At 60.8% G+C, this 105,352-nt stretch carries 104 protein-coding genes, 4 tRNA genes and 1 riboswitch (1 of these 109 cut by a window edge); of the genes, 74 read left to right on the forward strand and 34 right to left on the reverse strand.

The genetic code is table 11. The features are described 5' to 3' along the window. On the forward strand, positions 1 to 127 hold the end of the coding sequence (locus tag CAG25_RS12885; protein ID WP_085611518.1) for a DUF2802 domain-containing protein. Its footprint begins 266 nt before the window's first position; 127 of the gene's 393 nt are visible here — the last part of the coding sequence; its start codon lies off the left edge, out of view; its stop codon occupies positions 125 to 127. 123 nt (positions 128 to 250) lie between these two features. Here CAG25_RS12885 and CAG25_RS12890 read toward each other — a convergent pair whose 3' ends face one another. After that, positions 251 to 580, reverse strand: coding sequence for an EscU/YscU/HrcU family type III secretion system export apparatus switch protein (locus CAG25_RS12890; RefSeq protein ID WP_085611517.1), 330 nt, complete (start codon positions 578 to 580; stop codon positions 251 to 253). After that, positions 577 to 2,151, reverse strand: a complete 1,575-nt coding sequence (locus CAG25_RS12895; protein ID WP_085611516.1) for a flagellar hook-length control protein FliK — start codon at positions 2,149 to 2,151, stop codon at positions 577 to 579. The genes CAG25_RS12890 and CAG25_RS12895 overlap by 4 nt, the downstream gene beginning before the upstream one ends. 197 nt (positions 2,152 to 2,348) lie before the next feature. On the opposite strand from CAG25_RS12895, the gene ccmA reads away from it, so the two are divergent. From ccmA to CAG25_RS12955, 12 genes are all read left to right on the forward strand, one after another. Further along, entirely contained in the window at positions 2,349 to 2,984 is a 636-nt protein-coding gene (gene ccmA / locus CAG25_RS12900) for a cytochrome c biogenesis heme-transporting ATPase CcmA (protein ID WP_007959232.1), read from the forward strand. Further along, positions 2,981 to 3,649, forward strand: coding sequence for a heme exporter protein CcmB (gene ccmB, locus CAG25_RS12905; RefSeq protein WP_011333083.1), 669 nt, complete (start codon positions 2,981 to 2,983; stop codon positions 3,647 to 3,649). Before ccmA ends, ccmB begins: the two co-directional genes overlap by 4 nt. A gap of 78 nt (positions 3,650 to 3,727) precedes the next feature. After that, positions 3,728 to 4,483, forward strand: coding sequence for a heme ABC transporter permease (gene ccmC, locus CAG25_RS12910; protein WP_039769743.1), 756 nt, complete (start codon positions 3,728 to 3,730; stop codon positions 4,481 to 4,483). Continuing rightward, positions 4,480 to 4,656, forward strand: a complete 177-nt coding sequence (ccmD, locus tag CAG25_RS12915; RefSeq protein ID WP_011333085.1) for a heme exporter protein CcmD — start codon at positions 4,480 to 4,482, stop codon at positions 4,654 to 4,656. The genes ccmC and ccmD overlap by 4 nt, the downstream gene beginning before the upstream one ends. Next, positions 4,653 to 5,108, forward strand: a complete 456-nt coding sequence (ccmE, locus tag CAG25_RS12920) for a cytochrome c maturation protein CcmE (RefSeq protein ID WP_011333086.1) — start codon at positions 4,653 to 4,655, stop codon at positions 5,106 to 5,108. Before ccmD ends, ccmE begins: the two co-directional genes overlap by 4 nt. 3 nt (positions 5,109 to 5,111) lie before the next feature. Beyond that, positions 5,112 to 7,100 carry a heme lyase CcmF/NrfE family subunit gene (locus CAG25_RS12925; protein ID WP_085611515.1) on the forward strand — a complete coding sequence of 663 codons (1,989 nt, stop codon included), beginning with the start codon at positions 5,112 to 5,114 and terminating at the stop codon, positions 7,098 to 7,100. Next, the gene (locus CAG25_RS12930) at positions 7,097 to 7,633 is read left to right on the forward strand and encodes a DsbE family thiol:disulfide interchange protein (protein ID WP_085611514.1); all 537 of its coding nucleotides are present in this window, start codon (positions 7,097 to 7,099) and stop codon (positions 7,631 to 7,633) included. The genes CAG25_RS12925 and CAG25_RS12930 overlap by 4 nt, the downstream gene beginning before the upstream one ends. Further along, the gene (locus tag CAG25_RS12935) at positions 7,630 to 8,100 is read left to right on the forward strand and encodes a cytochrome c-type biogenesis protein (protein ID WP_011333089.1); all 471 of its coding nucleotides are present in this window, start codon (positions 7,630 to 7,632) and stop codon (positions 8,098 to 8,100) included. The genes CAG25_RS12930 and CAG25_RS12935 overlap by 4 nt, the downstream gene beginning before the upstream one ends. Next, entirely contained in the window at positions 8,097 to 9,299 is a 1,203-nt protein-coding gene (gene ccmI / locus CAG25_RS12940) for a c-type cytochrome biogenesis protein CcmI (protein ID WP_085611513.1), read from the forward strand. The genes CAG25_RS12935 and ccmI overlap by 4 nt, the downstream gene beginning before the upstream one ends. A 25-nt stretch (positions 9,300 to 9,324) precedes the next feature. Then, entirely contained in the window at positions 9,325 to 9,732 is a 408-nt protein-coding gene (locus CAG25_RS12945; RefSeq protein WP_085611512.1) for a hypothetical protein, read from the forward strand. Positions 9,733 to 9,968: 236 nt separating this feature from the next. Then, on the forward strand, positions 9,969 to 10,181 hold the full coding sequence (locus CAG25_RS12950) for a type II toxin-antitoxin system HicA family toxin (protein WP_085611511.1): 213 nt from the start codon (positions 9,969 to 9,971) through the stop codon (positions 10,179 to 10,181). Beyond that, positions 10,181 to 10,585 carry a type II toxin-antitoxin system HicB family antitoxin gene (locus tag CAG25_RS12955; protein WP_011333093.1) on the forward strand — a complete coding sequence of 135 codons (405 nt, stop codon included), beginning with the start codon at positions 10,181 to 10,183 and terminating at the stop codon, positions 10,583 to 10,585. Before CAG25_RS12950 ends, CAG25_RS12955 begins: the two co-directional genes overlap by 1 nt. Positions 10,586 to 10,631: 46 nt before the next feature. Here CAG25_RS12955 and CAG25_RS12960 read toward each other — a convergent pair whose 3' ends face one another. After that, positions 10,632 to 11,819, reverse strand: coding sequence for an MFS transporter (locus tag CAG25_RS12960; protein ID WP_085611510.1), 1,188 nt, complete (start codon positions 11,817 to 11,819; stop codon positions 10,632 to 10,634). A gap of 241 nt (positions 11,820 to 12,060) precedes the next feature. On the opposite strand from CAG25_RS12960, the gene CAG25_RS12965 reads away from it, so the two are divergent. Then, complete coding sequence (locus tag CAG25_RS12965; RefSeq protein ID WP_085611509.1) at positions 12,061 to 12,681, forward strand: DUF5666 domain-containing protein; 621 nt, start codon at positions 12,061 to 12,063, stop codon at positions 12,679 to 12,681. Between the two features lie 54 nt (positions 12,682 to 12,735). Here the strand turns inward: CAG25_RS12965 and CAG25_RS12970 are convergent, their stop codons facing one another. From CAG25_RS12970 to gcl, 8 genes are all read right to left on the reverse strand, one after another. Continuing rightward, complete coding sequence (locus tag CAG25_RS12970; protein WP_085611508.1) at positions 12,736 to 13,734, reverse strand: sulfate ABC transporter substrate-binding protein; 999 nt, start codon at positions 13,732 to 13,734, stop codon at positions 12,736 to 12,738. 105 nt (positions 13,735 to 13,839) lie between these two features. Further along, positions 13,840 to 14,664: an ion transporter gene (locus CAG25_RS12975; protein WP_039769763.1), complete on the reverse strand. Its 825-nt coding sequence runs from the start codon at positions 14,662 to 14,664 to the stop codon at positions 13,840 to 13,842. A gap of 21 nt (positions 14,665 to 14,685) precedes the next feature. Next, positions 14,686 to 15,600 carry an urea transporter gene (locus tag CAG25_RS12980; protein WP_085611507.1) on the reverse strand — a complete coding sequence of 305 codons (915 nt, stop codon included), beginning with the start codon at positions 15,598 to 15,600 and terminating at the stop codon, positions 14,686 to 14,688. 145 nt (positions 15,601 to 15,745) lie between these two features. Continuing rightward, a complete protein-coding gene (pyk, locus tag CAG25_RS12985; RefSeq protein WP_085611506.1) occupies positions 15,746 to 17,161 on the reverse strand; it encodes a pyruvate kinase in 1,416 nt (471 codons plus the stop codon). Next, a complete protein-coding gene (locus CAG25_RS12990; RefSeq protein ID WP_085611505.1) occupies positions 17,158 to 18,432 on the reverse strand; it encodes a glycerate kinase in 1,275 nt (424 codons plus the stop codon). Before CAG25_RS12990 ends, pyk begins: the two co-directional genes overlap by 4 nt. 156 nt (positions 18,433 to 18,588) lie before the next feature. Continuing rightward, a complete protein-coding gene (locus CAG25_RS12995) occupies positions 18,589 to 19,482 on the reverse strand; it encodes a 2-hydroxy-3-oxopropionate reductase (RefSeq protein WP_085611504.1) in 894 nt (297 codons plus the stop codon). Between the two features lie 43 nt (positions 19,483 to 19,525). Next, entirely contained in the window at positions 19,526 to 20,308 is a 783-nt protein-coding gene (gene hyi, locus CAG25_RS13000) for a hydroxypyruvate isomerase (protein WP_007959286.1), read from the reverse strand. Positions 20,309 to 20,448: 140 nt separating this feature from the next. After that, on the reverse strand, positions 20,449 to 22,224 hold the full coding sequence (gene gcl, locus CAG25_RS13005; RefSeq protein WP_064594456.1) for a glyoxylate carboligase: 1,776 nt from the start codon (positions 22,222 to 22,224) through the stop codon (positions 20,449 to 20,451). A 268-nt stretch (positions 22,225 to 22,492) separates the two neighbouring features. Here gcl and CAG25_RS13010 point away from each other — a divergent pair, with 268 nt between their 5' ends. After that, positions 22,493 to 22,933 carry a heme-binding protein gene (locus tag CAG25_RS13010; RefSeq protein WP_011333104.1) on the forward strand — a complete coding sequence of 147 codons (441 nt, stop codon included), beginning with the start codon at positions 22,493 to 22,495 and terminating at the stop codon, positions 22,931 to 22,933. A gap of 198 nt (positions 22,934 to 23,131) precedes the next feature. Then, entirely contained in the window at positions 23,132 to 23,590 is a 459-nt protein-coding gene (locus CAG25_RS13015; RefSeq protein ID WP_085611657.1) for a transposase, read from the forward strand. Positions 23,591 to 23,702: 112 nt separating this feature from the next. On the opposite strand, the gene CAG25_RS13020 is transcribed toward CAG25_RS13015, so the two are convergent. After that, a complete protein-coding gene (locus CAG25_RS13020) occupies positions 23,703 to 24,308 on the reverse strand; it encodes a TetR/AcrR family transcriptional regulator (protein WP_007959290.1) in 606 nt (201 codons plus the stop codon). Between the two features lie 134 nt (positions 24,309 to 24,442). On the opposite strand from CAG25_RS13020, the gene CAG25_RS13025 reads away from it, so the two are divergent. Continuing rightward, the gene (locus CAG25_RS13025) at positions 24,443 to 25,357 is read left to right on the forward strand and encodes a DUF808 domain-containing protein (RefSeq protein WP_085611503.1); all 915 of its coding nucleotides are present in this window, start codon (positions 24,443 to 24,445) and stop codon (positions 25,355 to 25,357) included. 63 nt (positions 25,358 to 25,420) lie between these two features. On the opposite strand, the gene CAG25_RS13030 is transcribed toward CAG25_RS13025, so the two are convergent. Together CAG25_RS13030 and CAG25_RS13035 are read right to left on the reverse strand one after the other, a co-directional pair. Continuing rightward, a complete protein-coding gene (locus CAG25_RS13030) occupies positions 25,421 to 26,209 on the reverse strand; it encodes a VacJ family lipoprotein (RefSeq protein ID WP_007959292.1) in 789 nt (262 codons plus the stop codon). Further along, positions 26,202 to 27,500 carry a serine/threonine protein kinase gene (locus CAG25_RS13035; protein ID WP_085611502.1) on the reverse strand — a complete coding sequence of 433 codons (1,299 nt, stop codon included), beginning with the start codon at positions 27,498 to 27,500 and terminating at the stop codon, positions 26,202 to 26,204. The genes CAG25_RS13030 and CAG25_RS13035 overlap by 8 nt, the downstream gene beginning before the upstream one ends. 223 nt (positions 27,501 to 27,723) lie before the next feature. Between CAG25_RS13035 and CAG25_RS13040 the strand changes: the two genes are divergently transcribed. After that, positions 27,724 to 28,092 (forward strand): hypothetical protein, encoded by a 369-nt coding sequence (locus CAG25_RS13040; protein ID WP_085611501.1) that lies wholly within the window; start codon positions 27,724 to 27,726, stop codon positions 28,090 to 28,092. Positions 28,093 to 28,196: 104 nt separating this feature from the next. Here the strand turns inward: CAG25_RS13040 and CAG25_RS13045 are convergent, their stop codons facing one another. Beyond that, complete coding sequence (locus CAG25_RS13045; protein WP_085611500.1) at positions 28,197 to 29,792, reverse strand: beta (1-6) glucans synthase; 1,596 nt, start codon at positions 29,790 to 29,792, stop codon at positions 28,197 to 28,199. Positions 29,793 to 30,079: 287 nt separating this feature from the next. Between CAG25_RS13045 and CAG25_RS13055 the strand changes: the two genes are divergently transcribed. The 3 genes from CAG25_RS13055 to CAG25_RS13065 all read left to right on the forward strand — a co-directional run bounded on the left by CAG25_RS13055 (position 30,080) and on the right by CAG25_RS13065 (position 33,128). Then, complete coding sequence (locus CAG25_RS13055) at positions 30,080 to 30,931, forward strand: glycine betaine ABC transporter substrate-binding protein (RefSeq protein ID WP_064594471.1); 852 nt, start codon at positions 30,080 to 30,082, stop codon at positions 30,929 to 30,931. Positions 30,932 to 31,161: 230 nt separating this feature from the next. Beyond that, entirely contained in the window at positions 31,162 to 31,473 is a 312-nt protein-coding gene (locus tag CAG25_RS13060) for a DUF485 domain-containing protein (RefSeq protein WP_011333111.1), read from the forward strand. Then, positions 31,470 to 33,128, forward strand: a complete 1,659-nt coding sequence (locus CAG25_RS13065) for a cation acetate symporter (RefSeq protein WP_074687559.1) — start codon at positions 31,470 to 31,472, stop codon at positions 33,126 to 33,128. Before CAG25_RS13060 ends, CAG25_RS13065 begins: the two co-directional genes overlap by 4 nt. Positions 33,129 to 34,152: 1,024 nt before the next feature. On the opposite strand, the gene gltA is transcribed toward CAG25_RS13065, so the two are convergent. Next, entirely contained in the window at positions 34,153 to 35,442 is a 1,290-nt protein-coding gene (gene gltA, locus CAG25_RS13070; RefSeq protein ID WP_007959044.1) for a citrate synthase, read from the reverse strand. A gap of 364 nt (positions 35,443 to 35,806) precedes the next feature. Here gltA and sdhC point away from each other — a divergent pair, with 364 nt between their 5' ends. The 12 genes from sdhC to CAG25_RS13130 all read left to right on the forward strand — a co-directional run bounded on the left by sdhC (position 35,807) and on the right by CAG25_RS13130 (position 50,110). Further along, positions 35,807 to 36,181, forward strand: coding sequence for a succinate dehydrogenase, cytochrome b556 subunit (gene sdhC, locus CAG25_RS13075; RefSeq protein WP_011333113.1), 375 nt, complete (start codon positions 35,807 to 35,809; stop codon positions 36,179 to 36,181). After that, a complete protein-coding gene (gene sdhD, locus CAG25_RS13080) occupies positions 36,175 to 36,543 on the forward strand; it encodes a succinate dehydrogenase, hydrophobic membrane anchor protein (protein ID WP_007977503.1) in 369 nt (122 codons plus the stop codon). The genes sdhC and sdhD overlap by 7 nt, the downstream gene beginning before the upstream one ends. Positions 36,544 to 36,546: 3 nt before the next feature. Further along, entirely contained in the window at positions 36,547 to 38,319 is a 1,773-nt protein-coding gene (sdhA, locus tag CAG25_RS13085) for a succinate dehydrogenase flavoprotein subunit (protein WP_011333114.1), read from the forward strand. A gap of 11 nt (positions 38,320 to 38,330) precedes the next feature. Next, positions 38,331 to 39,035, forward strand: a complete 705-nt coding sequence (locus CAG25_RS13090) for a succinate dehydrogenase iron-sulfur subunit (RefSeq protein WP_007959035.1) — start codon at positions 38,331 to 38,333, stop codon at positions 39,033 to 39,035. A gap of 253 nt (positions 39,036 to 39,288) precedes the next feature. Next, positions 39,289 to 42,120: a 2-oxoglutarate dehydrogenase E1 component gene (locus tag CAG25_RS13095; RefSeq protein ID WP_039769786.1), complete on the forward strand. Its 2,832-nt coding sequence runs from the start codon at positions 39,289 to 39,291 to the stop codon at positions 42,118 to 42,120. Positions 42,121 to 42,162: 42 nt separating this feature from the next. Then, the gene (gene odhB / locus CAG25_RS13100; protein WP_085611499.1) at positions 42,163 to 43,392 is read left to right on the forward strand and encodes a 2-oxoglutarate dehydrogenase complex dihydrolipoyllysine-residue succinyltransferase; all 1,230 of its coding nucleotides are present in this window, start codon (positions 42,163 to 42,165) and stop codon (positions 43,390 to 43,392) included. Between the two features lie 97 nt (positions 43,393 to 43,489). Beyond that, positions 43,490 to 44,926: a dihydrolipoyl dehydrogenase gene (gene lpdA / locus CAG25_RS13105; RefSeq protein ID WP_011333117.1), complete on the forward strand. Its 1,437-nt coding sequence runs from the start codon at positions 43,490 to 43,492 to the stop codon at positions 44,924 to 44,926. A gap of 201 nt (positions 44,927 to 45,127) precedes the next feature. Next, positions 45,128 to 46,294 (forward strand): ADP-forming succinate--CoA ligase subunit beta, encoded by a 1,167-nt coding sequence (sucC, locus tag CAG25_RS13110; protein WP_007959029.1) that lies wholly within the window; start codon positions 45,128 to 45,130, stop codon positions 46,292 to 46,294. Next, a complete protein-coding gene (gene sucD / locus CAG25_RS13115; RefSeq protein WP_011333119.1) occupies positions 46,294 to 47,178 on the forward strand; it encodes a succinate--CoA ligase subunit alpha in 885 nt (294 codons plus the stop codon). The genes sucC and sucD overlap by 1 nt, the downstream gene beginning before the upstream one ends. 328 nt (positions 47,179 to 47,506) lie before the next feature. Continuing rightward, entirely contained in the window at positions 47,507 to 48,820 is a 1,314-nt protein-coding gene (gene brnQ, locus CAG25_RS13120; protein WP_085611498.1) for a branched-chain amino acid transport system II carrier protein, read from the forward strand. Between the two features lie 151 nt (positions 48,821 to 48,971). Continuing rightward, positions 48,972 to 49,709 (forward strand): DUF599 domain-containing protein, encoded by a 738-nt coding sequence (locus CAG25_RS13125; RefSeq protein ID WP_011333121.1) that lies wholly within the window; start codon positions 48,972 to 48,974, stop codon positions 49,707 to 49,709. Then, a complete protein-coding gene (locus tag CAG25_RS13130) occupies positions 49,709 to 50,110 on the forward strand; it encodes an MAPEG family protein (RefSeq protein ID WP_085611497.1) in 402 nt (133 codons plus the stop codon). The genes CAG25_RS13125 and CAG25_RS13130 overlap by 1 nt, the downstream gene beginning before the upstream one ends. 77 nt (positions 50,111 to 50,187) lie before the next feature. Here CAG25_RS13130 and CAG25_RS13135 read toward each other — a convergent pair whose 3' ends face one another. Beyond that, a complete protein-coding gene (locus CAG25_RS13135) occupies positions 50,188 to 50,424 on the reverse strand; it encodes a hypothetical protein (RefSeq protein ID WP_007959016.1) in 237 nt (78 codons plus the stop codon). 158 nt (positions 50,425 to 50,582) lie between these two features. Here CAG25_RS13135 and CAG25_RS13140 point away from each other — a divergent pair, with 158 nt between their 5' ends. From CAG25_RS13140 to CAG25_RS13155, 4 genes are all read left to right on the forward strand, one after another. Then, positions 50,583 to 51,059, forward strand: a complete 477-nt coding sequence (locus CAG25_RS13140) for a PaaI family thioesterase (protein ID WP_085611496.1) — start codon at positions 50,583 to 50,585, stop codon at positions 51,057 to 51,059. Then, entirely contained in the window at positions 51,056 to 51,508 is a 453-nt protein-coding gene (locus tag CAG25_RS13145; RefSeq protein WP_085611495.1) for a PaaI family thioesterase, read from the forward strand. Before CAG25_RS13140 ends, CAG25_RS13145 begins: the two co-directional genes overlap by 4 nt. An 81-nt stretch (positions 51,509 to 51,589) precedes the next feature. Further along, positions 51,590 to 53,494, forward strand: coding sequence for a molecular chaperone HtpG (gene htpG, locus CAG25_RS13150; RefSeq protein ID WP_085611655.1), 1,905 nt, complete (start codon positions 51,590 to 51,592; stop codon positions 53,492 to 53,494). Positions 53,495 to 53,562: 68 nt separating this feature from the next. Next, complete coding sequence (locus CAG25_RS13155; RefSeq protein ID WP_074687562.1) at positions 53,563 to 54,291, forward strand: dienelactone hydrolase family protein; 729 nt, start codon at positions 53,563 to 53,565, stop codon at positions 54,289 to 54,291. Between the two features lie 42 nt (positions 54,292 to 54,333). On the opposite strand, the gene CAG25_RS13160 is transcribed toward CAG25_RS13155, so the two are convergent. Next, entirely contained in the window at positions 54,334 to 55,224 is an 891-nt protein-coding gene (locus CAG25_RS13160; RefSeq protein WP_085611494.1) for a pirin family protein, read from the reverse strand. Between the two features lie 61 nt (positions 55,225 to 55,285). Further along, positions 55,286 to 55,702: an OsmC family protein gene (locus CAG25_RS13165; protein WP_007959010.1), complete on the reverse strand. Its 417-nt coding sequence runs from the start codon at positions 55,700 to 55,702 to the stop codon at positions 55,286 to 55,288. Between the two features lie 129 nt (positions 55,703 to 55,831). Here CAG25_RS13165 and CAG25_RS13170 point away from each other — a divergent pair, with 129 nt between their 5' ends. Then, positions 55,832 to 56,887 carry an amidohydrolase family protein gene (locus CAG25_RS13170; RefSeq protein ID WP_085611493.1) on the forward strand — a complete coding sequence of 352 codons (1,056 nt, stop codon included), beginning with the start codon at positions 55,832 to 55,834 and terminating at the stop codon, positions 56,885 to 56,887. Positions 56,888 to 57,017: 130 nt separating this feature from the next. Next, positions 57,018 to 58,643, forward strand: a complete 1,626-nt coding sequence (locus CAG25_RS13175) for a methyl-accepting chemotaxis protein (RefSeq protein ID WP_085611492.1) — start codon at positions 57,018 to 57,020, stop codon at positions 58,641 to 58,643. 53 nt (positions 58,644 to 58,696) lie between these two features. Here the strand turns inward: CAG25_RS13175 and CAG25_RS13180 are convergent, their stop codons facing one another. Genes CAG25_RS13180 through purM form a run of 3 tightly spaced genes read right to left on the reverse strand, consistent with a single transcriptional unit; the run spans position 58,697 to position 61,127 of the window. Next, the gene (locus CAG25_RS13180) at positions 58,697 to 59,410 is read right to left on the reverse strand and encodes a DUF3108 domain-containing protein (RefSeq protein ID WP_007950391.1); all 714 of its coding nucleotides are present in this window, start codon (positions 59,408 to 59,410) and stop codon (positions 58,697 to 58,699) included. An 8-nt stretch (positions 59,411 to 59,418) separates the two neighbouring features. Then, positions 59,419 to 60,069 carry a phosphoribosylglycinamide formyltransferase gene (purN, locus tag CAG25_RS13185; protein ID WP_085611491.1) on the reverse strand — a complete coding sequence of 217 codons (651 nt, stop codon included), beginning with the start codon at positions 60,067 to 60,069 and terminating at the stop codon, positions 59,419 to 59,421. Beyond that, entirely contained in the window at positions 60,069 to 61,127 is a 1,059-nt protein-coding gene (purM, locus tag CAG25_RS13190) for a phosphoribosylformylglycinamidine cyclo-ligase (protein ID WP_007950393.1), read from the reverse strand. Before purM ends, purN begins: the two co-directional genes overlap by 1 nt. 375 nt (positions 61,128 to 61,502) lie before the next feature. On the opposite strand from purM, the gene CAG25_RS13195 reads away from it, so the two are divergent. The 5 genes from CAG25_RS13195 (at position 61,503) to CAG25_RS13215 (ending at position 66,176) form a co-directional block, all read left to right on the forward strand. Continuing rightward, positions 61,503 to 62,561, forward strand: coding sequence for a DUF2066 domain-containing protein (locus CAG25_RS13195; RefSeq protein ID WP_085611490.1), 1,059 nt, complete (start codon positions 61,503 to 61,505; stop codon positions 62,559 to 62,561). Between the two features lie 35 nt (positions 62,562 to 62,596). Continuing rightward, positions 62,597 to 63,670, forward strand: coding sequence for an AI-2E family transporter (locus CAG25_RS13200; protein ID WP_039769808.1), 1,074 nt, complete (start codon positions 62,597 to 62,599; stop codon positions 63,668 to 63,670). Between the two features lie 209 nt (positions 63,671 to 63,879). Further along, entirely contained in the window at positions 63,880 to 64,584 is a 705-nt protein-coding gene (hda, locus tag CAG25_RS13205) for a DnaA regulatory inactivator Hda (RefSeq protein ID WP_007950396.1), read from the forward strand. Between the two features lie 215 nt (positions 64,585 to 64,799). Further along, positions 64,800 to 65,420: a C40 family peptidase gene (locus CAG25_RS13210; RefSeq protein ID WP_039769810.1), complete on the forward strand. Its 621-nt coding sequence runs from the start codon at positions 64,800 to 64,802 to the stop codon at positions 65,418 to 65,420. A 219-nt stretch (positions 65,421 to 65,639) separates the two neighbouring features. Then, complete coding sequence (locus CAG25_RS13215) at positions 65,640 to 66,176, forward strand: C40 family peptidase (protein WP_039769812.1); 537 nt, start codon at positions 65,640 to 65,642, stop codon at positions 66,174 to 66,176. A 63-nt stretch (positions 66,177 to 66,239) separates the two neighbouring features. Here the strand turns inward: CAG25_RS13215 and CAG25_RS13220 are convergent, their stop codons facing one another. Together CAG25_RS13220 and CAG25_RS13225 are read right to left on the reverse strand one after the other, a co-directional pair. Next, positions 66,240 to 67,553: a sorbosone dehydrogenase family protein gene (locus tag CAG25_RS13220; RefSeq protein ID WP_085611489.1), complete on the reverse strand. Its 1,314-nt coding sequence runs from the start codon at positions 67,551 to 67,553 to the stop codon at positions 66,240 to 66,242. A 65-nt stretch (positions 67,554 to 67,618) separates the two neighbouring features. Continuing rightward, positions 67,619 to 68,203: a hypothetical protein gene (locus CAG25_RS13225; RefSeq protein WP_085611488.1), complete on the reverse strand. Its 585-nt coding sequence runs from the start codon at positions 68,201 to 68,203 to the stop codon at positions 67,619 to 67,621. A gap of 166 nt (positions 68,204 to 68,369) precedes the next feature. Continuing rightward, positions 68,370 to 68,598: riboswitch (cobalamin riboswitch) on the forward strand. 80 nt (positions 68,599 to 68,678) lie between these two features. On the opposite strand from CAG25_RS13225, the gene cobO reads away from it, so the two are divergent. The 14 genes from cobO to CAG25_RS13290 all read left to right on the forward strand — a co-directional run bounded on the left by cobO (position 68,679) and on the right by CAG25_RS13290 (position 80,073). Then, positions 68,679 to 69,290, forward strand: a complete 612-nt coding sequence (gene cobO, locus CAG25_RS13230; RefSeq protein ID WP_007950401.1) for a cob(I)yrinic acid a,c-diamide adenosyltransferase — start codon at positions 68,679 to 68,681, stop codon at positions 69,288 to 69,290. Next, positions 69,287 to 70,582: a cobyrinate a,c-diamide synthase gene (locus CAG25_RS13235; RefSeq protein WP_085611487.1), complete on the forward strand. Its 1,296-nt coding sequence runs from the start codon at positions 69,287 to 69,289 to the stop codon at positions 70,580 to 70,582. Before cobO ends, CAG25_RS13235 begins: the two co-directional genes overlap by 4 nt. After that, the gene (gene bluB, locus CAG25_RS13240) at positions 70,579 to 71,229 is read left to right on the forward strand and encodes a 5,6-dimethylbenzimidazole synthase (RefSeq protein WP_085611486.1); all 651 of its coding nucleotides are present in this window, start codon (positions 70,579 to 70,581) and stop codon (positions 71,227 to 71,229) included. The genes CAG25_RS13235 and bluB overlap by 4 nt, the downstream gene beginning before the upstream one ends. Beyond that, positions 71,226 to 72,134 carry an adenosylcobinamide-phosphate synthase CbiB gene (cbiB, locus tag CAG25_RS13245; RefSeq protein ID WP_064594520.1) on the forward strand — a complete coding sequence of 303 codons (909 nt, stop codon included), beginning with the start codon at positions 71,226 to 71,228 and terminating at the stop codon, positions 72,132 to 72,134. Before bluB ends, cbiB begins: the two co-directional genes overlap by 4 nt. Then, positions 72,127 to 73,137: a threonine-phosphate decarboxylase CobD gene (cobD, locus tag CAG25_RS13250; RefSeq protein ID WP_085611485.1), complete on the forward strand. Its 1,011-nt coding sequence runs from the start codon at positions 72,127 to 72,129 to the stop codon at positions 73,135 to 73,137. The genes cbiB and cobD overlap by 8 nt, the downstream gene beginning before the upstream one ends. Further along, entirely contained in the window at positions 73,134 to 74,636 is a 1,503-nt protein-coding gene (locus tag CAG25_RS13255; RefSeq protein ID WP_085611484.1) for a cobyric acid synthase, read from the forward strand. The genes cobD and CAG25_RS13255 overlap by 4 nt, the downstream gene beginning before the upstream one ends. A 99-nt stretch (positions 74,637 to 74,735) precedes the next feature. Continuing rightward, entirely contained in the window at positions 74,736 to 75,257 is a 522-nt protein-coding gene (gene cobU, locus CAG25_RS13260) for a bifunctional adenosylcobinamide kinase/adenosylcobinamide-phosphate guanylyltransferase (protein ID WP_085611483.1), read from the forward strand. Next, on the forward strand, positions 75,254 to 76,309 hold the full coding sequence (gene cobT, locus CAG25_RS13265) for a nicotinate-nucleotide--dimethylbenzimidazole phosphoribosyltransferase (RefSeq protein WP_085611482.1): 1,056 nt from the start codon (positions 75,254 to 75,256) through the stop codon (positions 76,307 to 76,309). Before cobU ends, cobT begins: the two co-directional genes overlap by 4 nt. After that, on the forward strand, positions 76,306 to 76,881 hold the full coding sequence (gene cobC, locus CAG25_RS13270) for an alpha-ribazole phosphatase family protein (protein WP_085611481.1): 576 nt from the start codon (positions 76,306 to 76,308) through the stop codon (positions 76,879 to 76,881). The genes cobT and cobC overlap by 4 nt, the downstream gene beginning before the upstream one ends. A 1-nt stretch (position 76,882) precedes the next feature. Continuing rightward, positions 76,883 to 77,614, forward strand: a complete 732-nt coding sequence (locus CAG25_RS13275; protein WP_085611480.1) for an adenosylcobinamide-GDP ribazoletransferase — start codon at positions 76,883 to 76,885, stop codon at positions 77,612 to 77,614. A 56-nt stretch (positions 77,615 to 77,670) separates the two neighbouring features. Then, positions 77,671 to 78,075: a MarR family winged helix-turn-helix transcriptional regulator gene (locus tag CAG25_RS13280; RefSeq protein ID WP_064378679.1), complete on the forward strand. Its 405-nt coding sequence runs from the start codon at positions 77,671 to 77,673 to the stop codon at positions 78,073 to 78,075. Positions 78,076 to 78,129: 54 nt separating this feature from the next. After that, positions 78,130 to 79,338, forward strand: a complete 1,209-nt coding sequence (locus CAG25_RS13285; protein ID WP_011333148.1) for an MFS transporter — start codon at positions 78,130 to 78,132, stop codon at positions 79,336 to 79,338. After that, the gene (locus CAG25_RS28850) at positions 79,335 to 79,457 is read left to right on the forward strand and encodes a hypothetical protein (protein WP_007950415.1); all 123 of its coding nucleotides are present in this window, start codon (positions 79,335 to 79,337) and stop codon (positions 79,455 to 79,457) included. Before CAG25_RS13285 ends, CAG25_RS28850 begins: the two co-directional genes overlap by 4 nt. A gap of 55 nt (positions 79,458 to 79,512) precedes the next feature. Continuing rightward, the gene (locus CAG25_RS13290) at positions 79,513 to 80,073 is read left to right on the forward strand and encodes a glutathione peroxidase (RefSeq protein ID WP_039769833.1); all 561 of its coding nucleotides are present in this window, start codon (positions 79,513 to 79,515) and stop codon (positions 80,071 to 80,073) included. Positions 80,074 to 80,154: 81 nt separating this feature from the next. Here CAG25_RS13290 and CAG25_RS13295 read toward each other — a convergent pair whose 3' ends face one another. The 3 genes from CAG25_RS13295 to CAG25_RS13305 all read right to left on the reverse strand — a co-directional run bounded on the left by CAG25_RS13295 (position 80,155) and on the right by CAG25_RS13305 (position 82,556). Further along, positions 80,155 to 81,426: an OmpP1/FadL family transporter gene (locus tag CAG25_RS13295; RefSeq protein WP_064594534.1), complete on the reverse strand. Its 1,272-nt coding sequence runs from the start codon at positions 81,424 to 81,426 to the stop codon at positions 80,155 to 80,157. Positions 81,427 to 81,572: 146 nt separating this feature from the next. Beyond that, positions 81,573 to 82,055, reverse strand: a complete 483-nt coding sequence (locus CAG25_RS13300; RefSeq protein WP_085611479.1) for a hypothetical protein — start codon at positions 82,053 to 82,055, stop codon at positions 81,573 to 81,575. A gap of 276 nt (positions 82,056 to 82,331) precedes the next feature. Then, the gene (locus CAG25_RS13305; protein ID WP_007950419.1) at positions 82,332 to 82,556 is read right to left on the reverse strand and encodes a hypothetical protein; all 225 of its coding nucleotides are present in this window, start codon (positions 82,554 to 82,556) and stop codon (positions 82,332 to 82,334) included. A 954-nt stretch (positions 82,557 to 83,510) separates the two neighbouring features. Between CAG25_RS13305 and CAG25_RS13315 the strand changes: the two genes are divergently transcribed. Both CAG25_RS13315 and rmuC read left to right on the forward strand, forming a co-directional pair. After that, complete coding sequence (locus CAG25_RS13315; protein WP_085611478.1) at positions 83,511 to 83,834, forward strand: hypothetical protein; 324 nt, start codon at positions 83,511 to 83,513, stop codon at positions 83,832 to 83,834. 175 nt (positions 83,835 to 84,009) lie between these two features. Then, the gene (rmuC, locus tag CAG25_RS13320) at positions 84,010 to 85,374 is read left to right on the forward strand and encodes a DNA recombination protein RmuC (protein WP_178076463.1); all 1,365 of its coding nucleotides are present in this window, start codon (positions 84,010 to 84,012) and stop codon (positions 85,372 to 85,374) included. A 9-nt stretch (positions 85,375 to 85,383) separates the two neighbouring features. Here the strand turns inward: rmuC and CAG25_RS13325 are convergent, their stop codons facing one another. Together CAG25_RS13325 and CAG25_RS13330 are read right to left on the reverse strand one after the other, a co-directional pair. Next, positions 85,384 to 88,854 (reverse strand): hybrid sensor histidine kinase/response regulator, encoded by a 3,471-nt coding sequence (locus CAG25_RS13325; RefSeq protein ID WP_085611476.1) that lies wholly within the window; start codon positions 88,852 to 88,854, stop codon positions 85,384 to 85,386. Positions 88,855 to 88,988: 134 nt separating this feature from the next. After that, entirely contained in the window at positions 88,989 to 89,531 is a 543-nt protein-coding gene (locus CAG25_RS13330) for a TetR/AcrR family transcriptional regulator (protein ID WP_064378684.1), read from the reverse strand. A gap of 91 nt (positions 89,532 to 89,622) precedes the next feature. On the opposite strand from CAG25_RS13330, the gene CAG25_RS13335 reads away from it, so the two are divergent. From CAG25_RS13335 to CAG25_RS13350, 4 genes are all read left to right on the forward strand, one after another. After that, a complete protein-coding gene (locus CAG25_RS13335; RefSeq protein ID WP_085611475.1) occupies positions 89,623 to 90,810 on the forward strand; it encodes an MFS transporter in 1,188 nt (395 codons plus the stop codon). 53 nt (positions 90,811 to 90,863) lie between these two features. Next, positions 90,864 to 91,175 carry a cupin gene (locus tag CAG25_RS13340; RefSeq protein ID WP_085611474.1) on the forward strand — a complete coding sequence of 104 codons (312 nt, stop codon included), beginning with the start codon at positions 90,864 to 90,866 and terminating at the stop codon, positions 91,173 to 91,175. A gap of 105 nt (positions 91,176 to 91,280) precedes the next feature. Next, entirely contained in the window at positions 91,281 to 92,432 is a 1,152-nt protein-coding gene (locus tag CAG25_RS13345; protein WP_085611473.1) for a TDT family transporter, read from the forward strand. Between the two features lie 110 nt (positions 92,433 to 92,542). Continuing rightward, positions 92,543 to 94,417: an MFS transporter gene (locus CAG25_RS13350; protein WP_085611472.1), complete on the forward strand. Its 1,875-nt coding sequence runs from the start codon at positions 92,543 to 92,545 to the stop codon at positions 94,415 to 94,417. A gap of 104 nt (positions 94,418 to 94,521) precedes the next feature. Here the strand turns inward: CAG25_RS13350 and sugE are convergent, their stop codons facing one another. The 3 genes from sugE to rdgC all read right to left on the reverse strand — a co-directional run bounded on the left by sugE (position 94,522) and on the right by rdgC (position 96,915). After that, the gene (gene sugE, locus CAG25_RS13355; RefSeq protein ID WP_008077894.1) at positions 94,522 to 94,836 is read right to left on the reverse strand and encodes a quaternary ammonium compound efflux SMR transporter SugE; all 315 of its coding nucleotides are present in this window, start codon (positions 94,834 to 94,836) and stop codon (positions 94,522 to 94,524) included. Positions 94,837 to 94,954: 118 nt separating this feature from the next. Beyond that, positions 94,955 to 95,920: a bile acid:sodium symporter family protein gene (locus CAG25_RS13360; protein ID WP_085611471.1), complete on the reverse strand. Its 966-nt coding sequence runs from the start codon at positions 95,918 to 95,920 to the stop codon at positions 94,955 to 94,957. Between the two features lie 74 nt (positions 95,921 to 95,994). Beyond that, a complete protein-coding gene (gene rdgC / locus CAG25_RS13365) occupies positions 95,995 to 96,915 on the reverse strand; it encodes a recombination-associated protein RdgC (protein ID WP_085611470.1) in 921 nt (306 codons plus the stop codon). A gap of 159 nt (positions 96,916 to 97,074) precedes the next feature. On the opposite strand from rdgC, the gene CAG25_RS13370 reads away from it, so the two are divergent. The 4 genes from CAG25_RS13370 to CAG25_RS13385 all read left to right on the forward strand — a co-directional run bounded on the left by CAG25_RS13370 (position 97,075) and on the right by CAG25_RS13385 (position 97,609). Further along, a tRNA-Val gene (locus CAG25_RS13370) sits at positions 97,075 to 97,150 on the forward strand. 19 nt (positions 97,151 to 97,169) lie between these two features. Continuing rightward, positions 97,170 to 97,246, forward strand: a tRNA-Asp gene (locus CAG25_RS13375). 191 nt (positions 97,247 to 97,437) lie between these two features. Further along, positions 97,438 to 97,513 (forward strand) — tRNA-Val (locus CAG25_RS13380). Between the two features lie 19 nt (positions 97,514 to 97,532). Beyond that, positions 97,533 to 97,609 (forward strand) — tRNA-Asp (locus CAG25_RS13385). A gap of 144 nt (positions 97,610 to 97,753) precedes the next feature. On the opposite strand, the gene CAG25_RS13390 is transcribed toward CAG25_RS13385, so the two are convergent. After that, positions 97,754 to 98,890: a catalase family protein gene (locus CAG25_RS13390; protein ID WP_178076462.1), complete on the reverse strand. Its 1,137-nt coding sequence runs from the start codon at positions 98,888 to 98,890 to the stop codon at positions 97,754 to 97,756. A 26-nt stretch (positions 98,891 to 98,916) separates the two neighbouring features. Beyond that, complete coding sequence (locus CAG25_RS13395; protein WP_085611654.1) at positions 98,917 to 100,725, reverse strand: di-heme-cytochrome C peroxidase; 1,809 nt, start codon at positions 100,723 to 100,725, stop codon at positions 98,917 to 98,919. A 270-nt stretch (positions 100,726 to 100,995) separates the two neighbouring features. Here CAG25_RS13395 and CAG25_RS13400 point away from each other — a divergent pair, with 270 nt between their 5' ends. From CAG25_RS13400 to CAG25_RS13425, 6 genes are all read left to right on the forward strand, one after another. Then, a complete protein-coding gene (locus CAG25_RS13400; protein WP_039769851.1) occupies positions 100,996 to 101,718 on the forward strand; it encodes an FKBP-type peptidyl-prolyl cis-trans isomerase in 723 nt (240 codons plus the stop codon). A 297-nt stretch (positions 101,719 to 102,015) separates the two neighbouring features. Continuing rightward, a complete protein-coding gene (locus CAG25_RS13405) occupies positions 102,016 to 102,471 on the forward strand; it encodes a YkvA family protein (RefSeq protein WP_007950434.1) in 456 nt (151 codons plus the stop codon). Between the two features lie 114 nt (positions 102,472 to 102,585). Beyond that, positions 102,586 to 102,927, forward strand: coding sequence for a helix-turn-helix transcriptional regulator (locus tag CAG25_RS13410; protein ID WP_007950435.1), 342 nt, complete (start codon positions 102,586 to 102,588; stop codon positions 102,925 to 102,927). Then, positions 102,924 to 103,295: a hypothetical protein gene (locus CAG25_RS13415; protein WP_003223109.1), complete on the forward strand. Its 372-nt coding sequence runs from the start codon at positions 102,924 to 102,926 to the stop codon at positions 103,293 to 103,295. The genes CAG25_RS13410 and CAG25_RS13415 overlap by 4 nt, the downstream gene beginning before the upstream one ends. Next, positions 103,296 to 103,703: an SEL1-like repeat protein gene (locus CAG25_RS13420; RefSeq protein WP_085611468.1), complete on the forward strand. Its 408-nt coding sequence runs from the start codon at positions 103,296 to 103,298 to the stop codon at positions 103,701 to 103,703. A gap of 226 nt (positions 103,704 to 103,929) precedes the next feature. After that, positions 103,930 to 105,352, forward strand: a 1,423-nt coding sequence (locus CAG25_RS13425; RefSeq protein WP_256576183.1) for a DUF6531 domain-containing protein, incomplete at its 3' end; no start/stop codon positions are given.

Raw genomic sequence — 105,352 nt, forward strand, 5'->3', positions numbered from 1 at the left:
TTCCAGCCTGTCATTCGCCCAGGCGGCGAAACTGGTGGGGATGGGCGCGAGTGTCGATGAGCTGACCCAGTCCTGCGGGTTGACCCAGGCTGAGGCGGAGTTGATGCGCAAGCTGCACAAGAACTGATTTTTGCGTTGAGGCTGATGGCCTATTCGCGAGCAAGCCCGCTCCCACATTTGGCTGGATTCCTTCAATAGGATCGAGGACAAATGTGGGAGCGGGCTTGCTCGCGAAGGGGTCTTTAAAACCTCAGTAATCGTCGCCGCGCTCGGTGATGTCTTTCTCGACCATTGGTGCATCCGGGTCGTGTCCGGCCGGGAACTTGCCCTTGAGGTTCCAGGCGAAAGCGATGATCTCCGCGATCGTGCGGTACAGCTCTTCGGGGATGCTGTCGCCCAGTTCCATTCGCGCCAGCAACTTCACCAGCTCGGCGTTTTCGTAGATCGGCACTTCACAGTCGCGGGCGATCCGCAGGATTTCTTCGGCCAGTGCTTCGTCGCCCTTGGCGGTAAGGGTCGGGGCGTGGCTGCCGTCGTATTTGAGGGCGATGGCCTGGCGTGGAGCGGTGGTGTCATTCATGCGGTTTCGTCGACCCAGCGGTGTTCGAGGCGGGTTTGGATGCCTTGCGGCGGGGTGCCGAGGTGGCAGTCGAGGTCGCCGACGTTCAGCCCGGAATCCAGCAGGCGCTGGCGCAGGGCGGTCAGGTTGCTTTCGATCAGACTCGCGGTGTACGGCCGCTCGGCCCACAACTGGCTGGACAGGCTGCCGCTGATCAACTGTGCCTGAATCTGCATCGGCCCCAGCGGTTCCATGTCGAACGCCAGATCGACGCGCCACAGTTGTTGTTTCGGCTCGCGCTCATCGCGGCGCTGCTCGTTCGCTTGCTGTTTCTCCGGCGCTTCTTCGCGCTGGAACTTGACCTGCAACGGCACGATGTCCTGCAGATTGCGCATCGGGATTTCCAGTTGCCAGGTGCTGAGCAGGCGGCCGTCGTCGGTCACGCCGGTCTGTTCCAGACTCGACAGTTGATGACTTTGCAGACGCGACACCGCAGCAGCGGCGAGGCGCAGCAAATGTTCCAGATCGCCTTCACCTTCCAGGCTTTGCAGCAGTCGGTCGGGCAGCGGGAAACTGCTCGGCACCGGTTTCGCGCTGACTTGACCGAGCATGCCGAGGGCGTTGCGCACGAAGCTTGGCAATGCCTGAGCCAGCGTGTTGGCAGCGATGATCGCATTCAGGTTGGTGTTGCCGGGCAGGCCGGGGGTGAGCTGGGCGATCAGCTTGAGCAGATCGGCTTTCATGTCCGGGGCGAGCGTCGGGTTTTGCCCGGTCAGCAGTTTGGTTTCGAGGAACACACCGCTGTTGGCCAGCGCCTGGGCCAGACCTTTCGGCGTGCTCAGTTGCTGCACGTCCGGCAGGTTGGCGAGCAGTTTGTCCACGGCGGCGCGCAAATCCTGGGACGTCTGATCGGTGGCGGGGGGCAGGTTCTGGAGCATTTTCAGCAAGCCGTCGAGGGAGCCCTGACGGCTTTGCTGACTGACCAGCTGCTGGCTGACCGCCAGTTGTTCCTGGCGATTGCTCAGCGGCAGGAACTTCAGGGTCTGCGAGTCCTGCACCAGCGCCGACAGCAGGGTGCCGATGCGCAGCGGTTGCGGGCTGTCGATGCTCAGTGTGCTGCCGCTCAACGCCGTGTTGAGCAGGCTGACCATCGAGCGGTACACCGTCGGCTGCCCCGGCACCTGCGGCAAGGCCTGAGCCGTCAGCACCTTGCCTTGCAGCAGCGTGCCAACCGGCAATTGCGCGGTGTCGATGCGGGTGAGGGTGGCGACGTTGCTGGCGATGGCCTGTTGCACGGTGATCGCCAGATTGCCCGCCGACGGCTGGGTGATCGCCAGACTGGTGCCCTGGGGCAGCGGCAGATTGCTGGTCGCCTGCACGGTGGTCTGACGGCCGCTGTCCAGCGTCACCTTGAGCAGCAACTGAAAGGTCTGATCCGCCTGCTTGAGCGACAACACCTCGGCCTTGGCGCTCTGGCCGGCGGCAATCAGCCCGTCGACCGGCGTCAGCAACTTCAGCAGCTCACCCACCTGCGGGCGAACGGTCGCCGGGGTGGTGGGCGGGAGCGGGAGGATGTTCATTTCGCCTGTCATACGCGGACACAACCTGAGGAAAATGCACTCGGGAGAGCGGGGGACGCCATGTATAATGCCGCCCGTCCTTCCATTCGTTCAAAAAACATAGCAATTGTTTGACGCAGCTCTCTGGATTGAGCCGTCATTGCATTTATGCTGCAACTCTTTAACGGCCGCGCCAGAGCCGACTTGAACCGTATAAGGCCCGTGATCCCTTGACCAGTCCTGTCCTGCAAACCGTTGCCCTCGCGTGTGAACGTGATCTCAGACTGCTCTTCGACAATCTCGAATTGAGACTGGCCAGTGGCGATATGGTGCAGATCAGCGGTCCCAACGGCAGCGGCAAGACCAGCCTTTTGCGTTTGCTGGCCGGTCTGATGCAGCCGACCGACGGTCAGGTGCTGCTCAACGGCAAGCCGCTGGGCGAGCAACGCAGCGAGCTGGCGCGCAACCTGTTGTGGATCGGCCATGCCGCCGGGATCAAGGATCTGCTCACGCCGGAAGAAAACCTCGCCTGGCTCTGCGCCCTGCATCAACCCGCCGAACGCGACGCGATCTGGCAGGCCCTGGCGGCGGTTGGATTGCGCGGTTTCGAGGATGTTCCGTGCCACAGTCTGTCCGCCGGCCAGCAGCGCCGCGTGGCACTGGCGCGGTTGTATCTGGACAGCCCGCCGTTGTGGATTCTCGACGAACCGTTCACCGCCCTCGACAAGCAGGGCGTGGCTCAGCTTGAAGAACACCTGGCCGGGCACTGCGAACGGGGCGGCCTGGTGGTGCTCACCACGCACCACACGCTGAGCCGGATGCCAGCCGGTTATCGCGACATCGATCTGGGGAATTGGGCGGTATGAGTGTGTTCGGCCTGCTGGTTGCCCGTGAATCCCGACTGCTGTTCCGCCGCCCGGCGGAGCTGGCCAATCCGCTGATTTTCTTCGCCATCGTCATCGCACTGTTCCCGCTGGCCGTCGGCCCGGAAACTCAAGTATTGCAAAACTTGTCCCCGGGGTTAGTCTGGGTGGCGGCACTTTTGTCGGTCCTGCTCTCGCTGGACGGGCTGTTCCGCAGTGATTTCGAAGATGGCTCCCTTGAACAGTGGGTCCTTTCGCCGCACCCCCTGCCACTTCTGGTATTGGCCAAGGTGCTGGCACACTGGCTTTTTTCCGGGCTGGCACTGGTTTTGCTCTCGCCATTACTGGCGTTGATGCTCGGGTTGCCGGCTGCGTGTCTGCCGGTTTTGCTGCTTTCGTTGCTGCTGGGAACACCGGTGCTGAGCTTGCTCGGTGCGGTGGGCGCGGCGCTGACGGTCGGTCTGAAACGCGGAGGCCTGTTGCTGGCGCTGCTGATTCTGCCGTTGTACATCCCGGTGTTGATCCTGGGCAGTGGCGCCTTGCAGGCGGCGTTGCAGGGCATGCCGGCGCTTGGTTATCTGTTGTGGCTTGGCAGCCTGACCGCCCTGGCGATAACCCTGACACCTTTTGCAATAGCGGCTGGCCTGAAGATCAGCGTCGGCGAATAATGAGGTCTGGTTAAAATTTAACCAGCAAAGACCCTGAGACTGCTCACACCGATGAGCGGCACCCGTGATGGAAACAGTATGAACTGGACCTGGTTTCACAAGCTCGGCTCGCCCAAGTGGTTCTACGGCATCAGCAGCAAGTTTTTGCCGTGGTTGAGCCTCGCCGCGTTGTTGCTGATCTGCGTTGGCGTCATCTGGGGCCTGGCCTTCGCGCCGCCGGACTATCAGCAAGGCAACAGCTTTCGCATCATCTATATCCACGTTCCCGCCGCGATGCTCGCCCAGTCGATCTACGTGATGCTGGCGGTGTGCGGCGTGGTCGGGCTGGTGTGGAAGATGAAACTGGCCGACGTCGCCCTGCAATGCGCCGCGCCGATCGGTGCCTGGATGACCGCCGTGGCGCTGGTCACCGGGGCGATCTGGGGCAAGCCGACCTGGGGCTCGTGGTGGGTCTGGGACGCGCGCCTGACCTCGATGCTGATTCTGCTGTTCCTGTACTTCGGCGTGATCGCCCTGGGCAACGCCATCAGCAATCGCGACAGCGCCGCCAAGGCCTGCGCGGTGCTGGCCATCGTCGGCGTGATCAACATTCCGATCATCAAATACTCGGTGGAGTGGTGGAACACCCTGCACCAGGGCGCGACCTTCACCCTGACCGAAAAACCGGCGATGCCCGTCGAAATGTGGCTGCCGCTGCTGCTGACGGTGCTGGGTTTCTACTGTTTCTTCGGCGCCGTGCTGTTGTTGCGCATGCGCCTTGAAGTGCTCAAGCGCGAAGCCCGCGCCAGTTGGGTGAAAGAAGAAGTGCAGAACAGCCTGGAGGCCGCTCGATGAGTTTCGCGTCATTCGGCGACTTCCTCGCCATGGGCCACCACGGCCTGTATGTCTGGTCGGCCTACGGCATCTGTCTGGCGGTACTGATCCTCAACGTGGCGGCGCCGATCGCGGCCCGCAAGCGTTATCTGCAACAAGAGGCGCGTCGTCTGCGCCGGGAGAACGGCAAGTGAATCCGCTGCGTAAAAAGCGTCTGATCATCATCCTGGCAATTCTGGTCGGGGTCGGCGCTGCCGTCGGCCTGGCCCTGAGCGCCCTGCAGCAGAACATCAACCTGTTTTACACGCCGACCCAGATCGCCAACGGCGAAGCGCCGCAGGACACCCGCATCCGCGCCGGCGGCATGGTCGAGAAGGGCTCGCTGCAACGCTCCACGGATTCCCTGGACGTCAAATTCGTGGTCACCGACTTCAACAAGTCCGTGACCATCACCTATCGCGGAATCCTGCCGGACCTGTTCCGCGAAGGGCAGGGCATCGTCGCATTGGGCAAGCTCAACGCCGATGGCGTGGTGGTCGCCGATGAAGTGCTGGCCAAGCACGACGAGAAATACATGCCGCCGGAAGTGACCAAGGCCCTGAAGGACAGCGGTCAATCCGCGCCAACCCCTGCGAAGGAGGGTTGATCGATGACATCCAGCATTTTCATTCCTGAGTTGGGCCATCTGGCCATGATCCTGGCGCTGTGTTTCGCGCTGGTGCAGGCGGTGGTGCCGTTGCTCGGTGCCTGGCGCGGCGACCGTCTGTGGATGGGCCTCGCCCAACCGGCCGCGTGGGGGCAGTTCGCATTCCTGCTGTTCGCCTTCGGTTGCCTGACCTATGCGTTCATGACCGACGATTTCTCCGTGGCTTACGTCGCGATGAACTCCAACAGCGCGCTGCCGTGGTACTACAAGTTCAGCGCGGTGTGGGGCGCCCACGAAGGGTCGCTGCTGCTGTGGGCGTTGATCCTTGGCGGCTGGACCTTCGCGGTGTCGGTGTTCTCCCGGCAACTGCCGCAAGTCATGCTCGCTCGTGTGCTGGCGGTGATGGGCATGATCAGCACCGGTTTTCTGCTGTTCCTGATCCTCACCTCGAACCCGTTTTCGCGGATCCTGCCGCAGATCCCGGCCGATGGTCGTGACCTCAATCCATTGCTGCAGGACATCGGTTTGATCGTGCATCCGCCGATGCTCTACATGGGTTACGTCGGTTTCTCGGTTGCGTTTGCTTTCGCCATCGCCGCATTGCTCGGCGGTCGTCTCGATGCTGCCTGGGCACGCTGGTCGCGTCCGTGGACCATCGTCGCGTGGGCCTTCCTCGGCATCGGCATCACCCTCGGTTCGTGGTGGGCCTATTACGAACTCGGCTGGGGCGGCTGGTGGTTCTGGGACCCGGTGGAAAACGCCTCGTTCATGCCATGGCTGGTGGGCACGGCGCTGATTCACTCGCTGGCGGTCACCGAGAAACGTGGCGTGTTCAAGAGCTGGACGGTGTTGCTGGCAATTGCCGCATTCTCCCTGAGCCTGCTCGGCACGTTCCTTGTGCGTTCCGGCGTGCTGACCTCGGTGCACGCGTTCGCCTCCGATCCTGAGCGTGGCGTGTTCATCCTGATTTTCCTGCTGTTCGTGGTCGGTGGTTCGCTGACGCTGTTTGCCTTGCGTGCGCCGGTGGTCAAGAGCCAGGTCGGTTTCAATCTGTGGTCGCGGGAAACCCTGCTGCTGGGCAATAACCTGGTGCTGGTGGTAGCAGCGTCGATGATCCTGCTCGGCACGCTGTATCCGCTGATCCTCGATGCGATCAGCGGCGCCAAACTGTCGGTCGGCCCGCCGTACTTCAACGCATTGTTCATTCCGTTGATGGCGCTGTTGATGCTGGTGATGGCGGTCGGAGTGATCGTGCGCTGGAAAGACACCCCGGTGAAATGGCTGGTCAGCATGCTGACGCCGGTGCTGCTGGGCAGTGTTGCGCTGGCGGTGGTGGCCGGTGTCGCCTACGGCGATTTCAACTGGGCCGTCATCGCGACGTTCCTGCTCGCGGCCTGGGTGTTGCTGGCCGGTGTGCGCGATATCTTCGACAAGACTCGTCACAAAGGCCTGATCAAAGGCCTGCCGACCCTGACCCGCAGCTACTGGGGCATGCAGATCGCGCATCTGGGCATCGCCGTCTGCGCGCTGGGTGTGGTGTTGTCGAGCCAGAACAGTGCCGAGCGCGACCTGCGCCTGGCGCCGGGCGAGTCGATGGACCTGGCCGGTTATCAGTTCGTGTTCGAAGGCGCCAAACATTTCGAAGGCCCGAACTTCACCTCCGACAAGGGCACCGTCCGGGTGATCCGCAACGGTCAGGAAGTCAGCGTGCTGCACCCGGAAAAACGCCTGTACACCGTGCAGAATTCGGTGATGACCGAGGCCGGGATCGACGCCGGTTTCACCCGCGACCTCTACGTCGCACTGGGTGAACCGCTGGGTGACGGCGCCTGGGCGGTGCGGGTGCATGTGAAGCCGTTCGTGCGCTGGATCTGGTTCGGCGGTCTGCTGACCGGTTTCGGTGGTCTGCTGGCGGCGCTGGATCGGCGTTACCGGGTCAAGGTCAAAGCCCGCGTGCGTGAAGCGCTGGGCATGGAAGGAGCCGCTGCATGAGACGTTGGTTGATGCTGGTGCCATTGGCGATTTTCCTGCTGGTGGCCGTATTCCTTTATCGCGGTCTGTACCTGGATCCGGCGGAGTTGCCGTCGGCGATGATCAACAAGCCGTTCCCGGAGTTTTCCCTGCCGGCGGTGCAGGGCGACAAGACCTTGACCCGCGCCGACATTCTCGGCAAACCGGCACTGGTCAACGTCTGGGGCACCTGGTGCATTTCCTGCCGGGTCGAGCACCCGGTGCTGAATAAGCTCGCTGAGCGCGGTGTGGTGATCTACGGCATCAACTACAAGGACACCAACGCCGATGCGTTGAAGTGGCTGGCCGAGTTCCACAATCCGTATCAACTGGACATCCGTGACGACGAAGGCTCCCTGGGCCTGAACCTGGGTGTCTATGGCGCGCCGGAAACCTTCTTCATCGACGCCAAGGGCATCATCCGCGACAAGTACGTCGGGGTGATCGACGAGCAGGTCTGGCGGGAAAAACTGGCGGCCAAGTATCAGGCGCTGGTCGACGAGGCCAAGCCATGAAGCGCTTTTTAGCTGCCATGGTGTTGGGCTTGAGCCTGGCCGGGGTGGCCCACGCGGCCATCGACACTTACGAGTTTGCCAAAGAAGGCGATCGCGAGCGTTTTCGCGAACTGACCAAGGAACTGCGCTGCCCCAAGTGCCAGAACCAGGACATCGCCGACTCCAACGCGCCGATTGCCGCTGACCTGCGCAAAGAGATTTTCCGCATGCTCGGCGAAGGCAAGGACAATCAGCAGATCATCGACTTCATGGTCGACCGCTACGGTGATTTCGTCCGCTACAAACCGGCGCTCAATGCCAAGACCGCTTTGCTCTGGTTCGGCCCGGCCGGCCTGTTGCTGGGTGGGTTCGTGGTGATTGCCGTGATCGTCCGCCGCCGTCGCGGGCAACGCGCCGAGACGCCGCAATCGCTGTCCCCTGAAGAGCGTCAGCGCCTCGACCAACTGTTGGATAAAAACCAAGAATGATTGATTTCTGGCTTGCCGCAGGGCTGTTGCTTCTGGTCGCCCTGAGTTTTCTGCTGATCCCCGTCCTGCGCGAACGTCGCGCCCAGCGTGAAGAGGATCGAACCGCTCTCAACGTCGCGCTTTATCAGGAACGCGTCGCCGAGCTGCAATCGCAGCAGGCCGAAGGCGTGCTCGACGCCGCGCAAATGGACAGCGGCCGTGCCGAAGCGGCCCGGGAACTGCTGGCGGACACCGAAGGTGTGGCGCCGGCGCGGGTTTCGCGTTTGGGCAAGCCGTTGCCATTGCTGGCAGCCGTGCTGGTGCCGGTGTTGGGGCTCGGTCTGTATTTGCATTTTGGCGCGAGCGACAAGGTCGAACTGACCCGGGAATTCGCCCAGGCGCCGCAGTCGATGGAAGAGATGACTCAGCGTCTGGAGCGCGCAGTCGCTGCGCAGCCGGATTCGGCTGAAGGCGTGTACTTCCTCGGCCGCACCTACATGGCCCAGGATCGTCCGGCGGACGCGGCGAAGATGTTCGAGCGCGCGGTCAATCTTGCCGGTCGTCAGCCGGAACTGCTCGGCCAGTGGGCGCAGGCCCAATATTTCGCCGACAACAAGAAATGGTCGGACAAGGTTCAGGCTCTGACCGATGAAGCGCTGAAAGCCGATCCGAAAGAAGTCACCAGTCTCGGCCTGCTGGGCATCGCCGCATTCGAAGGCGAGCGTTATCAGGAGGCCATCGACTACTGGAACCGTCTGCTGGCGCAACTGCCGCCACAGGACAAATCCCGCGAGGCCCTGCAAGGCGGCATCACCCGCGCTACCGAAAAACTGCAAGCCAGCGGCGGCAAGGTCGCCCAGGCACCGGCGGCAAAAGCGGCGGCGCTGTTGAAAGTGCGTGTGGATCTGGCCAGCGAGCTCAAAGCCAAGGTGCAACCGGGCGACAGCGTGTTCATTTTTGCCCGTGCGGTTTCCGGCCCTCCAGCGCCGCTGGCAGCCAAGCGCCTGACCGTCGCCGATCTGCCGGTCACCGTGGAACTGGGCGATGCCGACGCGATGATGCCGCAATTGAAACTGTCGAACTTCCCCGAAGTCCAACTGGTTGCGCGCGTCTCCCGTGCCGGTCAGCCGACCGCCGGGGAGTGGGTCGGTCGCAGCGGGCCTCTGGCCAGCAGCACCACCGCGCCGCAGACACTGACCATCGACAGCCCGGACAAATAGCCGGAACCAACAGGAAAGCACCGCCATGAACGCCATCGCCCGAATCACAGTCCTCACACTGGCCCTGGGCTTGAGCGCATGTGCGGTGCAACGACCGGAGCCGACCACCAGGCTGCCGCCGATCCCGCCGTCACAACCCAGCCCGACCCCGTCGACCAGCCCGACGCCGAGCAAACCGGGCATCCCGGCCAAACCCGCCAAACCTGTCCCGCGCACCTCCGCCAGCTTCGCCCCGCCACCGGGCGGCAACAGCCACTGGGACCAGAAACTGGGCGTTTACGTGCTCGACGACCAGACCAACACCTTCTACCGTCAGCGCACCTACTACCGCTGGAACAACGGCTGGAGCCGCTCGATCAGCCCCAACGGCCCGTGGGAAGAAACCAACATCCATGGCGTACCGGCGGGACTGGGCAAGCAGTTCGGGGAGTAATGAAAAACGGCGATCTCTGGATCGCCGTTTTGCTGTCTGGGGTGATGAGCAATGCCTCACTCGTATCCTGTCATCAACGCCTGAGCTTGCTTTGCGAGAAGCGCCAATGCCAGCTCGCTGGGGCAGTGCATCAATCACATGCTGCAAAACAACCGAACGTCGTCCTGCTAATTTCTGTGCTTGAGTAAAGATAACTCTAGGGTTACTTTTGTTAAGCCGAAGCAAGGAGGCGGTTGGTGCAGAGCAGGTTATTGATCAAGGAGCTGGAGGAGGCAGGCTGGACGCTGGACCGGATAACCGGCAGCCACCACATCTTCACGCACCGTTACAACCCATACACGATCCCCGTCCCGCATCCGAAAAAGGATTTGCCGGTCGGGACGGTCAAGAGCATCAGGAGGCGTGCCGGGTTGTACAACCCGCCAGCCAGTTACAGAGGAGATCCGTAATGCAATACCCAATCTGCATCGAGTGGGGTGACGAGAACACCGCCATCGGGATTCAGATCCCCGATATTCCCGGCGCGATTACTGCCGGAGATACGTTTGAGGATGCCTACAACGCGGCCGTCGAGATTGCCCACATCATGCTGCAGGAGATCGCCGCGGATGGTGATTCGATTCCGATGCCGACTTCGGCGGCCACCCATCGCAACAACCCGGAGTTTGCCGACATGGGCTGGGGCATGCTCGAACTGGACATCTCGCCGTACATGGGCAAGACCGAAAAGGTCAACGTGACGTTGCCGGGCTATGTCATCCAGCGCATTGACCGCTATGTGCGTGAACACAATGTCAAAAGCCGCTCCTCTTTTCTGGCGGATGCCGCCATGGAAAAACTGGTCCGGCATTGAACCTCGAGCCCTGTCGGATCAGCGATCCGACAGGGCTTTTCAGATGCTAGGCCGTTGCCAGAACAGGCTTTTGCGAAGCACTCAAGAACCGCACCAGCGCCAGCAGCGGGAACGCGCTGCCAACGATCACGATCCACAACCAGCCGCCATGTTCGTACACCGCACTCGCCACCGACGAGCCGAAGGCGCCACCGACGAAGATGCTGGTCATGTACAGCGCGTTCAGGCGGCCGCGGCTTTTGGCGTCAAGGGAGTAGACCGCGCGCTGGCCGAGCACCATGTTCATCTGTACGCAGAAGTCGAGCACCACGCCGGTCACGGCCAGGCCGATCACGCTGTAGGCCGGGTGGATGAAGGCCGGCAGGAAGCTCAGGCTGGCGAACAGCATGGCCAGCAACGAGGCGATGCGGGTGTGGCCGGCATCGGCCAGGCGTCCGCTGATCGGCGCGGCAATGGCACCGATCGCGCCGACCAGAGCGAAGATCGCGATTTCACTCTGGGACAGGCCATGGTTGCGCGCCAGTTCCAGCGGCACGGCGGTCCAGAACAGGCTGAACGTGGCGAACATGCAGGCCTGGTAAAACGCCCGCTGACGCAGCACCGGTTGTTTGCGCAGCAGCGTCCACAACGAACCCAGCAACTGGCCGTAGGACGCGCTGTGATCCGGTTGGCGCTTGGGCACGGTCAGCGCCAGCACTACGCTGATCGCCGCCATCAAGGCTGCGGCGATCATGAACATCGCCCGCCAGCCGAGGTGGTCGGCGACCACGCTCGACACCGGACGCGCCAGCAGAATTCCCAGCAGCAAACCGCCCATGATCCCGCCGACCACCCGGCCCCGGGATTCCTCGGGCGCCAGGTGCGCCGCCAATGGAATCAGCACCTGCACCGACACCGAACTGAAACCCACCAGCAACGAAATCAGCAGGAATACATTCGGCTGATCGGTAAACGCCGCGCCGAGCAGGCTGGCGATCGCCACTACGGTGGTGATGATCATCAACCGGCGGTTTTCCAGCAGATCCGCCAGTGGCACCAGGAAGAACAGGCCCAGCGCATAGCCGATCTGGGTCAGCGACACGATGAAACTGGCCATGGTGTCGCTCAGGCCGATGTCCGGCGCGATCAGGCCGATGATCGGCTGGGCGTAGTAGATGTTGGCAACGATGGCGCCGCAGCAGAAAGCGAACAGCAGCACCATGCCTCGGGTCATTGCGTGAGTTGTGGCGGTCATAGGGTTTCTCGATCCAGCGAAAAGGAATGCGGTGAGGCTAAGGGACGGGCCGAGCCGGCAGTAGAGGCTTCTGATCGATATCAGTTATTCCGTTGCGGAACAGGTGGCGCCGAACAATCCATTGTTCATCGGCGAACCTTGCGTCCGACCGTTGAGCGTCGATGATACATTCACTTACATCTTGTTCGATAGCGTGCTTATGTTGTGACCGGGTTTCAGCATTCATCAACGGAGGATTGCGATGTTTCGTCAGTTGCTTCGCCACACCACAACGATTGCCCTGATCAGTCTGCTCGGCGCCATTGCCGTACAGGCCGCCGAAGCGCCCGGTATGCGCATGGGCGTGCGCGGCGAGATCACCGGGGTCAGTGCCGACTCGCTCAAGGTTCACGTCAACAGCGGTGAAAACGTGGTGGTCCAGTTGACCCCGGACACCAAGGTCCGCGCGGTCACCCTGGCCAACATCGAAGACATCAAGCCCGGCAGCTACATCGGTTCGGCGGCCATTCCCCAGGAGGATGGCACGCTCAAGGCGCTGGAGGTTCACGTGTTCCCGCCGGAGCTGGCCGGCAGCGGCGATGGCCATCGGCCGTTCGACCTGGCCAAGGGCAGCAGCATGACCAACGGCAGCGTCGGCGATCTGGTGGTGAGCAACGGCCGGGTGCTGACCGTCAACTACAAGGGCGGCCAGCAGAAGATCCTGGTGCCGGAGGACGTGCCGATCGTCAACCTGACGCCGGGCGATCGCAGCCTGCTCAAGGTCGGGGTGAAGATCGTCACCTTCGTGACCCAGAGCGCGGACGGCACGCTGACCGCGCAATCGATCTCGGCGGGCAAGGATGGCGTCAAGCCGCCGATGTAAACGCTCACAAAAAAGGCGACCTCTGCAGGTCGCCTTTTCATGTCAGCTCACGCCTTACTGGCCGTTGTAGATCTGGTCGAAGACTCCGCCATCGTTGAAGTGGGTCTTCTGCACGGTGCGCCAGTCGCCGAAGGTCCTCTCGACCGACAGGAAGTCGACTTTCGGGAAGCGATCGGTGTACTTGGCCAGTACCGCCGGGTCACGTGGACGCAGGTAGTTGGCGGCCGCGATTTCCTGACCTTGCGGCGACCACAGGAACTTCAGGTATTCCTCGGCAGCGGCGCGGGAGCCTTTCTTCTCGACCACTTTGTCGACCACCGACACCGGCGGCTCGGCTTCGGCGGAGACGCTCGGGTAGATGACTTCGAACTGGTCGCGGCCGAACTCGCGGGCGATCATTTCGGCTTCGTTCTCGAAGGTCACCAGCACGTCGCCGATCTGGTTGGTCATGAACGTGGTGGTCGCGGCGCGGCCACCGGTATCCAGCACTGGCGCCTGTTTGAACAGCTTGCCGACGAAGTCTTTCGCCTTGTTCTCGTCGCCGCCGTTTTTCAGCACGTAGCCCCAGGCCGACAGGTAGGTGTAGCGGCCGTTGCCCGAGGTTTTCGGGTTCGGCACGATCACTTGCACGCCGTCCTTGAGCAGGTCCGGCCAGTCTTTCAGGGCTTTCGGGTTGCCCTTGCGGACGATGAACACGGTGGCCGAGGTGAACGGCGCGCTATTGTTCGGCAGACGGGTGACCCAGTCTTTCGGCACCAGTTGGCCGTTGTCGGCCAGGGCGTTGATGTCGGTGGCCATGTTCATGGTGATGACGTCAGCCGGCAGGCCGTCGATCACCGAACGGGCTTGCTTGCTCGAACCGCCGAAAGACATCTGCACGGTGATGTCTTCCTTGTGCTCGGCTTGCCAGTGTTTCTGGAACGCAGCGTTGTAGTCCTTGTAGAAATCGCGCATCACGTCGTAGGACACGTTGAGCAGGGTCGGTGCGGCCTGAGCCACGCTGCCGAAGGCAAGACCTGCGGCGAGAAGTGAGGCGCCAAAGAGTTTTTTCACTGCGCATTCCTTGTTCTGTGGGGGTGTTTTTGACAAAGATAAGGCCATTTGCCAGCGACTATAGCGGGGCGCGCATAGTCGCTTAAAGATTAAAAAGAACTTTGCTTATTCCATTTTCTTGAATAACGGATTACCGCATCGCGAACAGAATGCGGCGCCGCTTTCATGGCTCTTTTTCTGGCAAACCGGGCAGTCGTGTTGCAACTGTTCACCACGCATCGCATTGGCCAGTTCGGCGGTGAAGATCCCGGTGGGTACCGCGATGATCGAGTAACCAGTGATCATCACCAGCGACGAAATCACCTGGCCCAACGGAGTCTTCGGCACGATGTCGCCGAAGCCGACGGTGGTCAGGGTCACGATAGCCCAATAGATGCCCTTGGGAATGCTGGTGAAGCCGTGTTCCGGGCCTTCTATTACGTACATCAACGTGCCGAACACGGTTACGAGTGTGCAGACGCTCACCAGAAACACCACGATCTTCTGCTTGCTGCCACGCAGCGCCGACATCAGGTAGTTGGCTTGCTTGAGGTACGGACTGAGTTTGAGGACGCGGAAAATTCGCAGCATCCGGATGATCCGGATAATCAGCAAGTACTGCGCATCGCTGTAGTACAGCGCGAGGATGCCCGGCACGATCGCCAGCAGATCCACCAATCCGTAAAAACTGAAGGCATAGCGCAACGGTTTGGGCGAGCAGTACAGACGCAGAATGTACTCGCCGGCAAAGATGATGGTGAACCCCCACTCGATATACGCCAGCACATCGGCGTAATTGCGGTGAACGCTGTCGATGCTGTCGAGCATCACGATCACCAGGCTGGCGAGAATGATCAACAGCAGGATGCCGTCGAAACGTCGCCCGGCGGGGGTGTCGCTCTGGAAAATCATGACGTAAAGCTGTTCACGCCAGTGCTGGTTACTGTCCATGGATCACGCCTGAATCAAAGATCAGCGCAGCCTAGGTTGATTCTCCCCGCGAGCGCAAGGCGCGCCGCTGATCTGCGGTTGTTGCATCAGGCGAATGCCGGTGCGCAGCAGCCAGCAAGCAAGAATGAACGGTGCCGTGAGGGTTGCCAGACCCAGGGCACTGAACAGCGGCGCCAACAGCAGCGCCAGGCCGATGCCGAACAGCGGCAGCCACGGTTGCTGGCGCTGGGTGCTGAAGGCGAGGGCGGCGAGGACTGCGTTGTAACCACCCAGACCCAGCAACGCGATTTGGCTGTCATGGTGTAACAGGCTGGAACTCAAACCGATGACCGAAGCCAGCAACGCCCAGGCAAAGGCCCGGCGATCGGCGATCAGCAAACCGGCGGCGATCAAACCACCGGCCAACGGATGGTCGAGGAACATCACCTGACCGAAGCCTTTCAGGGCGGCACCGAGCAGGTTCACGGTGTTCAGTTCAAGCGCCGGTGCGGCGGACAAAGGCTCGGCGAAACACAGGAACATCCAACTCAGCAACACGAACGGCGCGGTGTAGGCGGGCAGGTATTCGGTGAGGCGTGCGCGTTTGAGCCACTGCTGCGTGATCATCGCGCTCAGTCCGCCGGCCGCCAGAATCAGCGGTGGCAGCATCGGCGACCAGGGGAAATACAGGCTCAGCAACAGGCCGACCAACACGCCGTTGTAGCTGAACAGTCCGGCCTGGCGATCGGCCTTGGCGTAGTTGCGCCGTTGCGCGGTGAGCAATCCGGCGACCGCGCCCAGCAGCGCACCGGCGAACAGCACCGGCGCGGTGAATAGAATGGCCAAAAGGCACAGCAGGCCACACAGCGGATGACGCTGGAGGAAGATTTGACTGAAGCCGTTGAGCAAAGCCTCGGCCCAGTCAGGGCAGTGGGTGTTGAAATGATTGGCAGGCATGTCTGGAGAATCTGGGCAGTAGGAAAATCAAAGGGTCTTGCTTGAAGCTGTGGCGAGGGAGCTCATGCCCGGTGAATGCGGTGTCTCTTGTGGAAACCGTCATGCCGGGCGTCGGGAGCACGCTCCCTCGCCACACAGGTGTTGCTTAAATCAATGTTTCGATCCGCAGCGAATTGGTCGACCCCGGCTGCCCGAACGGCACACCCGCGGTGATCAGCAACGTATCGCCACGCTCGGCCATTCCTTGCGCCTGAGCGATTTCCAACGCGGTCGAGCACACCTCATCCACCTGACGCAGGCGATCATTGACCACCGAATGAATGCCCCACGCCACGCTCAGCCGGCGGGCGGTCTGCAGGTTCGGCGTCAGGTTGAGGATCGGCGCTTTCGGCCGCTCCCGCGCTGCACGCAGGCTCGATGCGCCGGACTCGCTGTAGTTGACCAGCACTGCCACCGGCAGCACGTTGCTGATCCGGCGGATCGCGCAGCTGATCGCATCGGACACCGTCGCCTCGGCTTTCGGCCGGCTGACGTCGAGTTGGGTCTGGTAGTCCGGACCGTTCTCCACTTGGCGGATGATCTTGCTCATCATCTGCACGGCTTCCAGCGGGTACTCGCCGGACGCGGTTTCCGCCGACAGCATCACCGCATCGGCGCCTTCGGCCACGGCGTTGGCCACGTCGGTGACTTCGGCGCGGGTCGGCGCCGGGGAGAAGCGCATCGACTCAAGCATCTGCGTCGCCACCACCACCGGTTTGCCGAGGTGGCGGCAGGTGGTGATGATGTTTTTCTGGATCTGCGGCACGCTCTCGGCCGGCACTTCCACGCCCAGATCACCGCGAGCCACCATGATCGCGTCGCTCAGCTCGGCGATCTCGCGCAGTTGCTCGACCGCCGACGGCTTCTCGATTTTCGCCATCAGGAACGCCTTGTCGCCGATCAGCGCGCGGGCCTCGAGGATGTCTTGCGGACGCTGCACGAACGACAGCGCGACCCAGTCCACCCCCAGTTCCAGACCGAAGCTCAGGTCGCGGCGATCCTTGGTGGTCAGCGGGCTCAGGTCGAGTACCGCTTGCGGCACGTTCACGCCTTTGCGGTCCGACAGTTCGCCGCCATTGAGCACGGTGGTGTCGATCGCGTCGGTGTATTTGGTCACGACTCGCAGGCGCAGTTTGCCGTCATCGAGCAGCAGATCCATCCCGGCTTCCAGCGCCGCGATGATCTCCGGGTGCGGCAGGTTCACCCGGCGTTCGTCGCCCGGTGTTGCGTCCAGATCGAGGCGGAAGGCCTGACCGCGATGCAACTGAACCTTGCCGTCAGCGAACTTGCCGACCCGCAGTTTCGGCCCTTGCAGGTCCATCAGGATCCCGAGCGGGTAGTTGAGCTGGCGCTCGACTTCGCGGATCCACTGATAGCGCTTGGCGTGGTCGGCGTGATCGCCGTGGCTGAAGTTGAGGCGGAAGATATTGACCCCGGCCTCGACCAGCTCGCGGATGTCTTCGATGCCGTCGACGGCAGGCCCGAGGGTGGCGAGGATTTTGACCTTTTTATCAGGCGTCATGATTTAGAGCTCTCGAGGATCAGGATGGCGCGGAAGTCGTTGACGTTGGTGCGGGTCGGTTCGGTGACGATCAGCGCATCGAGCGCCGCGAAGTAGCCGTAACCGTTGTTGTTATCCAGCTCGTCGCTGGCGCTCAGGCCCAGGGCGGCGGCACGGGCATAGCTGTCCGGGGTCATGATCGCGCCGGCGTTGTCTTCCGAGCCGTCGATGCCGTCGGTGTCGCCGGCCAGCGCATAGACGCCGGGCTGGCCCTTGAGGCTGTCGGTGAGGCTGAGGAGGAATTCGGCGTTGCGTCCGCCCCGGCCATTGCCGCGCACGGTCACGGTGGTTTCGCCACCGGAGAGGATCACGCACGGCGCTGCCAGGGGCTGGCCGTGATGGATGATCTGGCGCGCGATGCCGGCGTGGACTTTTGCCACTTCGCGGGATTCGCCTTCCAGGTCGCCGAGGATCAGCGTGCTGAAACCGGCCTGACGGCATTTCACCGCTGCGGCATCCAGCGATTGCTGAGGGCGGGCGATCAACTGGAAGTGACTGCGGGCCAGGCTCGGATCGCCGGGTTTGACGGTTTCCGATTCCGGGCTTTGCAGCCAGCTGCGCACCGACGCCGGAATCTCGATGCCGTAGCGCTTGATGATGGCCAGCGCTTCGGCGCTGGTGCTCGGGTCGGCCACGGTCGGGCCGGAGGCAATGACCGTGGCGAGGTCGCCCGGTACATCGGAAATCGCGTAGGTGTAAACAGTCGCCGGCCAGCAGGCCTTGCCCAAACGTCCGCCCTTGATCGCCGAGAGGTGCTTGCGCACGCAGTTCATCTCGCCGATGGTCGCGCCGGATTTGAGCAGGGCTTTGTTGATCGACTGCTTGTCGGCCAGGGTGATGCCCTCGGCCGGCAGCGCCAGCAGGGCAGAGCCGCCACCGGACAACAGGAAAATCACGCGGTCGTCTTCGCTCAGATTGCTGACCAGTTCCAGCACGCGTTTGGCCACGGCCAGACCGGCAGCATCCGGCACCGGGTGCGCGGCTTCGACCACTTCGATTTTTTCGCACGGCGCGCCGTGACCGTAGCGGGTCACCACAAGGCCCGAGACTTCACCTTCCCAGCAGCGCTCGACCACTTGCGCCATGGCAGCGGCAGCCTTGCCGGCGCCGATGACGATTACGCGACCGGTGCGATCGGCCGGCAGATGCGCTTCGAGGACCTGGTTCGGATGGGCCGCGTCGATGGCTGTGGCAAACAGCTCGCGCAGCAGTTGTTGCGGATCGACCGACATGGCGGGCTCCCGGAATTCTTGTTATTCGAAAGGGCAACTCAGATCCATTGTGGGAGCGGGCTTGCTCGCGAATGCGGTGGGTCAGTCAATCTCCATGTCGACTGACACGCCCTCTTCGCGAGCAAGCCCGCCCCTACATGGAAAGTGGGGCAGGGCTTACTTCTGGTCGCGAATCGAGAAGTTGGCCATGTGTTCCAGGCCCTTGATCAGCGCCGAGTGGTCCCAGTTGCTGCCACCAATGGCCGCGCAGGTGCTGAACACTTGCTGGGCGTTGGCGGTGTTCGGCAGGTTGATGTTCAGCTCCTTGGCGCCTTGCAGGGCCAGGTTCAGGTCCTTCTGGTGCAGGCTGATGCGGAAGCCCGGATCGAAGGTGCCCTTGATCATGCGCTCGCCGTGCACTTCGAGGATCTTCGAGGAGGCGAAACCGCCCATCAGCGCTTCACGCACCTTGGCCGGATCGGCACCGTTTTTCGAAGCGAACAGCAGGGCTTCGGCCACGGCCTGAATGTTCAGGGCAACGATGATCTGGTTCGCCACCTTGGCGGTCTGACCGTCGCCATTGCCGCCGACCAGGGTGATGTTCTTGCCCATGGCCTGGAACAGCGGCAGTGCGCGTTCGAAGGCATCGGCGTCGCCACCGACCATGATGCTCAGGGTCGCGGCCTTGGCACCGACTTCACCACCGGACACCGGGGCGTCGAGGTATTGCGCGCCTTTCTCGTTGATCTTTGCCGCGAAAGCCTTGGTGGCGGTCGGCGAGATCGAACTCATGTCGATCACGACTTTGCCTTTGCCGATACCGGCCGCGACGCCGTCGGCGCGGAACAGCACGTCGTCGACCTGCGGGGTATCCGGCACCATGACGATGATGAATTCAGCTTCCTGAGCCACTTCGCGTGGGTTGGCCAGGGCGACGGCGCCAGCGGCGACCAGGTCGGCAGGGGCGGCGTCGTGGTGCGCCGACAGGAACAGGCTGTGACCGGCTTTCTGCAGGTTCGCCGCCATTGGGTGGCCCATGATGCCGGTGCCGATGAATCCGATTTTAGCCATGAGAAAATCCTCTTGTTTTTGTCTTGCTCAAGCAAATAGGGGGTCAGATCGCGTTGTGGGTCTTCAGCCAGCCGAGGCCTGCTTCAGTGGTAGTCAGCGGTTTGTACTCGCAGCCGACCCAGCCCTGATAACCGATGCGATCGAGGTGTTCGAACAGGAAGCGGTAGTTGATCTCGCCGGTGCCCGGCTCGTTGCGGCCCGGGTTGTCGGCCAGCTGCACATGGTTGATCTCGGCCAGGTGCGATTGCAGGGTGCGGGCCAGATCGCCTTCCATGATTTGCATGTGATAGATGTCGTATTGCAGGAACAGATTGGCACTGCCGACCTGCTCGCGAATCGACAGGGCCTGCGCCGTGTTGTTCAGGTAGAAGCCCGGGATATCGCGGGTGTTGATCGCTTCCATCACCAGTTTGATGCCGACGGCTTGCAGCTTGTCGGCGGCGTACTTGAGGTTGGCGACGAAGGTCTTTTCAACGGTGGCATCGTCCACGCCCTGCGGACGGATACCGGCCAGGCAGTTGACCTGGGTGTTGCCCAGAACCTGGGCGTAAGCGATGGCCAGGTCGACCCCGGCGCGGAACTCTTCGACCCGGTCCGGCAGGCACGCGATACCGCGCTCGCCCTTGGCCCAGTCACCGGCCGGCAGGTTGAACAGCACTTGGGTCAGACCGTTGGCGTCGAGTTTGGCCTTGATTTCGGCAGAGCTGAAATCGTACGGGAACAGGTACTCGACACCGCTGAAGCCAGCCTTGGCGGCGGCGTCGAAACGGGCAAGGAAATCCTGTTCGGTGAACAGCATGGACAGGTTGGCTGCGAAACGCGGCATGGTGGTCTCCCGTATATCTTGTGAGGTTCCCCTTGTGGGAGCGGGCTTGCTCGCGAAAGCGGTAGATCAGCCAACATCGGTGTTGGATGTGAAATTGCTTTCGCGAGCAAGCCCGCTCCCACAGGGAGAGCGGTCAGCAGTTAATCGAGCAGCGAAATCGCCGTTGGCGCATCGTTGCCGACCAGCGCCAGGTCTTCGAATTCGTTGACGGCGTTGATCTCGGTCCCCATGGAGATGTTGGTCACACGCTCCAGAATGATCTCGACGATCACCGGCACCTTGAACTCTTCGATCAGCTCTTCGGCCTTGCGCAGGGCAGGGGCGATGTCAGCCGGTTCGAACACACGCAGTGCCTTGCAGCCCAGGCCTTCGGCGACTGCGACGTGGTCGACACCATAACCGTTGAGTTCCGGCGCGTTCAGGTTATCGAAGGACAGCTGCACGCAGTAGTCCATATCGAACCCGCGCTGGGCCTGACGGATCAGTCCCAGGTACGAGTTGTTCACCACGACGTGGATGTACGGCAGTTTGAACTGAGCGCCGACCGCCAGTTCTTCGATCATGAACTGAAAGTCATAGTCCCCCGACAGGGCCACGACTTTACGGTTCGGATCGGCCTTCACCACGCCCAGCGCTGCCGGAATGGTCCAGCCCAACGGGCCGGCCTGACCGCAGTTGATCCAGTGACGCGGCTTGTAGACGTGCAGGAACTGCGCGCCGGCAATCTGCGACAGACCAATGGTGCTGACGTAGCAGGTGTCCTTGCCGAAGACCTGGTTCATTTCTTCGTAAACGCGCTGCGGCTTGACCGGCACGTTGTCGAAGTGGGTCTTGCGGTGCAGGCTGGCCTTGCGCTGCTGGCAGTCCTGCAGCCAGGCAGAGCGGTTTTTCAGCTTGCCGGCGGCTTGCCATTCACGGGCGACTTCGATGAACACGGTCAGCGCGGCGGCAGCGTCGGAAACGATGCCCAGGTCCGGGGTGAACACGCGGCCGATCTGGGTCGGTTCGATGTCGACGTGAATGAACTTGCGGCCTTCGGTGTAAACGTCGACCGAGCCGGTGTGACGGTTCGCCCAGCGGTTGCCGACGCCCAGTACCACGTCGGACTTGAGCAGGGTGGCGTTGCCGTAACGGTGCGAAGTCTGCAGACCGACCATGCCGACCATCAGCGGGTGATCGTCCGGGATGGTGCCCCAGCCCATCAGGGTCGGGATGACCGGAATGCCGGTCAGCTCGGCGAACTCGACCAGCAGTTCGCTGGCGTCGGCGTTGATGATGCCGCCCCCGGCCACCAGCAATGGACGCTCGGCCTGATCCAGCATTGCCAGGGCTTTTTCGACCTGCACGCGGGTGGCGCTTGGCTTGGCCAGCGGCAGTGGCTGGTAGGCGTCGATGTCGAATTCGATTTCAGCCATCTGCACGTCGAACGGCAGGTCGATCAGCACCGGGCCCGGACGGCCGGAACGCATTTCGTAGAAGGCTTTCTGGAACGCATAAGGCACCTGGCCCGGCTCCAGAACGGTGGTCGCCCACTTGGTCACCGGCTTGACGATGCTGGTGATGTCGACGGCCTGGAAGTCTTCCTTGTGCATACGGGCGCGGGGTGCCTGGCCGGTAATGCAGAGGATCGGGATCGAGTCCGCGGAGGCGCTGTACAGACCGGTGACCATGTCAGTACCGGCCGGGCCGGAAGTACCGATGCACACGCCGATGTTGCCGGCCTTGGTGCGGGTGTAGCCCTCGGCCATGTGCGAGGCGCCTTCAACGTGGCGAGCGAGGACGTGATCGATGCCACCGACTTTCTGCAGGGCGGAGTACAGCGGGTTGATTGCAGCGCCCGGAATGCCAAAAGCGGTATCAACCCCTTCACGGCGCATCACCAGAACGGCGGCTTCGATTGCTCTCATTTTGCTCATGGTTTTGTGCCTCTTTACGTTTTGTAATTGTATACAAGTGGCTTTTCGCAGAGTGTATTCACGGCGGACGGCGCAGGTCAATCCATTTTCTCAAGCGCCTGTTTCATTCGTCGGAAGCCTGTTCTGCTGTGTCTTTTCGTCGCATGGAGCGCTTTTCTGGAATTATTGTATACAAAAAAATAATTCATTGTGTTCTATTTGTTGCATCGGGCTGCGGCACTTGCGCGCAGTCCAACGACTTTCCCAATAACAAAATGAGGACGGCACCATGAGCGCTTTAACCTTGAAAGTCGCAGTCAAGCTGGTCAACGAAGCCATCAATGCAGGGCGGGCCATTTCCGCCGCGCCGCTGACCATCGCGGTACTGGATACCGGCGGCCATCTGGTCACCTTGCAGCGCGAAGACGGCGCCAGCCTGCTGCGCCCGAACATCGCCATCGGCAAAGCCTGGGGCGCCATCGCCCTGGGCAAGGGCTCACGCCTGCTGGCGCTGGACGCGCAACAACGCCCGGCGTTCATCGCCGCACTCAACAGCATGGGGCAGGGCAGCGTCGTGCCGGCACCGGGCGGTGTGTTGATACGTGATCAGGCGGGGAACGTGCTGGGTGCAATCGGCATCAGCGGCGATCTCTCGGACATCGATGAGCAGGTGGCAATCAAAGCCGTAGAGGCCCTGGACCTGCGGGCGGATGCGGGGGTGGCTGCGTGATTTGCGGCGTTTGAACTGACGCCATCGCGAGCAGGCTCACGGTGACCTCATTTGTACTGAAGGAACTCGGTCGAATGTGGGAGCGGGCTTGCTCGCGAAGGCGATTTTCCAGACACATCCAGCTAAAAATCCTGCCTTCAATGTTCGATGTTCCGGGCTAGCCTTTTCATGAAGTCAATCATGAGAAAAGGCAAAGGAATGCCGGAACTGTCTGCATCACACCGACTGAGAGTCGGACGCTTTTCCGAACAAAACCACATCTATCTCCTGACAGCCAATACTCATAAGCGCGAGCCTGTCTTCAAGGATTACGCCTTGGGAAGACTAGTTGTTCATCAGTTCAGGCATGCACAAGAAAAGGGGGTTGTCGACTCATTGGCCTGGGTCGTCATGCCGGATCACTTCCACTGGCTGGTGCAATTGCAGAAAGGTTCGCTGGGGCAGTTGATGTGCCAGGTCAAATCCTTGAGTGCTAGATCAGTCAATTCAGCGACTGGCAGGAGGGGTAGCCTGTGGCAGCCAAGCTTCCATGATCATTCGCTTCGGCAGGAAGAAAGTCTGGTTAGAGTGGCGCGGTATGTCGTGGCCAACCCGTTGCGGGCTGGACTGGTGGAAAAGCTTGGTGACTATCCGCTGTGGGATGCGATCTGGGTCTGACCGTGAGACCGAGTTGCTACATTCGCGAGCAAGCCCGCTCCCACATTTGATTTGTGGTGCTCATAGATCAAATGTGGGAACAGGCTTGCCAGCGAAGCAGTCAGTGCGGACTTCAGTCCGGCTCGCAGCCCTTGAGCACCAACCGGATGATGGTTTGTGCTGCGGCTTCATAGTCGGCTTCGTCGAGCTTGTCCTTGCCGGTGACGGCGGAGATCTGCCAGTCGAAGTCGGCGTAGGTCTGGGTCGCGGCCCAGATGCTGAACATCAGGTGGTTGGGGTCGATCGGGGCGATCTGGCCGCGGTCGATCCAGGTCTGGATGCAGTCGATGTTGTGCTTGGCCTGGCCGTTGAGCTGCTCGACCAGGTCGGCGCTCAGGTGCGGGGCGCCGTGCATGATTTCGCTGGCGAACACCTTGGAGGCGAAAGGCAGGTCGCGGGAGATGCGGATCTTCGAGCGGATGTAGCCGCTCAGCACTTCGCTCGGTACGCCGTCCGGATTGAACGGGGTCGAGGCCTGCAGGATCGGCACGATGATACTTTCCAGCACCTCGCGGTAGAGGTTTTCCTTGGACTTGAAGTAGTAATAGACGTTGGGCTTGGGCAGTCCTGCCTTGGCGGCGATGTCGCTGGTTTTGGTCGCAGCGAAGCCCTTGTCGGCAAACTCTTCACTGGCTGCACGCAGGATCAGTTCTTTGTTGCGCTCGCGGATTGTGCTCATAAACCCGGTGGTTCCTTGCCTGTTCTGGCGGTTGCGCATGGTAGCACCGGCCTCGCGCGGCGCTCAACAATGCCCCGTGTGGCCCGCAGTCGCGGTATGCTGCGCGGCATTATTCACATAAGGAAACATGATTCATGGCAGGAAGCAGTTTGCTGGTGCTGATCGACGACATCGCTACCGTTCTGGACGATGTTGCGTTGATGACCAAAATGGCTGCCAAGAAGACCGCCGGCGTGCTCGGCGACGACTTGGCGCTCAATGCCCAGCAGGTCTCCGGCGTACGCGCGGAGCGGGAAATCCCGGTGGTCTGGGCGGTGGCCAAGGGCTCGTTCGTCAACAAACTGATCCTGGTGCCCTCGGCGCTGGCGATCAGTGCGTTCGTGCCGTGGCTGGTGACGCCGCTGCTGATGGTCGGCGGCGCCTACCTGTGTTTCGAGGGTTTCGAAAAGCTCGCGCACAAGTTCCTGCACAGCAAGGCCGAAGACGAGGCCGAGCATGCGCAACTGGTTGACGCCGTGGCCGATCCGGCCACCGATCTGGTGGCCTACGAGAAGGACAAGATCAAGGGCGCGATCCGCACCGACTTCATCCTCTCGGCGGAAATCATCGCCATCACCCTCGGCACCGTGGCCGATGCTTCGCTGACCCAGCAAGTGATCGTGATGTCGGGCATCGCCATTGTCATGACCGTGGGCGTTTACGGATTGGTGGCCGGTATCGTCAAACTCGATGACCTCGGTCTGTGGCTGACTCAGAAGCCCGGGCAGATGGCCAAAAGTATCGGCAACGGCATCCTGCGCGCTGCGCCGTACATGATGAAAAGCCTGTCGGTAATCGGCACGGCGGCGATGTTCCTGGTCGGTGGCGGCATCCTGACCCACGGCGTGCCGGTGGTGCATCACTGGATCGAAAGCGTCGGCGCAGCGGCCGGTGGCGCCGGGTTTGTGGTGCCGATGCTGTTGAACGGCGTAGCGGGGATCATCGCGGGTGCGGTGGTACTGGCGGGCGTGTCCGTGATCGGCAAAGTCTGGAAATCGCTGAAGGGTTGAATCTGAGGCAAACAAAAAGGCCATTCGACTCGCATCGAATGGCCTTTTTTGTGGCTGGCGTTTTTACTCGGCGATCTGCAACTTGCGCGACTCGGTGTAGACGTAGCGCACCTTTTCGTACTCGAACGGCGAGTTCAGCTGACCATAGCGGAAGCTGGTCTGGTAACGCTTGTCGACGCCACGCAGTACCCACACTTCCGGGTGGTTGGAGCTGACTTCCGAGACGTTGAGGAAGTTGATCGCGGACTCGGCGGTGTAGTCCACGGCAAGGCCTGCAGTATCACGCAGGTTCGACGGGCCGAGAATCGGCAGCACGAAGTAAGCACCACCCGGTACGCCGTAGAAGCCCAGGGTCTGGCCGAAGTCTTCGCTCTGGCGCGGCAGGCCCATGGCGGTAGCCGGGTCCCAGAGTCCGGCGATGCCGATGGTGGTGTTGAGCAGCAGGCGCGCGGTGGTTTCCATCGAGCGCTTGCCCTTGAACTGCAACAGGCTGTTGACCAGGTTCGGCACGTCGCCAATGTTGTTGAAGAAGTTGCTCACGCCGGTGCGCACGAAGCTCGGGGTGATGTAGCGATAGCCATCGACCACCGGCAGGAACACCCATTGGTCGAAGCGGTAGTTGAAGTGGTAGACGCGGCGGTTCCACTCTTCCAGCGGGTCATAGACGTTCAGCGCGCTGAGGGTCGAGCGCTCGAACTCGCGCTGATCCAGCCCCGGGTTGAACTTGAGTTTGGACAGCGGCTCCTTGAAACCGTCGCTGTCGATGACCACCGGTGCATTGGCTTTGCTGTTGTCGGCCTGGGCCATACCTGCACTGAGGAGCGCTGCAATCAGCAGGAGATATTTAGCCACGGAAGAACTCCAGCATGGCGTCGCTGTTGACGCGGTAATTAAGGTTGCCGCAATGGCCGCCCAGCGGGTAAACGGTCAGGCGATCGCCGAAGGTCCGGCGCAGGAAACCGAGGTCGCCCGGGCCGAGGATCACGTCGTCGGCGTTGTGCATGACGGCGATTTTCGGGCTGTCGTGCAGGTAATCCTTCAACGCATACAGGCTGACCTGATCGATTAGTTGCAGCAGGCTGCCGCCGTCGGTGCGGGCGCGCCACATCGGGATCACCTGTTCGGTGAGGTAGCAGTCGAAGTCGCATTGCAGCGCACGCTTGAGGAACGGCGTGAGGCTGGTGCCTTCGGTGATCGGGAATTTCGGCGGGGTGATCAGGCCGCGACGGTTGATCAGGTCCGAAGTGAACGCAATATCGGCTGCCGAGAAGCGGAACGAGGTGCCGATCAGCATCGCCATTTGCTCGTTGCTCAGGTGCTGCTTGGACTGCTGGAAGTCGTAGAGCAGCGCATCGTTGAGGTCGATGTAGCCCTTCTGCTGGAAGTAGCGGGTCAGTTTGTTCAGTACCAGTTCATAGAACGTGGTGCTGTTGTTGATGCCCTTGACCTCGGTCTGCACCAGCTTGTCGAGGTTGGTGATCGAGGTGTAAAGGTTGACCGGCGGATTCAGCAGCAGGACTTTCTTGAAGTTGAAGCTGCGACGGGTTTCATCCAGATGGGCGACGAATGCCGCGTCCAGTGCGCCGAGGCTGTAGCCGCTGAGGTAATAGTCGGTGACCGGCAGTTTCGGGTTCTGCGCCCGTACGGCCTGCATCACCCGGTACATGTCTTCGGCGTCTTCCTTGGTCACGCCGGGGGTGGCGAAACGCGAGGCGGCGCTCATGAAGTCGAAGCTGGTCGGCGAGGACAACTGCACCACGTGGTAGCCAGCCTTGTAATAAAGCTTCTTCAGGTACTCGTTGAGCGTGCTGTCGTAGCGCGCGCCGGTGCCGGCGATCAGGAAGATCAGCGGCGCGGCCTTGTCCTGAGTGGCGATGCGGTAGGTGAGTTTTTTCACCGGCCAGAAATTGTCCGGCAGGATGAATTCCCGCTCGGGGCGCAGGGTGACGCTGCGATCGGCCTGATCGATGTCGTCGTCCAGTGGCAGTTCCGGGCGCAAGTCCGGCGGCGTGGTGGCGATGGTCGCCTCGAACGGGTTGGTCAGGGGATAGCCATAGCTGGCGGCGTCGATATCCACCGCCAGCGCGGACGCACTCAGAATAAGGCCGCCAAACAGGGCGGCGAAGCGCAAGGAACGGAGCATGACTGGATCCCTTAGAGGAAGGTGCCGAATGAAGTTCGCAGGCTATGACCACCGGGTTTGCGTCAAAGTGCCATGCCACGGCACCAAACTGACAGAATTCGGAGTAATAGTAGCCGGACGATACACTTTGCAAGGAAGGAATGACCAGTTAAGAGTTGTTAGTCCTTGCGTATGCGCGGCGGCAGATTAAGCTGACCGCCGATTTCGTCGATTGGAGTGTTCCATGTCCCGCCGCTTGCCCGTGATTCTGCTGCTCGTTCTGTCGCCGTTGTGGCTGGCTGCCAGTTATGGCGCGCGTTATGGCTTCATGGAGGACGCGCAGTGGGTGGGCATCTGCGTGGATGAGGCGAGCCGCTGGGAATGCTCGGTGCGCTCGAACCTGGGCCTGATGATTCATTTCCAGCTGCTGGGCTGGGCGGCGGTCGCTGCAGCCGTGCTCGGTTTTGTCGTGCCGGGCCGGGCAGGGTGGTGGCTGGCGGTGCTGGCGCTGGTGTTCGGGTTGCCGGCGCTGGCGCTGTACAACACGACGCTGGCGGTATTTGCGGTGGTGATTGCCGGGTTGCGACTGGTTAGAGAGTCTCGCGGCGTCTGACAGTCAGCCATCGCTGGCAAGCCAGCTCCCACGCTTGATCCATGTAGATGCAGAACCTGTGGCAGCTGGCTTGCCAGCGAAGAGGCCGGTTCAGCCTTTGAAGATCAGCCCTTGCGAACCCGCAGGCAGCGCCACAACGCAGCCACCATCAACACGCTGACCAGCGCCCAGCCCCACGCCTGCTGATTCTGCAATCCTTCACGGAACAGCTGCGGCGCAATGCCCGCGCCGATGATGAAGGTCAGCAGGGCGATCTCCCGACGGGCCACGGGCACCGGGCGGCACAGGTAAACCAGCGCCGGCAGAATGAAGGCCACGCTCGGAAAACTGCGATAACGCGGATCGAACACCAGCTCGAGCATCATCACGGCAGCGGCGAAACCGGCTGCCGCCACCAGCCAGCCGGCCCGTCGCTCGAAAGCGTTGAACGCCTGTTCACGCCAGCCATTGCGGGCGCTCAAGGTCAGTGCGGCGTGGGCCAGCACCAACAGATTCAGGATCGTCAGCAAGCCGACCCACAGCCATTCGCTGGCAAACCGCGTGGTCACCCGCGCCAGATCGCCCCAGGCGCCGATCGAGCAGGCGGCGAGGGCGCCGAGCAACGGCAGGATCAGCGCCGAGCGCGTCGTACGAACCCGACCGCCCAGCAGCAATGTGCCGAGGAAGATCACTCCGCCGACCGCCAGCCACTGCGACCAGTACGGCACATTCGACACCGGCCCGGCCAACACGCCCTTGTCCTGGCGGTCCGCATCGAACAGCCCCCAGTAACCACCGACCGCGCCTTCGCTGCCGCGCTTCCACGGCTGATCAAACGCTTCGATCAGGTTGTAACGCCAGCCTTCCTGTTCGGCGAGGGTGACAAAACCACGAATGAACTTGGCCTCGTTGACCCGGCTCGGCAGCGCGGTCTCCCGCTGGCGGCCTTCGCTCGGCCAGCCGGTTTCGCCAATCATCACGTCTTTGGGTGCGAACTTGTTGCCGAACACCTGACGTACTTGCGCTACATGATGCAGTGCGGCGTCGATGTTCGACGGATCGTCTTCCCAGTACGGCAGCAAATGAATGGTCAGGAAATCCACCGCCGGCGCGACTTCCGGGTGCTTGAGCCAGAACTCCCAGACATCCGCGTAGGTGACTGGTTGCTTGATATGGCTCTTGACCTTGTTGATCAGCTTCGCCAGTTGCGCGCCGGTGACTTCCTTGCGCAGCAAGGCTTCGTTGCCGACGATCACCGCGCTGACCACGTCCGGGTTGGCATTGGCCGAGGCGATCAGCAAGTCGACTTCCTTCTCGGTGTCGACCGGATTGCTGTTGACCCACGCGCCGATCATCAACTTCAAACCATGTTTGCGCGCCAGATCCGGCAGCGCTTCGAGGCCGGTCATGGAATAGGTGCGGATGCATTCGAAGCGGGTGGCAAGCAGGGCGAGGTCGGCGTCCATGCGCTCCGGACGCAGTTTGAACGGCACATCGAACGGCGACTGGTCTTTATCGAACGGGGTGTAGGAGGCGCATTGCAACTTGTGGGTCGGGGTGGCGACGTCCGGCAGGATCACCGGTTTGCCGAGGCCGTACCAGAAGCCGCACAGGGCAAGCAGCCCGAGCAGGCAGGCGAACAGATAGGGAAGAAAGGGGAAACGGGAAGTCGCGGACATGGTCAGGCCGAGTGGCTGCAAAGCGACGCATGTTACCTGCATTTATAAGCAGGTTGGTGACCCGCATGATTTTGACATGCAAAGTTCGGGCGGATTGTCTGGCGCCAAATATCCGGACGCAGTTAATGGCTTTCTGATGTCGTTTCTCGTTGCTTCGAGGTCGCTGGCAGAGCAGGTCTTAACGGGCGTCAGGTTGATGATCGGACTCATCAGTACTCCGCTGATGATCTAGCGAGTTTGCGGTCAGGCGTGATGGGGGCGCTGTGCACCATAACAATACGTTGACGATGCCCGGCATCCGTCGGGCGCAGCATTTCGGGGAAGTAACGATGAAGATGCGACGACTTTTAGGCGCAGGTGCGGCTCTGGTGCTTGCGATGGGCTCCACTTTCGCCAGCGCTGAGAAACAGACCCTGAACATCGGTTACGTTGACGGCTGGTCCGACAGCGTCGCGACCACCCACGTGGCGGCCGAAGTGATCAAGCAGAAACTTGGCTACGACGTGAAACTGCAGGCCGTCGCCACCGGCATCATGTGGCAGGGCGTTGCCACCGGCAAACTCGACGCCATGCTCTCGGCCTGGCTGCCCGTGACCCACGGCGAATACTGGACCAAGAACAAGGATCAGGTCGTCGATTACGGCCCGAACTTCAAGGACGCGAAAATCGGTCTGATCGTGCCGGAGTACGTCAAGGCCAAGACCATCGAAGACCTGAAAACCGACGACTCCTTCAAGAAACGCATCGTCGGCATCGACGCCGGTTCAGGCGTGATGCTCAAGACCGATCAGGCGATCAAGGATTACGACCTGACCGGCTATCAACTCAAGGCCAGCTCCGGCGCCGGCATGATTGCCGAGCTGACCCGCGCCGAGAAGAAAAACGAATCCATCGCCGTTACCGGCTGGGTGCCGCACTGGATGTTTGCCAAGTGGAAACTGCGTTTCCTCGACGACCCGAAAGGCGTGTACGGCGCGGCTGAAACCGTGAACAGCATTGGCAGCAAGGAACTGGCGACCAAGGCGCCGGAAGTGGCCAAGTTCCTGAAAAACTTCCAGTGGGCTTCGAAGGACGAAATCGGCGAAGTCATGCTGGCGATTCAGGACGGTGCAAAACCTGACGCAGCGGCCAAGGATTGGGTTGCCAAGCACCCTGAGCGTGTTGCCGACTGGACCAAGTGATTTAAGCCGAAGCGTCTAATCTGCGCTTCCCAGGGCCGCCCGACATGACAGTCGGGCGGCCTTTTTTGTTTGTCCTCTATTAATAGGCAGGGGTGGCGGTTTTCGGCTGGTCTGGAAATTGGCAAAAACGTCATGGCGTTCTACTACTAAGGTCGTCTGGAACCCGGCTCGCAGCCGCATACAGTGGATACGTTCCAAAAATAAAAATCTGTGCTGCGAGGATAAAAACAATGAACGACAGCATTTACCTCTCGATTCAGAACAGCCCGCGCTTCAAGGAGCTGGTCAAGAAAAGAGAAAGGTTCGCCTGGATACTCTCGGCGATCATGCTCGGGCTCTACTCCGGCTTCATCCTTCTGATCGCGTACGGGCCGCAAGTGCTCGGGACGAAAATCAGCCCCGAATCATCCATCACCTGGGGCATCCCGATCGGTGTCGGACTGATTGTCTCGGCCTTCATCCTGACCGGCATTTATGTACGCCGCGCCAATGGCGAGTTCGACGACCTGAACAACGCGATTCTCAAGGAGGCTCAGCAATGATCCGGCGTCTACTGGCTCTTTTGAGCATCGCAGCGTTTGCTCCAGCCGTCTGGGCCGCTGACGCCCTGACCGGCGAAGTCCACAAACAACCGCTCAACGTTTCCGCGATCGTCATGTTCGTGGCGTTCGTTGGCGCGACCCTGTGCATCACTTACTGGGCGTCCAAGCGCAACAACTCGGCAGCCGACTACTATGCGGCGGGCGGCAAGATCACCGGGTTCCAGAACGGTCTGGCGATTGCCGGAGACTACATGTCGGCGGCGTCCTTCCTGGGGATTTCCGCGCTGGTGTTCACCTCCGGCTACGACGGCCTGATCTACTCGATCGGCTTCCTGGTGGGCTGGCCGATCATTCTGTTCCTGATCGCCGAGCGTCTGCGTAACCTGGGCAAATACACCTTTGCCGACGTGGCGTCCTACCGCCTCGGGCAAACCCAGATCCGCACGCTGTCTGCCTGCGGTTCGCTGGTGGTGGTGGCGTTCTACCTGATCGCGCAAATGGTCGGTGCCGGCAAGCTGATCCAGCTGCTGTTCGGTCTCGACTACCACGTTGCGGTGATCCTGGTCGGTATCCTGATGTGCATGTACGTGCTGTTCGGCGGCATGCTGGCGACCACCTGGGTGCAGATCATCAAGGCGGTGCTGTTGCTGTCCGGTGCCTCGTTCATGGCGCTGATGGTGATGAAGCACGTCAACTTCGACTTCAACACCCTGTTCTCCGAAGCCATCAAGGTTCACGCCAAGGGCGAAGCGATCATGAGCCCGGGCGGCTTGGTAAAAGACCCGATCTCGGCGTTCTCCCTTGGTCTGGCACTGATGTTCGGTACCGCCGGCCTGCCGCACATCCTGATGCGCTTCTTCACTGTCAGCGACGCGAAAGAAGCCCGCAAGAGCGTGCTGTACGCGACCGGTTTCATTGGCTACTTCTACATCCTGACCTTCATCATCGGTTTCGGCGCGATCCTGCTGGTCAGCACCAACCCGGCCTTTAAAGATGCAGCGGGCGCTCTGCTCGGCGGCAACAACATGGCGGCGGTGCACCTGGCCAACGCCGTGGGCGGCAGCGTGTTCCTCGGCTTCATCTCGGCGGTGGCGTTCGCGACCATTCTGGCAGTAGTGGCCGGCCTGACCCTGGCCGGTGCTTCGGCGGTGTCTCACGACCTGTACGCCAGCGTGATCAAGAAGGGCAAGGCCAACGAGAAGGATGAAATCCGCGTTTCGAAGATCACCACCATCGCACTGGGCGTTCTGGCCATCGGCCTGGGCATCCTGTTCGAAAGCCAGAACATTGCGTTCATGGTTGGTCTGGCGTTCTCCATCGCGGCGAGCTGCAACTTCCCGGTACTGCTGCTTTCGATGTACTGGAAGAAACTGACCACCCGTGGCGCCATGATTGGCGGCTGGCTGGGTCTGGTGAGTGCGGTGGGTCTGATGATTCTTGGCCCGACCATCTGGGTGCAGATTCTGCATCATGAGAAGGCGATTTTCCCTTACGAGTATCCTGCGTTGTTCTCGATGATCATTGCGTTTATCGGGATCTGGTTCTTCTCGATCACCGATAAGTCGGTGGCGGCAGAGAACGAGCGTGCGGCGTTCTTCCCGCAGTTTGTGCGTTCGCAGACTGGGTTGGGGGCTAGTGGGGCGGTTTCGCACTGAGGTTTTTGTGTAGGTTAGGTTGAATGGAAATGCCCTGATCGAGAGATTGGGGCATTTTTTTGTGGGCGGTTATCGGATGTTCTTGGGGGTTGGGTGTATATCCGTTGCTGCGGTAACGGCTTCTTGGGGTTCCGCCCTTACGGCGGGTCACTTTTTCCAAACGCCCGGAATGCCGGCCCAGAAAAAAGTAACCAAAAAGGCTTTACCCTGACGTTCGGCCCTCGCTGTGGCTCGGGTTCCTTCGCTCCGGGATCGATCCGGGGGCATCGCCTACGGTTTGCTTCGCTGCACCTCCTCTCGATGCATGCGGCTGCGCCGCACGGTCGCTGCGCTCCCACCCCCGGATCAATCCCTCCACTCAGCCTGCCGATGGGCCCTGCGATCAAAAGCGGTACTCGAGCTAACGCTCATCGTTTTGAGTGGGGAGGGGCGTGGCGTGTTTGGCTTTGGTTTTGTGGTGGGTTTACCCACCCCAGCCCTCTCCCCTAGGAGAGGGAGCCGAATGGTGGGTATTTCAAAGCTTGAGTTCGACTCGGTACTTCACGTCGGCGTAGCTCTCCCAAAGACCTCGTTCAGTTCCCTCTCCCTCCGGGCGGTCCGACGTTTCGGGAGGGCTAGGGTGAGGGAAGGCTCTTGATCTGGCTTTTGCTCTGGCTCTGGCTCTTGATTTTTTGCCCCTTCGGCAGGCCGAGCGTAGGTGTCCATCAGGGGGTAGGCGCGCAGCGCCGTGCGGCGAAGCCGCATACATCGAGAGGAGGTGCAGCGAAGCGAACCGTAGGCGATGCCCCCTGATGGACACCGTAGCGAGGGAACACTGAGCCTAGGCGAAGTGCCGTACGCCGGGGGCCAAGCCTTTTGGTTCCTTTTTGGCGTTTGAAAAAGGGACTCGCTGTAAGAGCGAAACCGCCAGCGGCAGCACCCGAAGCAACGGATATGCCCCCAATAAAAAAACCACAAAAAAACGGCCCCCATTCACATGGAGGCCGTTCCCGTTACAACTTAAGGCGCTATCGCAAGACAGCTCTTATTTGCGGTCTTCCAGCTTGGTGATATCCCGCGACTCGTAACCCGTGTAAAGCTGGCGCGGACGGCCAATCTTGTACGGGCTGGAGAGCATTTCCTTCCAGTGCGAGATCCAGCCGACAGTACGTGCCAGGGCGAAGATCACAGTGAACATGCTGGTCGGAATGCCGATCGCCTTGAGGATGATCCCCGAGTAGAAGTCGACGTTCGGGTACAGCGAGCGTTCGATGAAGTACGGGTCGGTCAGGGCGATCTCTTCCAGGCGCATGGCCAGTTCGAGTTGTGGATCGTTCTGGATGCCCAGTTCCTTCAACACTTCGTCGCAGGTCTGCTTCATGACAGTCGCGCGAGGGTCGCGGTTCTTGTAGACGCGGTGACCGAAGCCCATCAGCTTGAACGGATCGTTCTTGTCCTTGGCCTTGGCGATGAACTTGTCGATGTTCGAAACATCGCCGATTTCATCGAGCATGGTCAGCACGGCTTCGTTCGCACCGCCGTGGGCAGGGCCCCACAGGGCGGCGATGCCGGCGGCGATACAGGCGAACGGGTTGGCACCCGAGGAGCCCGCCAGACGCACGGTGGAGGTCGAAGCGTTCTGCTCGTGGTCGGCGTGGAGGATGAAGATCCGGTCCATGGCCTTGGCGAGTACCGGGCTGATCGGTTTGATCTCGCACGGGGTGTTGAACATCATGTGCAGGAAGTTTTCCGCGTACGACAGGTCGTTGCGCGGGTACATCATGGGTTGGCCCATGGAGTACTTGTAAACCATCGCGGCCAGGGTCGGCATCTTGGCAACCAGGCGGATCGCGGAGATTTCGCGATGCTGCGGGTTATTGATGTCGAGGGAGTCGTGGTAGAAGGCCGAGAGGGCGCCGACTACACCGCACATGACGGCCATCGGGTGGGCGTCACGGCGGAAGCCGTTGAAGAAGGTTTTCAGCTGCTCGTGAACCATGGTGTGGTTCTTCACGGTGCCGACGAACTGGGCCTTCTGTTCTGCGGTCGGCAGTTCGCCGTTCAGCAGCAGGTAGCAGGTTTCCAGGTAGTCCGACTTTTCAGCCAGCTGTTCGATCGGGTAGCCGCGGTGCAGCAGGATGCCGTTGTCGCCGTCGATATAGGTGATCTTCGATTCGCAGGAAGCGGTCGACATGAAACCGGGGTCGAAAGTGAAGCGGCCCGTGGCCGTCAGGCCCCGAACATCGATAACATCGGGACCAACGGTGCCGGTTAAAATGGGCAGCTCGACGGGGGCTGCGCCCTCGATGATCAACTGCGCTTTTTTGTCAGCCATGTGGCCTCCTATTTATGCTTGAAATCATCAGACAGACCCCCCACGCAGGGCCCGCACCACTATAGTGAGATAAATTCGAATGTCAATTTGCCTAAAGTCTTGCTCCAGAAGGCTTTAACCGTACTTTTTCCTCGAAATTGCCTGCCATTTACGCCTTTTATACGACTTGTGCAATCCGCTATTGGGGGTAGGCGATTGCGTTGTCATTAGTAGCCTAACTGTCTATACTCGGCGACCGACCGCCAAGGGCTTTTGGGCTTGCTTTCATTGGGGGTCGCATCCCTGGGTGGTGGTTACCTGACCAGTGCACTCCCCAACAACTTTGCCCTGATTGTTAGGGGCTCTTCAGTGTGAAAAAAAAGCCGTGAAAAGCCAACGACCTGTAAACCTAGACCTAAGGACCATCAAACTCCCCATCACCGGCGTTACGTCGTTTCTTCACCGTGTTTCCGGCATCATCCTCTTCCTGGGCCTTGGCATCATGCTTTATGCATTGGGCAAATCCCTGGGTTCCGAGGAAGGTTATGTCGAGGTGAAGGCATGCTTGACCAGCCCGCTGGCCAAGTTCGTAGCATGGGGCCTCCTGTCCGCTCTTCTGTATCACCTGGTTGCCGGTGTGCGCCACTTGATCATGGACATGGGCATCGGTGAGACGCTGGAAGGCGGCCGCCTGGGCTCGAAACTGATCATCGCCGTTTCCGTGGTGCTGATCGTTCTGGCAGGAGTTTGGATATGGTAACCAGCGTTACAAACCTTTCGCGTTCGGGCCTCTATGACTGGATGGCACAGCGTGTGTCTGCGGTCGTTCTCGCGGCTTATTTCATATTCCTGATCGGCTACCTCGCCGCGAACCCGGGCATTGGCTACGACCAATGGCACGGCCTGTTCGCCCACAACGGAATGCGTATCTTCAGTCTGCTGGCACTGGTTGCCCTGGGCGCTCACGCCTGGGTCGGCATGTGGACCATCGCGACCGACTACCTGACGCCAATGGCGCTGGGCAAGTCCGCGACTGCAGTACGTTTCCTTTTCCAGGCAGTATGCGGCGTCGCGATGTTCGCTTACTTCGTCTGGGGTGTGCAGATTCTCTGGGGTATCTGATTCATGGCTAACATTCCAACGATTTCTTTCGACGCCATCATTATTGGTGGCGGCGGTGCCGGCATGCGCGCGGCGCTGCAACTGGCACAGGGCGGTCACAAGACTGCCGTGATCACCAAGGTTTTCCCGACCCGTTCGCACACTGTGTCCGCACAGGGCGGGATCACCTGCGCCATCGCTTCGGCCGACCCGAACGATGACTGGCGCTGGCACATGTACGATACCGTCAAGGGTTCCGACTACATCGGTGACCAGGACGCTATCGAATACATGTGTCAGGAAGGCCCGGCTGCCGTTTTCGAGCTGGACCACATGGGTCTGCCGTTCTCGCGTACCGAGCAAGGCCGTATCTACCAGCGTCCGTTCGGCGGTCAGTCGAAGGATTACGGTAAAGGCGGGCAGGCTGCCCGTACGTGCGCCGCTTCCGACCGTACCGGTCACGCGCTGCTGCACACCCTTTATCAGGGCAACCTGAAAGCCGGTACCACGTTCCTGAACGAGTACTACGCTGTCGACCTGGTGAAAAACCAGGAAGGCGAATTCGTCGGTGTGATCGCGATCTGCATCGAAACCGGCGAAACCACCTATATCCGCGCGAAAGCCACCGTACTGGCTACCGGCGGTGCAGGTCGTATCTATGCATCCACCACCAACGCCCTGATCAACACCGGTGACGGCGTCGGCATGGCTCTGCGTGCTGGCGTGCCGGTACAAGACATTGAAATGTGGCAGTTCCACCCGACCGGCATCGCCGGCGCCGGTGTACTGGTTACCGAAGGTTGCCGTGGTGAAGGTGGTTACCTGATCAACAAGCACGGCGAGCGTTTCATGGAGCGTTATGCTCCGAACGCCAAAGACCTGGCCGGTCGTGACGTGGTTGCCCGTTCGATGGTTAAAGAGATCATCGCCGGTAACGGTTGCGGTCCGAATGGCGACCACGTGATGCTCAAGCTCGACCACCTGGGCGAGGAAGTGCTGCACAGCCGTCTGCCAGGCATCTGCGAACTGTCGAAGACTTTCGCACACGTTGACCCGGTGGTTGCTCCGGTTCCGGTTGTTCCGACTTGCCACTACATGATGGGCGGCGTGGCCACCAACATTCATGGCCAGGCGATCACCCAGGACGCCGAAGGCGTGGATCAGATCATCCCTGGTCTGTTCGCAGTAGGTGAAGTGGCTTGCGTATCGGTTCACGGTGCCAACCGTCTGGGCGGCAACTCGCTGCTCGACCTGGTGGTATTCGGCCGCGCTGCCGGCCTGCACCTGGAGAAGGCGCTGACCGACGGCATCGAATACGACGACGCTACCGAAGCCGATATCGAAGCTGCCCTGGCACGTCTGAACGCCCTGAACAACCGTACCGACGGCGAAGACGTCGCTACCCTGCGTCGCGAGCTGCAAAGCTGCATGCAGAACTACTTCGGTGTATTCCGTACCGGCGAATACATGCAGAAGGGTATTGCCCAGCTGGCTGATCTGCGCAAGCGCATCGCCAACGTGAAGATCAACGACAAGTCGCAGGCGTTCAACACTGCACGTATCGAAGCGCTGGAACTGCAAAACCTGCTGGAAGTGGCTGAAGCTACCGCCATCGCTGCCGAAGTACGTAAAGAGTCCCGCGGCGCTCACGCCCGTGAAGACTTCGAAGACCGTGACGACGAAAACTGGCTGTGCCACACCCTGTACTTCCCGGGTGAGAAACGCGTCGCCAAGCGTGCCGTGAACTTCTCGCCGAAGACTGTTCCGACTTTCGAACCTAAAGTCCGGACTTATTAAGGGTGACCGCCATGTTGCAAGTCAGTGTTTATCGTTACAACCCTGATCAGGACGCTGCGCCGTTCATGCAGGAATTCCAGGTTGATACCGGTGGTAAAGACCTGATGGTGCTGGACGTGCTGGCCCTGATCAAAGAGCAGGACGAAGGTTTCTCCTATCGTCGCTCCTGCCGTGAAGGCGTCTGCGGCTCCGACGGCATGAACATCAACGGCAAGAACGGCCTGGCGTGCATCACGCCGCTGTCCGCTGTCGTCAAAGGTAACAAGCTGATCGTTCGTCCGTTGCCAGGTTTGCCGGTTATCCGTGACCTGGTTGTCGATATGAGCATCTTCTACAAGCAATACGAGAAGGTTAAGCCATTCCTGCAGAACGACACGCCGGCTCCGGCCATCGAGCGTCTGCAGTCCCCTGAAGAGCGTGAAAAGCTCGACGGTCTGTACGAGTGCATCCTGTGCGCCTGCTGCTCGACCTCTTGCCCGTCCTTCTGGTGGAACCCGGACAAGTTCCTGGGTCCGGCTGCCCTGCTGCAAGCGTACCGCTTCCTGGCAGACAGCCGTGATACCAAGACGTCCGAGCGTCTGGCGTCCCTCGATGACCCGTTCAGCGTCTTCCGCTGCCGGGGCATCATGAACTGCGTCAACGTATGTCCGAAAGGCCTGAACCCGACTAAGGCCATCGGTCACATCCGTAACATGCTGCTTTCAAGCGGCGTGTGATTCAGCTGCTGTAACCGCTGTAACCGCAGAGGGCTTAGGCGCGGGCTTCAACCCGCGCCATGGCTATAACCAGAGCAGCAGCCATAAGCTGCGGCTCTTATTTTGAAGAAATGAGACAAGCAGGGGCATCCGGGCTGGTACCCGGACTATCAGTGTGATCCTAAGTGGCTTGTTTTGGTCGCTGCATTCGGACTTCTGCAAGCTTGCTCGGTGTCGGCACCGATGGTGTTCCCCTAACCGAGGGTGACCAAGCATGCAAGAAAGCGTGATGCAGCGCATGTGGAACAGCGCCTACCTTTCAGGTGGAAACGCTGCCTATGTGGAAGAGCTCTACGAGCTCTACCTGCACGACCCTAACGCTGTGCCAGAAGAGTGGCGCACCTACTTTCAGAAGCTGCCTGCCGACGGCAGCTCTGCCACCGATGTTTCGCACTCCACAATTCGCGATCATTTCGTGCTGCTGGCAAAGAACCAGCGCCGCGCCCAACCGGTTTCCGCCGGCAGCGTGAGCAGTGAGCACGAGAAGAAGCAGGTTGAAGTGCTGCGATTGATCCAGGCCTACCGTATGCGTGGCCACCAGGCAGCCCAGCTTGACCCGCTGGGGCTGTGGCAGCGTCCTGCACCTGCAGACCTGTCGATCAATCACTACGGCTTGACCAATGCCGATCTTGATACGACCTTCCGTGCCGGCGACCTGTTCATCGGCAAAGAGGAAGCGAGCCTACGCGAAATTCACGAAGCGTTGCAGCAGACATATTGCCGCACCATCGGCGCTGAATTTACGCACATCACCGATTCCGAGCAGCGCCAGTGGTTCCAGCAGCGTCTGGAAAGCGTGCGTGGTCGTCCGGAATACTCCGCGGACATCAAGAGCCACCTGCTCGAGCGCGTGACGGCCGGTGAAGGCCTGGAAAAATACCTGGGTACCAAATATCCGGGCACCAAGCGTTTCGGTCTGGAAGGCGGCGAAAGCCTGATTCCGATGCTCGACGAACTGATCCAGCGTTCCGGCTCGTACGGCACCAAGGAAGTCGTCATCGGCATGGCCCACCGTGGCCGTCTGAACGTACTGGTCAACACCTTCGGCAAGAACCCGCGCGAGCTGTTCGACGAGTTCGAAGGCAAGAAGAAGGTCGAGCTGGGTTCCGGTGACGTCAAATACCACCAGGGCTTCTCGTCCAACGTAATGACCACCGGCGGTGAAGTTCACCTGGCCATGGCGTTCAACCCGTCCCACCTGGAAATCGTTTCCCCGGTGGTCGAGGGTTCGGTTCGCGCCCGTCAGGACCGTCGCAACGATTCGACCGGTGAGAAGGTTCTGCCGATCTCCATCCACGGTGATGCTGCATTCGCCGGTCAAGGCGTGGTCATGGAAACCTTCCAGATGTCGCAGACCCGCGGTTTCAAGACCGGCGGTACCGTGCACATCGTGATCAACAACCAGGTCGGTTTCACCATCAGCAACCCGCTGGACTCGCGTTCCACCGAGTACGCCACCGACGTCGCGAAAATGATCCAGGCGCCGATCCTCCATGTGAATGGTGATGATCCGGAAGCCGTATTGTTCGTAACCCAGCTGGCCATCGACTACCGCATGCAGTTCAAGCGTGACGTGGTGATCGACCTGGTCTGCTACCGTCGTCGCGGCCACAACGAGGCCGACGAGCCAAGCGGCACCCAGCCTCTGATGTATCAGCAGATCACCAAGCAGCGCACCACCCGTGAGCTGTACGCTGATCGTCTGACCCAGGCCGGTGTGCTGGACGCCGAGCGTGTTCAGGCGAAAGTCGACGAATACCGCAACGCGCTGGACAACGGTCTGCACGTCGTGAAATCGCTGGTCAAAGAGCCGAACAAAGAGCTGTTCGTGGACTGGCGTCCGTATCTGGGCCACGCCTGGACTGCGCGTCACGACACTCGCTTCGACCTCAAGACCCTGCAGGAACTGTCCGCCAAGCTGCTGGAAATTCCGGAAGGCTTCGTGGTTCAGCGTCAGGTTGCGAAGATCTACGAAGACCGTCAGAAGATGCAAGCCGGCGGCCTGCCGATCAACTGGGGTTACGCCGAAACCATGGCGTACGCGACCCTGGCGTTCGAAGGTCACCCGATCCGCATGACTGGCCAGGACATCGGCCGCGGTACGTTCTCGCACCGTCACGCTGTGCTGCACAACCAGAAAGATGCCGGTACCTACATTCCGCTCAAGCATCTGTATGAAGGTCAGCCACGCTTCGACCTGTACGATTCGTTCCTGTCGGAAGAAGCCGTACTGGCGTTCGAATACGGCTACTCGACCACCACGCCAAACGCGCTGGTGATCTGGGAAGCCCAGTTCGGCGACTTCGCCAACGGTGCGCAGGTTGTTATCGACCAGTTCATCACCAGCGGCGAGCACAAGTGGGGCCGTCTCTGCGGTCTGACCATGCTGCTGCCACACGGTTACGAAGGCCAAGGCCCTGAGCACAGCTCGGCACGTCTTGAGCGTTACCTGCAGCTGTGCGCCGAGCACAACATTCAGGTGTGCATGCCGACCACTCCGGCCCAGATCTACCACTTGCTGCGCCGTCAGGTGATTCGCCCGCTGCGCAAGCCATTGGTTGTTCTGACTCCAAAGTCGCTGCTGCGCCACAAACTGGCCATCTCGACCCTGGAAGATCTGGCCGAAGGTTCGTTCCAGACCGTTATCCCGGAAATCGATGCCCTGGACCCGAAAAAGGTCGAGCGCGTTGTTCTGTGCAGCGGCAAGGTCTACTACGACCTGCTGGAAAAACGTCGTGCCGAAGGCCGCGAAGATATCGCCATCGTGCGTATCGAGCAGCTGTACCCATTCCCTGAGGACGACTTGAAAGAAGTCCTGGCTCCTTACACCAATGCCAAAGCGGCCGTGTGGTGTCAGGAAGAGCCGATGAACCAGGGCGCCTGGTACTGCAGCCAGCACCACCTGCGTCGCAGCATCAGCAACCTCAACAAATCTCTCGTACTCGAGTACGCGGGCCGTGAGGCTTCTGCTGCACCAGCATGTGGTTACGCATCGATGCACGCCGAGCAGCAGGAACAACTGCTGCAAGACGCGTTTACCGTTTAACGCCTTCGCGCACCTGAAACCGAATTTAAGGAACCACAGATAATGGCTATCGAGATCAAAGCCCCCACTTTCCCGGAATCGGTTGCCGATGGCACCGTTGCCACCTGGCACAAACAACCGGGCGACGCCGTCAAGCGTGACGAACTGATCGTCGACATCGAAACCGACAAAGTCGTACTGGAAGTGCTGGCTACCGCCGACGGCGTGCTGGGCGCAATCGTCAAGGGCGAGGGCGACACCGTCCTGTCCGACGAAGTCCTGGGCTCCATCGTTGAAGGCGGCGCTGCTGCCGCCGCTCCGGCTGCCGCCGCTGCTCCGGCCGCTGCACCTGCTGCCGCTGCACCTGCTGCCGCTGATGGCGAAGACGACCCGATCGCTGCTCCTGCCGCGCGCAAGCTGGCTGAAGAGAACGGCATCAACATCGCGTCCGTTGCCGGCACCGGCAAAGGCGGTCGCGTGACCAAGGAAGACGTGGTTGCAGCCGTTGCTGCCAAGAAAGCCGCTCCGGCTGCCGCGCCTGCCAAGGCTGCTGCTCCGGCTGCCGCCGCTCCTGTGTTCGCCGCCGGCGACCGCATCGAGAAGCGCGTTCCGATGACCCGCGTTCGTGCCACTGTTGCCAAGCGTCTGGTTGAAGCTCAATCGAACATGGCGATGCTGACCACTTTCAACGAAGTCGACATGACCGAAGTCATGGCCCTGCGTTCGAAGTACAAGGACCTGTTCGAGAAGTCCCACAACGGCGTACGCCTGGGCTTCATGTCGTTCTTCGTCAAGGCTGCCACCGAAGCGCTGAAACGCTTCCCGGCGGTCAACGCTTCGATCGACGGCAACGACATCGTTTACCACGGTTATGCCGACATCGGTGTCGCTGTTTCCAGCGACCGTGGCCTGGTAGTTCCGGTTCTGCGTAACGCCGAACACATGAGCCTGGCTGAAATCGAAGGCGGCATCGCCACCTTCGGCAAGAAAGCCCGTGACGGCAAACTGTCGATGGACGAAATGACCGGCGGCACCTTCACCATCACCAACGGTGGTACCTTCGGTTCGATGATGTCGACCCCGATCGTCAACCCGCCGCAGGCAGCGATTCTGGGCATGCACAACATCATCCAGCGTCCGATGGCCATCAACGGTCAGGTCGTGATCCGTCCGATGATGTACTTGGCACTGTCCTACGATCACCGTCTGATCGATGGCAAAGAAGCTGTAACCTTCCTGGTGACCATCAAGAACCTGCTGGAAGATCCGGCTCGTCTGTTGCTGGATATCTGATAGAAGCAGTCACGCGCTGCAAGCTTCAAGCTGCGGGAAAACGCAGCCTGGCTTGCAGCGCGCGGCTTGAAGCTTTTCGCTAAAGAGGATTTTTTGAATGTCGCAGAAATTTGACGTAGTAGTGATCGGTGCGGGCCCTGGCGGCTACGTGGCAGCTATCAAGGCCGCGCAACTCGGCCTGAGCACTGCCTGCATCGAGAAGTACACCGATGCTGAAGGCAAGCAAGCCCTGGGCGGCACCTGCCTGAACGTAGGCTGCATTCCTTCCAAGGCGCTGCTGGACAGCTCCTGGAAATACAAGGAAGCGAAAGAAAGCTTCAACGTCCACGGTATCTCGACCGGCGAAGTCAAAATGGACGTCGCTGCGATGGTTGGCCGCAAGGCTGGCATCGTCAAGAACCTGACCGGTGGTGTTGCCACTCTGTTCAAGGCCAACGGCGTCACTTCGATCCAGGGCCACGGCAAACTGCTGGCCGGCAAGAAAGTCGAAGTCACCAAGCCGGACGGCTCGGTTGAAGTCATCGAAGCCGAAAACGTCATTCTGGCTCCTGGCTCGCGTCCGATCGACATTCCACCGGCTCCGGTCGATCAGAAAGTCATCGTCGATTCGACCGGCGCTCTGGAATTCCAATCCGTACCTAAGCGTCTGGGTGTGATCGGCGCTGGCGTGATCGGTCTGGAACTGGGTTCGGTCTGGTCGCGTCTGGGTGCGGAAGTGACTGTCCTGGAAGCCCTGGACACCTTCCTGATGGCAGCGGACACCGCTGTTTCCAAGGAAGCGCTGAAAACCCTGACCAAACAGGGTCTGGACATCAAACTGGGCGCTCGCGTAACCGGCTCGAAAGTGAACGGCGACGAAGTCGTTGTGAACTACACCGACGCCAACGGCGAACAGACCATCACTTTCGACAAGCTGATCGTAGCCGTTGGTCGCCGTCCGGTGACCACTGATCTGCTGGCTGCCGACAGCGGCGTGACCCTGGACGAGCGCGGTTTCGTGCACGTTGACGATCACTGTGCCACCACCGTACCGGGCGTTTACGCCATCGGTGACGTGGTTCGCGGCATGATGCTGGCTCACAAGGCCTCGGAAGAGGGCATCATGGTTGTCGAGCGCATCAAGGGCCACAAGGCCCAGATGAACTATGACCTGATCCCTTCGGTTATTTATACTCACCCGGAAATCGCATGGGTCGGTAAAACCGAGCAGGCCTTGAAAGCTGAAGGCGTTGAAGTTAACGTCGGCACCTTCCCGTTCGCTGCATCCGGCCGTGCCATGGCCGCCAACGATACCGGTGGTTTCGTCAAGGTCATCGCCGATGCCAAGACTGACCGCGTATTGGGCGTGCACGTGATTGGCCCGAGCGCTGCAGAACTGGTTCAGCAGGGCGCGATCGGTATGGAATTCGGCACCAGCGCTGAAGACCTGGGCATGATGGTTTTCTCCCATCCGACCCTGTCTGAAGCCTTGCACGAAGCAGCTTTGGCAGTGAATGGCGGCGCCATCCACATTGCCAACCGCAAGAAGCGTTAAGACACACAATAAGAAACCACGGCGGTACGGCCCGTCGTGAGCCTTGCGTGCAAGACTCACCGCGGAATGTCCGCTGGACGCAGCCTTGCGTAGCTGCACCGGGTATCCGGCAAGGCTACGCAAGCAGCAGTCACAGGTGGCGCGGCACTCATAAAGAGCGCAGCGCCGAATGCGCAGTACCTAACGAAGACGGTAAAAAGCATGAATCTTCACGAGTATCAGGGTAAGCAGCTGTTCGCTGAATACGGCCTGCCAGTTTCCACTGGTTTCGCAGTAGACACCCCGGAAGCAGCAGCAGAAGCTTGCGACAAAATCGGCGGCAACGAGTGGGTTGTCAAAGCCCAGGTTCACGCCGGTGGTCGCGGTAAAGCGGGCGGCGTCAAGCTGGTTCGCAGCAAAGAAGACGCCAAAGCCTTCGCACAGCAGTGGCTGGGCAAGCGTCTGGTGACTTACCAGACTGACGCCAACGGCCAGCCAGTCACCAAGATCCTGGTTGAATCGTGCACTGATATCGCTAAAGAGCTGTACCTGGGCGCTGTCGTTGACCGTTCGAGCCGTCGCATCGTGTTCATGGCTTCCACCGAAGGTGGCGTGGACATCGAGAAAATCGCTCACGACACTCCAGAAAAAATTCTGAAAGCCACCATCGATCCACTGGTCGGCGCTCAGCCATTCCAGGGTCGCGAGCTGGCATTCCAGCTGGGTCTGGAAGGCAAGCAGGTTGCTCAGTTCGCCAAGATCTTCGTAGGTCTGGCCAAGCTGTTCAAGGATCACGACCTGGCTCTGCTGGAAGTGAACCCGCTGGTGATCAAGGCTGACGGCGATCTGCACTGCCTGGATGCCAAGATCAACATCGACGCCAACGCAATGTACCGCCAGCCCAAGCTGAAGACTTTCCACGATCCGTCGCAGGACGATCCGCGCGAAGCGCACGCTGCCAAGTTCGAACTGAACTACGTAGCGCTGGAAGGCAACATCGGCTGCATGGTGAACGGTGCCGGCCTGGCCATGGGTACCATGGACATCGTCAACCTGCACGGCGGCAAGCCAGCCAACTTCCTCGACGTAGGTGGTGGTGCTACCAAAGAACGCGTAACCGAAGCTTTCAAAATCATTCTGTCCGACAGCAATGTCGCTGCAGTACTGGTTAACATCTTCGGCGGCATCGTTCGTTGCGACATGATTGCCGAAGGCATCATCGGTGCAGTGAAAGAAGTCGGCGTGAAAATCCCGGTTGTTGTTCGTCTTGAAGGCAACAACGCTGAACTGGGCGCTAAAGTACTGGCAGAAAGCGGTTTGAACATCATCGCTGCTACCAGCCTGACCGACGCTGCTCAACAAGTCGTTAAAGCTGCGGAGGGCAAGTAATGAGCGTCCTGATCAATAAAGACACCAAAGTAATCTGCCAGGGCTTCACCGGTGCGCAGGGTACTTTCCACTCCGAACAAGCCATTGCCTACGGCACCAAAATGGTTGGCGGCGTGACGCCAGGCAAAGGTGGCACCACTCACCTGAACCTGCCTGTGTTCAACACCGTGAAAGAAGCTGTAGAAGCCACTGGCGCCACCGCCAGCGTGATCTACGTTCCGGCTCCTTTCTGCAAGGACTCGATCCTGGAAGCAGCTTTCGGCGGCATCAAGCTGATCGTCTGCATCACCGAAGGCATTCCTACCCTGGACATGCTGGACGCCAAAGTTAAGTGCGACGAGCTGGGTGTTACCCTGATCGGCCCTAACTGCCCAGGCGTGATCACCCCAGGCGAATGCAAGATCGGCATCATGCCAGGTCACATTCACTTGCCAGGCAAGGTCGGTATCGTTTCCCGTTCCGGCACCCTGACCTACGAAGCTGTGAAGCAGACTACTGACGCCGGTTTCGGTCAGTCGACTTGCGTCGGCATCGGTGGTGACCCGATCCCGGGTTCGAACTTCATCGACATCCTGAAGCTGTTCCAGGAAGACCCGAAGACCGAAGCGATCGTCATGATCGGCGAGATCGGCGGTTCGGCTGAAGAAGAAGCGGCTGCCTACATCAAGGCTAACGTGACCAAGCCGGTTGTTTCCTACATCGCTGGTGTGACTGCTCCTCCGGGCAAGCGCATGGGCCATGCTGGCGCAATCATCTCCGGCGGCAAAGGCACTGCAGACGAGAAATTCGCTGCTCTGCAAGACGCAGGCGTGAAAACCGTGCGTTCGCTGGCAGACATCGGCAAGGCCCTGGCCGAGCTGACTGGCTGGGAAGTGAAGAAGTAAGCTTCGGCTGACTTCTCTGCTACAGCAACAAAGGCCACCTTCGGGTGGCCTTTGTCGTTTCTGGCGTTCGGGTGGACGATGGCAATTTATAAGCACTCACCCAATAACATGCAAAAACGCGACACAGAAACGTCGCGTATCGGATAGTTCGCCCTCTAACAGTGCGTTTGTCGGGCAAATTCGTTAGGCTAGCCGCCATTTTGCGTCTGCCGCCCACAAGGCATGCAACGCGCTAAACGGGTCAGTCTTATACGGATTGACAGCATTTCCCTAACCCCACAGGGAAATCCCCCTCTAAATTCCGATTCAGTAGTGTGGTATTTCCTTAATGAAAGTTTTGAAAGGTCAGGACATCCTGGCACTTGGCTTTATGACATTCGCCCTGTTCGTCGGGGCCGGCAACATCATCTTCCCGCCTATCGTCGGTTTGCAGTCCGGGCCTAACGTCTGGATTGCGGCGCTGGGCTTTCTGATCACGGCGGTCGGTCTGCCGGTGGTCACCGTGGTCGCACTGGCCAAGGTCGGTGGCGCAATGGATGCCCTGAGCAGCCCGATCGGCAAAATCGCTGGTGGCGTGCTGGCAGCGGCTTGCTACCTGGCCGTCGGCCCATTGTTCGCCACCCCGCGAACCGCGACCGTCTCCTTTGAAGTAGGTCTGGCGCCGCTGACCGGCGAGAGCCCGCTGGCACTGTTCCTCTACAGTTCGGTGTACTTCCTGCTGGTGTTCTTCATTTCGCTCTACCCTGGGCGTCTGCTGGACACTGTCGGTCGCTTCCTCGCGCCGCTGAAAATCATCGCCCTGGCCGTGCTCGGCATCGCCGCATTCGCACTGCCGGCTGGTGATATCGGCGTGGCCACTCCGGAATACGTTGCGGCACCGTTCTCCCAGGGCTTCATCAATGGTTATCTGACCATGGATACCCTCGGCGCGCTGGTGTTCGGCATCGTCATCGTCAACGCGATCCGCTCCCGTGGCGTCGAGTCGCCGGCGCTGATCACCCGTTACGCGATCATCGCCGGGCTGATTGCCGGTGTCGGTCTGGCGCTGGTGTATGTCAGCCTGTTCCGTCTGGGTTCCGGCAGCCATGAAGTGGCGGCTGGCGCGACCAACGGCGCGGCGGTGCTGCACGCCTACGTGCAACACACCTTCGGTTCGCTGGGCAGTGGCTTCCTTGCCGTGCTGATCTTCCTGGCGTGCCTGGTGACGGCGGTTGGCCTGACCTGCGCCTGTGCCGAATACTTCAGCCGCGTACTGCCGCTGTCGTACAAGACCCTGGTGATCATCCTGGCGGCGTTCTCGCTGTTGGTGTCCAACCTGGGCCTGACCAAGCTGATCGCGTTCTCGATCCCGGTACTGACCGCGATCTACCCGCCGTGCATCGTGCTGGTGGCCCTGAGCTTCTGTGCGGCGTTCTGGCATGAACAGAGCCGCATCATGGGCCCGGTAATGTTGGTGTCGTTTGTGTTCGGTACCATCGATGCCCTGAAAGGCGCCGGTCTGGCTGACTGGATGCCATCGCAACTGGCCCACCTGCCGCTGAGCGAGCAAGGTCTGGCGTGGCTGGTGCCGTGCGTGATGACCCTGGTGGTTGCCGTGGTTTGCGACCGCCTGCTGGGCAAGCGCGCCGAAGCACTCGCTTAAGATTGCCGGGTCGCCACAAGCGGCTGCCGAGCGATTAAACAGAAATGCCCCGTATCAATCGATACGGGGCATTTTTTATGGGCTTCAGGCAGTGTCTTTTTCCGTCGACTAACGTCGAAGGGGAGCCGAAATCTTCATCACAGGGAATTGCATGTCGTTCATCCAAGCCAACCTGATCCACCTGCTGGCCGCGCTCTGGTTTGTCATCTGCTGGGGCGGCTACACCCGTTATGCCACCTGGAAGGGCCGTGACACCGCGTGCCTGGCCAGCGTGCTGCACCTGTACCGCGAAGACTGGATGCGCCGCATGCTGCTGCGCGACAACCGCATCGCCGACGCCAGCGTGATCGGCAACCTTGAGCGCAACGCCTCGTTTTTCGCCTCCAGCACGCTGATTATCCTGGCGGGCATCCTGACCGTGCTTGGCGCGTCCGAGCGCGCGGTGTCGCTGCTGGCGGACATTCCGATGGTGCAACAGGCCTCGCAGGGCATGTCGGAGATCAAGTTGCTGTGCCTGGCGCTGGTGTTCGTCTATGCCTTCTTTACCTTCAGCTGGTGCATGCGCCAGTACAACTTCGCCGCGATTCTGGTCGGCTCGGCCCCGATGATCGGTGAGCGGCAAGTCTCGGAGCAGGAGCGCAAGGCGTTCGCCTCACGGGCGGCGCGGGTGATTTCGATGGCGGCCAATCAGTTCAACTTCGGTCTGCGTTCGTATTACTTCGGGATGAGCATGCTGGCGTGGTTCGTCAGCCCGTGGCTGTTCATGTTGATGAGCGCCGGCGTGGTGCTGGTGTTGTATCGCCGGGAGTTTCATTCCGACGTGCTCGATGTAATGGTCTATACCCCTACAGAGGCGCCATTGCCCGAAGCGAACAAAGAGGCTGCTTGATGAGTATTCCGTTCTGGTGTGTGTTTATCAGTGCATTGTTGATCTACGTGGCGCGTATGCCAGTGGGCAAGGCCATGAAAGAGCAGGGCGGTTACAACAACCACCTGCCGCGTCAGCAGCAGGCGCAACTCACCGGTTACGGGGCCCGGGCACTGGCGGCACATCAGAACAGCATCGAAGCGTTCATCCTGTTCGCCGTTGGCGTGCTGATGGCGCATACCACGCAGACGGCGGGATGGCTGATCGATACATTGGCGATCATCTTCGTGATCTCACGGATTCTCTATCTGTGGTTCTACCTGGCGGATATTCCCAAGCTGCGCAGTCTGGTCTGGCTGGTCGGCTTAGTGTGTTCATTGTTGCTGATGATTAGTCCGACTTTTAGAACTGTTTTGCTCTAAGACGGCATGGGCAAAAAATCACAGGCAAAAGAAAACCCGCACTTGGCGGGTTTTCTTTTTTGGCCATCAAGAGCGGCTTATTGCTTCTTGGCAGCTTCTTCTTGCGCTGCAGCGTTCGATTCGGCCTGAGCTTTGGCAGCTTCGGCGTTTTCTTTCGCTGCGTCGTTCACTTTATCCTGAGCTTTGTTCATGTCTTGCTGAGCTTGTTCAGCATGTTGGTTGGCATCTTGAGCTTTGTCCTCGGATTTTTTATCGCAGGCAGCGAGACCGAGGGAAGCGGTCAACATCAAGGCAATAGCTAAAGTCTTACGCATGGGGTGTTTCTCCTTATGGAAAATAACTACTGGCCTTAAGAGCTCAGGCCCACAGCTTAAGTTCCTCATTTCTTTCAGATATATAAGTTTGTTTTGCAATGGAACTTTTGCTGTTCTTTCCACTACTGGGAATAGCCACTAACAAGAGTAATTATCAAATGGCCGAAAACCCCGTTTTTGAGCGTGCGACACGGTTTCTCTCGGCCTTGCGCCACTGCCAGGTGCTGGGATTGAAGGTGCACAGCGCGAGTAGCGAAGGCCTGACGGTGGTGCTGCCGTACAGTGCACAAATTGTCGGTAATCCGCTGACCGGCGTGGTCCACGGCGGGGCGATCACGTCGTTGATGGACACCGCGTGCGGCATGTCGACCCTGTGCGTCCTGCCGGAATTCGAAGTCTGCCCGACCCTCGATCTGCGCATCGACTACATGCATGCCGCTGAGCCGCATAAAGATGTTTACGGCTTCGCCCAATGTTATCGAGTCACCACCGATGTGATCTTCGCTCGCGGCTTTGCCTATCAGGACGATCCCGAGCAGCCGATTGCCCATGTCGTCGGCACCTTCATGCGCATGGGCAAGGGCCTTAAAGGCACCAAAGGCTTTGGTGGCGCGATCAAGGGAGAAACCCCATGAGCGATGATTTCAAGCAGCAGCTGCAAGAGGCCCACGAGACGGGTAACTACGCGCCGCTCCTGAAGCTGATTCCCTATGCCGGGCTGATCGGCGTCGAGTGTTCGCGGGTCGGTGATGACTTGCTGTTCAAGCTGCCGGCCAACAAGGACAACATTGGTAACCCTTTATTGCCGGCGATCCACGGCGGGGTGATTGCCGGGTTCATGGAGCTGTCCGCGGCCCTGCACCTGCTGATTTTCACCGGCGCGCCCGGTGTACCGAAAATTATCGATTTTTCCCTCGATTACCTGCGGGCCGGGCAGTTTCGCGATACCTGGGCCCGGTGTCAGGTCTGCCGCCAGGGCCGGCGGGTGGCCAACGTCGCGGTCACGGCCTGGCAAAGTACCGAGAGCGAACCGATCGCCACTGCCCGCGCGCATTTCAAAATCGATGAGCCCTTGAAATCCTGAAGCACGCCCCCAACTCACAGAACAACCCGCCGCCGACCGGTAAGGTCGCGGCCAATGCCATCTGATTGGAGTTTGATGACCATGAGTGTGGAAACTCAAAAGGAAACCCTGGGCTTCCAGACCGAGGTGAAGCAACTGCTGCACCTCATGATCCATTCGCTGTATTCCAACAAGGAAATCTTCCTTCGCGAATTGATCTCGAACGCCTCTGACGCTGTCGACAAATTGCGCTTCGAAGCCCTGGCCAAGCCTGAGTTGCTCGAAGATGGCGCTGAACTGAAAATCCGTGTGAGCTTCGACAAGGACGCCAAGACCGTCACCCTCGAAGACAACGGCATCGGCATGAACCGTGACGATGTGATCACCCACCTGGGTACCATCGCCAAATCCGGCACTGCCGATTTCATGAAAAACCTGTCCGGCGATCAGAAGAAGGATTCGCACCTGATCGGTCAGTTCGGCGTGGGTTTCTACTCGGCCTTCATCGTTGCTGACAAAGTTGACGTGTACAGCCGTCGCGCCGGCACTGCTGCCAGCGAAGGCGTGCACTGGTCGTCGAAAGGCGAGGGCGAATTCGAAGTCGCCACCCTCGACAAGCCGGAGCGCGGCACCCGCATCGTCCTGCACCTGAAATCCGGTGAAGACGAGTTTGCCGATGGCTGGCGTCTGCGCAACATCATCAAGAAGTACTCCGACCACATCGCGCTGCCGATCGAGCTGCCGAAAGAAGTGGCCGCTGCCGAAGGCGAAGAGAAGCCTGAAGTTGAATGGGAAACCGTCAACCGCGCCAGCGCCCTGTGGACCCGTCCTCGCACCGAAGTGAAGGACGAGGAATACCAGGAGTTCTACAAACACATCGCTCACGACTTCGAAAACCCGCTGTCGTGGAGTCACAACAAGGTTGAAGGCAAGCTTGAGTACAGCTCGCTGCTGTACGTGCCGGCCCGCGCACCGTTCGATCTGTACCAGCGTGAAGCGCCGAAAGGCCTGAAGCTGTACGTACAGCGCGTGTTCGTGATGGATCAGGCCGAGTCGTTCCTGCCGCTGTACCTGCGCTTCATCAAGGGCGTGGTCGACTCCAACGACCTTTCGCTGAACGTGTCGCGGGAAATCCTGCAGAAAGACCCGATCATCGACTCGATGAAGTCGGCGCTGACCAAGCGCGTGCTGGACATGCTGGAAAAACTGGCGAAGAACGAGCCTGAGCAATACAAGGGCTTCTGGAAAAACTTCGGTCAGGTCATGAAAGAAGGCCCGGCAGAAGATTTCGCCAACAAGGAAAAAATTGCCGGTCTGCTGCGTTTCGCATCGACCAACGGCACCGATGGCGAGCAGATCGTCGGTCTGGCCGAGTACCTGGCGCGCGCCAAGGACGGTCAGGACAAGATCTACTACCTCACCGGCGAAACCTACGCGCAGGTCAAGAACAGCCCGCACCTGGAAGTCTTCCGCAAGAAAGGCATCGAAGTGCTGCTGCTGACCGACCGCATCGACGAGTGGCTGATGAGCTACCTGAGCGAGTTCGACGGCAAGAGCTTTGTCGACGTCGCACGCGGTGACCTGGACCTGGGCAACCTGGACTCGGAAGAGGACAAGAAGGCCGCAGAAGAAGTCGCCAAGTCGAAAGAAGGTCTGGTCGAGCGCCTGAAAACCGCACTGGGCGATTCCGTTGCCGAAGTCCGTGTTTCCCATCGCCTGACCGATTCGCCGGCCATTCTGGCGATTGGCGAGCAGGATCTGGGTCTGCAAATGCGTCAGATCCTCGAGGCCAGTGGGCAGAAGGTGCCGGATTCGAAGCCGATCTTCGAATTCAACCCGAGCCACCCGCTGATCGAGAAGCTCGACAACGAGGCCAGCGAAGATCGCTTCAGCGACCTGTCGCACATCCTCTTCGACCAGGCCGCCCTGGCGGCGGGCGACAGCTTGAAAGACCCGGCCGCTTACGTGACCCGTCTGAACAAGCTGCTGGTCGAGCTGTCGGCCTGATCAAGCTGTAGAAAAACCCGCTTCGGCGGGTTTTTTCATTCTGGAATTCAACCAATCTGGAGTCAGAAATGAGCCAAGTCACTGTACGTTCCGTGGTCTATCAGATTGACGGCCAGCCTTATGAAGGTCGCCTGGCCTTCGACGCCGAGCACAAAGGCGCGCGTCCGGGTCTGCTGATGGCGCCGAACTGGATGGGTGTCAGCGCTGGCGCTGAAGAGATCGCCAAGTCGGTGGCGGCCAAGGGTTATGTGGTGCTGATCGCTGACGTGTATGGCCAGGCCGTGCGTCCGCAGAACGCTGATCAGGCTGGTGCGGCGATGATGCCGCTGAAGAATGATCGTGCGCTGCTGCGCAAGCGTATGCAGGCCGCATTCGAGCAATTGCAGAAGCAGGGCGAGGCGGCGGTCGATACCTCGAAACTGGCGGTATTCGGTTTCTGCTTCGGCGGCTGCTGCGCGCTGGATCTGGCCCGCACCGGTGCCCCGGTGAAAGCGGCGGTGTCGTTCCACGGCACACTGGATTCGCCGAACCCGGCGGACGCGAAGAACATCAAGGGCTCGGTGCTGGTGCTGCACGGTGCTTCGGACCCACTGGTGCCGAAAGAGCAGTTGCCAGCATTCGAGGACGAGATGAACGCCGCTGGCGTGGACTGGCAGTTGCTGAGCTACGGTGGCGCCGTGCACTCGTTCACTGATCCGCACGCCAATGTGCCGGGCAAGATGATGTACGACGCGAAGACCGCAGCGCGGGCGTTCAAGTCGATGCATGACTTGCTGGAAGAAGTGTTCAAGGGCTGAATCGGCTGAAAACACTCCCACGCCTGGCGTGGGAGTATTGGTTTACAGCGGTGTCGGCTCGCTGCGCGATTTAGGCAGTTCAATCCGCTCGACTTCCCCCGGCACCGTCGGCCAGTCCCCGGCCGCCCACTTGCGCCGCGCCTCATCGATCGCCGCCGGATCGCTTGCGACAAAATTCCAGTTGATTCGCCGTGGCCCATCCAGTGGCGCACCACCGAACAACACCGCGTGGCTGTCGCTCTCGGCGAACAGACTCATCTCTTCCCCGGCCGGCAATACCGCCAGCGCATGGGGTTCCACCGTCTCGCCATTCAGCTGCACATCACCACTCAACACATACAGCGCCCGCTCTTCATGTTCGGTCGGGATCAGCAACGTGGTCGCGGTTTGCATCTTCAGTTCGGCATACAGCGTAGGAGAAAGCACCGGCACCGGTGATTCCAGGCAAAAGCCTGACCCGGCGATCAGGCGAATCTGCACGCCGAGGTTATCGCTGACCGGCAAGGTCGAGGCCGGGTGGTGGCTGTAATGCCCCGGGCCTTGTTCGTGATCCTTGGGCGAGGCGAGCCAGATTTGCAGGCCATGCATCTTGAAGCTTTGCTCCCACAGCGGTTCGGGCGTGCGCTCGACGTGCGCGATCGCCGTACCAGCCGTCATCCAGCTGACATCGCCGGCGCTGACCACCTGATCCGAACCCAGGCTGTCCTTGTGCTGGATCTGTCCTTCGAACAAATACGTGAGGGTCGACAGACCGATGTGCGGATGCTGTCGGATGTTCATGCCTTTGCCCGCCGGATAAACCGTTTCGAGCATGTGGTCGAAAAACACAAAAGGCCCGACGCTGCGGCATTTGGCTGACGGCAGCGGGCGCAGGATCGGCTGGCCTTCGACGTCTTCGGCGCGCGGGCGGATGATCAGGGGTTGGGTGTCCATGGTCCATTCCAGGCTGAGCGGGTGATGCGTGGAGCATAACCCGCCGGTGTCATCGAGGTGATTACTGGCTGTCGAAGCCGACTGGCGCGTGGGTTTCGATGGTGACTTCGCTGGTGGTCATCAGCTTGTGGATCGGGCAGCGATCGGCGACGCGCAGCAGTTCTTCGCGCTGGGCATCGGTGAGCACGCCCTTGAGGGTGAGGGTCACGTGCAGGGCGTATTTGCCTTTCTGTTCCTGGCTGTTGTCGCGTTTGACCTCAACGCCGACGCCGGTCAGCGGGATGTCCTTTTTCTTCGCGTACAGCTTCAGGGTCAGGGCCTTGCAGGCCCCGAGGGCGGCGTCGAAGTAATCGTGCGGCTCCGGAGCCGAGCCTTCGCCGCCAGCAGTCGTCGGGACGTCTGCAAACAGCTCATGCTCATCGATCTGAACGGTGTGGCGAAAACCTTCGGCGGACACGGTATTGACGGTAACGGTCATGTGAACCTCGCAAGCTGTAGGAAAAGGGATTCGATCAAAAAAGACCTTGCAGGTATAGAGCATTTCCCACACAGGCGCGTTCCACTTTCTTGCCGGGTGAACCCTCGTTGCCCGGCGAGGGTCTAGGCTATGCCTGTCTGCCGGAGAATGCTTGTGTCCGTGTTTCGTTTGAGCCTTGCCTGCCTGATGGTTTTCACCGGCGCCGCCAGTGCCCGGGAATACACCTACAGTGACGCGCACCTGCATTACGTGGATTTTTTCCAGGAAACCGCCGGCATGCCGAAATTGCTGACGGCCATGAAGGAAAATGCCATCGAGCACGTGATGATTTCCGGCATTCCCGTGGCGAAGAAATGGCACGAAGACGAGCCGAAGCGCCCGCGTTATTACGCCGGTGATGACGCCGATGCCTACTGGTACAGCGCGACTGACGTGATCGTCGCCGACGCGGTGCAGAAGCTGACGCCGGAGCAACGCCAATACTTTCACCCGTTTCTTTCAGGCTTCAACCCCAACGACAAGAACTCCGCCGCGCACATCCAGCGCATGCTCGATCTGTATCCCGGCTTGTGGCAGGGCATCGGCGAGGTCTTCACCCGTCACGACGATCTCACCGCACTCACCTCCGGCGACACGCCACGCGCCAACAACGAAGCCATGACCCGCATCTATCACCTGGCCGCTGAAAACGATCTGCCGGTGATGCTGCATTCCAATATCACCTCCAAGCGTGAGAAGAATCCGCTGTACCTGAAGGAAATCGAAGAGCCGCTGCGTAATCATCCGCACACCCGGTTCATCTGGGCGCATGCCGGCACCAGCGCCGAAATCCACCGTCATCAGACGCAGCTGGATTTTCTGCTGCCGACCCTCACGCGAATGCTCGAGGCGTACCCGAACCTGTTCATCGATCTGTCGTGGAGCTTGCTGACGCCTTATCTGCTGGACGAAAAGGGTCAGCCGCGAGCGGAATGGGTGCAATTGGTGGAGCGCTATCCGGATCGCTTCATGATCGGTTCGGACGTGGTCGGGCGATTCAACAAACTCGGCAAGGAAATCCACGGCTTCAAGCCGTTTCTCGACGCCTTGCCGGAAGCCGTGGCGAAAAAAGTCGCACGGGACAACTTCCTGGCGATATTGCCGCGAACAGCGCTCAAGTCCGGCAAACCCACGCTGAATCGTTAATGCCGAGGGTTCGTAGGATCAAGGCCTTTTGATATCGCGTTTTGGTCTTACGCATTTTTTAAAAGGGCCGATACCTTCTAGAACAACCAGCTGCAGGGTTGATGCAGCGCTTTTGGAAGGAACCAGAGCAATGAGTATCCGTAGTCTCAATATTGCGCCCAGGGCCGGCCTGGGTTTTGGCGTGCTGGCGCTGATGGTGTTTGCCCTTGGGGCGTTCGCCCTGTTGCAGATGTCGAACATGCGTGCGCAATCCGACGAGGTCGACAATAACTGGCTGCCCAGCGTGATGGCGGTGGGCGAGATGAGTCAGGACATGCTGCGCCTGCGCGCGCTGACCATGCGCCTGTTGCTCAATCGCGATCCGCAGGCGCTGGAGCAGAACGTGGCCAAGCTCAATGATTTGCGCGGTGTGCTGAGTGAAGCCCAGCAGCGTTACGACAGCCTGATCGCGTTGCCCGCAGAGCGCGCGCTGTTCGACCGCTTCAAGGTCGCTGAACACAAGTACCTGGAGCTTCAGGCACAGGTGATGACGTTGTCTGCTCAGGGACGAGTGGAAGAGGCGGCCGCCATTCTCAATGGACAGATGAGCCCGCTGGCGGATGAAATTGCAGTGACCCTGCGTGAGTTGGTCGAATTGAACAAGCACAACGCCAACCTCGCCACAGAGGCCGCACGGCTGGTGTTCACCAACTCGCGGGTGTGGGTCGGGGTGATGATCGGCATCACTGCGCTGATTACCATCGCGCTGGCGTTATTGCTGACCCGCAGCATCGTGCTGCCGCTGTCGCAATCGCTCAATGTCGCGGAAGTGGTGGCCGGAGGCGATCTGACCGGGGATATCAGCATTTCCGGCAAGGACGAACCGGCGCGGCTGCTGCACGCGCTCAAGAGCATGCAGCACAACCTGCGAGACACTATCCGCCGGATCTCCGAGTCCTCCAGTCAACTGGCCTCGGCCTCGGAAGAGTTGAGCTGCGTCACCGAAGACGCGACGCGGGGGCTGCATCAGCAGAGTCAGGAAATCGAACAGGCGGCCACGGCGGTCAATCAGATGACCGCCGCCGTGGAGGAGGTGGCGAGCAATGCCGTCGCGACTTCCGAGGCGTCCCGTGAGTCTGATCGTATTGCCCAGCATGGCCGGGAGCAGGTGCAGCAGACCGTGTCGTCCATCGAGCTGCTGGCGGACGATGTCACCGCCAATGCCACGCAGGTGGAGGACCTGGCGCAGAAGGTCTACAGCATCAGCAAAGTGCTGGATGTGATCCGCTCGATTGCCGAACAGACCAATCTGCTGGCGTTGAACGCGGCGATCGAGGCCGCACGGGCGGGAGATGCCGGACGGGGTTTTGCGGTGGTGGCGGACGAAGTGCGGGCGCTGGCCCATCGTACTCAGCAGTCGACGCAGGAGATCGAGCAGATGATCGGCGGCATCCAGCAGGGCACCGATTCGGCGGTCAGCTCGATGCAGCAGAGCAATATTCGGGCGCGCTCGACCCTGGAGCTGGCGAAGGCCGCCGGCGTTGCGCTGGAGGAAATCGCTTCGGCGTTTACCTTGATCAACGAGCGCAACCTGGTGATCGCCAGTGCGTCGGAAGAGCAGGCGGCCGTGGCGCGTGAGGTCGATCGCAACCTGATGAACATCCGTGACCTGGCGATGCAGACGTCGGCGGGTGCCAACCAGACCAGCGCTGCGAGTCAGGAGCTGTCGCGGCTGGCGGTGGACCTGAACAGCATGGTGGCCAGGTTCTCGGTCTGATCAGCGTTCGACAGGCGAAAAAAAGCCCCGCGTTTGCGGGGCTTTTTGTTGAATCAGCTGCCTTTGACTGTCTTGCCGTTGACCGTACCGTCGAGGAGCATGATGTTGTACTCCTTGCCGTCGGTTTCGACCTGTTGCAGGCGAACCAGCAGGTAATCCCAGTCCTTGGCGAACCACAGGACGGTGATGCGCTTGCTTTGTGTCGGATCGCGGACACGCTCGACCTTGATCGCATCGATCTGGCCGGCCTTGGTTTCGACCTTCTCCGAACCCAGCACGCGGAAGTCGTAGGTATCGACTTCGCCATCATCGACTACCTGATAGCTCATGCTTTTCTTGCCGGCGGCCACGTCATGCTGCAGCGCCAGTTGATAGGTGGATTTGTCGACCATGCCACGGTTGAGCGGGATTTTCACCGCGTCGCCGCGGTCGGTGCCGGTCACCAGCTTGTTGGCCCAGTCGAAGTCCAGGTCAGCCTTTTTCGCCTTGCCCAGACCACCGCGTTCAAAGTGGTAGGACTGTGGCAGCAGGGTGTCCTTGTCCAGGGTCAGGGTGCTTTCCTCGGACAGGCTGGCAATCATCATCGAAGCCTTGAAGCTGAGCTTCCAGACGCCGTTGGCCTGTTTGGTCAGGCTGCGCTCGGCGGTGCCGCTCATGGGCAGCTGTTTCCAGTCGGCGGTGTAGCTGGCGGAGAACGGTTGAAGGTCTGCCGCCTGCGCGAAGGGCAGGGCGAGCAGAGCGCAAGCGAAGAGCAGGGCGCGACGCATAATATCTCCTAGTTTCGAATCAAGTGACCGCTGGCCGGCAGTGGCTGGCCATCCAGTAAAGCACCTTGCTCGCCGAGGCTCAGCCGTCCTTCGGCGAACCAGCGTACGGCCATCGGGTAGATCAGGTGTTCCTGAGCGTGAACCCGCTGCGCCAGACTTTGCGGCGAATCGTGCAACTCTACCGGGATTACTGCCTGTACGACCAGTGGTCCGCCGTCGAGTTCCTCGGTGACGAAGTGCACGGAGCAGCCGTGTTCGGCGTCGCCGGCCTCCAGCGCGCGCTGATGAGTGTGTAACCCTTTGTATTTGGGTAGCAGCGACGGGTGGATGTTGAGCAGGCGACCCTGGTAGTGACGGACGAAGTCAGCGCTGAGAATGCGCATGAAGCCGGCCAGTACCACGAGTTTGGGATTGAATTCGTCGATCAGTTCGATCAGGGCGGTATCGAAGGCCTCGCGACCCTCGAATCCTTTGTGATCCAGCGAGCGGGTAGCGATACCCGCGTCACTGGCGCGTTGCAGGCCGTAGGCGTCGGCACGGTTGGAAATCACCGCAGCGATGCGGACCGGGCTGTCGCCGGTCCGCGTGCTGTCGATCAGGGCCTGCAAGTTACTGCCGGTGCCGGACAGCAGCACCACGACATCACAGGTGTTTGGCATCAGTGAGCCTTGAGGTTCTTCAGTTCGACCTGGGCCGCGCCTTCGGCAGCGACAGCGATCTGACCGATGACCCAAGGCTGCTCGCCGGCGTCACGCAGGGTGTTCAGGGCAACTTCAACGTGCTCCTGAGCCACGCAGATCACCATGCCCACGCCGCAGTTCAGCACGCGGTGCATTTCGGTTTCGTCGACGTTGCCTTTCTCTTGCAGCCAGTCGAAGACGGCCGGGCGGTTCCAGCTGGCCACGTCAACCACGGCCTGAGCGCCTTTTGGCAGAACGCGCGGGATGTTGTCCAGCAGGCCACCACCGGTGATGTGGGCCATGGCCTTGACCGCGCCGGTGTCCTTGATCAGCTTGAGCAGCGGCTTCACGTAGATGCGGGTCGGGGCCATCAGCAGTTCGGTCAGCGGCTTGCCGTCGAGCTGTACGGTTTCGATGTCGGCACCGGACACTTCGATGATCTTGCGGATCAGCGAGTAGCCGTTGGAGTGCGGGCCGGACGATGGCAGGGCGATCAGGGCATCACCGGTGGCGACTTTCGAGCCGTCGATGATTTCGGCTTTTTCCACGACGCCGACGCAGAAACCGGCCAGGTCGTAGTCTTCGCCTTCGTACATGCCAGGCATTTCAGCGGTTTCGCCGCCGACCAGCGAGCAGCCAGCCAGTTCGCAGCCTGCACCGATACCGGTAACCACGGTGGCCGCTACGTCGACGTTCAGCTTGCCGGTGGCGTAGTAGTCGAGGAAGAACAGCGGCTCGGCGCCACACACCACCAGATCGTTGACGCACATGGCGACCAGGTCCTGGCCGATGCTGTCGTGCTTGTTCAGGTTCAGCGCCAGGCGCAGCTTGGTGCCGACGCCGTCAGTACCGGAAACCAGCACCGGCTGCTTGTAACCGGCCGGGATCTCGCAGAGGGCGCCGAAACCGCCCAGGCCGCCCATGACTTCCGGGCGCGCAGTGCGCTTGGCGACGCTCTTGATGCGTTCGACCAATGCTTCACCGGCGTCGATGTCTACACCGGCGTCCTTGTAGCTCAGGGAGGGTTGCTTGCTCATGATCCAGGCCTTTAGGGGAGGGGATTCAGGGGTAACGACCGAGTTCAGCGGGAACGCCGAATCCGACAGGGGCGATTGCCTCACGCGAAGTTCGGGGTGCCCGGCTGTTGCCGGTCTGCGAAGGCGCGCGATTTTATCAGGCTTGAGGGGCAGCGGCCATCCTCACGCCGACGGGCAGGGGCATATCGATGGAAAAATTTTGCAATTGACGCTGTGGATGACATCACGGGTGCCTGTATAAGGAACCGTCTATCGTTAGGACTGTGCAAAAACTTACCGACCGCGTGTGAATGTTTTGCGACGGCCTGTGGTCACAGGCTTGCCAGAACGGTGCACGCGGCCTGTTCCAGCCGCTCTTGTCGACGGGAATTCTCCATGCGTTTTTGTAAATGGTTGTTAGTGGGTGGCTTGTCTCTGATCAGCCTGGCGAGCCAGGCCGAAAATCTCAAAGGTCTTTATCAGGTGCGTGAGCCGGTCACTGGCCAGTCGCCAGAGGAGCGCGATCGCGCGACCCAGGCTGCGCTGGATACGCTGGTGCTGCGCCTGACCGGCGACCCGAAGGCCCCGCAGAACCCGGGGCTGGCGCCGGTTCGCAAGGATCCGCAGCAGATCATCAGTCAGTTCGGTTTCGATGCCGGGCCGCCGGAAGTGCTGAAAGTCGATTTCGACCCGGGAACCACCGAGCAGGCGTTGCGCCGCGCCGGGCTGGCGCTGTGGGGTGCCAACCGGCCCTCGATCCTGAGTTGGTGGCTGAACGATTCGACCGAGGGTTCGAGCCTGGTGGGCGACGGTCAGGCCAGTGCCGCACCGTTGCGCCGCGCCGCCCAGCACCGTGGATTGCCGTTGCGCCTGCCGCTGGCGGACTTGAGCGAGCAATTGGTTGCCACGGCGCCGGCACTCGAAGGTGCCGACCCGGCGCCGCTGCGTAACGCTTCCGAGCGCTACAACGCCGACGCCTTGCTCGCCGTGCATGCTCGCGAAGAAAGCGGGCAATGGCAGGCCAAATGGCAATTGTGGCTGGGCGATAAAAAAGAGGCGGGCAGCGTGCAGGGCGCGGATCAGGCTGCCGTGGCCGATGCGGTGATGCTGGCGGTCACCGAGCGTCTCGCGCCGCGCTTTGTGGCCAAACCGGGCGCGTCCGGCCAGCAGACCCTGGAAGTCCAGGGCATGAATCTGGAGCACTACGCAGCGCTGCTGCGGTTACTCGAACCGTTCGGCGTGCGTCTGCAGAGTGTCGATGCCGATCGCATCCTTTATCGGGTCAACGGTAGTGCCGATCAGCTGCGGGCGCAGCTGTCGCTGGCGAAGTTGCAGGAACTGCCGGCCGAGGCGCCGGCTCCGGTCGCTGCACCTCAGCCTGCGGTCGCCGGGGCGCCACCAGTCGTTGCGCCGACGCCGGCACCGGTGGCGCCGTCTTTGCGGTTCCGCTGGTAGGGTTTCTTTCTTATATATAAGCAATGGAGTGTTACATGGCCGATACGCGGCGTTGGTTCTGGCTCGGTGGGGTGCTCCTGCTTTGCGCGTTTGTCTGGTTGCTGCATCCGATCCTTACGCCGTTTCTGGTGGCGCTGCTGCTCGCCTATCTGTTCGATCCGCTCGTCGATCGTCTTGAGCGCCTGGGGTTGTCCCGCACCTGGGGTGTGATCGCGGTGTTCGCCTTGTTCACCCTGATCGTCACTGCGTTGTTGCTGGTGCTGGTGCCGATGCTCGCCAAGCAATTAGTACGGCTGTATGAACTGGCGCCGCAAATGCTCGACTGGTTGCAGCACACCGCCGTGCCATGGGCGCAATCGAAGCTGGGGCTGTCGGACGGCTTCTGGAAGTTCGACAAGGTCAAAGCCGCAATCAGCGAACACATGGGCCAGACCACGGATATCGTCGGTGTGGTGCTGAGTCAGGCGACGGCCTCGAGCCTGGCACTGATCGGCTGGCTGGCGAATCTGGTGCTGATCCCGGTGGTGAGCTTTTACCTGCTGCGTGATTGGGACGTGATGATGGCCAAGATCCGTGGCCTGTTGCCCCGTGATCGCGAAGAGCGTGTGGTGGCGCTGGCGGGTGAGTGCCATGAAGTGCTGGGCGCGTTCGTGCGCGGGCAGTTGCTGGTGATGCTGGCGCTGGGCGTGATCTATGCGGCCGGTCTGATGATTGTCGGGCTGGAGCTGGGCCTGTTGATCGGTCTGATCGCGGGGCTGGCGGCGATTGTGCCGTACATGGGATTTGTGATCGGCATCGGCGCGGCGCTGATTGCCGGGTTGTTCCAGTTCGGTGGCGATCTGTATCCGATGATCGGGATCGTGGCGGTGTTCATGGTTGGTCAGGCACTGGAAGGCATGGTGCTGACGCCTTTGCTGGTGGGGGATCGGATCGGTCTGCACCCGGTGGCGGTGATTTTCGCGATTCTGGCCGGTGGCGAGCTGTTCGGCTTCACCGGTGTGCTGCTGGCATTGCCGGTGGCGGCGGTGATCATGGTGCTGGTGCGACACGTCCACGATCTGTACAAGGATTCCGACATCTATAGCGGGGTGGATGAGCCGGAGTTGTAATGTGATGCGCGGGCTGCCCGGTGGATTGCCGGGTTGGCCCGTCTCATGCAGGCCATGGCGCCAAAGAAACTGTCATAAAACCAGCACGTTAACGCAAACCTTTGATTTTGCTTGGGGTCTGTCGCATTGTGCGCTCCGCTTCACGGGTATAAACTTCGCTCACTTTACACAGAGGCCACTAACGGTTCCTTGGGAACTGTTCAGTCAGCATGAAACCGATTCAGCTGCCCCTAGGTGTGCGTCTGCGTGACGACGCCACCTTCATCAACTACTACCCAGGCGCCAATGCCGCTGCACTCGGCTATGTCGAGCGTCTATGCGAAGCCGACGCCGGCTGGACCGAAAGCCTGATCTATCTGTGGGGCAAGCACGGGGTAGGGCGGACGCATCTGTTGCAGGCCGCGTGCCTGCGCTTCGAACAGATGGGTGAACCGGCGGTGTACCTGCCGCTGGCCGAGTTGATGGATCGCGGCATCGAAATTCTCGACAACCTCGAACAGTACGAACTGGTCTGCCTGGATGACTTGCAGGTGATTGCCGGCAAGGCGGACTGGGAAGAGGCGATGTTTCATCTGTTCAACCGTCTGCGTGACAGCGGTCGGCGTCTGCTGATCGCGGCGTCCACTTCGCCACGTGAATTGCCGATCAAACTGGCTGACCTGAAATCGCGCCTGACCCTGGCGCTGATCTTCCAGATGCGTCCTCTCTCCGACGAAGACAAATTGCGCGCCCTGCAATTGCGTGCTTCCCGTCGCGGCCTGCACCTGACCGACGAGGTCGGGCATTTTATCTTGACTCGCGGTACCCGCAGCATGAGCGCGCTTTTCGATCTGCTGGAGCAGCTCGATCAGGCCTCTTTGCAGGCTCAGCGCAAGCTGACCATTCCCTTCCTGAAAGAAACCCTGGGCTGGTAAAACCGGGGCTTTCAGCCGGTTTCGGCATATTTCAGGCGCCAGAAAACCCGCTTTCCTGTGGGGGTGCACAGGCCGCGTCTCGATTCAAATAGGCTTAAGCGCTTAGATGTAAACGAGAAACCGGGAAGTCACAAAAAGATCGATTGAATTTGCAAATGAGGCTGATAGCGGGCATAGTCTCGGCTTCTTTACAACTATCAGCCACGGTCGTGCCCATGCTAAAGCGCTTCGCACCCCTCGTGCCTCTCGCACTCGTCACCCTGTTGTTCGGTTGCGCTGCTCATTCACCTGTTAATCAAGAGCAGCAACAACAGGTTAAAAATTCTGCCACCGCCCAGTCCTCCGTTATTTACCAGGAAGAGCTGGACACCGAAAAAGAACTCGCCGACTTCAACGGCAAGAAGCCTTACCAGCTTCCGGTTCTGGCCGACAGCATCCTCGAACGCGGCATGTCCCTGATCGGTACCCGTTACCGTTTCGGTGGTACCTCTGAAGCCGGTTTCGATTGCAGCGGTTTCATCGGCTATCTGTTCCGTGAAGAGGCCGGCATGAACCTGCCACGCTCCACCCGCGAAATGATCAACGTTGATGCGCCGCTGGTTTCGCGCAGCAACCTCGAGCCGGGCGACCTGCTGTTCTTCGCCACCAATGGTCGTCGCGGTCGTGTCAGTCACGCCGGGATTTACCTGGGCGACAACCAGTTCATCCATTCCAGCTCTCGTCGCAGCGGCGGTGTTCGCATCGACAGTCTGGGCGACAGCTACTGGAGCAAGACCTTTATCGAAGCCAAACGCGCTTTGGCGAACGCTCCAACCGTGGTTACCGCTCGCAAGTAATCACGCATTTGTCGCCACGCTCGTGGCGACAAAGCGGCCCTTCAGAGGCAATAGACCTAAACTTTACAAGGTGAAGTTAAAGTCTTACTTGAAGTTTGCCGCGTAGCCGCTAGAATCCTGATCTATATTGATGGCAAACCGCCTGCGTCCCAACGCAGGCGGTTTTGTTTTCTATCGAATCGGCAGTCAAAGCCGCAGCCAGATCAGGATGTTCTGCATATGACGATGTCGGCCCGCTTTGCCTTGATGTTCTTCGCCGCGCTGCTCAGCGCCTGCGCCAGCCGCACTCCGCCCCCTGCGCCGGTGGTTCGCGCTCCGATCGTGTTCGGATCCTCCCAGACCTTTTCGCCTGCTGCCGAAGACGTGCTGTTCCGCGCGCTAGGGCTGGTCGGCACGCCTTATCGCTGGGGCGGCAACACGCCGGATTCGGGCTTCGATTGCAGTGGTCTGATTGGTTTTGTCTACCGCGATGCCGCCGGCATCAGCCTGCCGCGTTCCACCCGCGAAATGATCGTGATGCAGGCGCCGAATGTCGGCAAAGAAGGGCTGCAAACCGGCGACCTGATCTTCTTCGCCACCAATGGCGGCTCTCAGGTCAGCCATGCGGGGATCTACGTCGGGGAAGGGCGCTTCGTTCATGCGCCCGCCACCGGCGGCACGGTGAAGCTGGACAGCCTGTCGAAAGCCTATTGGCAGAAAGCCTATCTGAGCGCCAAGCGCGTTCTGCAGCCGGAGCATCTGGCGCATAACCCGTAATCCAGATACATAAAAACCGTGGGAGCTGAATGGCTCCCACGGTTTTTTTATACCTGCAACAGACTAACGGGTCGCTGAAACCCGCCACACCTTGTTACCCACGTCATCCGCCACCAGCAACCCACCTTGCTGATCGATCACCACGCCGACCGGGCGACCCAGCGCGTTTTCGTCCTTGTCGAGGAATCCGGTCAGCACGTCAACCGGTGTGCCGCTCGGCTTGCCAGCGGCAAACGGTACGAAGATCACTTTGTAACCACTGTGCGGCTTGCGGTTCCACGAGCCGTGCTGGCCGATGAATGCGCCTTCCTTGAACTGTGCCGGCAAGCGATTGCCCTCGGCGAAGGTCAGCCCCAGTGATGCGGTGTGCGGGCCGACGGCGTAGTCCGGAGCGATGGCCTTGGCCACCATGTCCGGCCGCTGGGGTTCCACGCGCACATCAACGTGCTGGCCGTAGTAGCTGAACGGCCAGCCATAGAAACCACCGTCTTTGACCGAGGTGATGTAGTCCGGCACCAGATCGCTGCCAATCTCATCGCGTTCGTTGACGGCGGTCCACAGCGCACCGCTTTGCGGTTCCCAGGCCAGGCCGTTGGGGTTGCGGATGCCCGAGGCGAAGATCCGGTGGTTGCCGGTGGCGCGATCCACTTCCCAGATCGCCGCGCGGCCTTCTTCCTGATCGAGGCCGTTTTCGCCGACGTTGCTGTTCGAACCGACGGTGACGTACAGCTTGCTGCCGTCCTTGCTGGCGATGACGTTCTTGGTCCAGTGATGGTTGAGCGTGCCGCCCGGCAAATCCACGACCTTGATCGGCTGGCTCTTGATTTCGGTCGCGCCGGGCTCGTAGTTAAAGCGCAGCAGGCGATCGGTATCGGCGACGTAAAGATCGTTGCCGACCAGGGTCATGCCGAACGGCGAATTGAGGTTTTGCAGGAACACCGTGCGGGTTTCGGCCACGCCATCATGATCGGCATCGCGCAACAGTGTGATGCGGTTCGGACTGGGCACGCCGGCGCCGGCACGGCCCATGACTTTCTTCATCACCCAGCCGCGAATGCCCTTGCCGTCGTCGGGTTTGGGTGGGGCGTTGGTTTCCGCCACCAGCACATCGCCATTGGGCAGCACGTAGAGCCAGCGTGGGTGATCGAGATTTTCGGCAAACGCCGCCACCTGCGTACCTGTCGCTGCCATCGGTTTGGCGCCGGCCGGCCAGCCGATGGCCGGGGCGATGTTCACTGTCGGGATCAGGGTCTTGTTCGGTTCGGGCAGTTTCGGTGACGGACCGGTGCCGTCGGTAACTTGCAGGCTGGAGGATTCACCACAGGCGGCGAGCCCTCCGGCGATCATGATGACGAAAACGAGCTGGGGCTTGCGCATTGCTGATCTTCCCTATGAATGCATTCCTAAACATAGAGAAGCGCACAAGCCCGATGGTTCAACCCTCAGCCGCGGGCCTCCTTGAACAGCACGGCAATGCCGGGGTGATAGTTGCCGGCTTCGCTGCGCAATTTGCGGTAGGCGTAGGGGAAATACCAGGCGACGGCGCAGGTGTGTTCCTTTTGCAGGTCGTCGACCATGTCCTGCAATTCTTCCGGGCTGGCGCTGTGTTGGGCTTTTTGCGGGGCGACGAACAGGCAGCCGAGTTTCAGGTCGCTGACGTAGCTGATGCGCTTGGCGTCGCTGGTGATATCCGCCAGGGCCTGGGTCAGATTCAGGCTGGTGACGCGCGGCCAGCGTTGGGTCGCCTGAATGAAGGCGCGATCCTCGGCGCCAGCAATAAACAAATCGGCGCGGGCGTTGCGCTCGCCTTCTTCGTTCTGTTTGCGGGTGGCAGTGTCGCGCAGCGTGACCAGTTCAGCCATCCACGCGGCGGCCGACAGCAGACCGAGGTTGGCTTTTTCGTCGTGCCAGTAGGGCGTGTCGTTGTCGCCGCGCACGGCGTTGTAGCGGTCGATACAGTCAAACCAGCGTTCCAGCACCGGGCGCAGGAATTCCAGCCGCGGATTGCTGATGATCATGCCTTGCATGGGGTTCTCCCTTGTTATTGTGATGGGCTCTCTGCAGTCAAAGAGCATGGCTCTTTGATATCACTCATGGCAGTGTGGCACAAGATTGGCGTCAGTTAATTGATCGGCGGCAGTTATTCGCCGCACAAGCCCCTCTTCAATTGACGCTCCACCCCCAACCCTCTAACCTTCGCGGCTTGTTTCAGGTGCTCTGTGGCGCATGTCGACAGAGTGAAACAGGGAAGCCGGTGAGGCGGGTCATTCAAGCGATGAACCCTCACGATCCCGGCGCTGCCCCCGCAACGGTAAATGAGTAAAAGCTGCGTTGGATGCCACTGCCTAAAAAGCGGGAAGGCGCGCAGCCAGGCACCAGCCGCTCATGAGCCCGGAGACCGGCCTGATCCATCCAGCGGCATCACGGTGGGCGATGCCAGGCTTGTTGCCGTCTATTCTTGTGCCTGCCCGCCGTTATCCAGCCTCAACGGAGAGCTCCCCCATGACTGATTCCCCCGAACGCGACGAGCGCCACCTGGCGCGCATGCAGCGCAAAAAAGCCGTGATCGACGAGCGCATCGCCAATTCGCCAGATGAATGCGGCCTGGTGCTGGTGCTGACCGGCAACGGCAAAGGCAAAAGCAGCTCGGCATTCGGCATGCTCGCCCGCGCCATGGGCCACGGCATGCAGTGCGGCGTGGTGCAGTTCATCAAGGGCCGCAACAGCACCGGCGAAGAACTGTTCTTCCGTCGCTTCCCCGAGCAGGTGCGCTTTCATGTGATGGGCGAGGGCTTCACCTGGGAAACCCAGGACCGTCAGCGCGATATCGCCGCCGCCGAAGCCGCCTGGGAAGTCTCCCGCGAGCTGCTGCGCGATCCGTCGATCGGTCTGGTGGTGCTCGATGAACTGAACATCGCCCTCAAGCACGGTTACCTCGATCTGGATCAGGTGCTCAGCGATCTGCAGGCCCGTCCGCCGATGCAACACGTGATCGTCACCGGCCGCGCTGCCAAGCCGGAAATGATCGAAATGGGCGACACCGTCACCGAAATGGGCATGATCAAACACGCCTTTCAGGCCGGCATCAAAGCGCAGAAAGGCGTCGAACTTTGAATCAACCACGTCACTGCCCGGCGGTACTGATCGCCGCGCCGGCCTCCGGTCAGGGCAAGACCACCGTCACCGCCGCGCTGGCCCGTCTGCATCGCAATCAGGGGCGCAAGGTCCGCGTATTCAAGTGCGGCCCGGACTTTCTCGACCCGATGATCCTCGAGCGCGCCAGCGGTGCGCCGGTCTATCAACTGGACATGTGGATGGTCGGCGAGCAGGAAAGTCGACGTCTGTTGTGGGAAGCCGCCGCCGAAGCCGATCTGATCCTGATCGAAGGCGTGATGGGCCTGTTCGATGGCACGCCGTCGAGCGCCGATCTGGCGCGGCATTTCGGCGTACCGGTGCTCGGCGTGATCGATGGCACGGCCATGGCTCAGACCTTTGGTGCACTGGCCCTGGGCCTGGCGCGCTATCAGCCGGATTTGCCGTTCGCCGGCGTGCTGGCCAACCGTGTCGGCACCGTGCGCCATGCGCAATTGCTCGAAGGCAGCCTCACCGAAGGTCTGCGCTGGTACGGCGCGTTGTCCCGGGAAACCGGGATCGAACTGCCGAGCCGCCATCTCGGCCTGGTGCAGGCCAGCGAACTGAATGACCTCGACGTACGTCTCGACGCCGCCGCCGAAGCACTCGCCGGCACATGTGAGGTAGCGCTGCCACCGGCCGTGGAATTCGCCGCGCCAGCAATCGTTGAGACCGAAAAGCTGCTCGAAGGCGTGCGAATTGCCGTCGCTCGCGACGAAGCCTTTGCCTTCACCTACGGCGCCAGTCTCGATCTGTTGCGGGCGATGGGGGCGGAGCTGAGTTTCTTCTCGCCGATCCGCGATGCGCAATTGCCTGAAGCCGAAAGTTTGTACCTGCCCGGCGGTTATCCGGAATTGCACCACGTTGCCTTGTCGCAGAACACTGACATGCTCAAAGCGATCCGCGCTCACCACGCCGCCGGCAAACCGCTGCTCGCCGAGTGTGGCGGCATGCTTTATCTGCTCGACTCCCTGACCGATGTCGAAGGCACCCGTGCTGATTTGGTCGGCCTGCTGAGTGGCGACGCCGTGATGCAAAAGCGCCTCGCTGCGCTGGCCTTGCAAGAGGTCGACCTGCCGGAAGGCCTGTTGCGCGGCCACACCTATCACCATTCCCTGACCACCACCGAACTGACGCCAATCGCCCGTGGCCACAGCCCCAACGGCGGGCGCGGCGCGGAAGCGGTATACCGGCAAGGGCGGATGACCGCCTCGTACGTTCACTTCTATTTCCCGTCAAATCCGTCGGCGATTGCCGCGCTGTTGGTGCCATGAGCGACAACGCCTTCACTGACGCCGAGCGCGAAGCGGTCTACCGCGCCATCGCTGAACGCCGCGACATGCGCCACTTCAGCGGCGGTATGGTCGAGCCTGACGTGTTGCGACGATTGCTTGAAGCCGCGCACCAGGCACCGAGCGTCGGCCTGATGCAGCCGTGGCGCTTCATCCGTATCAGCGACCGCGCGCTACGTGGCCAGATCCAGAACCTTGTTGAAGAAGAACGCGTACGCACCGCCGAAGCCCTCGGCGAACGCAGTGACGAGTTCATGAAGCTCAAGGTCGAAGGCATCAAGGATTGCGCCGAAGTGCTGGTCGCCGCGTTGATGGACGATCGCGAAAAACACATCTTTGGTCGTCGCACAATGCCGGAAATGGACATGGCCTCATTGTCCTGCGCGATCCAGAACCTGTGGCTCGCCGCGCGTGCCGAAGGCCTGGGCATGGGCTGGGTGTCGCTGTTCGAACCGCAGGCGCTGGCCGACTTGCTGAAACTGCCGGCCGGGGCCAAGCCGCTGGCGGTGCTTTGCCTGGGGCCGGTCAAGGAATTTTATCCGGCGCCGATGCTGGTACTCGAAGGGTGGGCGCAGGCGCGTCCGCTCAATGAGCTGCTGTACGAAAATTTTTGGGGAGTGAGTCAATGAGTGTGGCGTTGTTGAGTGTCGCCGCGGTTGCGCTGGATGCGCTGCTGGGTGAACCGAAACGCTGGCATCCGCTGGTGGCGTTCGGCAATTTCGCCGGGCGCATCGAGCAACGTTTCAACAGCGGCGGTCGCGGTTGGCGCAGCCATGGCGTCACCGCGTGGGTGATCGCGGTGTTGCCGCTGACCCTGCTGGCCACGGCGTTTTCCTGGGCGCCTTACGTGGGCTGGATCGTCGAGATTCTTGCGCTGTATTGCGCCCTCGGCATGCGCAGCCTGGGTGAGCACGTCGAGCCGGTGGCCAAGGCCTTGCGTGCCGATGATCTGGAAGAGGCGCGCAAGCGTGTGGGGTATCTGGTCAGCCGCCAGACCGATGAGCTGGACAGCACCGCTGTCGCCCGCGCTGCTACTGAATCGGTGCTGGAGAACGGTAGCGATGCGGTGTTCGCGGCGCTGTTCTGGTTTGCCGTGGCCGGTGCGCCGGGCGTGGTGCTCTACCGTTTGAGCAATACGCTCGACGCGATGTGGGGCTATCGCAACGAACGTTTCGAGCGGTTCGGCTGGGCGGCGGCAAAAATCGACGACGTCCTCAACTACATTCCTGCGCGGCTGGTGGCGTTGACCTACGCGCTGCTCGGCAAAACCCGACTGGCGCTGAAATGCTGGCGCACCCAGGCGCCGAAATGGGACAGCCCGAACGCCGGCCCGGTGATGGCCGCCGGCGCGGGTGCCTTGGGCGTCGAACTGGGTGGTCCGGCGATTTACCACGGCGAGCTGCACGAGCGTCCGCAACTGGGCGAGGGCGTGCCGGCGGATGCCGATTCCATTGATCGCGGCTGGCAATTGGTCCAGCGCGGGGTATGGTTATGGCTGCTGATTCTCTGCGTGGGGGCTGAATTCTATGCTTGAGCACGGTGGCCGGTTGCGCAGGGCGGCGCTCGGATACGGCATCGCGGAAGAAGACTGGCTCGACCTGTCCACGGGGCTTGCGCCGTGGCCGTTTCCGGTCCCGGATATTCCGCTGCGGGCCTGGGCACGCTTGCCGGAAAACGATGACGGTCTGGAGCAGGCCGCCTGCGATTACTACGGTACCAGCCAGGTGCTGCCGGTGGCCGGTTCGCAGATGGCCATTCAGTTGTTGCCGCGATTGCGTCGGGCCGGCAAGGTCGGCGTGCTGTCGCCGTGTTATGCCGAGCATGCTGAAGCCTGGCGGCGCAGCGGCTATATCGTGCGTGAGGTGCTGGAGCAGGAAGTCGATTTCTTTCTCGACAGCCTCGACGTGCTGGTGGTAGTCAATCCGAACAACCCAACGGGCCTGAACCTGACCCCGGCGCGCCTGCTCGACTGGCACGCACGGCTGGCCCAGCGCGGCGGCTGGCTGGTGGTCGACGAAGCGTTCATGGACAACACGCCGCAGCTGAGTCTCGCCCCGCATGCGCATCAAGTGGGGTTGATCGTGTTGCGCTCGTTCGGCAAGTTTTTCGGTCTGGCCGGTGTGCGGCTGGGGTTCGTGCTGGCCGAGCGCAAGTTGCTCCGGTTGCTGGCCGAACAGGTCGGGCCGTGGGCGGTCAGCGGGCCGACCCGCGTGCTCGGCCAGGCCTGTCTGCGCGACACCGAAGGCCACACGCGTCAGCGCATCCGCAGCGACGAGGCCAGCGAACGATTGGCTGCGCTGCTCGAACGTTCCGGTTTCAAACCGCAGGGCGGCTGCGCGCTGTTTCAGTGGCTGATCACCGAACAGGCCACCGCGTTGCACGAATTCATGGCCCGACGCGGCATTCTCCTGCGACTCTTCGCGCACAACAGCAGCCTGCGTTTCGGGCTGCCCGCCGATGCCGCCGACGAGGCGCGCCTTGAGCAAGCCCTGCAAGCATTCGCCCTGCAACGCTCTATGGAAAACAAACCAGCATGACCACTTTAATGGTGCAGGGCACCACCTCCGACGCTGGCAAAAGTACGCTGGTGACGGCGCTCTGCCGCTGGGCCACCCGTCAGGGCGTTGCCGTGGTGCCGTTCAAACCGCAGAACATGGCGCTCAACAGCGCGGTGACTGCCGACGGCGGCGAGATCGGCCGCGCGCAAGCGGTGCAGGCCCAGGCGGCGTTTCTCGAGCCGCACACCGACATGAACCCGGTGCTGCTCAAGCCCAACAGCGACACCGGCGCCCAGGTCATCATCCACGGTCGTGCGGTCACCAGCATGAACGCCGTCGCCTATCACGACTACAAAGCCATCGCCATGCAGGCCGTGCTTGCTTCCCACGAACGTTTGAGTGCCGCCTATCCGCTGGTGATGGTCGAAGGCGCGGGCTCGCCGGCCGAGATCAATCTGCGCGCCGGTGACATCGCCAACATGGGCTTCGCCGAAGCGGTGGATTGCCCGGTGTTGCTGATCGCCGACATCAATCGTGGCGGCGTCTTCGCCCATCTGGTGGGCACGCTGGAACTGCTGTCGCCGAGCGAACAGGCACGGGTCAAAGGTTTCATCATCAACCGTTTTCGCGGCGACATCGCCTTGCTGCAACCGGGCCTCGACTGGCTGGAACAGCGCACCGGCAAACCGGTGGTGGGCGTGCTGCCATACGTGATGGATCTGCATCTGGAAGCCGAGGACGGCATCGACCAGCGTCAGACCGCCAAGGCGGAGCAAGTCCTGAAAGTGGTGGTGCCGGTGCTGCCGCGCATCAGCAACCACACCGATTTCGATCCGCTGCGTCTGCATCCGCAGGTTGATCTGCAATTCATCGGCCCGGGGCAAGCGATACCGCCGGCCGACCTGATCGTTCTTCCGGGCTCGAAAAGCGTGCGCAGTGACTTGGCGTATCTGCGGGCCAATGGCTGGGAAACCGCCATTCGCCGTCACCTGCGTTACGGCGGCAAATTGCTCGGGATCTGCGGTGGTCTGCAAATGCTCGGCGAGCAGGTGCACGATCCGCTGGGCCTGGAAGGCGCGCCGGGTTCCAGCGCTGGTCTGGGGTTGCTGGCGTTCGAAACGCAGCTCGAAGCCGAGAAACAGTTGCGCAATGTTCGCGGGCGTCTGGCGCTGGAAGATGCCGAGGTCAGCGGTTATGAAATTCATGCCGGCGTGACCACGGGAGCGGCGCTGGAAAATGCTGCCGTGCATCTGGACGACGGTCGTTGCGACGGCGCGCAAAGTCTCGACGGGCAGATTTTCGGCACCTACCTGCATGGCCTGTTCGAATCGCCGGCGGCCAGTGCCGCGCTGTTGCGCTGGGCCGGTCTGAACGATGTGCAGGAGGTGGATTACCACGGCTTGCGCGAACGCGATATCGAACGGTTGGCGGATCTGGTGGAGAAGCATCTGGATACCGATCTGTTGTGTGAACTCTGTGGTATCCAGGCCGGATGTGATGGCTTCTTCGCGGGCAAGCCCGCTCCCACAGGGTGTTGAGGTGTACTCAAGTGCCATGTTTGGCCTAAATCCATTGTGGGAGCGGGCTTGCCCGCGAAGAGGTCAGTTGTCTCAACGAATTTTTTTCAGGATGCCTCCATGCTCCAGTTGATCCTCGGCGGCGCCCGCTCCGGCAAAAGTCGCCTGGCCGAAAAACTCGCCACTGACAGCGCGCTGGCCGTCACTTACATCGCCACCAGCCAACCACTGGACGGCGAGATGAATGAGCGCATCGCCCATCATCGCGCTCGTCGTCCCGCCGAATGGGCGTTGATTGAAGAGCCGTTGGAGCTGGCTCGGGTGTTGCGCGAAAACGCTGGCCCCGAGCGTTGCCTGCTGGTGGATTGCCTGACGCTGTGGCTGACCAATCTGCTGATGCTCGAAGACGCTGAACGCCTCGCCGCCGAGCGCGAAGCCTTGCTCGAATGCCTGGCGTCGCTGCCGGGTGAAATCATTTTTGTCAGCAACGAGACCGGAATGGGTGTCGTGCCGCTGGGCGAATTGACTCGCCGCTACGTCGATGAAGCCGGTTGGCTGCATCAAGCTCTGGCCGAGCGTTGTCAACGAGTCGTCCTGACGGTCGCCGGCCTGCCCCTGACTTTGAAAGGACCTGCGTTATGACCCAAGCCTGGTGGCTGAACCCGTGCAAACCGGTGGATACGCACGCCGTTGAAAACGCGGCGGCGCGTCAGCAGCAATTGACCAAACCCGCCGGCTCCCTCGGTCAGCTTGAATCGGTGGCGGTGCAGCTGGCCGGACTGCAGGGCCGGATCAAGCCGACGCTGGATCAAGTCTGGATCGCGATTTTTGCCGGCGACCACGGCGTTGTCGCCGAAGGGGTTTCCGCGTTCCCGCAGGAGGTCACCGGGCAGATGCTGCTGAACTTCGTCAGCGGCGGCGCGGCGATCAGCGTGCTGGCGCGGCAACTTGGCGCGCAGCTGGAAGTGGTGGATCTGGGCACCGTGACTCCGTCGCTGGACCTGCCGGGTGTGCGCCATTTGAACATCGGCCCGGGCACGGCGAATTTCGCCAAGGGCGCGGCGATGACTCAGGCTCAGGGTGAACTTGCCTTGCAGGGCGGCCGCGACAGTGTGCTGCGCGCGAAGGCTGCTGGTGCGCAATTGTTCATCGGCGGTGAAATGGGCATCGGCAACACCACGGCCGCCAGTGCGCTGGCCTGTGCTTTGCTCGATTGCCCGGTGGCACACCTGACCGGCCCCGGCACCGGGCTGAATGCCGAAGGCGTCAGCCACAAGGCGCAGGTGATCGAGCGGGCGCTGGCACTGCATGCGGCGCAACGTGGCGATGCGTTGCAGACGCTGTTCAATCTCGGCGGCTTCGAGATTGCGGCATTGGTCGGCGCGTATCTGGCCTGCGCACACGAGGGTGTGGCGGTGCTGGTGGATGGGTTCATCTGTACGGTCGCCGCGCTGGTAGCGGTGCGCCTGAATCCGGCCTGCCGTGAGTGGCTGCTGTTCGGTCATCGCGGTGCCGAGCCGGGCCATCGTCATGTGCTGGAAACCCTTGGCGCTGAGCCTTTGCTGGAACTGGGCCTGCGTCTGGGCGAGGGCAGTGGCGCGGCGCTGGCGGTGCCGTTGTTGCGCCTGGCCTGCGACCTGCACGGCCAGATGGCAACCTTCGCTGAAGCCGCGGTGGCGGACCGCCCGGCATGACCTTGCGTCTGGATCTGCTGCGCCACGGTGAAACCGAACTCGGCGGCGGCCTGCGCGGCAGCCTCGACGATGCGTTGACCGAAAAAGGCTGGGCGCAGATGCGCGAGGCGGTGAGCGGGCAGGGGCCGTGGGATCGGCTGGTCAGTTCGCCGTTGCAGCGTTGTGCGCGGTTTGCTGAAGAGTTGAGCGCGCAGTGGGAGCTGTCGGTTTCTCTGGACAAGAATCTGCAAGAACTGCATTTCGGTGCCTGGGAAGGGCAGAGCGCGGCGGCGTTGATGGAGACTGATGCTGAAGCGCTGGGGCTGTTTTGGGCCGATCCGTATGGTTTTACTCCGCCGCAGGGTGAGCCGGTCAGCGATTTTTCGGCGCGGGTGCTGGCGGCGGTGATGCGACTGCACGCGGCGCACGCGGGTGAGCGGGTGTTGCTGATCAGTCATGGTGGCGTCATGCGTCTGTTACTGGCGCAGGCCCGTGGCTTGCCCCGTGAACAACTGCTCAATGTCGAAGTCGGCCACGGCGCGCTGTTTTCGCTGATCGTCGAGGCCGACGGTTCGCTCAGGGAAGTGTGCTGACATGCTGCCTCTGTGGATCGCCCTGCAATTTCTCAGCAGCCTGCCGATTCGTCTGCCGGGTATGCCGGCGCCTGAACAGCTCGGCCGCTCGCTGCTGTTTTATCCGCTGGTGGGACTATTGTTCGGTGTCATTCTCTGGGCGCTGAACATTGCCTTGGCCGGCACGCCGTTGCTGTTGCATGCGGCGCTGTTGCTGGCGGTGTGGGTGCTGCTCAGCGGCGCGTTGCACCTTGATGGGCTGGCGGACAGCGCCGATGCGTGGCTCGGCGGCTTCGGTGATCGCGAGCGTACGCTGACGATCATGAAGGATCCGCGCAGCGGGCCGATCGCGGTGGTGACGCTGGTGCTGGTGTTGCTGCTCAAGTTCGCCGCGTTGCTGGCGTTGATCGAACAACAGCAGGGCACGGCATTGATCATCGTGCCGCTGATCGGCCGAGCGGCGTTGCTCGGGCTGTTTCTCACCACGACTTATGTGCGGGCTGGCGGGTTGGGGCAGGCGCTGGCCGATCATCTGCCGCGCAAGGCGGGTTGGCAGGTGCTGGTGGGGAGTGCGGCGGCGTGTGTGGCGATCGCCGGGTTCGACGCTGTCGTGGCGTTGCTGCTGGCGGTTGTCGTGTTCATCTGGCTGCGGCATTTGATGGTGCGACGACTGGGTGGAACCACTGGTGATACGGCGGGAGCGTTGCTGGAACTATTGGAGATGTCAGTGCTGGTCGGGCTGGCCTTGTTTTGATAAATAACTTTGATCTGTAACTTGATTTAACACAGTCGCGGGTATATACACGCATAATGCTTCCATCTCAGTGTTTGTGCACCAACCTGCGTCGCGCCGCGCGTGGCGTCAGCAGGCATTACGACGGCGCTCTCGACGGCTTCGGGATCAACGTTGCCCAGTATTCTCTGCTGTGCAATCTGCAGCGCCTGGATCAGCCGAGCATTTCCGAACTGGCCGAGGCCATGGGCCTGGATCGCAGCACCCTCGGGCGCAATCTGAGGGTGCTGGAAGGCGAGGGCCTGGTGGCGCTGGCCGAGGGCGAAGACATGCGCAACCGCATCGTCCGGCTCACTGAAGCCGGTGCGCAACGCCTGGCAGCAGCCTTGCCGGCCTGGGAAGCGGCGCAACAGCGGTTGATCGACCGACTGGGTGCCGAGAAGCGTGAAACCTTGCTGCGGCTATTGGATGAACTGGCCTGAGGGCCGGTTTTTTCCGAATCTAAGCGGGTATATACCCGTGACTGGAGAATAATAATGAGTTCGATGTGGCGTACGTGCGGTTGGGTGTTGCTGGGGAGTGCGCTGATTCTGGCGTTGTCATTGGGCGTGCGGCACGGCTTCGGCTTGTTTCTGTCGCCGATGAGCGCCCAGTTCGGCTGGGGTCGCGAGGTGTTCGCCTTCGCCATCGCCTTGCAGAACCTGATCTGGGGGCTGGCGCAACCGTTCACTGGCGCGCTGGCCGACCGCTTCGGCGCGGCGAAAGTGGTACTGATCGGCGGGGTGCTCTACGCCTTGGGCCTGGTGTTCATGGGCCTGTCGGAAACCGCTTTGGGCTTGTCCCTGAGCGCCGGTCTGTTGATCGGTATCGGACTGTCCGGGACCTCGTTCTCGGTGATTCTCGGTGTCGTCGGCCGCGCCGTGCCGCCGGAGAAACGCAGCATGGGCATGGGCATTGCCAGTGCTGCCGGTTCTTTCGGCCAGTTCGCCATGCTGCCGGGCACCCTCGGGTTGATCGGCTGGCTCGGCTGGTCGGCGGCATTGCTCGTGCTGGGCTTGCTGGTGGCGCTGATCGTGCCGCTGGTGAGCATGCTCAAGGACAAGCCGCTGCCGGTGCTCGGCCATGAACAAACCCTGTCCGAAGCCCTGCGCGAAGCCTGCTCGCACTCCGGTTTCTGGTTGCTGGCATTCGGTTTTTTCGTCTGCGGATTTCAGGTGGTGTTCATCGGCGTGCACTTGCCGGCGTATCTGGTTGATCAGCATCTGCCGGCCACCGTCGGCACCACCGTGCTGGCGTTGATCGGCCTGTTCAACATCTTCGGTACCTACACCGCCGGTTGGCTCGGTGGGCGGATGTCCAAACCGCGTCTGCTGACCGGGCTCTATCTGCTGCGCGCGGTGGTGATCGTGCTGTTTCTGTGGCTGCCGGTGACGACGACCTCGGCCTATCTGTTCGGCATGGCCATGGGGTTCCTGTGGCTGTCGACGGTGCCGTTGACCAACGGTACGGTGGCGACCTTGTTTGGCGTGCGAAACCTGTCCATGCTCGGCGGCATCGTGTTTCTGTTCCATCAGTTGGGTTCGTTCCTCGGCGGCTGGCTGGGCGGGGTGGTGTATGACCGAACCGGGAGTTATGACTTGATCTGGCAAGTGGCGATTCTCCTGAGCCTGCTGGCGGCGGCGCTGAACTGGCCGGTGCGCGAGCGCCCGGTCGAGCGCCTGCAACCGCGTGCGAGCGCTGCATGAACCGTTTCTGGCCGCAGATCGTCGTCACCGCACTCGGCGCCGCGTTGCTGGCGCTGGTGTGGTGGGGCTGGCATCAGGGCGGTTTGGCGCTGATGCAGTTGGGCATGGGTGCTTGCTAGACCGGCGGGAGGGCGAGTAACGTCGAGGTCTGACGATTGCTCAAGGATGCCCGACATGCTCAAGCGCTGGTGTGCTGTTCCCGCGTTGCTGATGGCGTTGACCGGACTGGCCCAGGCCGCGGACTGTCCGGATCTGTTGCAAGGCTCGTTGCCCAAGTTGCGGGCCAAGGAATCCATCGACCTGTGTCAGCGCTACGCCGACAAACCGCTGGTAGTGATCAACACGGCCAGCTTCTGTGGTTTTGCGCCGCAGTTCGAGGGGCTGGAAGCGCTGAATCAGCGCTACAAGGCCCAGGGCCTGGAAATGCTCGGCGTACCTTCCAATGACTTCAAGCAGGAGTCCAAGGACAGCGCCGAGACCGCCAAGGTCTGCTACGCCAACTACGGCGTGACGTTCACCATGACCGAACCGCAGAAGGTGCGGGGTGACGATGCGACTCATCTGTTCCAGGTGCTGGCCAAACAGAGCAGCGCACCGAAGTGGAATTTCTACAAATACGTCATCGACCGCCAGGGCAAGGTGATCGCCAATTTCTCCAGCCTGACCAAACCGGATGATCCTGAATTTCTGGCGGCCATCGAGAAAGCTATTGCCTCCCAGCCGCTGAAACCCTGATCGACGCCCATTAAAAAGCCCCGCCTCTGTGAAGAGAGCGGGGCTTTTTAGTGGGCGAGGCATTAGCCTCGCCGTACAGCATCAGAAGCGGTAGGTTGCGCCGACACCGAAGCCGTTTGCCGAGTTTTCATACTGCGAGTTGTAGCTCTGGCCACGATCGTTTTCGTTGCGGATGTTGACCTTCTCTTCCTTCAGGTACGAGTAGGCAACGTCGATGGTCAGGTCTTCGGTCGGGCTCCAGCCGGCACCGATACTGAAGATGGTCCGGTCGCCGGTCGGGATGCGTGGCGAACGGTCGACGTTGTTGGTCGGCGACTGGTCGAACGTCAGGCCGGTACGCAGTACCCATTCCTTGTTCAACTGGTAGGACGTACCGATGGCGTACGCCCAGGTGTCATGCCAGTTCTGTTCTTCGGTGATCTCGCCGAACTGGCCAGCCAGCAGTGGCTGAACGCCGGAGTTCTTGACGGTGATCTTTTCCAGCTGGCTCCAACGGGTCCAGGTGGTACCGGCGTAGACGTTCCAGCGATCGTTGATCGCCTGGGTGACCGAGAGGTCCACGGATTCAGGCGTGGTGATCTTCAGCGAAGCGTCGTACTTCTGGTTCGCACCCAGGCCGATCGCGCCCAGCACACCGTAGTTGACCTTGGTGTTGCCTTCGAGCTTGTAGTCGACCTTCGAGTGGTAGGTCAGACCCAGGCGAGTGCTGTCGGTAGCCTGTACCAGCACGCCGATGTTGTAGCCCAGTGCGGTGTCGTCGCCCTTGATCTTGACCTTGCCGTCCGGCGCTGCCTGAGTGATCGACAGGTTGGATTCCAGCGAGCCGTCGATGCGGTTGATGGTCGGGCCGAAACCGATCGACACGACATCGTTGAACTTGTAGCTGACGGTTGGCTGGAAGGTGATGATCTTGACTTCTGACTTGCTGCCGAAGTAACGGCCGGCGAAGCCGTTTTCATAGTCGGTGATCAGGCCGAAGGGTACGTACACACCCAGACCGAATGCCCAATGCTCGTCGATCGGCTTGACGTAGTAGCCCATAGGTACGGAGGTGAAGGGCACCATGTCGCCTTTGTTGCTGCCGCCGTTCGGGCTGGAGCTGGCGTCGCTGATATCGGTTTTTGCGTCGAGGAATGCAACGCCACCGGTGACTTGTTCGCGCGTGATGCGCGACATGCCGGCAGGGTTGCCATAAACGGTGCTTGCGTCGTCGGCAGAAGAAGATCGCCCGGCGTACCCAGTCCCCATCCCGCTGATGCTGTGTTCGTTGATGGCAAAGCCAGCTGCGAAGATCTGGGTGGATGCCACGGTTACGGCAAGGCTAAGGGTGGTTTTGAGCATGACTTTTTTCATTATTAGAACTCCTGGTGATCACCGGGGCGAAAATTACCAACATTTTCGTCCCGGCGCTATAGTCCGTATGCCTTGAGTTAGAGCGGTTTTGTAGGACAATCCGACCAAAATCACTGCCTGTTGGGCGATGTTGTGAAAACAGCGGGTCAGCAAGCGACCTGATTCAGCGGTGAAACACAGGTTTGCCAGGCGCAGGTGAAGTCGCGCAGACGACCTTGGGGCTGAAAGGTCTGACGCCAGATGCGCGCCATGCCCAGCAGATCGTCCGGCTCGGGGAGGGTAGTGTTTTGTTCTTCGACCAGCAGCCAGGCGATGGCTGTGGCATAACGCAAATTGACGGTCAGTTCGAGGTGCGGGCCGCTGAGGAAGGCATGCTGGCTGGCGAGGCCGCGAACCAGGCTGGCGCGTTCCGGATCCAGCGCCAGGTAATGATCCCAGAGGGCTTGGTGGCGGTTTTCGGCAATCCGGTACAGGCCGTGGCCACGGCGGTCATGCAGGGCGGAACCGAGAGCGGACTGGCTGGCGGCAATGCCCAGCAGCAGGGATTCGGCGGTTGCGCAGTGACGTCCCAGGTAGATCAGCGTAGGACGAATCACATAGCGGCACAGTTCGCTGGCAGCGATACCCATAAATCCCTCGGATCTTGTTATTGGGCGGCGAGGCCTGAAGGGGGAGCTTGGCAGCTGTGGATCGACTCAGGCTCGCCGGAAGCGGATCACGCCGCTTGAGTTGAAGTGTAGTGTCATATTCGCGCCGTAAAGGACTGTTTTTAAAATATTTCCGGCTCGCCGTTATAACCGTTATACCGGTTGGTGCTTAAGCGGAAAGAGGTAAAAGTGAAACATCGGGCAATAAAAAGCCCTGCATTTCAGCAGGGCTTTTGCTTTTGCAGCCATTTCGGCTTCTCAGGCGATCAATGCCTGACGGGTGCGATCAATCACGGCCTGCAGCGGTTCGGCGCTGGAGTATTGATCGGGGTACAGACGCTCGCTATGGCGGGCGATCCCGTGTTCATTGACCACGGTGAAGCTGAAGCAGCCTTTGCGAGCGGCCATGATCAGGCAGTTCATTGGAGCAAAAGCGTTGGTTAGGGTGCGAATGGCATCCTGAGTCTGGATTTGAGTCGACATAGTTATTAGGTGTTCCTACAAATGACACGGATAAGAACCGTGCAACGTTAAAACGTTCCAGTAACGTCGACCACCATTGGTCGAACGAAGAACCCGACTGGAACAAGGCAGCCAGTTCGAGCGCTATAAAAGTTGGCGCGCTTGGGCTGGCAGGTAGGTACTTAGGAGGACAGGCAACATATCAAGGGCAGAGGTTCTGGGCCCTTGGTGAAGATCCTGATCAATTTGCAGGTTGGTTCGGTCAGAGTAAGTGGTCTTCGCAACACTCTTTGCATTCGATTCAAAGACTGTGTCGTCGCAAGATTTACCTGGAAACCATCGAGGGGTCGATCCCGCTTTTTTCAGTGAAGGTCTCTGTGAGAGAAACTTGACCGTGGGGGTGTGTTCGACCGGAATTGACTTTCAGCTTGGTACTAACGCCGCGGATACTAACGGAACGAACCGCAGAAGGCAAACCCGATAATCAAAAAAAATCAGAATCCGCTGCCCGGGCTCCCCGCCTGCCCCGATCTGGCTCACTTTACGTTCGTCGGTCCCCACCACCGGAAAGATGCTGACGCTCTGCGCAGCGGCTTATCCCCAGCACGAATGCCAAAACGACCCGAAAAGGCGCATCGATATAACCGCGTAACAGGTACTTGTGCACATTAGTTGCGCAGACTGTAACGGCGCTGTCACAACAATCCTGACCCCGATGACTGCCTGCATCGAAAGTTTAAGTCAATGAAAAACATCGCTTTTTTTAACTGGTGAAAAAATCGTCAGTTTGACTGCGAGCCCCGTTCCACAAGGCTTTGCGGCGACTGGAGGGCGGTTGTCCACTGAGTTATCCACAGCTTCTGTGGATTGTCCCGAGCGCTTGCTCTAGCACGGGCGTGCCGGGTTTTTTTCGACTTTACCTGTGCGAAAAAAAGAGTAGAGTGGCGCGCCTTCCGATCTGTCCCACAGTGCTTTATGAAGTTTCGTTCCGCTCCAGAATCTGTTACCTCCCAACTCCCTCGTGTTACCGCTCCCAAGCGATTTTCCGTGCGCGTGGCCGAATGGCTGCTGGACAGCCCGCGACTTGGCGACAGCCAGAATGCCAAGCACCTCGCCGGCCGCCTGCTCAAGCAACCGGCCCGGGAAGGGGTGGTCGCGGCGCAGAGTCGCCTCGGCCAGTTGATGTGCCGCGAGTGCGGCAATGCCCGGGATCGCCGGATCGGCCAGGACCTGCTGCGCCAGGCCGCCCGCGCCGGTGACCGACGCGCGCAACAGGAACTCGGCCTGATCGAAGACTGAGCTGTCCAAGACCAGACGCCTTGGTTAACCTTCAGGCTTTATCGGATCGGCGGGAATCACTATGGCGATGGACTTGACCAGCATCCTGCTGGGGCTGGCAGGTGCGGCGGTGCCGTTGCTGGCATTGGCCTGGCAACTGCAACGTCGGGCCAGTCAGAACCAGTCTGAAGTCGCGTTGCTCGAGGAGCGGCTGGCCATGGCGCAAATGGCCCAGGACGGCCTCACTGCACAACTTGAAGCCTGCCGCGATGAAGTCGCCGACCTTGGCCAGGCCAACGCCTCCAAACAAGCGGATCTCGCGGCTGTGCGCCGGGAAGTCGAGCTGTTGCAGATCGAGCGCGATGACGCCCGTGACGCCGCCCACGCCTGGAACCTTGAACGCGCGAACAAGGAAGCCGAGTTGCGGCGCCTGGACGCCCAGGCGGCTTCGCTGAATGCCGAATTGCGCGAGCAACAGGAAAACCATCAACAACGCCTGGATGACCTGCAAGGTTCCCGCGACGAGCTGCGCGCACAGTTCGCCGAACTGGCCGGCAAGATCTTCGATGAGCGCGAACAACGCTTTGCCGAAACCAGCCAGCAGCGCCTTGGCCAATTGCTCGACCCTTTGAAAGAGCGCATCCAGTCGTTCGAAAAGCGTGTCGAGGAAAGCTACCAGGCCGAAGCCCGCGAGCGTTTTTCGCTGGCCAAGGAACTGGAGCGTTTGCAGCAACTGAACCTGCGCCTGAGCGATGAGGCAACCAACCTGACCCGCGCCCTGAAGGGCCAGAAAACCCAGGGCAACTGGGGCGAGCTGATTCTCGAGCGCGTACTTGAGCATGCCGGGCTGGAGAAGGGCCGCGAGTACCAGACCCAGGTCAATCTCAAGGGCCCGGATGGCGAGCGTTTTCAGCCGGACGTGATCATTTACTTGCCGGGCGACAAGCAGGTAGTGGTGGATTCCAAGGTCAGTCTCACCGCGTATCAGCAATACGTTGCGGCCGACGACGACGCCATCGGCCAGATCGCCATGAAGCAGCACGTGCTGTCCCTGCGCAGCCACGTCAAAGGTCTGGCCGGTAAGGATTACAAACGTCTGGAAGGCTTGCACAGCCTCGATTTCGTCTTGCTGTTCGTGCCCATCGAAGCGGCGTTTTCCGCTGCATTGCAGGCCGAGCCGTCACTGTTTCAGGAAGCTTTTGATCGCAACATCGTGATCGTCAGTCCGACCACGCTGCTCGCCACCCTGCGGGTGATTGACAGCCTGTGGAAGCAAGAGCGCCAGAGTCAGAACGCCCGGGAAATCGCCGAGCGCGCCGGTTGGCTGTACGACAAGTTCGTGCTGTTCATTCAGGATCTGGATGAAGTCGGCAATCGCTTGCAGCAACTGGACAAGGCCTACAGCGCGGCGCGCAACAAGCTGACAGAAGGGCGCGGCAACCTGGTCAGCCGCAGCGAACAGCTCAAGTTGCTCGGCGCACGAGCCAGCAAGAGCCTGCCGGCGGACCTGCTGGAGCGCGCGATGACCGATGCCGACGGCCTGGTCGAGCTGCCTGAATAAGCCGCTCTGCTAGAGCGGCAAATAACGACTCAACAACGCCCGCAACGCCGCCGGTTTCACCGGTTTGGCCAGATAATCCAGCCCCGCTGCATGAACCTGCGCCACCGTTTCCGGATGCCCGTCGGCGCTGATCACCACGCCGGGCACCGGCTCGCCCAGCCTTGTGCGCAACCAGGCCATCAGATCGGTGCCGGTTTCGCCGTGATCGAGGTGATAGTCCACCAGCGCCAATTGTGGCCGCACGCCGTCATCGAGCAGCGCCGCACATTCTTCGCGGTTGCGCGCGGTCCAGACCTGACAGCCCCAGCGCGTGAGCAGGCTGTTCATGCCGATCAGAATGCTGTCTTCGTTGTCGATGCACAGCACCTGCGCGCCGCTGTGCAATTTGCCATTGATTTCCACCGCCGCTGGCGGTTGCACGGTCTGTGCTTTGGCCAATGGCACACGGACACTGAACACGCTGCCGCGCCCCGGCCATGAGCGCACGCGCAAGGTATGGCCGAGCACGCGGCACAGACCGTCGGCTATCGCCAGACCCAGGCCCAGACCTTTTTCGGCGCGGGTCTGGTGGCTGTCGAGGCGTTTGAATTCCTCGAAGATTACTTGCTGTTTGTCCTCCGGAATTCCCGGCCCGCGATCCCACACTTCCAGACAGATTTCGCCTTTGCGCCGACGCACGCCCAGCAGCACCGGGCCTTTTGCGTAGCGGAACGCGTTGGTGAGGAAGTTCTGCAGAATGCGCCGCAGCAGCTTGATGTCGCTATCGATGCGCAACTGACTGCCCCGTACCCGGAAACTCAAGCCCTGTTCCTGAGCCAGTGCCTTGAATTCCGCGCCGAGAATATCGAACAGCTCATTGACCGCGAACGGCTTGCGATCCGGGTTGATCTTGCCGTTCTCAAGGCGGGAAATGTCCAGCAGGTCACTGATCAGGTCTTCGGCCGAACGCAGCGAACTGTCCAGATGCTGCACCAGTTTCTGCGCCTCGGCGCTCAGGCCGTCTTCCTGATGGGAGAGGGCGGCGGAGAACAGCCGTGCGGCGTTCAAGGGCTGCATCAGGTCGTGACTGACGGCGGCGAGGAAGCGGGTCTTGGACTGGTTGGCCGCCTCGGCATTGCCCTTGGCTTCGGTCAGCGCGACGTTGAGTTGCGACAGTTCCTGGGTCCGTTCGCTGACCCGTTGCTCCAGCCCTTCGTTGGCTTCGGTCAGCGCCTGCTCGGCTTCGCGGAACGCGGTGATGTCGGTGAAACTCATGACGAAACCGCCGCCGGGCATCGGGTTGCCGATCAGCTCGATCACCCGGCCATTGGGGAACAGTCGCTCGGAGGTGTGGGCGCGGCCCTGACGCATCCAGTGCAGGCGCCGGGCAACGTGAACTTCCGCTTCACCGGGGCCGCACAAACCACGCTCGGCGTTGTGGCGAATAATGTCGGCAATCGGTCGGCCGACGCTGATCAAACCGTCCGGATAGTTGAACAGCTCGAGATAGCGGCGGTTCCAGGCCACCAGTCTCAGCGACTGGTCGACCACGCTGATGCCCTGGGTAATGTTCTCGATCGCGCCTTGCAGCAGCGCGCGGTTGAACTGCAGCACTTCCGAGGCTTCGTCGGCGATCCGCACGACGTCCTCCAGCTGCATTTCTCGACCTTCGATGGCGGCTTTCACGACCGCTCGCGTTGACGAAGCGCCAAGGACACCGGCCAGCAAACGCTCGGTGTGGGCGATCCATTCGCCGTCAGCGTTCTGGTTCGGGTTGAAGCCTTTGCCCTGACGGTAGGCGAAGCGAATGAAGCTCTGCCGCGCGCGTTCTTCGCCGACAAAGCGTGCCGCCAGTTGCAGCAAATCGTCGATCTGCACCGCCAGCATCGAGCGTGCATTCGGCCGGGCGCTGATTTCCTGGCCGATAAAACGCCCGGCCTGCCAGTGCTCCGACACGCGGGTGCGCGACAGCACCGAGACCCAGGCGAACAGGGTGAAGTTGCCTGCCAGCGACAGCACCACGCCTTGGGTCAGCGGGGTGATCGGCAGGTTCAACGGGTTGCTGTGCAGCCAGGCGAGTCCGGGGAAACTGTCCAGCGACCAACCGAGGCTGCGCGCAGCGATCGGCAGGATCAAGGTGTAGAACCACAGGAACGTACCGGCGGCGAGACCGGCGAATACACCACGCCGGTTGGCCTGTTTCCAGTACAGCGCGCCGAGCATCGCCGGGGCCAGTTGGGTGACGGCGGCGAAGGCGATCTGGCCGATGGTCGCCAGGCTCGCGGTCGAGCCGAGCAAACGGTAGCTGACGTAGGCCAGCAACAGAATCAGCACGATGCTGACGCGGCGCACCGAGAGCATCCACTGACGGAACACTTCGAACGGCCGCTCGGCATTGTTGCGGCGCAGCAGCCATGGCAACAGCATGTCGTTGGAGACCATGGTCGACAGCGCCACACTCGCTACGATCACCATGCCGGTGGCCGCCGATGCACCGCCGATAAACGCCAGCATCGCCAGCGCCGGATGGGCCTGGGCCAATGGCAGGCTGATAACGAAAGAGTCGGGGATGACCGAGCTGGGCAGCATCATCTGACCGGCCAGGGCGATAGGGACTACAAACAGCGCGGCCAATGCGAGGTAGGCGGGGAACACCCATTTGGCCAGACGCAGATCCTGCGGGTCAATGTTCTCGACCACCGTCACGTGGAACTGCCGGGGCAGGCAGATGATCGCCATCATCGCCACGCCGGTCTGTACCACCATCGACGGCCAGTTGATGGTTTCTTTCCAGTATTCCTCCAGGCGCGGGGCGAGCATCGCCTGATTGAACAGGTCGTCGAAGCCGTCATACAGGCCATAAGTGACGAAGGCGCCGACGGCGAGGAAGGCGAACAGCTTGACCAGCGATTCAAAGGCAATCGCCAGCACCATGCCGCGGTGGTGCTCGGTGGCGTCGAGGTTGCGCGTACCGAAGACGATGGTGAACAGCGCGAGCACCAGCGACACGATCAGCGCGGTGTCCTGGGCGCGGGTGCCCATGGCGTCGGCGCCGGCACCGATCAGCAGGTTCACGCCGAGGACGATGCCTTTGAGCTGCAAGGCGATATAAGGCAGAACGCCGACCAGACAGATCAGCGCAACCACCACCGCCAACGACTGGGACTTGCCGTAACGGGCGGCAATGAAGTCGGCGATGGAGGTGATGTTCTCCTGCTTGCTGATCATCACCATTTTCTGCAGCACCCACGGCGCACCGAGCAGCAGCAGGATCGGCCCGAGGTAGATCGGCAGGAACGACCACAGTTGTTCGGCGGCCTGACCGACCGCGCCAAAGAACGTCCAGCTGGTGCAGTAGACCGCCAGCGACAGGCTGTACACCCAGGCACGCACCCGTGGCGGCAGCGGTGTGCTGCGACGGTCGCCGTAGAAGGCGATGGCGAACATGATGGCCATATAGGCCAGGGCGACGGCGGCGATCAGCCCGGTGGACAACGACATGGAACACTCCCGACAGAAAACGACCGGACTCGCGCCCGGTCAGACAGTCTCGCACGGGCGCGGCGGTTAGTCAGTGTCGACCAAGGTCGTGGCGCGGCGGGGTGTCGCAGGAACAGAACCGGCCGGTTCTGCGGTCAGTCCGGTTTCAGCGCGATGTCGATCAAGCGGTGCAGTTCTTCGACCTCCAGCGGCGCTGCCGAAAACAGAATGCGAAATACCACCGGGGACACCACCAGATTGATCAGCCGATCCACGCTCGGCGCCGGTTCCTTGGGGTGGCGCTCGATGATGGTCTGCAACTGCGCGCCGATGATCGCCACGCAATAGCCCGGCGTCGCACTCGCCTGCACGTCGCGCATCATGTTGCGCCCGGGTTCCGAACTCATTTCGTCGAGGTATTGTTCGGCCCACGCGCGGATGTCGCTACGCAGGCTGCCGGTTTCAGCCGGCTCGCTGTCGGGGCGCATGCGGGCGAGGGCAACGTCGGCCAGCAAGGTCGCCAGATCGCCCCAGCGCCGATAAATGGTTGATGGCGTTACCCCGGCGCGCGCCGCGATTTGCGGGACGGTCACCGTTGAGCGCTCCTGTTCTTGCAGAAGCGCGCGGACTGCCGAGTGAATCGACTCCTGCACCCGGGCGCTGCGACCGCCGGGGCGTAAACCTTCTTTAATAGCCATGCGGCAGACCTTAACACAAAGAATTTGCTTTAAGCGCAAGCCAAGAGCACACTCCGCAAAAGCAAAAAATTAGCTTTTGCGGAGTGTGCCCATGACCAGCCTTGCTTCCAACCGTTCCAGCCTGTGGTTTCTGGCGATCACCTTACTGAGTTTTCTCGCCGCTTCCACTGCGCCGACGCCGTTGTATCACCTGTATCAGGATCAGCTGCATTTTTCGGCAGCGGTGCTGACCCTGATTTTCGGCGTCTATGCCCTCAGTCTGCTGGCCGCGTTGCTGACGGTCGGTTCGCTGTCGGATCACCTGGGACGCAAACCGGTGATCTTCACCGCCGTGACGCTCAATGCGCTGTCGATGTTGCTGTTTATCTACGCCGACAGCGTGGGCTGGCTGATCGGCGCGCGAGTGCTGCAAGGTTTCGCCACCGGCATGGCCACCGCCGTATTGAGTGCGACGCTGCTGGACACCGACCGTCAGCAAGGGCCGTTGATCAACAGCGTTGCGCCGTTGCTGGGTATGGCGTTGGGTGGCATGGGCTGCGGCTTGCTGGCCGAGTTCGCCCCGGCGCCTTTGCAATTGACCTATTGGTTGCTGCTCGCGCTGTTTGTGTTGCAAGGCATCTATGTGTGGCGCCTGCCGGAAAGCGTCTCGCCGCAGACCGGGGCATGGGCCTCGTTGCGGCCGACCCTGCATGTGCCGGTTCAGGCGCGTTCGACGCTGTGGCGAGTTTTGCCGTTGAACACCGCGACCTGGGCGCTCGGCGGTTTCTATGCCTCGCTGGCGCCGTCGCTGGTGCGCACGGCTACCGGCTCCACCTCCAATCTGATCGGCGGCGCGACCGTGGCGGCGTTGACCGTGACCGGTGCGTTGATGATCTTCACGTTGCGCAATCGTCCCGCCTCCCGGGCGCTGCAACTCGGGGCGAGCCTGCTGCCGGCCGGCATCGTGCTGATTCTGTTGGGCGTGCACAGCGCCAGTCTGTCGCTGTTCTTCTTCGGCACACTGGTGGCCGGGTGTGGCTTTGGCTCCGGTTTTCTCGGAGCGGTGCGCAGTCTGGTGCCGTTGGCATTGCCCCATGAGCGCGCCGGTTTGATGTCGGCGTTTTATGTGCTGAGTTACCTGGCGTTCTGCCTGCCGGCGTTGTTGGCCGGACACTTCACCCACAGCGTGGGCCTGCTGACCACCACCGATGTGTATGGCGCGGTGCTGATTGTGCTGGCGGTCGGTGCGCTGCTGATGAGTTTCCGGGCGCAAGCGGCGAAGGCCTGCAGCGCTCCATAAGCCCGTCAGATTCGGTTAGCCTTGGCCAGCCCATTCTTCTCACGGATCGACGCATGAAGATTATCCGCAGCAAGACCTTCACCGCCGAGCGTGCCTGGGGCGCGCTCGACATCGCCAACATGAACGGCATCACCACGCGTTTGCACTGGACCGACCAGCCCTACAAATGGCACGTCAATGACGGTGAAGAAGTGTTTGTGGTGCTCGACGGCAAAGTGCTCATGCACTACCGCGAAGGAGGCGAGGAGAAGCAGGCCTTGCTCGACGTTGGCGATATCTTCTACGCCTCCATCGGCACCGAACACGTCGCTCATCCTCAGGGTGCGGCTCGGATTCTGGTGATCGAAACCGAAGGCAGTGTCTGACTGGTTATCTACAAAATAGATAACAGTTAGAGATATTACCCGTTATATAGATATTCGATTCGGTTCTACCATGATCTCAACCTCACCTGAGGACAGGAGTTCATGATGATGTGCCCCAATAGCGTCAAACCCGGCATCAAGCCATTCAGCCAGCTTCAGCACCCGCGTGAAGTGATCCGCCAATTCACCCCGAACTGGTTCGCCGCCACCATGGGCACCGGCGTGCTGGCGTTGGCGCTGGCGCAATTGCCGGTGTCCATTCCCGGCCTGCGCGCGGTGGCCGAAGGGCTGTGGATGTTCAACATTCTGTTGTTCGTGCTGTTTACCGCTGCGTATGCCGCGCGCTGGATTTTGTTCTTCGACGAAGCGCGGCGGATCTTCGGCCACTCCACGGTTTCGATGTTCTTCGGCACCATTCCCATGGGCCTGGCGACCATCATCAACGGCTTTCTGCTGTTCGGTCTGCCGCGCTGGGGCGATGGGGTCATTCAACTGGCCGAAGTGTTGTGGTGGCTGGACGTGGCGATGTCGCTGGCCTGCGGCGTGCTGATTCCCTACATGATGTTTACCCGTCAGGAACACAGCATCGATCAGATGACCGCCGTCTGGCTGCTGCCGGTGGTGGCCGCGGAAGTGGCGGCGGCCAGCGGTGGACTGCTCGCGCCGCATCTCGCCGATGCCCATTCGCAACTGGTGGTGCTGGTGACCAGCTACGTGCTCTGGGCCTTTTCTCTGCCGGTGGCGTTCAGCATCCTGACCATCCTGTTATTGCGCATGGCCTTGCACAAATTGCCCCACGAAAACATGGCGGCATCGAGCTGGCTGGCCCTGGGGCCAATCGGCACCGGCGCCCTGGGCATGTTGCTGCTGGGTGGCGACGCCCCGGCGATCTTCGCGGCCAACGGTCTGCCGGGCATCGGCGAAATGGCGTCGGGCCTGGGGCTGGTCGCCGGGATCACGCTGTGGGGCTTCGGTCTGTGGTGGATGCTTATCGCGCTGCTGATCACCGTGCGTTACCTGCGTGATGGCATCCCGTTCAACCTTGGCTGGTGGGGATTCACCTTCCCGTTGGGCGTTTATTCGCTGGCAACCCTGAAACTGGGCAGCACGTTGCACCTGACGTTCTTTAGCGTGGCCGGTTGTGTGCTGGTGACGTTGCTGGCGGTGATGTGGCTGATCGTCGGTAAACGCACCCTGCAAGGCGCGTGGCGCGGTGAGCTGTTTGTTTCACCGTGTATTGCAGGTTTGAAGAAATAACCTGCAAAGATTAGGTAATGTGTGGCCTGGATCGCGGTTCGAGATTCTTATAAGCGTAGCCAGGCCACTCGCTACCTTCTCTTTCCAAAAACAACAGGGTCACACGGAAGATGAGTCACCCCTCACAGTTCAACCTGCTGCGCACCCGGCGCTTCCTGCCGTTCTTCATCACTCAGTCGCTTGGCGCGTTCAATGACAACGTGTTCAAGCAGTCGCTGATCCTCGCCATTCTCTATCGGCTGACCATCGAGGGTGATCGCTCGATCTGGGTCAACCTGTGTGCGCTGCTGTTTATTCTGCCGTTCTTTCTGTTCTCGGCGCTGGCCGGGCAGTTCGGGGAAAAATTCGCCAAGGACGCGTTGATCCGTCTGATCAAACTGGCAGAAATCGCCATCATGGCCGTGGGATCCGTCGGCTTCCTGTTCGATCACCTGTCATTGATGCTGGTGGCGCTATTCGCCATGGGCACGCACTCGGCGCTGTTCGGGCCGGTGAAATATTCGATCCTGCCGCAGGCTTTGCGCGACGATGAACTGGTCGGCGGCAACGGGCTGGTGGAGATGGGCACGTTTCTGGCCATTCTGGCCGGGACCATCGGCGCCGGGGTGATGATGTCGTCGGTCAATTACGCGCCGGTGGTGTCCGCCGCGATTGTCGGCATCGCCGTGCTGGGTTATCTGGCCAGTCGCAGCATTCCCCGCGCAGCAGCGGCGACCCCGGAAATGCGCCTTAACTGGAACATCTTCAGTCAGTCGTGGGCGACCTTGAAACTCGGCCTGGGGCAGACGCCTGCGGTGTCGCGCTCGATCGTCGGCAACTCGTGGTTCTGGTTCGTCGGGGCGATTTATCTGACGCAGATCCCGGCTTATGCCAAGGAATGGATGCACGGTGACGAAACCGTGGTCACCCTGATTCTGACGGTGTTTTCGGTCGGTATCGCGCTGGGTTCGATGCTGTGCGAGAAGCTGTCCGGACGCAAAGTCGAGATTGGCCTGGTGCCGTTTGGCTCGTTCGGCCTGACGGTTTTCGGGTTGTTGCTGTGGTGGCATTCCGGTGGAATTCCAGAAAGCGCCGCCGGCCACAGTTGGACTGAAGTACTGGGCTTCGGCCATGCCTGGGCGGTGTTGGTCGATGTGCTGGGCCTCGGGATCTTTGGCGGTTTCTACATCGTGCCGCTGTACGCATTGATCCAGTCGCGCACCGCCGAGAACGAACGGGCCAGGGTGATCGCGGCCAACAATATTCTCAACGCGCTGTTCATGGTGATTTCGGCGATTGTCACCATCGTGTTGCTGAGCGTGGTCAAACTGTCGATTCCGCAGCTGTTCCTGGTGGTGTCGCTGCTGAACATCGGCGTCAACGCCTACATCTTCAAGATCGTCCCCGAGTTCAGCATGCGTTTCATGATCTGGCTGCTCAGCCATTCGATGTACCGCGTCGAGCATCGCAACCTTGACGCGATTCCGGATGAAGGCGCGGCGTTGCTGGTGTGCAACCACGTGTCGTTCGTCGATGCCTTGCTGATCGGCGGCGCGGTGCGTCGGCCGATTCGCTTTGTCATGTACTACAAGATCTACAACCTGCCGGTGCTGAACTTCATCTTCCGCACGGCGGGGACGATTCCTATCGCCGGACGCCAGGAAGACATTCAGATCTACGAAAAGGCCTTCACCCGGATTGCCCAGTACCTGAAGGACGGTGAACTGGTTTGCATCTTTCCGGAAGGCAAATTGACCGCCGATGGCGAGATCAACGAGTTCAAGGGCGGGCTGACGCGGATTCTCGAAGAGACGCCGGTGCCGGTGATTCCGCTGGCGTTGCAGGGGTTGTGGGGCAGTTTCTTCAGCCGCGATCCGAACAAGGGAGTGTTCCGGCGCTTGTGGTCGCGGGTGACGCTGGTGGCGGGTTCGCCGGTCGCCGTCGAAGCGGCGCAGCCAGCGGAACTGCAGGCGTTGGTCGGGGAATTGCGCGGGACAGTCAGATAATCATTGGCTGTGCTGGCCTCATCGCGAGCAGGCTCGCTCCCACAGTAGTTCCGTATTCACAGTTCCAATGTGGGAGCGAGCCTGCTCGCGATAGCGGTAGTGAATCAGGCGCTGACCTTGAGCCCGATCAATCCGGTGATGATCAGTGCAACGCTGGCCAGGCGAATCAACGCCATCGATTCGCCAAACAGGATGATCCCGGCAATCACCGTGCCCACGGCACCGACGCCAGTCCAGATCGCATAGGCCGTGCCCAGCGGCAATTCCTTCATCGCCAGACCCAGCAGGCCAAGGCTGATCGCCATGGCGGCGACGGTGAGAGCGGTGGGCAGCGGACGGCTGAAGCCGTCGGTGTATTTCAGGCCGACGGCCCAGCCGACTTCGAACAGGCCGGCGAAAAACAGAATGATCCAGGACATGGAAGACCTCCATCGATTGACGGGGCCGTCCCCTGATTGAAAACTCGATTGAGCCGCAGGGTCGTCCCCGCGTGGCGCACATACTACCTAAAAATGTGCGCCGCACCGCGATCCGGAATCAGTCGGCCGTCTGTTGTGCCAACGTCTCACGGTCTTCTTTTTCGCTCATCCGCCGGAACCAGGTCGACAGCAGCGCCCCGGAAATGTTGTGCCACACACTGAACAACGCGCTCGGCACCGCCGCCAGCGGCGAGAAATGCGCACTGGCCAGCGCAGCACCCAGCCCCGAGTTCTGCATGCCGACTTCCAGCGCCAGGGATTTGCGTTGCGGCAGCGGCAGGCCGAACAGGCGCCCGGTGAAATAACCCAGCAGATAACCGAAGCTGTTGTGCAGCATTACCACTGCCATGATCAGCAGGCCGGATTCGGCGATTTTCGCCTGGCTGGCGGCAACCACGGCGGCAACGATGATCACGATGCTGACCACCGACACCAGCGGCAGCACTTCCACCGCGTGGCGCACCTTGTCACCAAGCACACGTTGCGCGACCACGCCGAGGACGATTGGCAGCAGGACCACTTGCAGGATCGACCAGAACAATTCCATGAACGAAACCGGCAACCAGGCCGAGGCCAACAGCCAGATCAGCGCGGGCGTCAGCAGCGGGGCGAGGAGGGTGGTGACGGCGGCGATGGCCACCGACAGCGCCAGGTCGCCACGGGCCAGCCAGGTCATGACGTTCGAGGAGGTGCCACTCGGGCAGCAACCGACCAGAATCACGCCGACGGCGATTTCCGGCGGCAGATGAAAGATCTGGCACAGCAACCAGGCCATCCCCGGCATGATCACAAAGTGCGCGACCACGCCCAGTGCCACACGCCACGGATGGCGGGCGACGGCGGCGAAGTCGTCGAGCTTGAGGGTCAGGCCCATGCCGAACATCACCAGCCCGAGCAACGGCACGATCGCGCCTTTGAGGCCGAGGAACCAGGCCGGTTGCAAGAACGCGATAACCGCGAAAATCAGAACCCAGTAAGCGAAGGTGTTGCCAACAAAACGACTCAGTGCAGCCAGTGCGCGCATGGCCTGTTCCTTATTATGTGAAAACGCCACTGAAGCGGTGGCGTTTGAAGATAATCCAAAGACTGCGCAGAGGCTTAGATGCCCTGCGGAGTCTCTTCGCCGCCCAGCGCTTCAACCAGCGCCGGCAGGAAGTCGCCGAACGTCAGCATCATCAGGGTGAAGCTGGCGTCCAGTTGGCCCAGGGCTTCGTCGCCGCCGTCCTGTTCCGCCTGATCCTGCAACAGATCTTCGAATTTCAGGCGCTTGACGGTCATCTTGTCGTCGAGCATGAACGACAGTTTGTCCTGCCATGCCAGCGACAGTTGAGTCACCACCTTGCCGGTGCTCAGGTGCAGCTGGATTTCTTCGCTGGTCAGGTCCTGACGCTTGCAACGCACGATGCCGCCGTCTTCATGGGTGTCGCGCAGTTCGCACTCGTCCAGGACGAAGAAGTCCGGGGCGGCTTGCTGGGTGGTGACCCATTCGGTCATCACGGCGGTCGGCGCGGTTTTGACTGTCAGCGGACGAACCGGCAGGGTGCCGATCACTTCACGCAGGGTGGAGAGCAGGTCTTCGGCGCGTTTCGGGCTGGCCGAGTTGACCAGGATCAGGCCCTGTTTCGGCGCGATGGCGGCGAAGGTCGACGAGCGGCGGATAAACGCGCGCGGCAGGAACGCCTGGATGATTTCATCCTTGATCTGATCGCGTTCCTTCTTATAGACCTTGCGCATCTGCGCGGCTTCGATCTCTTCGACCTTCTCCTTGACCGCGTCACGCACGACGCTGCCCGGCAGGATGCGTTCTTCTTTACGGGCGGAGATCAGCAGGAAGTCACCGCTGACGTGCACCAGTGGAGCATCTTCGCCCTTGCCGAACGGCGCGACGAAACCGTAGGTGGTCAACTCCTGGCTTGCACATGGACGCGCCAGTTTGGTGGCCAGTGCAGTTTCCAGCGCCTCGGCATCGACAGGCAGGTCTTGGGTCAGGCGATAGATAAGCAGGTTCTTGAACCACATGGGGTGAGTCTCTCCTTTATACAAAGGGGGGCATTATTGTCTTCGCCGGGTCATAGGCCAACCCTTCTCTAAGCCTTTGGAAGGCCTGAGAAAATTAATTAAAAAAGTGCTTGCCAGAGGTTGGGTCGCTCCGTAGAATGCGCGCCACACCGAAGCGAAGGGTGATTAGCTCAGCTGGGAGAGCGTCTGCCTTACAAGCAGAATGTCGGCGGTTCGATCCCGTCATCACCCACCATTCGTTTCAAGTGGTTAGCGCAGCGGTAGTTCAGTCGGTTAGAATACCGGCCTGTCACGCCGGGGGTCGCGGGTTCGAGTCCCGTCCGCTGCGCCATATTCGGTAACCTGGAACACTGAACGCCAGGTCACCACGGAAAAACCCGCCAAGGCGGGTTTTTTTCTGCCTCGAGTTGTACATGCGGGATGTGTCGTTTCACCGGTTTTCGGATTTTTTTGAAAAAAAACTTCAATTAAATCAACACTTTACGAAAACTTGTGGCATAATGCGCCCCGTAACGAAGCGAAGGGTGATTAGCTCAGCTGGGAGAGCGTCTGCCTTACAAGCAGAATGTCGGCGGTTCGATCCCGTCATCACCCACCATTCGTTTCAAGCGTTTCGCGCAGCGGTAGTTCAGTCGGTTAGAATACCGGCCTGTCACGCCGGGGGTCGCGGGTTCGAGTCCCGTCCGCTGCGCCATATTCGGTCATCTGGAACACTGAACGCCAGATCACCACAGAAAGCCCGCCTGGTGCGGGCTTTTTGCTGTCCGGGATTTGGCTTTGCCGGGCCTGAACATGAGAAAGCGACCTTTGCCGGTCGCTTTTTTCGTTTCTGGCGCTGCTATTGCGCCGAGTTGCGGCTGTGCCGGTAATCACTCACCGCTTCATACACCGCTTTGCGCAGGCGGTTGATCCCGCCAATCGGGCGATGAGCGTCGATGCCGAACCAGGGATTGAACGACAGGTTGTCGCATTGCAGGTTCAACGCCGGGGTGTCGAAGTCCTGCGGGGGCAGGGTGATCCTCGCCACTGTCTGGAATGGGCTGTCCTGCTCGCGCCATTCGATGCTGGTGTCTTCGATCGGCATGTACTTGTTCGCGTCCTGGCGCTGGATCTGCAACACGAAACACGCCGGTATCCGGTCGGTCGACAGCTGCTGATTCAACGCGGTGCGCAGGAAGTTCGGCAGATCCTGGTTCTGTTTCGGCAAGGTATATGTAGGGCAGCGCTCCGGATCCGGCATCACCCGGAACTTGGCATTGGCCTCGCCGAACTTGTAGGGCGATACCGAAAAGTAGGTCGTACGTGTCGGGCTCTCTGGTGGTGGCGAAAGGGTCGCCAGCGCAATGAACAGGTGCCGAATTTGCCACTGGCGCGGATCCCACCCCGGAAAAAACGCCATGACCTTCTTGCCATCAGCCTGCGCCGCCACATTCTGACGATACTCGGCGACATCGCTGACAAAGAAGTTCGGGTGACTGAACATCACAAAGTCCTGCTCATTCAGACCCTGGCGGTCACCCAGCAACTGCTTGCCCGGCACATCGAGCAGCTTGAGCGCCATGCCCCGGGCATCGCGGATGCTGTCGAATTGCGGATAGGCGTTGCCGTTGGACAGGCGCATCGTCGCTTTCCACAGCTTGCCCGGTTCGCTGAAGACGCCCTGGCGCAACTCTTGCGCCAGATCCGGCAATACCTGCACGTCGGCCTTAACGCAGCCATGGGCCTTGGCATGGGCGTCGCGCAGGTAGCGGGTGCTTTCGCGGTGCTGGTCGACGATGCGCACGGCGGTCTGAATCACGTCCTGGGTCATGGCGGCCTCGCCGTCCGGAATCTGTTCCAGCGCCGACACCGGACCACGGTGCTGCCAGGCGAACCAGGTGGTCGCCAGGGCCCAGCCGATCATGCCGATCACCAACAAGATCAGCAAGGTTTTGCCCAGTATCCGTCCCAGCCAGAGCCAGAAACGCGCGAGCAGCGAAGGTCTTTTGAAGGAATTGAAGATCATGGCAGTTGCGCCTCCAGCGGGCCGCCCAGCACTTTCAGGTATTCCAGCAACGCCCAGCGTTCTTCAGGCTGCAACAGTCGGCCGATGACGCCGTTGCCGCGCTCGCCGGCACGGAATTCGTGGCCACTGTTGTGGTTGCCGGTAATGCGGGTGTCGAACAGGAAGCCGTTGGTGAAGGCTTCGGTGCGGTAGCCCAGATGGCGCGGGTCGTATTCGAAGGTGCCTTTATAGAAGGTGGTGGCGCGCTCGTCCTGAGGCGACAGCAACTGATAAAGGCTCGGCACCGAGCCGTTGTGCAGGAACGGGGCCGTGGCCCATACACCAGCAAGCGGACGCGCCTTGTAGGCGACTTTTTCGCGAACGCCAATCGGCAGACCGAAGCCGTCGAGCTGTGGTTTTTCGGCGACGGTGACGCCCGCTTCACGGTACGCACGGTTTTCCACGAAGGCGGTGACGTAAGCCAGTCCCTTGGCCACTGAAAGCTGGCTGAGGTCCAGCGGTTCCTTGGGTTTGGGGTGTAACTTCACGTCCATTTGTTCCAACTCCGCCGAGTTCCATTGCAGAGCGGTCAGGTCGAAGCGGTGATTGGCAATGTTGTTGGCGGCGTTCGGGTCGGTGCCGATGACTTCCACCGGTAGCATGTGCAGGTGTTGCACCCAGCGGTCGCCTTCCTGGGTCTGGCGCGGTACGTGGCACCCGGCGCAATTCTCGGCGAACAGGGCTCGGCCCTTGGCCGCCAAGGGTTTGTCGATGACGCCGAGCACCTCTTCAGGCCATGCCGGCGGTCGCAGTTTTTGCAGGGTTTCTTCGATCTTGTGCAGATCACGCACACGTACGCTGGAGGCATAGCGGTCATCGCCCTGCAGCGGCTGGCCGTTGGCGTCGAAGAAATTCAGCGTGGCGCCGACCCCCAGCGCCTCGCCGATATTGCGCGCCATCGGTTGCTGCGCCGAGCCGTTCCATTGCACCCAGTCGAAGGTCCACATGTCCCATAGCTGCGGGTAATCCACCGGGGCGTTGGCCACGCGATAGTTGCTTGGGGAGATCGCATCGCCGAAGGTCGCGTTGGCGATACGCCCGAAGGCATCGGTGCGGCCGGGGCCTTCTTCGGTGGGGTAGAGGCCGCGATGGGTGTCATTCCAGGCCACTTTGATGAAGGTGTTCAGTGAGCGTTTGAAGTCTTTGCGCAGTTGTTCGTGGCGTGCGTCGTAGTCGTTGCCCAGCACGTGGCGGGCAAAGCGCTCGAATTTCCACGGGTTGTAGTAAGTCGAGGTGAGACTGGCGACCAATGCCTGTCCGAAACTGCCGCCGCGCAATGTAGGAACGCTGGAAGGCAACACATGCTGAGCCGAGCCGCCGTCTATGCGCACTGCCTGGCCATTGAAGTGCAATTCGCCGGTGTGGCAGGCCGCGCATGTGATGTCGAGATATTGCTCGGAGCTGCCGGGATTCTGATGCCTGGCGAAACCCACCGGCAGATTGCCCGGGTTGTCCGGCGTGGCTTTCTGCTGCGGATCGATCAGAAAGCCGAAGCGCGCGAGGTATTCCGGGGAGGCAAAACGTTGCTGCGAGAAAGGCAGCTCCAGCGCCTGGAACCATTCGTAACGCAAGCCTTTGACCTGCGTTCCCTGTGGGGTGAAGTAGTAGGTCTGGCGCTCTTGCTCAGTCCACTGATCCAGGTAATGCACCTGTTTCGCGGGCGTCGGGAAGGGCAATTTCGGATTGGCGACATAGTAAAGAACCACTGCCAGGACCAGTCCCAGCAGCACCACGATCAGCGTCAGCACACGGTATAAGAGGCGCAAGATGAACATCCTTGTCGATTTGTTGCGCTGTTATGCCTGAGGCGGGTGGTGTGCGGCAAGTGGCCATTACGCCAAGTGTTGTGGGAGGTGACATCAATTGTCGTCAGAGCCAGATGACAGAAGCTTCATCACGGCGTTGGCCAAATGCGTTTTAATCCCTGAACTTATCGGAAGATTCCTGCTCTCATGCCGGTAGCCATTGGTCGTGGCGGCCTGATAAGCTCGCGGCTTTACTCGATTGCCCTTTCGGCGCATGAACAAGGAAATAGCATGAAACAGCATCGGTTGGCGGCGGCGGTTGCCCTGGTTAGCCTGGTACTCGCGGGTTGTGATTCGCAGACCAGCGTAGAGCTGAAAACCCCGGCGCAAAAAGCTTCCTACGGTATCGGCCTGAACATGGGCAAGAGCCTTGCTCAGGAAGGCATGGATGATCTGGACTCCAAAGCGGTAGCCCAGGGCATCGAAGATGCCGTTGGCAAGAAAGAACAGAAGCTGAAAGATGAAGAACTGGTCGAAGCTTTCGCCGCGCTGCAAAAGCGTGCCGAAGAGCGCATGGCCAAGATGAGCGAAGAGTCGGCAGCCGCCGGCAAGAAATTCCTCGAAGAAAACGGCAAGAAAGCCGGCGTGACCACCACCGCTTCCGGCTTGCAGTACGAAGTGGTCAAGAAAGCCGACGGCCCACAGCCTAAGCCTACTGATGTCGTGACCGTTCACTACACCGGCAAGCTGACCAACGGCACCGTATTCGACAGCTCCGTCGAGCGCGGCAGCCCGATCGATCTGCCGGTCAGCGGTGTGATCCCGGGTTGGGTCGAAGGCCTGCAACTGATGCACGTTGGCGAGAAGTACAAGCTGTACATCCCTAGCGATCTGGCTTACGGCGCACAATCGCCAAGCCCGGCAATCCCGGCCAACTCGGTTCTGGTCTTCGACCTGGAACTGTTGGGTATCAAGGATCCAGCCAAAGAAGACGCCGCTGCCGCCAAGCAATAAGCATCGGCACCGGTTTCAACAACAACGCCTCGCTTATGCGGGGCGTTGTTGCATCTGGACGATGGTCGGCGTAAACAGACCGAACCGATGCCGGTCATGGCAGTCCTAGACTTTAAGGTTGCTCGCGCTAGACGCCCGGAGCCGCCAAGTCAATGAAATATTGGGTTTTTTTATGTGTGTAAAAAACGCCCGATCTGAGCGCAGCCCTTATGAAACGGGGCTCTCAGCGCTGAAATGCAGCTCTGTTCACAAGGTTATCCACAATTTGTGTGGATAACATTTCAACGGGAGAAATAAATGAAAGCGCCGTGGAATTTCGCCCGATTCCTGCCTTTGGCCGGACGTTTGCTGGCTCGAGGCCGCTTGCCGACCTTGTTGTTCGCCGTGGCCAGCAAAGGCGCCGCCCAAGGCAATCGCCTCGGCAAGCTGAAGGACGATTTGCGTCTGTTGCAGGCGCTGTGCCTGGCGTACTGGCGCGGCGAATACCGCGCGATCAGCGCCAAGGCGATCGTTTCGGTGGTGGCCGGTCTGATGTACTTCCTCAGCCCGGTGGATGCGATCCCGGATTTCATTCCCATGTTCGGCATGCTCGATGACATCGCCGTTCTCGCCTGGCTGATGAAAACCCTCGACGATGAACTGAACGCCTTCCGCCTGTGGCGTCAGCGCCAGGCGCCGGAAAAGCTCAGAGTGGTCGAGCGTCTGCCCGATACGCCCGAGCAACTTCAGCTTCAGGGGCCGAAAAAGTCCTGAATCGCGACAGCCTCTTATACAGATAGATACCCCCCACGACCTTGGCCGCTGTTAGGATTACACTTCTAGGGAAAAGTGCCGACTCGCTAAGTGTTGTTGTCCTACGGGGTAGTCATGGATATTCAGATAATTGCACGCGATGGCGAACCCGAATATGCGGTTCTGCCATGGGCTCAGTATCAGGCTCTACTGAAAGCAGCAGGCATCAACGAAGCACCGTCGCAACCGGCTCCAGCGCCGCTTGCGGCAACCCCGGACCCGATTCTTCCAGGTCTGGATCAGTTACGCAGTTTGCGCGAAGGGAAGGGCATCGCCATCGAGGCGCTGGCCCGCACGGTAGGCATCAGCCCGTCTTACCTGGCCATGATTGAAAGTGGCGAGCGTCTGCCCGACGCCGCGATTCGCCGCAGCCTGGCCTGGGAGTTGACGGTGCCAGGGTGGAGGGAACAATCGTGAGCGTACGCATCAGTCGTCAACATTGGGACGGATTGCTGGGGGAGCTGGATCAGGCGCGCAGGCAGCGCCATCTTTTGACTTATCGAGCCTTGCTTGAACGTCTGCAACTGCCCACGCCGGCCATGCAGACATTGACTGCTGCACTGGAGCATCTCGCCGCACTGGACGCGAAAGCCGAACAACCGTTGCGCAGTTCGCTGGTGATCAGCCAGGGTGCCAGTCGCCTGCCACGCACCGGTTTCTTTGAGTGTGTCGAGCGCCTGGGGCGTTTTTCCGGGCCGTCCGACGGTGTTGCCGCCGCCTCCTGGCATGCCTCGGAAGTGGTACGGGTGTTTGAGTACGAGTACCCGGAATCGGCGGAGGCCTGAGTGTTTTTACGACTCAAGGCGCGGGCAAGTTACTGGCTGGCCCGTAGGCTGTTTCACTGGTCGTGGTTTGTTCGTCAGCCCCGCGGCTGGCGCTGGCTCGAAGGGCAGTTTGCGCGCATGGCCAACCTGGGCGATGTCGGCGCGCAAAGTTTTTACGGGCACATCCTGACGTTTCGCGGGGTTGGCTTGGGCGCGCGTGAAGAAGGTGTACGGTTGTTGCGACTGGCAGCGCTGGCCGGGGATGGCAAAGCGGCGTATCAGGTCGGTGTCATCAGTCTTGCAGGTACGCCGAGCAAAGCGCCAGATCCTTCGGAAGCCGCTCGCTGGTGGACCATGGCCGCCAAGGCCGGGCATCCGTTGGCCGAGCTCAAGTTGAAAGAGCTGGCTCGTCGAGACGCTTCTCAATAAGCAAATCACCTGTTCCGTGAACGGGGCGTGAGGGAAACCTCCCGCCCCGTTTTTGCGTCTGCAATTCGATAAAAAATCAGTTACAGACTTCTCCTACATTCTCTGCCTACTCGCCTGACTTCTTTTCTGATTGATCCCCCGCACAGTCCCTCGCCTGATTTTTGCGCGAGGGAACGCATATGTTCGACCCGGTTTTTCGTTTCGCCATGCGCATGGGAATGCGCTGATGGATGCCGTCACCCGCATCGAGCAAGAACTCGACAGCTTTCCCCGCACCCTCGATCTCTATCGCGAACAGCTGAAGCACTGGCTCAGTCGCTCGGCAGACGGCGTCAGTCATGCGGCCGATCTGCCGTCGCTGATGGGGATGGAGCGGATCATCCGTTTCGGCGAGCACAGCACGGCGGTTGCGATTGACGACGGCCGTTTTACTTCTGCGATCGTGCAATGCCCGCAATCCGGGCCGATGGAGATCGAGAGCAAGTTCGAGTCGGCGTACGACATTCCGTTGGGCGGCATCGTTGTCGATGTGGTGGCGGTGGAGGGCGGCGCAGTCAAGTCCGTCACCCTTGATGCTCAGGGCAAAGGGGAGTTCACCGGTGAGGCGGGCAAGTTTTATCGGGTGGTGGTGCACGGCGAGGCCAGCGAGCAGCAGGTTGATGCGCTTTTCGAATCCTACGATGGCCTGACTCGGCAGCTGGATGGCTGGCTGCGCAGCGAGTGGCAGGGATTCAAGCCGCAATGGTCGCAGTCGGTGGTCACAGCAGCCGGGAACGGCATGCTGGCCGGGAGCTGGGCGGCTATCGAGGGAGTGTGGGACAGCATCGGGTTGCTGTCGGAGATCCTCAAGAATCCGCTCGAGTTTGGTGGTCGTCTGGGAGACAGCGCGACAGCGTTGGCCGAGTTCGCGGTGTCGATGCCCGAAAAGATGGAGCAGCTCCAACTGCTCGTCAGTGACGAGGCGGCGCTGTGCCTGTTGCTGCGTACCGCCAGCCTCTGGCTGGAGATGCTGCCACCTAATGAAATTGCCGGAAAAACCGCCGAGGCCGTCTCGATGGTGGTGGTGCAACTGCTGATCGATGTGTTGATCAGCGTTGTGCTGACCTTTGTCGGTGCCGGGGCGGGGATTGCGTATCTGACCTTGCGTCTGGCGGAGCGTGGCGCTCAGTTGCTGTCGGCGGTGACGCGCCTGGTGAAGGCGATGTTCGGCATCGTCAGCACCTTCATCGGCTACGTGAACCAGTACAAAACCGTCGCCGCACGAGGCATCGCCGCCGGGGTGAAAAAGGGCCGCATGCAATTGCGCTGGGATGCCCGGCGTAATGCTTCCCTGAAAAAAGACGAGCACCACGACGACACGCCAGATCAGGCGAAGAACCCCAACGGTGACAGCGCCGATTGTGCGCCGAGGACCTGCACCAATGGCTGTCCGGTGTCGATGGTCACCGGCGAAGAGCTGCTAACGCTGACCGATGGTGTGCTCGATGGGCTGCTGCCATTCGAGTTCAGCCGGTTGTACCGCAGCAGTGCGGCCGAGATCGACGTCGGGCTGGGGTTTGGCTGGAGTCATTCGCTGGCGCATCGGCTGGAGATTGATGGCGCTTCGGTGGTCTGGGTCGACCATGAGAACCGGCGCACGCGGTTTCCGT

This window comes from Pseudomonas sp. B16(2017), assembly GCF_002113205.1.
GTDB lineage: Bacteria > Pseudomonadota > Gammaproteobacteria > Pseudomonadales > Pseudomonadaceae > Aquipseudomonas > Aquipseudomonas pharyngis.

Excerpts from the sequence above, each read along its gene's own strand:
- gltA (WP_007959044.1), bottom strand. The coding sequence starts at position 35,442 with ATGGCTGACAAAAAAGCGCAGTTGATCATCGAGGGCGCAGCCCCCGTC.
- hda (WP_007950396.1), top strand. The coding sequence starts at position 63,880 with ATGAAACCGATTCAGCTGCCCCTAGGTGTGCGTCTGCGTGACGACGCC.
- CAG25_RS13400 (WP_039769851.1), top strand. The coding sequence starts at position 100,996 with ATGAAACAGCATCGGTTGGCGGCGGCGGTTGCCCTGGTTAGCCTGGTA.
- CAG25_RS13055 (WP_064594471.1), top strand. The coding sequence starts at position 30,080 with ATGAAGATGCGACGACTTTTAGGCGCAGGTGCGGCTCTGGTGCTTGCG.
- CAG25_RS13090 (WP_007959035.1), top strand. The coding sequence starts at position 38,331 with ATGTTGCAAGTCAGTGTTTATCGTTACAACCCTGATCAGGACGCTGCG.
- CAG25_RS13335 (WP_085611475.1), top strand. The coding sequence starts at position 89,623 with ATGACCAGCCTTGCTTCCAACCGTTCCAGCCTGTGGTTTCTGGCGATC.
- CAG25_RS12955 (WP_011333093.1), top strand. The coding sequence starts at position 10,181 with ATGCAATACCCAATCTGCATCGAGTGGGGTGACGAGAACACCGCCATC.
- CAG25_RS12930 (WP_085611514.1), top strand. The coding sequence starts at position 7,097 with ATGAGACGTTGGTTGATGCTGGTGCCATTGGCGATTTTCCTGCTGGTG.
- cobU (WP_085611483.1), top strand. The coding sequence starts at position 74,736 with ATGCTCCAGTTGATCCTCGGCGGCGCCCGCTCCGGCAAAAGTCGCCTG.
- CAG25_RS13255 (WP_085611484.1), top strand. The coding sequence starts at position 73,134 with ATGACCACTTTAATGGTGCAGGGCACCACCTCCGACGCTGGCAAAAGT.
- CAG25_RS13315 (WP_085611478.1), top strand. The coding sequence starts at position 83,511 with ATGAAGTTTCGTTCCGCTCCAGAATCTGTTACCTCCCAACTCCCTCGT.
- cbiB (WP_064594520.1), top strand. The coding sequence starts at position 71,226 with ATGAGTGTGGCGTTGTTGAGTGTCGCCGCGGTTGCGCTGGATGCGCTG.
- hyi (WP_007959286.1), bottom strand. The coding sequence starts at position 20,308 with ATGCCGCGTTTCGCAGCCAACCTGTCCATGCTGTTCACCGAACAGGAT.
- lpdA (WP_011333117.1), top strand. The coding sequence starts at position 43,490 with ATGTCGCAGAAATTTGACGTAGTAGTGATCGGTGCGGGCCCTGGCGGC.
- CAG25_RS12945 (WP_085611512.1), top strand. The coding sequence starts at position 9,325 with ATGAACGCCATCGCCCGAATCACAGTCCTCACACTGGCCCTGGGCTTG.
- CAG25_RS13175 (WP_085611492.1), top strand. The coding sequence starts at position 57,018 with ATGAGTATCCGTAGTCTCAATATTGCGCCCAGGGCCGGCCTGGGTTTT.
- CAG25_RS28850 (WP_007950415.1), top strand. The coding sequence starts at position 79,335 with ATGAACCGTTTCTGGCCGCAGATCGTCGTCACCGCACTCGGCGCCGCG.
- CAG25_RS13035 (WP_085611502.1), bottom strand. The coding sequence starts at position 27,500 with ATGCTCCGTTCCTTGCGCTTCGCCGCCCTGTTTGGCGGCCTTATTCTG.
- htpG (WP_085611655.1), top strand. The coding sequence starts at position 51,590 with ATGAGTGTGGAAACTCAAAAGGAAACCCTGGGCTTCCAGACCGAGGTG.
- sugE (WP_008077894.1), bottom strand. The coding sequence starts at position 94,836 with ATGTCCTGGATCATTCTGTTTTTCGCCGGCCTGTTCGAAGTCGGCTGG.
- CAG25_RS13015 (WP_085611657.1), top strand. The coding sequence starts at position 23,132 with ATGCCGGAACTGTCTGCATCACACCGACTGAGAGTCGGACGCTTTTCC.
- CAG25_RS12975 (WP_039769763.1), bottom strand. The coding sequence starts at position 14,664 with ATGGACAGTAACCAGCACTGGCGTGAACAGCTTTACGTCATGATTTTC.
- CAG25_RS13020 (WP_007959290.1), bottom strand. The coding sequence starts at position 24,308 with ATGAGCACAATCCGCGAGCGCAACAAAGAACTGATCCTGCGTGCAGCC.
- CAG25_RS13360 (WP_085611471.1), bottom strand. The coding sequence starts at position 95,920 with ATGCGCGCACTGGCTGCACTGAGTCGTTTTGTTGGCAACACCTTCGCT.
- CAG25_RS13140 (WP_085611496.1), top strand. The coding sequence starts at position 50,583 with ATGGCCGAAAACCCCGTTTTTGAGCGTGCGACACGGTTTCTCTCGGCC.
- CAG25_RS12925 (WP_085611515.1), top strand. The coding sequence starts at position 5,112 with ATGACATCCAGCATTTTCATTCCTGAGTTGGGCCATCTGGCCATGATC.
- CAG25_RS13280 (WP_064378679.1), top strand. The coding sequence starts at position 77,671 with ATGCTTCCATCTCAGTGTTTGTGCACCAACCTGCGTCGCGCCGCGCGT.
- bluB (WP_085611486.1), top strand. The coding sequence starts at position 70,579 with ATGAGCGACAACGCCTTCACTGACGCCGAGCGCGAAGCGGTCTACCGC.
- purM (WP_007950393.1), bottom strand. The coding sequence starts at position 61,127 with ATGAGCAAGCAACCCTCCCTGAGCTACAAGGACGCCGGTGTAGACATC.
- cobT (WP_085611482.1), top strand. The coding sequence starts at position 75,254 with ATGACCCAAGCCTGGTGGCTGAACCCGTGCAAACCGGTGGATACGCAC.
- brnQ (WP_085611498.1), top strand. The coding sequence starts at position 47,507 with ATGAAAGTTTTGAAAGGTCAGGACATCCTGGCACTTGGCTTTATGACA.
- CAG25_RS13095 (WP_039769786.1), top strand. The coding sequence starts at position 39,289 with ATGCAAGAAAGCGTGATGCAGCGCATGTGGAACAGCGCCTACCTTTCA.
- CAG25_RS13210 (WP_039769810.1), top strand. The coding sequence starts at position 64,800 with ATGCTAAAGCGCTTCGCACCCCTCGTGCCTCTCGCACTCGTCACCCTG.
- CAG25_RS13220 (WP_085611489.1), bottom strand. The coding sequence starts at position 67,553 with ATGCGCAAGCCCCAGCTCGTTTTCGTCATCATGATCGCCGGAGGGCTC.
- CAG25_RS13325 (WP_085611476.1), bottom strand. The coding sequence starts at position 88,854 with ATGTCGTTGTCCACCGGGCTGATCGCCGCCGTCGCCCTGGCCTATATG.
- CAG25_RS12995 (WP_085611504.1), bottom strand. The coding sequence starts at position 19,482 with ATGGCTAAAATCGGATTCATCGGCACCGGCATCATGGGCCACCCAATG.
- cobC (WP_085611481.1), top strand. The coding sequence starts at position 76,306 with ATGACCTTGCGTCTGGATCTGCTGCGCCACGGTGAAACCGAACTCGGC.
- sucC (WP_007959029.1), top strand. The coding sequence starts at position 45,128 with ATGAATCTTCACGAGTATCAGGGTAAGCAGCTGTTCGCTGAATACGGC.
- CAG25_RS12990 (WP_085611505.1), bottom strand. The coding sequence starts at position 18,432 with ATGTCGGTCGATCCGCAACAACTGCTGCGCGAGCTGTTTGCCACAGCC.
- odhB (WP_085611499.1), top strand. The coding sequence starts at position 42,163 with ATGGCTATCGAGATCAAAGCCCCCACTTTCCCGGAATCGGTTGCCGAT.
- CAG25_RS13290 (WP_039769833.1), top strand. The coding sequence starts at position 79,513 with ATGCTCAAGCGCTGGTGTGCTGTTCCCGCGTTGCTGATGGCGTTGACC.
- CAG25_RS12980 (WP_085611507.1), bottom strand. The coding sequence starts at position 15,600 with ATGCCTGCCAATCATTTCAACACCCACTGCCCTGACTGGGCCGAGGCT.
- CAG25_RS13350 (WP_085611472.1), top strand. The coding sequence starts at position 92,543 with ATGAGTCACCCCTCACAGTTCAACCTGCTGCGCACCCGGCGCTTCCTG.
- CAG25_RS13040 (WP_085611501.1), top strand. The coding sequence starts at position 27,724 with ATGTCCCGCCGCTTGCCCGTGATTCTGCTGCTCGTTCTGTCGCCGTTG.
- CAG25_RS13010 (WP_011333104.1), top strand. The coding sequence starts at position 22,493 with ATGAGCGCTTTAACCTTGAAAGTCGCAGTCAAGCTGGTCAACGAAGCC.
- CAG25_RS13295 (WP_064594534.1), bottom strand. The coding sequence starts at position 81,426 with ATGAAAAAAGTCATGCTCAAAACCACCCTTAGCCTTGCCGTAACCGTG.
- CAG25_RS13160 (WP_085611494.1), bottom strand. The coding sequence starts at position 55,224 with ATGGACACCCAACCCCTGATCATCCGCCCGCGCGCCGAAGACGTCGAA.
- sucD (WP_011333119.1), top strand. The coding sequence starts at position 46,294 with ATGAGCGTCCTGATCAATAAAGACACCAAAGTAATCTGCCAGGGCTTC.
- CAG25_RS13195 (WP_085611490.1), top strand. The coding sequence starts at position 61,503 with ATGCGTTTTTGTAAATGGTTGTTAGTGGGTGGCTTGTCTCTGATCAGC.
- ccmD (WP_011333085.1), top strand. The coding sequence starts at position 4,480 with ATGAGTTTCGCGTCATTCGGCGACTTCCTCGCCATGGGCCACCACGGC.
- CAG25_RS13155 (WP_074687562.1), top strand. The coding sequence starts at position 53,563 with ATGAGCCAAGTCACTGTACGTTCCGTGGTCTATCAGATTGACGGCCAG.
- CAG25_RS13180 (WP_007950391.1), bottom strand. The coding sequence starts at position 59,410 with ATGCGTCGCGCCCTGCTCTTCGCTTGCGCTCTGCTCGCCCTGCCCTTC.
- CAG25_RS12890 (WP_085611517.1), bottom strand. The coding sequence starts at position 580 with ATGAATGACACCACCGCTCCACGCCAGGCCATCGCCCTCAAATACGAC.
- ccmB (WP_011333083.1), top strand. The coding sequence starts at position 2,981 with ATGAGTGTGTTCGGCCTGCTGGTTGCCCGTGAATCCCGACTGCTGTTC.
- gcl (WP_064594456.1), bottom strand. The coding sequence starts at position 22,224 with ATGAGCAAAATGAGAGCAATCGAAGCCGCCGTTCTGGTGATGCGCCGT.
- CAG25_RS13300 (WP_085611479.1), bottom strand. The coding sequence starts at position 82,055 with ATGGGTATCGCTGCCAGCGAACTGTGCCGCTATGTGATTCGTCCTACG.
- CAG25_RS13135 (WP_007959016.1), bottom strand. The coding sequence starts at position 50,424 with ATGCGTAAGACTTTAGCTATTGCCTTGATGTTGACCGCTTCCCTCGGT.
- CAG25_RS13305 (WP_007950419.1), bottom strand. The coding sequence starts at position 82,556 with ATGTCGACTCAAATCCAGACTCAGGATGCCATTCGCACCCTAACCAAC.
- cobD (WP_085611485.1), top strand. The coding sequence starts at position 72,127 with ATGCTTGAGCACGGTGGCCGGTTGCGCAGGGCGGCGCTCGGATACGGC.
- CAG25_RS12935 (WP_011333089.1), top strand. The coding sequence starts at position 7,630 with ATGAAGCGCTTTTTAGCTGCCATGGTGTTGGGCTTGAGCCTGGCCGGG.
- CAG25_RS13025 (WP_085611503.1), top strand. The coding sequence starts at position 24,443 with ATGGCAGGAAGCAGTTTGCTGGTGCTGATCGACGACATCGCTACCGTT.
- rdgC (WP_085611470.1), bottom strand. The coding sequence starts at position 96,915 with ATGTGGTTCAAGAACCTGCTTATCTATCGCCTGACCCAAGACCTGCCT.
- CAG25_RS13125 (WP_011333121.1), top strand. The coding sequence starts at position 48,972 with ATGTCGTTCATCCAAGCCAACCTGATCCACCTGCTGGCCGCGCTCTGG.
- CAG25_RS13225 (WP_085611488.1), bottom strand. The coding sequence starts at position 68,203 with ATGCAAGGCATGATCATCAGCAATCCGCGGCTGGAATTCCTGCGCCCG.
- CAG25_RS13200 (WP_039769808.1), top strand. The coding sequence starts at position 62,597 with ATGGCCGATACGCGGCGTTGGTTCTGGCTCGGTGGGGTGCTCCTGCTT.
- CAG25_RS13340 (WP_085611474.1), top strand. The coding sequence starts at position 90,864 with ATGAAGATTATCCGCAGCAAGACCTTCACCGCCGAGCGTGCCTGGGGC.
- CAG25_RS13345 (WP_085611473.1), top strand. The coding sequence starts at position 91,281 with ATGATGTGCCCCAATAGCGTCAAACCCGGCATCAAGCCATTCAGCCAG.
- CAG25_RS12965 (WP_085611509.1), top strand. The coding sequence starts at position 12,061 with ATGTTTCGTCAGTTGCTTCGCCACACCACAACGATTGCCCTGATCAGT.
- CAG25_RS13330 (WP_064378684.1), bottom strand. The coding sequence starts at position 89,531 with ATGGCTATTAAAGAAGGTTTACGCCCCGGCGGTCGCAGCGCCCGGGTG.
- CAG25_RS13170 (WP_085611493.1), top strand. The coding sequence starts at position 55,832 with ATGCCTGTCTGCCGGAGAATGCTTGTGTCCGTGTTTCGTTTGAGCCTT.
- CAG25_RS13215 (WP_039769812.1), top strand. The coding sequence starts at position 65,640 with ATGACGATGTCGGCCCGCTTTGCCTTGATGTTCTTCGCCGCGCTGCTC.
- purN (WP_085611491.1), bottom strand. The coding sequence starts at position 60,069 with ATGCCAAACACCTGTGATGTCGTGGTGCTGCTGTCCGGCACCGGCAGT.
- CAG25_RS13165 (WP_007959010.1), bottom strand. The coding sequence starts at position 55,702 with ATGACCGTTACCGTCAATACCGTGTCCGCCGAAGGTTTTCGCCACACC.
- ccmI (WP_085611513.1), top strand. The coding sequence starts at position 8,097 with ATGATTGATTTCTGGCTTGCCGCAGGGCTGTTGCTTCTGGTCGCCCTG.
- CAG25_RS12895 (WP_085611516.1), bottom strand. The coding sequence starts at position 2,151 with ATGACAGGCGAAATGAACATCCTCCCGCTCCCGCCCACCACCCCGGCG.
- CAG25_RS13405 (WP_007950434.1), top strand. The coding sequence starts at position 102,016 with ATGAAAGCGCCGTGGAATTTCGCCCGATTCCTGCCTTTGGCCGGACGT.
- CAG25_RS13130 (WP_085611497.1), top strand. The coding sequence starts at position 49,709 with ATGAGTATTCCGTTCTGGTGTGTGTTTATCAGTGCATTGTTGATCTAC.
- cobO (WP_007950401.1), top strand. The coding sequence starts at position 68,679 with ATGACTGATTCCCCCGAACGCGACGAGCGCCACCTGGCGCGCATGCAG.
- CAG25_RS13045 (WP_085611500.1), bottom strand. The coding sequence starts at position 29,792 with ATGCAGGTAACATGCGTCGCTTTGCAGCCACTCGGCCTGACCATGTCC.
- CAG25_RS13065 (WP_074687559.1), top strand. The coding sequence starts at position 31,470 with ATGATCCGGCGTCTACTGGCTCTTTTGAGCATCGCAGCGTTTGCTCCA.
- CAG25_RS13285 (WP_011333148.1), top strand. The coding sequence starts at position 78,130 with ATGAGTTCGATGTGGCGTACGTGCGGTTGGGTGTTGCTGGGGAGTGCG.
- CAG25_RS13060 (WP_011333111.1), top strand. The coding sequence starts at position 31,162 with ATGAACGACAGCATTTACCTCTCGATTCAGAACAGCCCGCGCTTCAAG.
- pyk (WP_085611506.1), bottom strand. The coding sequence starts at position 17,161 with ATGACGCCTGATAAAAAGGTCAAAATCCTCGCCACCCTCGGGCCTGCC.
- ccmC (WP_039769743.1), top strand. The coding sequence starts at position 3,728 with ATGAACTGGACCTGGTTTCACAAGCTCGGCTCGCCCAAGTGGTTCTAC.
- CAG25_RS13410 (WP_007950435.1), top strand. The coding sequence starts at position 102,586 with ATGGATATTCAGATAATTGCACGCGATGGCGAACCCGAATATGCGGTT.
- CAG25_RS12960 (WP_085611510.1), bottom strand. The coding sequence starts at position 11,819 with ATGACCGCCACAACTCACGCAATGACCCGAGGCATGGTGCTGCTGTTC.
- sdhD (WP_007977503.1), top strand. The coding sequence starts at position 36,175 with ATGGTAACCAGCGTTACAAACCTTTCGCGTTCGGGCCTCTATGACTGG.
- CAG25_RS13275 (WP_085611480.1), top strand. The coding sequence starts at position 76,883 with ATGCTGCCTCTGTGGATCGCCCTGCAATTTCTCAGCAGCCTGCCGATT.
- sdhA (WP_011333114.1), top strand. The coding sequence starts at position 36,547 with ATGGCTAACATTCCAACGATTTCTTTCGACGCCATCATTATTGGTGGC.
- CAG25_RS13145 (WP_085611495.1), top strand. The coding sequence starts at position 51,056 with ATGAGCGATGATTTCAAGCAGCAGCTGCAAGAGGCCCACGAGACGGGT.